This window comes from Marinobacter daqiaonensis, from assembly GCF_900115285.1.
In the GTDB taxonomy this organism is placed as follows: Bacteria; Pseudomonadota; Gammaproteobacteria; order Pseudomonadales; family Oleiphilaceae; genus Marinobacter; species Marinobacter daqiaonensis.
In genome coordinates this window covers 400281-515623 of sequence record NZ_FOYW01000002.1, presented here as the reverse complement: position 1 = coordinate 515623, position 115343 = coordinate 400281, and the positions used below count along the sequence as shown (strand labels likewise).

89 protein-coding genes, 4 tRNA genes and 2 pseudogenes (3 of these 95 running past the window's edge) are annotated in these 115343 nt (G+C 56.5%); 38 read left to right on the top strand and 57 right to left on the bottom strand.

Features of this window, described 5'->3' with window-relative positions; translation table 11 throughout:
* Together BM346_RS15055 and BM346_RS15050 are read left to right on the top strand one after the other, a co-directional pair.
* Positions 1-254, top strand: partial view of a hypothetical protein gene (locus BM346_RS15055; protein ID WP_092014902.1) — the 3' portion only. 43 nt of this gene lie to the left of the window's left edge; the window shows 254 of its 297 coding nt (coding positions 44-297); the start codon falls outside the window, past its left edge; the stop codon is at positions 252-254.
* Between the two features lie 54 nt (positions 255-308).
* Positions 309-3155 carry an insulinase family protein gene (locus BM346_RS15050; RefSeq protein ID WP_092014899.1) on the top strand — a complete coding sequence of 949 codons (2847 nt, stop codon included), beginning with the start codon at positions 309-311 and terminating at the stop codon, positions 3153-3155.
* Here the strand turns inward: BM346_RS15050 and BM346_RS15045 are convergent.
* Together BM346_RS15045 and BM346_RS15040 are read right to left on the bottom strand one after the other, a co-directional pair.
* Positions 3134-3775 (bottom strand): TIGR04282 family arsenosugar biosynthesis glycosyltransferase, encoded by a 642-nt coding sequence (locus BM346_RS15045; RefSeq protein ID WP_092014896.1) that lies wholly within the window; start codon positions 3773-3775, stop codon positions 3134-3136. The genes BM346_RS15050 and BM346_RS15045 overlap by 22 nt on opposite strands.
* Positions 3772-4494 carry a TIGR04283 family arsenosugar biosynthesis glycosyltransferase gene (locus BM346_RS15040; protein WP_092014893.1) on the bottom strand — a complete coding sequence of 241 codons (723 nt, stop codon included), beginning with the start codon at positions 4492-4494 and terminating at the stop codon, positions 3772-3774. The genes BM346_RS15045 and BM346_RS15040 overlap by 4 nt, the downstream gene beginning before the upstream one ends.
* 97 nt (positions 4495-4591) lie before the next feature.
* On the opposite strand from BM346_RS15040, the gene BM346_RS15035 reads away from it, so the two are divergent.
* From BM346_RS15035 to BM346_RS15010, 6 genes are all read left to right on the top strand, one after another.
* Positions 4592-4668, top strand: a tRNA-Arg gene (locus BM346_RS15035).
* A 294-nt stretch (positions 4669-4962) separates the two neighbouring features.
* The gene (locus BM346_RS15030; protein ID WP_092014891.1) at positions 4963-5220 is read left to right on the top strand and encodes a hypothetical protein; all 258 of its coding nucleotides are present in this window, start codon (positions 4963-4965) and stop codon (positions 5218-5220) included.
* A 15-nt stretch (positions 5221-5235) separates the two neighbouring features.
* Complete coding sequence (locus tag BM346_RS15025; protein WP_092014889.1) at positions 5236-5451, top strand: hypothetical protein; 216 nt, start codon at positions 5236-5238, stop codon at positions 5449-5451.
* A 286-nt stretch (positions 5452-5737) separates the two neighbouring features.
* Positions 5738-7009: a hypothetical protein gene (locus BM346_RS15020; protein WP_092014886.1), complete on the top strand. Its 1272-nt coding sequence runs from the start codon at positions 5738-5740 to the stop codon at positions 7007-7009.
* Positions 7010-7051: 42 nt separating this feature from the next.
* Positions 7052-7333 carry a hypothetical protein gene (locus BM346_RS15015; protein ID WP_092014884.1) on the top strand — a complete coding sequence of 94 codons (282 nt, stop codon included), beginning with the start codon at positions 7052-7054 and terminating at the stop codon, positions 7331-7333.
* Positions 7334-7350: 17 nt separating this feature from the next.
* Positions 7351-8499 (top strand): hypothetical protein, encoded by a 1149-nt coding sequence (locus BM346_RS15010; RefSeq protein WP_174805177.1) that lies wholly within the window; start codon positions 7351-7353, stop codon positions 8497-8499.
* Between the two features lie 64 nt (positions 8500-8563).
* Here BM346_RS15010 and BM346_RS15005 read toward each other — a convergent pair whose 3' ends face one another.
* The 11 genes from BM346_RS15005 to BM346_RS14955 form a co-directional block, all read right to left on the bottom strand.
* Positions 8564-8962 carry a hypothetical protein gene (locus BM346_RS15005; protein WP_092014882.1) on the bottom strand — a complete coding sequence of 133 codons (399 nt, stop codon included), beginning with the start codon at positions 8960-8962 and terminating at the stop codon, positions 8564-8566.
* A 69-nt stretch (positions 8963-9031) separates the two neighbouring features.
* Positions 9032-11104, bottom strand: coding sequence for a 3'-5' exonuclease (locus tag BM346_RS15000; RefSeq protein ID WP_092015087.1), 2073 nt, complete (start codon positions 11102-11104; stop codon positions 9032-9034).
* Between the two features lie 5 nt (positions 11105-11109).
* Positions 11110-14889 (bottom strand): anti-phage defense-associated sirtuin Dsr1, encoded by a 3780-nt coding sequence (gene dsr1 / locus BM346_RS14995; protein ID WP_092014879.1) that lies wholly within the window; start codon positions 14887-14889, stop codon positions 11110-11112.
* A 4-nt stretch (positions 14890-14893) separates the two neighbouring features.
* The gene (locus BM346_RS14990) at positions 14894-17746 is read right to left on the bottom strand and encodes a site-specific DNA-methyltransferase (protein ID WP_092014876.1); all 2853 of its coding nucleotides are present in this window, start codon (positions 17744-17746) and stop codon (positions 14894-14896) included.
* A gap of 10 nt (positions 17747-17756) precedes the next feature.
* Positions 17757-20828 (bottom strand): BPTD_3080 family restriction endonuclease, encoded by a 3072-nt coding sequence (locus BM346_RS14985; protein WP_092014873.1) that lies wholly within the window; start codon positions 20826-20828, stop codon positions 17757-17759.
* A gap of 182 nt (positions 20829-21010) precedes the next feature.
* Positions 21011-23386 (bottom strand): DEAD/DEAH box helicase, encoded by a 2376-nt coding sequence (locus tag BM346_RS14980; protein ID WP_227663018.1) that lies wholly within the window; start codon positions 23384-23386, stop codon positions 21011-21013.
* Between the two features lie 453 nt (positions 23387-23839).
* The gene (locus BM346_RS14975; protein ID WP_167812670.1) at positions 23840-25495 is read right to left on the bottom strand and encodes a tetratricopeptide repeat protein; all 1656 of its coding nucleotides are present in this window, start codon (positions 25493-25495) and stop codon (positions 23840-23842) included.
* Positions 25496-25787: 292 nt separating this feature from the next.
* The gene (locus BM346_RS14970; RefSeq protein ID WP_092014864.1) at positions 25788-29681 is read right to left on the bottom strand and encodes a DEAD/DEAH box helicase; all 3894 of its coding nucleotides are present in this window, start codon (positions 29679-29681) and stop codon (positions 25788-25790) included.
* Positions 29678-31714 carry a phospholipase D-like domain-containing protein gene (locus BM346_RS14965; RefSeq protein WP_092014861.1) on the bottom strand — a complete coding sequence of 679 codons (2037 nt, stop codon included), beginning with the start codon at positions 31712-31714 and terminating at the stop codon, positions 29678-29680. The genes BM346_RS14970 and BM346_RS14965 overlap by 4 nt, the downstream gene beginning before the upstream one ends.
* On the bottom strand, positions 31707-32930 hold the full coding sequence (locus BM346_RS14960; protein WP_092014859.1) for a hypothetical protein: 1224 nt from the start codon (positions 32928-32930) through the stop codon (positions 31707-31709). The genes BM346_RS14965 and BM346_RS14960 overlap by 8 nt, the downstream gene beginning before the upstream one ends.
* Positions 32931-32976: 46 nt before the next feature.
* Positions 32977-33576 (bottom strand): hypothetical protein, encoded by a 600-nt coding sequence (locus BM346_RS14955; RefSeq protein WP_139229947.1) that lies wholly within the window; start codon positions 33574-33576, stop codon positions 32977-32979.
* 1328 nt (positions 33577-34904) lie between these two features.
* Here BM346_RS14955 and BM346_RS14950 point away from each other — a divergent pair.
* The 3 genes and pseudogenes from BM346_RS14950 to BM346_RS14935 all read left to right on the top strand — a co-directional run bounded on the left by BM346_RS14950 (position 34905) and on the right by BM346_RS14935 (position 37699).
* Positions 34905-35894 (top strand): integrase domain-containing protein, encoded by a 990-nt coding sequence (locus BM346_RS14950; protein WP_167812671.1) that lies wholly within the window; start codon positions 34905-34907, stop codon positions 35892-35894.
* 386 nt (positions 35895-36280) lie between these two features.
* Positions 36281-36919 (top strand): annotated as a pseudogene (locus BM346_RS14940) (transposase); the annotation flags it as partial.
* Positions 36920-37264: 345 nt separating this feature from the next.
* Positions 37265-37699: a hypothetical protein gene (locus BM346_RS14935; protein ID WP_092014849.1), complete on the top strand. Its 435-nt coding sequence runs from the start codon at positions 37265-37267 to the stop codon at positions 37697-37699.
* A gap of 1339 nt (positions 37700-39038) precedes the next feature.
* Here BM346_RS14935 and BM346_RS18490 read toward each other — a convergent pair.
* Positions 39039-39374, bottom strand: a complete 336-nt coding sequence (locus tag BM346_RS18490; RefSeq protein ID WP_406812905.1) for an ATP-binding protein — start codon at positions 39372-39374, stop codon at positions 39039-39041.
* A gap of 221 nt (positions 39375-39595) precedes the next feature.
* Between BM346_RS18490 and BM346_RS14920 the strand changes: the two genes are divergently transcribed.
* Entirely contained in the window at positions 39596-40006 is a 411-nt protein-coding gene (locus tag BM346_RS14920; RefSeq protein ID WP_092014841.1) for a hypothetical protein, read from the top strand.
* Between the two features lie 258 nt (positions 40007-40264).
* Here BM346_RS14920 and BM346_RS17985 read toward each other — a convergent pair whose 3' ends face one another.
* A complete protein-coding gene (locus tag BM346_RS17985; RefSeq protein WP_139229946.1) occupies positions 40265-40900 on the bottom strand; it encodes an SHOCT domain-containing protein in 636 nt (211 codons plus the stop codon).
* A gap of 173 nt (positions 40901-41073) precedes the next feature.
* Between BM346_RS17985 and BM346_RS14915 the strand changes: the two are divergent.
* A pseudogene (locus BM346_RS14915) lies at positions 41074-41268 on the top strand (transposase); the annotation flags it as partial.
* Positions 41269-41532: 264 nt separating this feature from the next.
* On the top strand, positions 41533-42138 hold the full coding sequence (locus BM346_RS14910) for a hypothetical protein (protein ID WP_092014838.1): 606 nt from the start codon (positions 41533-41535) through the stop codon (positions 42136-42138).
* 418 nt (positions 42139-42556) lie between these two features.
* On the opposite strand, the gene BM346_RS14905 is transcribed toward BM346_RS14910, so the two are convergent.
* Positions 42557-42724 (bottom strand): helix-turn-helix transcriptional regulator, encoded by a 168-nt coding sequence (locus BM346_RS14905; protein ID WP_092014835.1) that lies wholly within the window; start codon positions 42722-42724, stop codon positions 42557-42559.
* 106 nt (positions 42725-42830) lie between these two features.
* Positions 42831-44186, bottom strand: a complete 1356-nt coding sequence (locus tag BM346_RS14900) for a tyrosine-type recombinase/integrase (RefSeq protein ID WP_092014832.1) — start codon at positions 44184-44186, stop codon at positions 42831-42833.
* Between the two features lie 539 nt (positions 44187-44725).
* Here BM346_RS14900 and BM346_RS14895 point away from each other — a divergent pair.
* The 3 genes from BM346_RS14895 to BM346_RS14885 all read left to right on the top strand — a co-directional run bounded on the left by BM346_RS14895 (position 44726) and on the right by BM346_RS14885 (position 49880).
* Positions 44726-46036 carry an ATP-grasp domain-containing protein gene (locus BM346_RS14895; protein ID WP_092014829.1) on the top strand — a complete coding sequence of 437 codons (1311 nt, stop codon included), beginning with the start codon at positions 44726-44728 and terminating at the stop codon, positions 46034-46036.
* Positions 46033-48060, top strand: a complete 2028-nt coding sequence (locus tag BM346_RS14890; protein ID WP_092014826.1) for a CocE/NonD family hydrolase — start codon at positions 46033-46035, stop codon at positions 48058-48060. The genes BM346_RS14895 and BM346_RS14890 overlap by 4 nt, the downstream gene beginning before the upstream one ends.
* A gap of 929 nt (positions 48061-48989) precedes the next feature.
* Entirely contained in the window at positions 48990-49880 is an 891-nt protein-coding gene (locus tag BM346_RS14885; RefSeq protein WP_167812672.1) for a response regulator transcription factor, read from the top strand.
* 93 nt (positions 49881-49973) lie between these two features.
* On the opposite strand, the gene BM346_RS14880 is transcribed toward BM346_RS14885, so the two are convergent.
* From BM346_RS14880 to BM346_RS14820, 13 genes are all read right to left on the bottom strand, one after another.
* Positions 49974-51176, bottom strand: coding sequence for a TadG family pilus assembly protein (locus BM346_RS14880; RefSeq protein ID WP_206675722.1), 1203 nt, complete (start codon positions 51174-51176; stop codon positions 49974-49976).
* Positions 51177-51247: 71 nt separating this feature from the next.
* A complete protein-coding gene (locus BM346_RS14875) occupies positions 51248-51697 on the bottom strand; it encodes a TadE/TadG family type IV pilus assembly protein (protein WP_092014817.1) in 450 nt (149 codons plus the stop codon).
* A gap of 9 nt (positions 51698-51706) precedes the next feature.
* Positions 51707-52624 (bottom strand): tetratricopeptide repeat protein, encoded by a 918-nt coding sequence (locus BM346_RS14870; protein ID WP_206675723.1) that lies wholly within the window; start codon positions 52622-52624, stop codon positions 51707-51709.
* Between the two features lie 62 nt (positions 52625-52686).
* Positions 52687-53682 carry a type II secretion system F family protein gene (locus BM346_RS14865; RefSeq protein WP_092014812.1) on the bottom strand — a complete coding sequence of 332 codons (996 nt, stop codon included), beginning with the start codon at positions 53680-53682 and terminating at the stop codon, positions 52687-52689.
* A gap of 12 nt (positions 53683-53694) precedes the next feature.
* Positions 53695-54678 (bottom strand): type II secretion system F family protein, encoded by a 984-nt coding sequence (locus tag BM346_RS14860; RefSeq protein WP_092014809.1) that lies wholly within the window; start codon positions 54676-54678, stop codon positions 53695-53697.
* Complete coding sequence (locus BM346_RS14855) at positions 54675-56057, bottom strand: CpaF family protein (RefSeq protein ID WP_092014806.1); 1383 nt, start codon at positions 56055-56057, stop codon at positions 54675-54677. The genes BM346_RS14860 and BM346_RS14855 overlap by 4 nt, the downstream gene beginning before the upstream one ends.
* An 11-nt stretch (positions 56058-56068) precedes the next feature.
* Positions 56069-57259, bottom strand: coding sequence for an AAA family ATPase (locus tag BM346_RS14850; protein ID WP_206675724.1), 1191 nt, complete (start codon positions 57257-57259; stop codon positions 56069-56071).
* A gap of 11 nt (positions 57260-57270) precedes the next feature.
* Positions 57271-57516, bottom strand: a complete 246-nt coding sequence (locus BM346_RS14845) for a hypothetical protein (protein ID WP_092014796.1) — start codon at positions 57514-57516, stop codon at positions 57271-57273.
* A gap of 66 nt (positions 57517-57582) precedes the next feature.
* Complete coding sequence (locus BM346_RS14840) at positions 57583-59079, bottom strand: type II and III secretion system protein family protein (RefSeq protein WP_206675725.1); 1497 nt, start codon at positions 59077-59079, stop codon at positions 57583-57585.
* Positions 59080-59190: 111 nt separating this feature from the next.
* Entirely contained in the window at positions 59191-60009 is an 819-nt protein-coding gene (gene cpaB, locus BM346_RS14835) for a Flp pilus assembly protein CpaB (protein ID WP_092014795.1), read from the bottom strand.
* On the bottom strand, positions 60006-61388 hold the full coding sequence (locus BM346_RS14830; protein ID WP_206675726.1) for an ATP-binding protein: 1383 nt from the start codon (positions 61386-61388) through the stop codon (positions 60006-60008). Before BM346_RS14830 ends, cpaB begins: the two co-directional genes overlap by 4 nt.
* Positions 61389-61417: 29 nt before the next feature.
* The gene (locus BM346_RS14825) at positions 61418-61981 is read right to left on the bottom strand and encodes an A24 family peptidase (RefSeq protein WP_092014794.1); all 564 of its coding nucleotides are present in this window, start codon (positions 61979-61981) and stop codon (positions 61418-61420) included.
* Between the two features lie 62 nt (positions 61982-62043).
* Complete coding sequence (locus BM346_RS14820) at positions 62044-62250, bottom strand: Flp family type IVb pilin (RefSeq protein WP_092014793.1); 207 nt, start codon at positions 62248-62250, stop codon at positions 62044-62046.
* 311 nt (positions 62251-62561) lie between these two features.
* On the opposite strand from BM346_RS14820, the gene BM346_RS14815 reads away from it, so the two are divergent.
* From BM346_RS14815 to BM346_RS14805, 3 genes are all read left to right on the top strand, one after another.
* On the top strand, positions 62562-63407 hold the full coding sequence (locus BM346_RS14815; protein WP_406812910.1) for a cation transporter: 846 nt from the start codon (positions 62562-62564) through the stop codon (positions 63405-63407).
* A 117-nt stretch (positions 63408-63524) separates the two neighbouring features.
* Positions 63525-64892 (top strand): glutamate--cysteine ligase, encoded by a 1368-nt coding sequence (locus BM346_RS14810; protein WP_167812673.1) that lies wholly within the window; start codon positions 63525-63527, stop codon positions 64890-64892.
* Between the two features lie 49 nt (positions 64893-64941).
* Positions 64942-65190 carry a hypothetical protein gene (locus BM346_RS14805; RefSeq protein ID WP_092014789.1) on the top strand — a complete coding sequence of 83 codons (249 nt, stop codon included), beginning with the start codon at positions 64942-64944 and terminating at the stop codon, positions 65188-65190.
* Positions 65191-65395: 205 nt separating this feature from the next.
* Here BM346_RS14805 and BM346_RS14800 read toward each other — a convergent pair whose 3' ends face one another.
* A complete protein-coding gene (locus BM346_RS14800) occupies positions 65396-65932 on the bottom strand; it encodes a c-type cytochrome (RefSeq protein WP_092014787.1) in 537 nt (178 codons plus the stop codon).
* 63 nt (positions 65933-65995) lie between these two features.
* Positions 65996-66550, bottom strand: a complete 555-nt coding sequence (locus BM346_RS14795; RefSeq protein ID WP_092014784.1) for a DJ-1 family glyoxalase III — start codon at positions 66548-66550, stop codon at positions 65996-65998.
* A gap of 128 nt (positions 66551-66678) precedes the next feature.
* On the opposite strand from BM346_RS14795, the gene BM346_RS14790 reads away from it, so the two are divergent.
* The gene (locus BM346_RS14790; protein ID WP_092014782.1) at positions 66679-67521 is read left to right on the top strand and encodes a M90 family metallopeptidase; all 843 of its coding nucleotides are present in this window, start codon (positions 66679-66681) and stop codon (positions 67519-67521) included.
* Between the two features lie 182 nt (positions 67522-67703).
* Complete coding sequence (locus BM346_RS14785) at positions 67704-68336, top strand: nucleotidyltransferase family protein (protein ID WP_167812674.1); 633 nt, start codon at positions 67704-67706, stop codon at positions 68334-68336.
* Here BM346_RS14785 and BM346_RS14780 read toward each other — a convergent pair.
* Genes BM346_RS14780 through BM346_RS14770 form a run of 3 tightly spaced genes read right to left on the bottom strand, consistent with a single transcriptional unit; the run spans position 68320 to position 71863 of the window.
* On the bottom strand, positions 68320-69354 hold the full coding sequence (locus tag BM346_RS14780; RefSeq protein ID WP_092014776.1) for an XdhC family protein: 1035 nt from the start codon (positions 69352-69354) through the stop codon (positions 68320-68322). The two genes, BM346_RS14785 and BM346_RS14780, sit on opposite strands and share 17 nt — an antisense overlap.
* Entirely contained in the window at positions 69354-71048 is a 1695-nt protein-coding gene (locus BM346_RS14775; RefSeq protein WP_092014774.1) for a long-chain-fatty-acid--CoA ligase, read from the bottom strand. Before BM346_RS14775 ends, BM346_RS14780 begins: the two co-directional genes overlap by 1 nt.
* Before the next feature lie 44 nt (positions 71049-71092).
* Entirely contained in the window at positions 71093-71863 is a 771-nt protein-coding gene (locus tag BM346_RS14770) for an SDR family NAD(P)-dependent oxidoreductase (protein WP_206675727.1), read from the bottom strand.
* Between the two features lie 162 nt (positions 71864-72025).
* On the opposite strand from BM346_RS14770, the gene BM346_RS14765 reads away from it, so the two are divergent.
* Positions 72026-72667, top strand: coding sequence for a hypothetical protein (locus tag BM346_RS14765; RefSeq protein WP_092014771.1), 642 nt, complete (start codon positions 72026-72028; stop codon positions 72665-72667).
* Between the two features lie 15 nt (positions 72668-72682).
* Here BM346_RS14765 and BM346_RS14760 read toward each other — a convergent pair whose 3' ends face one another.
* Complete coding sequence (locus BM346_RS14760) at positions 72683-73306, bottom strand: L-threonylcarbamoyladenylate synthase (protein ID WP_092014768.1); 624 nt, start codon at positions 73304-73306, stop codon at positions 72683-72685.
* Positions 73303-73629 (bottom strand): BolA family protein, encoded by a 327-nt coding sequence (locus BM346_RS14755; RefSeq protein ID WP_092014765.1) that lies wholly within the window; start codon positions 73627-73629, stop codon positions 73303-73305. Before BM346_RS14755 ends, BM346_RS14760 begins: the two co-directional genes overlap by 4 nt.
* 131 nt (positions 73630-73760) lie before the next feature.
* On the opposite strand from BM346_RS14755, the gene BM346_RS14750 reads away from it, so the two are divergent.
* The 4 genes from BM346_RS14750 to BM346_RS14735 all read left to right on the top strand — a co-directional run bounded on the left by BM346_RS14750 (position 73761) and on the right by BM346_RS14735 (position 81086).
* Positions 73761-75944, top strand: a complete 2184-nt coding sequence (locus BM346_RS14750) for a DNA topoisomerase III (RefSeq protein WP_092014762.1) — start codon at positions 73761-73763, stop codon at positions 75942-75944.
* A gap of 128 nt (positions 75945-76072) precedes the next feature.
* Positions 76073-76786 carry a response regulator transcription factor gene (locus BM346_RS14745; protein WP_092014759.1) on the top strand — a complete coding sequence of 238 codons (714 nt, stop codon included), beginning with the start codon at positions 76073-76075 and terminating at the stop codon, positions 76784-76786.
* Positions 76787-76821: 35 nt separating this feature from the next.
* Positions 76822-78447, top strand: coding sequence for a FecR family protein (locus BM346_RS14740; RefSeq protein ID WP_227662989.1), 1626 nt, complete (start codon positions 76822-76824; stop codon positions 78445-78447).
* Positions 78448-78557: 110 nt separating this feature from the next.
* Positions 78558-81086 (top strand): CHASE2 domain-containing protein, encoded by a 2529-nt coding sequence (locus tag BM346_RS14735; protein ID WP_227662990.1) that lies wholly within the window; start codon positions 78558-78560, stop codon positions 81084-81086.
* Positions 81087-81096: 10 nt separating this feature from the next.
* Here the strand turns inward: BM346_RS14735 and BM346_RS17980 are convergent, their stop codons facing one another.
* The 5 genes from BM346_RS17980 to BM346_RS14710 all read right to left on the bottom strand — a co-directional run bounded on the left by BM346_RS17980 (position 81097) and on the right by BM346_RS14710 (position 83240).
* Positions 81097-81513, bottom strand: coding sequence for a fibronectin type III domain-containing protein (locus BM346_RS17980; protein WP_139229945.1), 417 nt, complete (start codon positions 81511-81513; stop codon positions 81097-81099).
* A 226-nt stretch (positions 81514-81739) separates the two neighbouring features.
* Positions 81740-81815, bottom strand: a tRNA-Val gene (locus tag BM346_RS14725).
* A 12-nt stretch (positions 81816-81827) separates the two neighbouring features.
* Positions 81828-81904 (bottom strand) — tRNA-Asp (locus BM346_RS14720).
* Positions 81905-81977: 73 nt separating this feature from the next.
* A tRNA-Val gene (locus tag BM346_RS14715) sits at positions 81978-82053 on the bottom strand.
* 194 nt (positions 82054-82247) lie between these two features.
* Positions 82248-83240, bottom strand: a complete 993-nt coding sequence (locus BM346_RS14710; RefSeq protein WP_139229944.1) for a coiled-coil domain-containing protein — start codon at positions 83238-83240, stop codon at positions 82248-82250.
* A 213-nt stretch (positions 83241-83453) separates the two neighbouring features.
* On the opposite strand from BM346_RS14710, the gene purE reads away from it, so the two are divergent.
* The 6 genes from purE (at position 83454) to BM346_RS14680 (ending at position 91037) form a co-directional block, all read left to right on the top strand.
* The gene (gene purE, locus BM346_RS14705; RefSeq protein ID WP_092014750.1) at positions 83454-83948 is read left to right on the top strand and encodes a 5-(carboxyamino)imidazole ribonucleotide mutase; all 495 of its coding nucleotides are present in this window, start codon (positions 83454-83456) and stop codon (positions 83946-83948) included.
* A gap of 27 nt (positions 83949-83975) precedes the next feature.
* A complete protein-coding gene (locus tag BM346_RS14700) occupies positions 83976-85088 on the top strand; it encodes a 5-(carboxyamino)imidazole ribonucleotide synthase (RefSeq protein WP_092014747.1) in 1113 nt (370 codons plus the stop codon).
* Between the two features lie 223 nt (positions 85089-85311).
* Positions 85312-85890 carry a superoxide dismutase [Fe] gene (gene sodB / locus BM346_RS14695; protein ID WP_092014744.1) on the top strand — a complete coding sequence of 193 codons (579 nt, stop codon included), beginning with the start codon at positions 85312-85314 and terminating at the stop codon, positions 85888-85890.
* A gap of 374 nt (positions 85891-86264) precedes the next feature.
* Positions 86265-88319: a putative bifunctional diguanylate cyclase/phosphodiesterase gene (locus BM346_RS14690; protein WP_227662991.1), complete on the top strand. Its 2055-nt coding sequence runs from the start codon at positions 86265-86267 to the stop codon at positions 88317-88319.
* Between the two features lie 23 nt (positions 88320-88342).
* Positions 88343-88930, top strand: coding sequence for a LemA family protein (locus BM346_RS14685; protein WP_092014738.1), 588 nt, complete (start codon positions 88343-88345; stop codon positions 88928-88930).
* Positions 88931-89108: 178 nt separating this feature from the next.
* Positions 89109-91037: a M48 family metallopeptidase gene (locus tag BM346_RS14680; protein ID WP_092014735.1), complete on the top strand. Its 1929-nt coding sequence runs from the start codon at positions 89109-89111 to the stop codon at positions 91035-91037.
* A gap of 86 nt (positions 91038-91123) precedes the next feature.
* Here the strand turns inward: BM346_RS14680 and gspD are convergent, their stop codons facing one another.
* From gspD to BM346_RS14650, 6 genes are all read right to left on the bottom strand, one after another.
* Positions 91124-93085 carry a type II secretion system secretin GspD gene (gene gspD / locus BM346_RS14675; protein WP_092014733.1) on the bottom strand — a complete coding sequence of 654 codons (1962 nt, stop codon included), beginning with the start codon at positions 93083-93085 and terminating at the stop codon, positions 91124-91126.
* A 104-nt stretch (positions 93086-93189) separates the two neighbouring features.
* A complete protein-coding gene (locus BM346_RS14670; RefSeq protein WP_092014730.1) occupies positions 93190-94047 on the bottom strand; it encodes a type II secretion system protein N in 858 nt (285 codons plus the stop codon).
* Positions 94047-94841: a type II secretion system protein N gene (gene gspN / locus BM346_RS14665; RefSeq protein ID WP_092014727.1), complete on the bottom strand. Its 795-nt coding sequence runs from the start codon at positions 94839-94841 to the stop codon at positions 94047-94049. Before gspN ends, BM346_RS14670 begins: the two co-directional genes overlap by 1 nt.
* A 222-nt stretch (positions 94842-95063) precedes the next feature.
* Complete coding sequence (gene groL / locus BM346_RS14660; protein WP_092014724.1) at positions 95064-96716, bottom strand: chaperonin GroEL; 1653 nt, start codon at positions 96714-96716, stop codon at positions 95064-95066.
* A gap of 88 nt (positions 96717-96804) precedes the next feature.
* Positions 96805-97095 carry a co-chaperone GroES gene (gene groES, locus BM346_RS14655; RefSeq protein ID WP_092014722.1) on the bottom strand — a complete coding sequence of 97 codons (291 nt, stop codon included), beginning with the start codon at positions 97093-97095 and terminating at the stop codon, positions 96805-96807.
* Between the two features lie 162 nt (positions 97096-97257).
* A complete protein-coding gene (locus tag BM346_RS14650) occupies positions 97258-97767 on the bottom strand; it encodes an FxsA family protein (protein WP_092014719.1) in 510 nt (169 codons plus the stop codon).
* Between the two features lie 297 nt (positions 97768-98064).
* On the opposite strand from BM346_RS14650, the gene BM346_RS14645 reads away from it, so the two are divergent.
* Positions 98065-98826: an SDR family oxidoreductase gene (locus BM346_RS14645; protein WP_092014716.1), complete on the top strand. Its 762-nt coding sequence runs from the start codon at positions 98065-98067 to the stop codon at positions 98824-98826.
* Positions 98827-99078: 252 nt separating this feature from the next.
* On the top strand, positions 99079-99387 hold the full coding sequence (locus BM346_RS14640) for an MGMT family protein (RefSeq protein WP_092014714.1): 309 nt from the start codon (positions 99079-99081) through the stop codon (positions 99385-99387).
* On the opposite strand, the gene BM346_RS14635 is transcribed toward BM346_RS14640, so the two are convergent.
* The 7 genes from BM346_RS14635 to BM346_RS14605 all read right to left on the bottom strand — a co-directional run bounded on the left by BM346_RS14635 (position 99344) and on the right by BM346_RS14605 (position 108184).
* A complete protein-coding gene (locus tag BM346_RS14635) occupies positions 99344-100720 on the bottom strand; it encodes an AmpG family muropeptide MFS transporter (protein ID WP_227662992.1) in 1377 nt (458 codons plus the stop codon). The two genes, BM346_RS14640 and BM346_RS14635, sit on opposite strands and share 44 nt — an antisense overlap.
* Positions 100721-100760: 40 nt before the next feature.
* Entirely contained in the window at positions 100761-101243 is a 483-nt protein-coding gene (locus tag BM346_RS14630; protein ID WP_092014711.1) for a YajQ family cyclic di-GMP-binding protein, read from the bottom strand.
* Between the two features lie 618 nt (positions 101244-101861).
* Entirely contained in the window at positions 101862-103073 is a 1212-nt protein-coding gene (locus BM346_RS14625) for an argininosuccinate synthase (protein ID WP_092014708.1), read from the bottom strand.
* A gap of 333 nt (positions 103074-103406) precedes the next feature.
* Entirely contained in the window at positions 103407-103814 is a 408-nt protein-coding gene (fliS, locus tag BM346_RS14620; RefSeq protein ID WP_092014705.1) for a flagellar export chaperone FliS, read from the bottom strand.
* A gap of 60 nt (positions 103815-103874) precedes the next feature.
* Positions 103875-105863, bottom strand: a complete 1989-nt coding sequence (gene fliD / locus BM346_RS14615; protein ID WP_092014702.1) for a flagellar filament capping protein FliD — start codon at positions 105861-105863, stop codon at positions 103875-103877.
* A 345-nt stretch (positions 105864-106208) separates the two neighbouring features.
* On the bottom strand, positions 106209-106646 hold the full coding sequence (locus tag BM346_RS14610) for a flagellar protein FlaG (protein WP_092014699.1): 438 nt from the start codon (positions 106644-106646) through the stop codon (positions 106209-106211).
* A gap of 74 nt (positions 106647-106720) precedes the next feature.
* Positions 106721-108184, bottom strand: a complete 1464-nt coding sequence (locus BM346_RS14605; RefSeq protein ID WP_092014696.1) for a flagellin N-terminal helical domain-containing protein — start codon at positions 108182-108184, stop codon at positions 106721-106723.
* A 602-nt stretch (positions 108185-108786) separates the two neighbouring features.
* Between BM346_RS14605 and BM346_RS14600 the strand changes: the two genes are divergently transcribed.
* The 3 genes from BM346_RS14600 to BM346_RS14590 all read left to right on the top strand — a co-directional run bounded on the left by BM346_RS14600 (position 108787) and on the right by BM346_RS14590 (position 114793).
* The gene (locus tag BM346_RS14600) at positions 108787-110304 is read left to right on the top strand and encodes a flagellin N-terminal helical domain-containing protein (protein ID WP_092014693.1); all 1518 of its coding nucleotides are present in this window, start codon (positions 108787-108789) and stop codon (positions 110302-110304) included.
* Between the two features lie 123 nt (positions 110305-110427).
* Entirely contained in the window at positions 110428-112518 is a 2091-nt protein-coding gene (locus tag BM346_RS14595; RefSeq protein ID WP_092014690.1) for a motility associated factor glycosyltransferase family protein, read from the top strand.
* 274 nt (positions 112519-112792) lie between these two features.
* A complete protein-coding gene (locus BM346_RS14590) occupies positions 112793-114793 on the top strand; it encodes a tetratricopeptide repeat protein (protein WP_092014687.1) in 2001 nt (666 codons plus the stop codon).
* 231 nt (positions 114794-115024) lie between these two features.
* Here the strand turns inward: BM346_RS14590 and BM346_RS14585 are convergent, their stop codons facing one another.
* Positions 115025-115343: the 3' portion of a type II toxin-antitoxin system PemK/MazF family toxin gene (locus BM346_RS14585; RefSeq protein WP_092014684.1), read on the bottom strand. It continues 26 nt past the right edge of the window; only the last 319 of its 345 coding nucleotides appear in the window; the start codon falls outside the window, past its right edge; its stop codon occupies positions 115025-115027.
* Positions 115342-115343 carry a 2-nt sliver of a hypothetical protein gene (locus BM346_RS18300; RefSeq protein ID WP_227662993.1) on the bottom strand. The gene runs 397 nt beyond the window's last position, so only 2 of the gene's 399 nt are visible here; its start codon lies beyond the right edge, outside the window; only part of the stop codon is in view: it crosses the right edge, with 2 bases visible at positions 115342-115343. Before BM346_RS18300 ends, BM346_RS14585 begins: the two co-directional genes overlap by 28 nt.

Here is a 115343-nt window from a genome sequence, read left to right as displayed (position 1 = left end):
GGGCCTGCCTCCGGGCCATCAACGACACCGCCAGTGACAGCGGCAGCCGGGAAGAGAAAATCCAGGCCGTGTATGGCGCCATCGATGAAGCCTTTCAGGCGGAGTTTGCGGAGCAACGCCAGGCAATGGCCGTCATGGCCTCGGTTCTCGAGCGCATCGCATCAGGCCACCTGGACGGCAACGAAGCCGCCAAACTTGCCCGAATCACCCTGGACCAGAACCCGAAAACCATTCGCCAGGCCAGCATGCACTGACCCTGACCCGCGCCACTTCCCGGTGACTCCGATCAACCAGCAAAGGACTTCTGAATGAGGCTGACATCCCCGTACCGAATCAGCGCCGCCCGCACCCTTGCGTTACTCACTCTGTTTCTGGTTCCCTTGTGGCTGCAGGCGGAGCAGGCGACACAGCAGCCCATCAAGAGCCCGGCCGACGACAATGCCTACCGCTACATCAGCCTGGACAACGGTCTGGAGGCCTTGCTGGTGTCGGATCCTGACGCCGATAAGGCAGCTGCCTCTCTCAATGTGGCAGTGGGCAGCGGTAATGATCCGGGGAATCGGGAGGGCATGGCCCACTTCCTGGAGCATCTGCTGTTCCTGGGCACCGAAAAATATCCGGACCCGGGAGAATACCAGCAGTTCATTCGCAGCCACGGCGGCAGCCATAACGCCTTTACCGCCTTCCAGGACACCAATTATTTCTTCGATATCCGGCCAGGGTACCTGGAGCCGGCTCTCGACCGTTTCGCCCAGCAGTTTTCCGCGCCCCTGTTCACCCCCGAACTGGTGGACCGGGAGCGCAACGCCGTCCATTCCGAGTTCAGCGCCTCCCTCAAGGACGACGGTCGCCGCTTCTACTCCGTGCGCAAGGCCGTGAGCAACCCGGAGCATGCGTTCAGCCAGTTTTCCGTGGGCAACCTCAGCACCCTGGAGAACACCGAAGACCGTCCCCTTCGGGAAGACCTGATCGAATTCTGGAAACAGGAGTATTCCGCCGACCTGATGACCCTGGTGGTCTACGGCCCGCAGTCCCTTGATGAGCTGGAGGCCATGGTCCGGCCCCGCTTCAGTGCCATCGAGAACCGCGAACTGTCGGTGATGGAACACCCCGAGCCGCTGTTCGCACCCGGAACCCTGCCGGCCCGTGTTCAGGCGGAAACCCTGCGGGATATCCGCCGCTTGCACCTGATCTTCCCGATCCCCTCGCAACAGGACAACTATCGCAACAAGCCGCTCCACTATGTGGCCGGATTGCTGGGCCATGAAGGTCCGGGCAGCCTGTTTGACCTGCTGAAGAATCGGGGCTGGGTCGAGAGCCTGTCCGCCGGCGGCGGCACCGACGACGGTACCGATGCCACCCTGGAGATCTCCATGGAACTGACCGGGGAAGGCCTCAAACATGAGGAAGAGATCGTCGCGCTGGCCTTCGACTATATAGACCTGATCCGGGAACGCGGCATCGAACGCTTCCGGTTCGAGGAGCAGGAGCAGCTGGCGGAGATCGACTTCCGCTATCAGCAACGCCCTGACCCTCTGCACCACGTGATGCGACTGTCGATGCAGATGCAGGAAGTTGCCCCCAAGGACGTGCTGCAGGCCCCCTGGATGATGGCTGACTATGTGCCGGACCAATACCGCCAGCTGCTTCAGCGCCTCACTCCGGACAACGTGCTGATCGCCGTGCAGAGTCCCGAGGATTTGCCGGAAAGCGCCAGCGAAACCCGCTGGTACGACACCCCATACCTTTTCAGCACGCAGATCGAGGTCTCCGACGGCAACGCCACAACCCGTGAGCTGGCGGAGCAACTGGCATTGCCGGAACCCAACCCGTTTATTCCGGAAGACCTTGCAATGGTGGCCGGCGACTCGATGGAAAAGCCCGAACGCCTGGCGGAATTCGACAACCTGACCGTCTGGTACGCCCGTGACACCCGCTTCGAGCGTCCCGAAGCCAACATCTATCTGAGCCTGCGCACACCGGCCACCCATGGCTCCGCCAGGGGCCAGGTACTGACCCAGCTGCTGAGCGATGCGGTGTCCGAGCAGCTGAATCCCTGGGCCTACCCCGCCATGGTGGCAGGGCTGGATTATCGGGTCTATCCACACCTGCGGGGCCTGACGCTGCGCGCTGGTGGTTATCATGACCGTCTTCCGGTATTACTGAACCGGATCATGGCCACCCTGGCGGACCCGGTAATCACCGAACAGCGATTCCGCATTGCCCGTCGGCAACTGGCGGACAGCCTGCGTAACAGTCTCCGGGATCGCCCCGTGGCCCAGGCCTCATCCCTGGTGCAGAATGCACTGATTGAAGGGTCCTGGACCATACGGGAAAGGCTCGAGGCCCTGGAGAGCGTCACTCTGGTGGATCTGCAGGACTTTGCCCGGGGCTTCGCCCGCGAGGCGGAGGCGGTCATGCTGGTGCATGGTAATGCCACTCCTGCGCTGGCCCTGAATACCGCCAGGCAGGCCCAGGCCGTGCTGCTTTACGGGTCCATCCCCATCGCTGTGCCCCGTAGCCAGGTAAGGGATGTACCCCAAGGCGAAACCCGGGTCACCCTGAACGTGGACCACCCTGACACCGGTTACCTCCGCTACAGCCAGGGTCCGGGTACCGGATTCGACGACCGGGCAACCTACCGACTGCTGACCCAGATCGTCAGCGGCCCATTCTACGAGGACATCCGCACTACACGGCAGTTGGGCTATGTGGTCCACGCCTCACCGTTCGAGATGCTGGAGACACCGGCCATCGGCCTGATCGTGCAGTCTCCGAAGGCGGATGCCGAGGCCATTGATGCGGCCGTCAACGAGTTTGCCAAAGGCTTTCGCCCGCAGATTGAAGAGTTCAGTGATAAAGATCTGCAGCGGGAGCAGCAGGCGGTAATCAGTCAGGTCCTGGAGAAGGAGAGGCGGCTGTCAGAGGTATCGGAACGCTATTGGCGGGAAATTGATCAGCAGGCCTTTGAGTTTGACTCGCGGCAGAAGCTGGCCGAAGCCCTGCGCCAGGTCACTCGTGCGGACCTGCTTTCCGCCTTTGATGCCGCCCTGCTGGATCACACCAACAGCCTGCTGGTAGTAACCGGAGCGGACAAGGAAACCTCATCAGAGATTATTGATGGGTTACGCCGTCAACCCGCTGTGGGCGACTGACCGGCGATTTCCAGGAAACGGGTCCAGTCCTCCGGCTCATCCACGTCCCAGCGCGGGCTCAGGGTTGCAACCCTGAGCCCGCATTGCTTTACAGCCGCAATACTCTGTTCGAGCGCCAGGGGCGTTCCCCAGGCGACGCCCGCCAGCATATCCGGATGCGTGGTGCGCGCCCCGATAAGAACATACCCCCCGTCATCGGAAGGGCCGAACACCACGTCCGCCTGGGCCAGTGCCACCCGGGCCTGCTCGATGTAACCAGTCTCAACAGCGGGGCAGTCACTGCCAATAATCATCGCATGTGATGCCCGGCCGAGGCCTTCCTCCAGGGCCTTCGTCATCCGCTCGCCGAGATCGGCACCACTCTGCGTCGCCTGCCGGGCGCCAAGGGCGGCCAGGCGTTCGATAATCGTTTGCGCATGAGAGGGCGGACTGGCAACCGCGCGGTCCCAGTAAAAACTGACCGGATGGCCGGATGCCGCCAGATTGCCCAATACGGCCAGGGTCAGTCGGATGTGGGCCTCCAGGGCCCCCTCCCGACCCAGCAATGGCTCCAGGCGGGTCTTCACCCTGCCCGGCTCTGGCCACTTGGCAAACTGGATCAGCTGGACAGGGTCGGTCATGGTCTTTCCTTCAGGTTGCCTGTTCCCCGGACATCGGAGCGATAGGCCTTGACGAGCTCCCGGGGATCGGCACCACGCCAGTATTGCCAGCGCAGGCGCCACATCAGCCCGATGGTCCGCCAGGGGCCGTGCCGCTCCCAGCGCCGGCTGTCGGTTACCACCGGATATTGGATACAGAAGGGCCTGGATACCCGTCTGAGCCTCCCGCAGAGTTCCACGTCCTCCATCAGCGGGATTTCCGGGAAGCCCCCCATATTCTCAAATAATGACCGTCGCACGAAGATGGCCTGGTCGCCGGTGGCGATGCCGGTCAGCCGTGAACGCAGGCTCATCAGGGTTTCAATGACCCGGAAGATAGCCCTGCGACCGCTCAGCCGAACGTCGAAGCGTCCCCACTGGCGATCGCTTGAGACAAAGCGATCAAGGGCTTCTCCTGCTTCGTGGGGCAAGCGGGTATCGGCGTGAAGAAACAGCAGGATATCCCCACGGGCCAGCGCGGCTCCGGCGTTCATCTGGCGGGCACGGCCGGGTTCGGAGATGGTTACCCGATCGCACAGCGGCCCCGCCAGGGCCGCCGTATCATCCTCACTGCCGCCATCCACCACGATCACCTCCACTCCCTGCGCCCGCAGAGTCGATAGCCCGGCCAGGGTCTGAGCAATGGTGGAGGCTTCATTGAGAACCGGGATGACAATACTGATGGCGGGCGACAAATGCACAAAGCGCTCCGGCGGATCAATTGAATCAACATGAAATGGCCGCCCACCTTGAGTGACAGGCAACAGCCCGTTATTATACCGCCCTTCTACACGAAAGGCCCCCGTAGCTCATCTGGATAGAGCGTCCCCCTCCTAAGGGGAAGGTAGCAGGTTCGAGTCCTGCCGGGGGTACCACCACAGCATTAAAATCATATAGTTACAGCTCAAAACACAGCTAACCCACCAACCTACCCCTCAACCCCAAAACGATCAATTTTTAGCCAAAACCTTTCACCCCCAGCCACATAAATTTTATGACTTGGCGATCGCCGTTTTTCAATGGGGGCGATATCTCTCTGTTTTGCCTGATATTCAAGCACACGATCCTGCCAAAATCTATTTGCTTGCTAGAACGACGAAATGGGGTAACGTCGAAATAGGTCTCGAATGACGTGACCAATTCAAGAAGCAAGCAGAGGATATTCCCAAATGATGAAACACTTGATTGACCAGATTACCGACCTGCTCAAACAGGCCAACGCTCTGGCGGAGACGCTCGACAACTTCGAGCTGAGCAAAGCCGAAGTGCGGGTGTCGTGCACGGACGGCACCCGCCTCGTGATCGGCGACAATCTCCAGAACTACAGCGATGGCACTACCGGTGACAGCTCTCTGTCACAGCTGACTCCAGCGACCGCCAGTGCGGCGGACCAGCTGGGCACTATCAAAAAGAACGTCTGGTTCTGAGCGGAGGGATTCAACATGGATTTCATGAAAAAGACTCAGAACCTGGTAGCGACGCTTACCAAGGAATTCAATTGTGAGGAGATCAATCTCACCGTCCAGATGCGACGGGGAGATGACTGGATTACACTCGATCTGTTCCAGAATTCTGAGGAGCCAAATAAGTTCTACGCGACCGTTGACTACTCTTCCAGCCAACATCTCCAAGTTGGTGCGGGCAGAACCGTACACTGAGAGAAGTGGCCCATCCTCCAACTCCTAAGATGGGGTGATGGGCCCTAATTCGCACAATCCAGAAAGCTCTACGGCACCTACCCTCCAAGACTTACATCAAATAGACCCTCCGAAACGCCTTACCACTGCACCGAACTTATGGCCAAGCCAACCTACCCACTAGTCCAGCCAAAAATATATTTGGCAGCCAATTAACTTTTTTCTTGCACAAACACCAATCCGCCAGTAGAGTTAAAAGTGTTTATGGCTGCCAGCAACATTTTTTACTCTTTGCCGAGGGCACGACATGGTAAACCTGAGTCGCGAAAAAGTTCAGAAAATTGCTCAAGACTTTATCAACAACGAGATCAGTGATGTCATCAACCTGTTCCTTGGCCAGGATCGCACAGCGCTCGCGCTGGACCTTGAGAACTATCAATCCCAAGACCTCTCCGGTGGTACCCGGCAACATTTCGACATTGAACTATTGCTTCACCGCTGTTTCGAGTTTGCTGTCGAACGTCGCCAAGGAGCGGACGATCAGGCGGATCAGGATTCACTAAGGGCCTTGGTAGAGTTCAACGCCGGTGACACTGTTATCGATTCAACCTTCGCGGAACGCCAAGAGACCCTCGGGTTACTTCTGGATCTCCACGAGGCGGTGATGGCCTTTGAGTACGGCGAAGATGACGACACTCTCACCAGAGAGCAGATCGCCCTTTTGAGCGGACTGGCTGTCGAAACGGTGCGCCTGGCAGCCTTCGCCGAGGGTGAGGACAAGCTCCCGCAAGAGCGTCCAGGAGTAGCCCGTAAAGCCGATGTGCAGCGCTGGCTGCTTCACAAAGGCAAGTACCGTGAATTCAAATGGCTGCCTCCCTTCGTTTTGAAACCAGAAGCCCCTTCACCTTCTGCTCGGGAATTGGCTGAAACCATCCATCACCAAGCTCTGAGACAGCTGGATAAAACCAGCGAGGTGTACTCGATCCTGCCACCAGAACATCGGCCGGGCTTCGAAGCCTTCTTGAAAACCAAGGTGTTTGACCCTGACAACCTCCAATGGGTAACCCCCGAGAACGCCGAAACCTTGGGCATTGCTTTAATGATCGACCCATGCTGGCTGTTCGAAAGCCTGGACTTCTGGGCATCAGAAGCCAGACGCCGACACATGGTAGGCCAACTCGCGGAGCAAATGGCTCGCAAGTCACCGCCAAAAGCCCCTTCTGGCGTAGTCGCAGATAAAGAGACTCTGAGGGAAGTTCTGACAAACCACCCTTCCATTGAGAAGCACCCTGCCCAGCGCAAGCCCAATGCAAAAATTGACGGCTACCGGGTCATTGGAGGGGTTGCGTTCGCTCACCAGCATGAAGGGAAAACTCAATTTCTTTGGGTTCCGGATGAGATCGCCGTGCCAAACACCTCGATCGTCAAACACTATCCGGCTGTAGGTTCTGATGAGCCGACTACTCGCCACAGTGGCCTGGCAAAATTTCCGGAGCTTGGCCGCGCAGGCATCAACAAGATCAAAGTCAAAGACAGTGACTCATTCAACGAGATACTGAATCTCTTGGTGGCTCAGTAGCCCCGGAGTTTGCCCCTACAACGCTCAGGGAGAGGCTTTAACATGACAAACGTCAGCTACGAACTTACTGAACATGGACGCAAACGCGCTGCCCAGCGAGCTATCTCAGACGTCGTGCTCGATGTGCTGTTGGAATGCGGCGAAATGGATGAGCAAAAAGGCGGAACTTCATTGATTGAACTCGACCGCAGGGAACGAAAAGCGCTTATCAAATCCCTGAAGCAACTCCTGCGGGCACTAACAAATGATGCCCCTCCGTTTGCGGTAATGGGCGAGAGCGGCCGCGTCATTACGGTTGGTCATAAATACAAACAACAACACTAAGACTGGAGCAAAACGCCATGGAACACACCAACCTCAATTCTCTGGCACAAGTTGAAATCAACGGAGAGGACCTCCCGAAGGAACTGCTTCTATCCGACAATGGACGTTACACGACCTACTACGCCCCGTTCGAGTTCGTCAATGAATCCGCCAAGGTGGTCATTTGTGGGATCACTCCGGGCATCCAGCAAGCCACTGTTGCTATTAAAGCGGCTAAAGAGGGGATTGAGCAGGGTCTATCTGACACAGAAGTGCTCAGACACGCCAAACACTCCGCCAGCTTTGCTGGAGCCATGAGGCGCAACCTGGCTGAAATGATGGATTTTATTAGTCTGCAGCATTGGCTGGGTATTGATAGTTGCGGGGATCTCTTCCAAACCCGCCAAGACCTGGTGCATTTCACATCCGCGTTGCGGAATCCGGTACTCGACCAAGGTCAGAATTTTTCCGGCGGCGGGGCCATGATTTCAAACCGCTATCTTTGGGATCAGATCCAGGACGGCCTTGTGGCAGAAATCAAGTCATTACCCGAGGACTGCATTTTTATTCCTCTCGGCCAGGGTGTTGATGCGGTATTCGAGAAACTTGCCAGTGAAGGGGTTGTCGAACGAAAGCGCGTACTTTCCGGGCTACCTCATGCTTCCGGGGCAAATGCGGAGCGGATTGCTTACTTTTGCCAGCGTAAAGAGCGGGACCAACTTTCGGACAGGACCAACGCGGACAAACTCGACGCTGCTCGCGAAGGACTCCTTGCACAAATAGCCTTGCTCTCCGGCAAGCAGAGCGTCTCAACCGGCAAGAAACTCCAAAAGGCACAAGGTGCCTTGAAAATGCCAGCGGCACGCGTAGCTGTAGCGAATGATGAGTTCGCAACGGCGAGCCATGGAGAGGTCAAACGGATCTATGCCACCGGCAAGGTGAAAGGTGAACCTACCCTTTTCACTGCCAAGCACGACCGTTCCGGACGGTATGTGCTGAACCGGAAAAAGTCATCACCGACAACCGGAAACACGACAAACCGGGCTGAGAATAAAGTATATACTGCAACCCTCCGGGAAGCCGCCGAGCTGCTTGAGTCTGGCGAATTCCTGATCAACGTGGTCACAGAAAACGGCGTGAGGGCATTGCGTAGCTATCGCTCGGTGGTTGTCGAGCGAGTCCAATAATCGACGTTTCAACCGTCGACCGGGAGTGGCTCTGAACCGAGCCACTCTCATGCTTTTGCATTTATTACCGTACCGGCATCTCGCGGTTTTTGTATTTTCTGGGGTCGTGAGAACCTCTTTTATCCTTATGCTGATAGGCCTCTTCAATGAACATCAAACGCTGCTCAGACGGCTCGGTCAGATTAGCGCTGAGATTGAACCCTGGATATTCGCCATGAATATCAGGGTGCAACTCTGCCGCGACCATAACATCAGCAGTCGAAACGTACCGTCCGGCCCAATCTTCGATTAGATGTTTAACCATGTGCCCTTTTGACGACGATCTCTTATTTTTCTTCTGAGCATCAAGCCATTCATATGCGATTCTTACGCAATCATCATGCTCATGGACTTTTTCAATACCGCCATACTTAGTCCTTTGTTTTGCAGCATCAATTTGATCTTTCGTGATTCTTTGTTTCATAAGCACCCTTTAATTTTATTTTCTAATGGTTAGTTCGCTCTATAACCTCTTCATTCGCAGGGCAAAACCCTACCCAATCAGGTCGTCCAGAAACTCAGACGCGGGATCAACACTCGTAACCAGCAGATGATCGCGTGCCCGGGTACACGCCACGTACAATAAATGTCGCTCGGTCTCGTAAACCTCTTCTAGGTCCGCATTGTCAGAAACGTTTTCAATACGCTCCTGCAAGGGGATCACCTCATCGTCGCAAGCCATTACAACCACTGCTCTGAATTCCAGGCCTTTTGCGAGATGCATGGTACTGATGACCATTTTGCCTGTTGTTGTCTCCATTTGTTCATCTAGGAGCTTAAACGGCAAGCCACATCGCTCGGCAGCCCATTTTGCTCTTTCGAGCTGGGCGGACGATCGAACAAATATACCAATCTCGTGAGGAGCCATGCCTTCCTTACTAAGCTCATTGAGCCAATGACCAACCTCCTCCGCTTCCTCCTGCTCATCATCAAGAATACGAACATCCGGTTGAGGTCCGTTGAAGACAGAAATGGTCCCGCGGCGGTCATCCACGTTTCCATCTACGTCTGTAACCTCTGGGCCAAGCAAGAGATCTGCTTGCATCCGGATTTGATGCGAAGTTCGATAGTTGATCCGAAGAGTTTGGGATCGGCCGCGAATGTCGACACCCAATGACTTCCAAGAGAAAGGAGTCTGGAAAATCCTTTGCCCCAGATCCCCGGCAAAGAACAGGCTATTGGCTCGGTCTCCACCCAGAGCAGCGAGAAACCGCAACTGAGCCACACTGATGTCCTGCGCCTCATCTACAACGCAGAATTCATAGGGCGGATGGTTTCGTTCCGCCATTACTTTGGCAAGTTTGCTGAACATTTCCGCCTGCGTCTGCAAGCCTTCTTGCGCCAGCCTCGTTTTGACAGCGGCGAAGACTTGCCAAAGTCGAACTCTCTGAGCTTCAGGTAAACGGGTTTTGCGCCCAAGCCGTTTAACGTCGCGGTAGTCCTCCCAGCTTTCCAGCTGCCATGCGTCTACCACATCGCTCCACTCTCCTAAAAGAAACCTGGAGCTAAAGCGAAAATCTTCAATATCAGCGCTCGCCTCGCTCAAGAAGTCCTGGATGTCCTTTCGGGAAACCAACTTGGCCTCACCAACATGAACCTTATACAGTCTCTCACCGACAGAACTGATCGACTCCACATCCAGACGTTCCGCTAAACGAGGCTCCCCGGAGATCAAACAGCGCAACTTGCCGGCGAGCGCATTCGCCAGGGTCTCCGAGAAGGTTGTGAGCAGTATGCGTGAATCCGGGTTCTCTTTTGCCAAGTGAACGGCACGATGCAACGCTACGATTGTTTTTCCGGTGCCGGCAGATCCGGTCACACGAGCAGGGCCAGCGTAATCTTTCTCCACCAACTGACGCTGAGCCGGATGTAAGAATACGGTCCATTTGTCCCAGGGATAGTCCAACGCTCGCGCAAGCTCGTCCGCATCGGTCATTATCCGGAAACGCCGCTGCGCGTCAGGGTGTTCGAATGGATCGACACTAGTGTCCGAAGATGCGGGAAGTGCCGGTTTTCCTCCAGTAGCGAGCTCCAACAATGCTTCGGCCGCTTCGCTTGGCAGATGGTCGGTCAACTTAAGCAAACTGTCCTCGTTTGCTTGCAGCACATCCGCCAGCCATTCCTCTGGTACACCATAGGCTAGAAGCGTTTCTTCTGAAATTCCGCTAAGAGCTGGCGGTTTTTCTGGAGCGGACACCTCCCCTTCCACAACCACGGGGACTTTAATTTCCTGGACCGTTTCGCGAATCTCGACAAGTTGAGCGGCACCAGTTCTGGGGTGGGTCTCCAGCTTTCTGCGTTCCGCCCAGTGGTAGGCCTTGTCATGATGATCCACATAGCAAAGCAGAAGGCTCGACTTGGTTTTGTGGACGATCAGACGGATATCTCGACTTACCCGAACAGACCAGAAATTTGCATCCTTCGCCCTATCAATCTTATGAAAACTCATGCCCGGACTGACAGGATCCATCTGCAAATCGAAGGCCGTGGTTTTGACTCGCTTTTGCTCATCGCCGGTCAGTTTGGCCAGGCTAGCTGTGAAAGTATCTGCAATACGAAAGTTCATCGTTATCATCGCCCTCTTTGACGTATGCTAACCATCAGACTCTGATAGCGAACATCGTTCTCTAGTTCAGGCGCGGCTATACAGATGGCCTCTAAACAGCGCCGGAGATCCGCAGGAATCCACTGCGTCTGGTTACTTATAACCCGACTCAAAAATTCCAAGGCTGGCTCAGGGAATCGTTCGGAAAGATTGGCCTGATGAAAACGTCGAATAAGAAAGTCAGGATGCAGTGGCGGCTGTAGCCAAGCTCGAAGCAACTCTAGCGCTTCAGGGAATGCTTCGTCGGCGGCAACACACAACCGGCCAAACCTTTCAGCAATAGTGGGAGAGACATTTTCGCGGGTATTCGGCCAAATCTTGCGCAGATAGGGTTTAATTCTATTTGCCCAATAATCAATACGCTGTTCCCCCGCCCCGTCCAAAGCGTTTACTAATGCTTGAGCGGATTCCTCCAGGCCTTCAAGAGGTAGCGAACAAGTGGCTCTTGCCAACTCATTCGTCGTAAAAGTATCTGCTGGATCCAAAGCCGCAAATGTAAGCATTGAGGCGTATTGCCGCCCGTAGTCACCTAGAGCGTCATAATGAGCAGCTGTCTCCAGAAAGTGGGGCTTGAGAACCTCCAATAAGGGACGGTAAAGCCTGGGAGATCCCAAAAAGCCTTGCCAAACGGCATGTGCTTCGACTTCGGAGTGCTGCCAGTCAAATAGCGGTAAAAAGTGTTTTAGGGACCAGTCCTTATCTACACGGAACAGAACAATGACATGGCGGGCAAGTAATACACGACTATAACGAAACTTTTCGACCTCAGTGTCACATAATCTTGTGAAGATGGCCTTTAGTTCTGGCGTTAATCCCTGCCCGTCTTCCAATGTGTGGCGATACCACCAAACCAATAGCGCGTCCGTCACATGCCCAATCGGATGATTGATGGCCCTCATGACGGGCTCGTCAGTGTCAACGCCATCCTTATGATCCAAAGTAAGGATACGATTGACTAGCAAAAAAAACTGGGGTTCGTGACCTTCGAAGTTATTCGCAACTGACTTCAGCCACCAACTGATGCTCCGGGCAAGCTCCTGAATTATTTCTTCTGGAGCACTTTGTAGAACTGGCCCGATATAACGCCAGGAACGATTCGACAAAGTTTCTTCGGACCAAGCCTGAAGAGCCTCGCGCCATCGCCCTAAAGGCCAGATTCTTTGTTCCGATAGATCATACAAGGCACAAGCAGTCGTAGCGAAATTGTTGCGGCAGCGCTTTTGCCAATCATCGTCCTGCCAGTGGCCTTTAATCGGATGCTTCTTTAGCCAATGAGCCAGATCTCGACGACGGCGAGGTGTGGCCACAAATTTGCGAAATTCATCGCCATCCCCCATCCAGTAAGGAAATTCGTCTCTCTCGTCTCCTGCGATATGCCAGTTGGGATACCGGGCGGTCAGTTCCGCCAAACGATCATTACTTTGGGTGGTCAAAGTCACCCCAGTCGCAGTTATCTTGGCAAGACGCAACCACGTATCCCTGTCCACTATCTCCTGCCAACGCTCGGGACCAATGTCATCCCTGAACATATTGCGAGGAGGACCTTCAAGGATGGCATCTTCAAGCTGTCGGAGCTTCTCGTTACTCAGTTGCGGAGCAATCGCGACCATCAAACGCATCGCTTCACGTTCCGTTTCCTCGGACCATAACCACCATCGTTCGTCGGCCAGCAGCCAATCAAGAGCCCGACAATGGGGTATGATGCCTTCCTGTGTCGCTGCGAAGAATGCAAGGCGCCGGAACAGCGGATAACCGGCCTCCCACCATCGCTCTGCGGCTAGACGCGCACTCTCATGCGATTGTTCCGCTTTAGCCAGCCATGAATCACGACAGAGTTTGATTATGACCGTCCAGTCGTGCATGTCACTGTTCTGTTCATGCTCACTGATTGAGGGCTGTTGTATATACGAAAGGTCACTCCTAGCATGTGCGCCACCTAGCTCACTTTTAAGGTCAAGCACATCAAGCAAAAGGCCGCTAAAATCTGCGAGCAACCCTGGTAGAGCCCATCTCCAACAATCATTCTTATCCAGTTCGCTAAATATCGTATGGGGATAATTGGTGGCCAGTGCAATTTCCCACTCTACAAGCTCCCGAAGACTTTCAGGTTCTCCGCCATCCTCTTCAGAGAGCAGCCGGAAGGGCTCTCTCAGCGAAACACAGGGCATTAACATCTGCCGTAATTCCAGACGTAAGGTAGTTGTAAGCCCGTCACGCTTGAAACGATCACACCATCGATAAAGGTCGAATTCGTGCATCCGAGATTTGACTCGACCGGTAAGCAGGAAGCGCCAGAGAGTTCGCATTAATGGACCAGGAACTGCTCTTGGCGAATCATCGCGAATCTGCCTGATTTCAGCTGTATCACTTTCGAGTTCCAGCTTAGCCAATTCATCCAGGCGCCTTTCGATCTGCATAACCAGATTTTCATGTAATTGACCGCCTCGTCTCACGAGCCATAACAGCAGGGCCGGATCATCAAGATGGCGGATCATCCAACGGGCAATCTGGTGCATCACTTCATCCCAACGGCTGCTGCGACTGCCACCATCGACAACGGTCATCAAAGGGGCTAGGGAATAGGGCGAGGGTCTCTGTGTGAGGCTAAACGAGATACCCTCATCGACGAGATGATTTGGAGAGATTCCGAATCGAGGCAGATCGACATGTCGATAACGTGTGTCGCTCAAAGGTTGAAGCCAGTCCAATGCTGGCACTGGGTTCAGTTCGGCAAAACGTTTCGCAGGTAAACCGCGTGGATCGCTCAAAGCCCACAACAAGCGTCCAACAAAATCATCCTGTTCGGTGCTAGCTAAGGGGCGAGCCATGGCGCATTCCACAACAATGCGCTCCTTACCACTCACCCCGTCGCGGTAGGTCTCGGCCCAGGCACGCAAAGTCTTATGCAGATAGGAATGGCGATTATGTTGGCGGTAAAGAATGGGCGTGACGTTTTTGGCTCGCCACTCGTTTGCTCGATCCTCTTCCGTACCTTTCGAGAAACTACCGAAAGCGAACATCTCAGGCGGCGATTCGCCCAATAGCCTATCCGCAGCAAGTGCATCCATCATGTAACGTAGCACCGGATCATCAAGACTATAGCCGACGAAGCACACGGTGTAGTTTCGAAAAAGTTCACTAACAAACCTAGCTGCCCAGCGCTCGATAAGGTAAGCCAAACCAAAGTCGCCACTGGCTATAACCAGGCGATCGAGTTCACTGGCCGTAGGCTTAAGAGTCAACAAACCATGGAGATAAACAAGCCCATTCCAGCGATTCTTCGGCACAGGCAACAACGGAGCCTGGAATCTCTCAATTGCCAGAGCTTTAGTGGAGATAATATCTTCGAAGAGACGATCAAAGTTGGTAGTTACCAGTCGCGTTTGGCCGTCACGACTCCTAGCCAACATCAATAGTGATTCATGAGTGGCAATCGCCTTCTGAGAAATACCGGCTCTAGGTGTCAAAATGTCTGCCAACGCTTTGCGAACTTTCTCACGACCTCCGACAATATCAGCTTCCAATAATCCAACTGCGGTATCGAAATGCTTGGCTTTAATCGCAGCCTTCTGCACTGCATTCGGCAACGGCTGGAGATCTTCATACAACCTTTTTACCAGCCCGTCGAAACCCGGAAGCCCAGCAGGATAAGAAATCCCGGCTCCGCAAAAGAAAACAACGCGACCATCCTCATGAGCCTGTAACAGACGCTCGGGGATATCTGGTCCGTTCCTGACAAATTGCACTAGGCTAAACCCTGAACACTTTCATTACTTCATCACCAAGATGGTTAATCACCTTGACCGCAATTCTTCCGGAACTTGGCTTGCTAAACGGCCTGGAAGTATCACTATTCAGAGTTTCCCAAGCTTCTTCATTGATCTCTGCCTTGAGGGTGGTCTTCAGCGATTTGTATGGGTCGTTGGCGCCGAGGAAATAGGCCTGGCGCACGAAGAACGACTCTTCGTTGTAGTCAGTATCTATAAACCAGCATGCAATGCCGTCAGCTGAATCGCTAACCACTTCGCCTGTTTGGGGCTTGAACACATCCACACCATTCACCTTGACCTGAATTTTGTCATCGTCGGCATCCAGAATATCGATATCCGGCTCGCCAAAGATAACAAACAGGTTGCCTTTGCCGGTATTCTTGAGGTTATCAGCCATGTGCAGGTCAGCGTTCATTCGCGCTTTTAGCACCGGGATTCGGCCAAGTTTGTCGAACTCGCTCGAATGTGCATCGTAGTTAAAGGCACAGGCAATCAGGACATCGAAGTCTGCATCGCCTGCTTCACGTGCGGCAGCGACAAGGTCTGGGCGGGAGACGGTTCCGAATTCGGGGCCCACAAAGATGGCAGCACGCTTTTCGTCGCCCCCCTCTTCTCCACCCTCAAAGTATCGGCCCTCTGCACACACCAGTTCACCTGGCCACGGAGTGAGTGAGGTGAAGTCAATCTTGCCGTCTTTGTGAGCCTGCTGAACACCGGCGGACTTCAGGTTTTCCAAGATAACTTGGGCGAAATCCCTCTCTTCACCATATGTACCTTGTGTTTCATTGGCTGCAGGATCGATCAGTTCATCGTTTTCGTCCACACCCAATACCCGATGTGGTGAAAGGCTCTCCACGGTAAAGGGGCCGGCAACACGGACTTTCCTTTTGTCCTCATAAGGCTTGTCGTAGAGGTACTGGTGATCGGCCTTAGCCGCGATGGAAGCATCAATCTCTTTCTGACGTGTAGTTTGCTTTGCCCACCAATTGGCATGCAACTCCTTCACTGGCTCTGGCCAATTCTCATTCGCCTCACGAGGAACCTCCCACTCTTGCCAGTTATTGCCGAGGGCGCTGTTCAAGGAATTTTGTAGTGATTCCAATGATTCTTGAAATTCATCCCAAATTACATCAATCTCAGCGTTCTTGGCTATATCTTTAAGCGTAATGTGCGGAACTCGCTCATACACAAAACCATGCTTTATATGGCCTCTAGTTACGTGACGAGAGGGCGGTTTGCGAGTGATCTCCGCTTCCTTTAATTGACCCTCATAGCTATCACTCAATAAGTAGTACGGGTATCGCGCACCCATTATTCGCGCACGTGCTAAAGCTAAAGCCACCCTTGAGGTATCAATAGTGATCCAACGTCTACCCCACTGCTCAGCCACATATGAAGTGGTGCCAGATCCGCACGTCGGATCAAGAACTAAATCACCAGGATCTGTTGCCATTAATATACATTTTTCGACCACCCGCTCATTGGTCTGGACAACATATACTTTTCCCTGCGCGCCCGCTAAATTCTCCGTCCAAATATTCGATGATGCAGTTGAAGGAGAGTCATCGAAGCCTTCAATATAGAAAGGTCGTGAAACACTTGGGTTTACTCGACCAGCTTTATAGAGCCTTTCTCGGCCAGCTTCGTGAGTACGCCAATGTCTCCCTAGCCCAGGAAAATAAGTTCTGCCACAAACAGTCCAAGGCACTTGTGAATTCCCGGAATCGCCATCTTGCGTTAAAGTTATATCGCTTCTAAATGGACGCCAGCGCTCAGGAAAAAGAGCAGGATCCTCTCGCCACTCCTTCGGAATCTTTTCGATACCCGTTGGTGTAAATGCTTTTGTGTACTTTGAATAATCCACCTCAAAAAGACTTGATTTACGATACGCCTTTCTGTGCTTATTACGCTTTATATCTTTTGCAAAAATTATCAAATAATCCGCAATATTGGATATATTATCAGACTCCAAGTAATGGGTCTTTTTAAAGGTTATTATTGATATAAAGTTAGTTTCACCAAAGACCTCATCCATTAAAGCCCTGACACGATGTAAGTTCTCATCCCCAATCTGAACAATAATCGAGCCGGAGTCTGTCAAAAGGTCACGCGCCACTGTAAGACGATCACGGAGATACGTTAAATAGCTATGAATCCCATCTCGCCAAGTGTCGCGAAAAGCCTTTACCTGCTCAGGCTCACGAGTGATTTTGTTCAGAGCATCATTACTATTGCCTCGATCTGAAGTACTCCATTGAAAATTTGAGTTAAATTTAATTCCGTAGGGAGGATCAAGGTAGACACATTGAACTTTACCGCGAAGCCCTTCACGCTCGGCAAGGCTAGCCATCACCTGCAATGAATCACCGAGAATCATTCGATTCGTCCAGTGAGCGTCATGTTGGTAGAACTCGGTTTTAGCACCGTCATCAGGCAAACCATTGAAGTCTGCGAACAGGTCCTCCATCGAACCGGCTTGCTCATCTTCTTCTGCCTTTTCAGCCGCCTCTGTGCGACGACGGAGGTCGTCGATAAGCACTTTCGGATGCACCTTTTCCTGGATGTAGAGTGGTGGTGCATGCACTACTAAGTCAGACCAGTCCTGCTGGTCTTTTCCGCGCCAAACGAGCTGTGGGTCCAGATCGCGATTTCGGCTTTCTTTCTCGTCCACCAACCCTTCGCCGGCCCTGGAGTAACTGACTTTTACCGGTGCCTGGTCATCTTTTTTCATTACCGACTGATATTCAGCAGTAGGGATATTTTTACGCGACGCCTCTTCATGGGTAAGAGCTTCTATCGATCTGGGCGTATTGGTTTGTTTCTTACGAGCCATTAAAAAGTCCTTACGCCACCGGCTCCGCGGTGACTCTGTCGATCATCTTGTTAAATTCGCTTTCAACCTTATCGGCAAAATCGTGCTGCATCTGGAACACGTCGGTGAACTCTGCGAAAGCCCAACGGCCATAGGTTTCCAGATTATTAACGCCGGGCACCCAGTAGGCGTCCATCGTCGATTTTTTCTCTTTCGCGTCTTCGCCGCGATAGCCTTTTATCTCAACAATCAGGTTTAAAGGGTCGTTTTCCCCTTTGCCATCATCGATCTGGACGATGAAATCTGGACGGTATTTCCGGTTTTCCGACGCATAGCGATACGGCACCTCCAGGCCCAGGTTGTGATTCTTGACGTAGCTAAGGACTTTGGGATGCGCCTCAACGACACGGCAGAACTCTGCCTCCCAATCACTGTCGAGTATCACCCAGTTAAGCTGGCAGCGTCGGCTGTCCGTTTCGTATCGTTCAGTCTTGGACGTAGTAAAGTTCACGTGAACCGTAGATCCGGTGGGGTTGTATGGGTCCAGTACCGCTTTGATCGGCCTTTTGCCCGCCTCTGCCTGAGTGATTGCGGCGGTAATGCGATCACAGGCAACATCGGCCAGAGCCTGATACATAAGGAGCCCGGGATAGGTATCACCTTTGCAGACGAGACATTTATCCAGCCACTCTTTAGTGATCCGCTTGAGCTGCCCAAAGAGATGGAGCTTGGGCTCCTCTCCAGGGTCGCGCCACTTGGTATAGAGCAATCTCTGCGTCAAATGGAAAAGAAGCGTGGAGCGTCGCATGTCTTTGATGTGCTCCAGGCTTAGGTCTACCGCCTCTCCGATGATTCCCGAATTGACGGTATGCGAGGGACCAGTCATCGCAGGAGTAAGTTCGAAAACGGAATCGTCAGTGAACTTCGCCGTTAGTCGCTCTTCAGGGAGCTCTACACGATAACCGGCAACTCGCGGGAATGGGAGTTCAAGGGTTTCTCGCTCCGGGAGGACTGCTTTTACCTGTATCGTCTCCCGAGGCGGCTGCGGAGGTGCAATAACTGGTTTCGCCGTGAAATCAAAGGGAATGCCAAGCACATCTGCATACTCGGTATTGAAAAATCCATCTTCATTGAGGTCGTACGACTGACGACGGAGCGCGCGGCCAATCACCTGTTCACAAAGCAATTGAGTGCCAAACGCGCGCACACCGAGCACATGGGTGACGTTATTGGCATCCCAGCCTTCAGTGAGCATGGAGACCGAGACCACACAACGAACGGACTCGCCCAACTGTCCTGACTTGCCGACAGTGTTCATTACCTCACGGAGCAGCGTTGCGTCTTCAATGTCTTTCCCTGCCCGTATCTGGTTGGCCAGATCGCCGCCGCGTTCCAGCGCCTCTCGTTTGAACCGATCAATCTCATCACTGGCTAATTCACGGAAATTTTTATCCAGTGCTTCGCCAGATTCCAGTTGTTCGCTGTCGATTAGCAGTGTGTTGGGCCGAGCCAGAGGCATCCCGTTATGGTCGTAGTTGCGGAACAACTCCAGGCGACCATTCTCAAGATTCGAGGAGCCGTCCTCGTTCTCCCGGGTAAAGCCCGAAATATAGTCATAAACCAGCTTCGAGGTAGCGGTATTGTTGCAGACAACAATGAAGCAAGGTGGCACCTTGATGCCTGAATCCTTCCACAACTGAAAGGTTTGCTCGTAGTGGCCATAGAGGGCCTGTAGTGCCGTTTGTAGCTCTACAGGAATGCTTAGAGGATCCAGTTCCTTGCCTTTCCCTCGGCCTTTTTTGGGCATTTTCTTGCCAATATGCTTCCAGAGCTCTCGGAACATGGGCATTTCATTGCCCGGGATGTTCTCGGCTACAGGAACCCGTGGCAACTTCACGATGCCGCACTCAATGGCGTCCATGAGGGAAAAATCGCTCATGGTCCATGGGAACAGAGTACCCTCCGCGTACCCGGAACCACTTAGGAAAAACGGGGTCGCGGACAGATCAAACACACGGTTGATGCCAATCTTACGATTAACCGCCTCCAAGCCCGATATCCACAACCGCGCAGCCTCTTTGTTCTTCTCCGCTTCTTTCTTCTCGTCCCCTTTCAGATCATCTTCATCGCTGTTTGGTTTTTCACGGTAGCAGTGGTGTGCTTCATCGTTAATGACGAGAATGTTTTTCAGGCCCATCAGTTCGGGCATAACCCGCTGTAGCATTTGGCCTTCGGTTTCGAGGGTATTCAGAGGATCGCCTTCGCGCCCCTGCAGCAGCATACGGCCGCCCTTGGAGAGTTCAATTCGCTCACGTAATTTGAATGCGTGGTAGTTGCTGATGACGATCTTGGCCTTGTTCAGGTCCTCCATCATGTCATTCGGAACCAGCTCACGGCTTTTATAGTAGCTGTCTGGATCGTTCGGCATTAACACGCGAAGTCGGTCTCGGATAGTAATGCCGGGAGCTACCAATAGGAAACCACGCGTAAATTTCTTGCTGTTGGGCCGTCGAACAGCATTGACCGTCTGCCAAGCGATTAACATGGCCATGACAGTCGTTTTACCTGCCCCGGTGGCTAGCTTCAGAGCCAGCCGCATCAGCTCCGGATTAGCCGCGTTGTTTGCATTATCAAGGTGCTCAAGGAAGCGTTGGCCATTTTTGCCAATTTGAGGGGCTACTTCCGTTAGCCAGATGGCAGTTTCTACCGCCTCTACCTGGCAAAAGAATGGTCGAATACCCGAAAAATCGTGGTGACGCCAGTGCTGCAGTAGACGAGCTGTTTCTGGTGTGACCCGCCAGTCGTTGGGATTTGGAATCTGCCGCCATTTATCAACTTCGTCTCGAACAGCATTTATAACCGCTGTATGGTCGTATTGCTGCTCCTCAGTTGTGAGGCCCACACCTTCGTCAAAGAGCAGGTCTGACTGTACACCCGCTCCCTTGCGTTTTTTCGGCTTGGGAATCGGCGTGATGAACTCGGCACGCCTGCGATTTTCCAATATCTTTTGCGTCGGTTGTCCTGTTTCATCCAGCTCCCAATGGCGCCCTGGGTAGCCATAAGGCGAATTAAGAATCGGATGATCAAAAAATGGATTAGACATACGTGGCTCTTAATATTGATATTTATTCAGCTGTATCTCAGCGTTAGAGTTACGTAACCAGCTCGTCCATTGAGCGCACCGCTGTCTATCCAGACAACCTTCAACATCCTGTTTGACATTACCTCCGGTGAAAACCAAAGAATGCCTTGGAAACTGTATCGTCTTAAATGCGAGTTATATTTTCATGCGAGCCAAGCCCCTGAAATCCACTGATTGTTCTCGGGATGCAGGTGAATATTGCTCACAGTCTGCAATCTCTTATCTGCGGCTAATTCAGCCTGCTTGAACAAGGCCTGATTTTTTTCCCTGATGGGCGTGAGCGTTCCGGTCACGCCGTTTGTTTTTAACCACTCAGCAAATGCATCTGGATTGGTTTGCACGTCTCCGTTGGGCTTGACCCAGTACGCGGTGTATTCCTGCCGCATCCTGTTTCCCTGGTCGTTCTGCCACCTGAGGAGACTGGTTAACAGCGCTCCGCCCTTTAGTGAGTGATTTTCAATCACCGCACTCAGACCCATAAAGTCATAACTCTTTGCCTTTCTGAGCAGGTACTGCATCAAAAAGGAATCCAGATCCAGCATGTGGGTGTTTGGGCGGTTGACCACCAGGTCGCGATCCAGAGTGACTTCATAGCGGCTTCGCTCTACGCCCAGTTCATGTTGAACCGCTTCCGGGAGCCGAATATGAAAAAGCCGTCCCTCGTACGTTGTCTCCACAACCTCGATGCTGAGCATTCTGAACATGCCCACTACAAACGCAACGCCGTGTTGGTGGTCAATCCTTAAGCTGCTGCCGGTTTCGTTCGGGTCAAAGCCTGCAGCGTGCTCAAAAAGCTCCCGTTGCTTCTCAGTTGCCGCTTTTGCCCTTTCCAGCGCCTCGGAAATTCGCTCCTGAGTCCGAGTGACCCCCTCAACGGTAGCTTGCTCAAGAATCTGATTAACGTCTAGCAGATCCGCCAGCTCGCCAAGAATGTCGTCGCGAAGCTGCTCGTTGTATTCGGTACTCACCCCAGCCAGATCGTCTACTACCTGGTCGATGCGGGTGTACATGAGATCCATGACCTGCTCATCAGCGGTGTCTGGGGAATGAAGGTTGAAAACCACAACTCGCTTTTTTTGGCCATACCGGTACAAGCGACCAATGCGCTGAACCAAGCGCATCGGGTTCCAGGGTAGGTCAAAGTTCACCATTATGTGACACTTCCGCTGGAGGTTAATACCCTCGCCGCCTGCCTCTGTTGAGATAAGAAAATTAGCAGTATCCTCAAAACGGGCTATCGCATCGCGCCGCTGGGTATGGGGCATTGAGCCGTTGATCAGCTCTACACTGCCCTCACCAAACCGGGTCTCCAGCGCGTCACGGATATAGGCTTGGGTAGTCCGGTACTCGGTAAAAATTAGAACCTTCTCGTTTGGATTGCTGCCCAGGATTTCGGAAATCAGTTGATCGATAAAGCCTGTCAGCTTTCTGTCATCACCACGCAGCCCGTCTGCTTCAGCGATGAGTTCGTCAAGAAGCTCCAGCTCTCCCTCGAAAAACTCTTTAGCGTCCGTGTAAAGCTGCTCTTCCCACTCACCGAAAAAGCGCTGGTCCTGGCTTTCAATCTCATCGAATTTGATGCCCCCAAGCATCTCACCTTCAAGCCGTGCCTTTCGATTGATCAGGGCCTGATGAATGGCTACGACGCTCGAAGCCGCCAGCTTACGGTACACGGTCATTACGAAGCCAATGGCATTACCCTTGAAACCCAGAGCTGCACCGGCTGCATAGCCTTTCTTAAGGTAGTCTTGGAGCCTTTTATCAAACTCTTTCGCTTCTTTAGACACATGCACAGGTAACGACCGAGTGGTTTTGCCTTTGAAGAGAAAGTTGCCTTCTGCATCCGTAACGTCGGCCTTGTTGTTGCGAAAGACCATGTCTCCGATGATTTCAGGGTTTAGCGCCAGGGTGGTGATTTCTTCTTTGCGCTCTGGATGCAGCAGCTCAAGAAGTGCCTGAAACTTGTCTTGCATGCCTTGGTGGGGTGTAGCACTCAGTAGTATCAAGGCATCCGTGTTGCGACGAAGGTTTGCCGCGAGCTGGAACCGTTGAGATGCGTCCAGCTTCATTCCATACTGTCGCCGGCTCAGCCTGTGAGCTTCGTCGAAAATTACGATGTCCCACTTGCCAGCCTGCTGGACCTGTTCAAGGTTCTCAGGACTCTTAAGTCGGTCGATGGAGGCGATGACAAAATCAAACATCTTCCAGTGACGAGGTTCATTAATCATGAAGTCCTCACCGTAGATCTGGAATTCCCCCATTTTGAATTTGTAGTTGAGTTCTTCCTGCCACTGCTTGGTCAGTCCAGCAGGGGTGACCAGAAGCACTCGCCGCAGATGCCCTCTTTGCTTGAGGGCTGCCAGAAGCATGCCGGTCTCGATTGTTTTACCGAGACCAACATCATCGGCTATCAGCCAGTTCAGGTGACCGGATGCGAGAATATGGTGAACTAGATGAATCTGATGAGGTAGTGGATCAATCTCCAGGTGCGAAAGGGACCCGGTGTTTTCATTCCACATTTCCAGGGCATGTGCCAACGATTTAAATCTGAAACGCTCCGCGCTGTCCTCCGGTCCTGTGTCGCCAACAATGAATCGATGTCTCGCGCCTTTTATCTGCCGGAGGTTTTCGTATGGCAGCCAAACCTGGCGGCCCGGCTGTAGAAAGTCGACTAGTGCTTGGTCTCTACCACCGATCGTTCGTACTCGCTCTATAACGCCCTCACCTAAGGAAACTCTTACACGGGAGTGGGGCACATCCTGTACTTCCATTTGAGGTTTGAGTCCGCACCGGAGGTCATCTATAGATTCAACAGAAGTTTCGCCGGATTTGATCCATTTAACCGTAACCCTGACCTTCTCACCTCGCTCGACAGAGTCAGCGACTCTCCCGTAGATTTCTTCGCCTGAGAAAGAAAGCTTCTTAACCCAGCAATGTTTTATAGGCCGCAAACCTTTGGTCCTACTAGTCACTCATCCACCCTCAAACAAACCCTGAACAAGGTGATCTAAACGATCGTAAACAATCCGTGTCGGCCTGAATCTGAGCTCAACGCCTAGCGCACTGAGTTCATTTCTCATATCTGAATTTTCGTTCCCAAGCTCTGGATCATCCATCCCCCTTTCCGCCCCAACCGGCAACGAAAAAACGAACGCGAGGTGGTCCGACAGAGTCCGTTTGTTCAGACCAATTCGATACCGAAGATATTTATAGAAGGCATTGAAATGGAGCCGCAACCGGTTACTGGAATACCATTCTTCGTAGACCTCCTCGATGAAGGCTTCGACTTCGGATTCATCCGGGATGGATGTGAAGCATCCGATGAGCCTCAACGCATCAGCCCAGCTAAAATTCTTATAAACAGCCTGAGCCTGCATAAATGGCGAGTTAGATCTCATTCGGAAGGTAGTCCAGAGGTGCTCGTTGCTAAACCAGATTGAGCGAACTTGCCGTGCCAAAACAATCTGCTCCGGCACAGCGCCCCTTTCGATCTGATTTTCAATCGCAATACGAGCTGCACCCCACCCGCTTTCCACGAAGATTGATTCAAGTAGGGGAAGGTATTCCCGATCCCATCCCACTCGTTCAAGAACATCTACGGCAGCCTGTCGAGCTCTTTGCTCTCTGGGGATACCTACAAGCGTGAGGTCTTCATCTGCGTTTTCACGACTCGCTTCTTCATCGAAATCGTCGAGGTCTTCCCAGCCAAAATCCTCAGACTCAAATTCATCCAGTGGGTAGTCTTCTACTGCCTCAGCAATAGAATCAACTTCATCAAGATCATCGTCAAAATCGTCTTCAACATCGACGATGTCGAGAACGTTGCTTTCGTCATCTGGCAAATCAAGGCTATCTTCGGGGCTTTCCGACCCATCATCGCTTTCGAAGGAGAGGCCCAATTGAGCCTCGGAATGATCTGGCGTTTCCGTCTGTTTTGCAGCAAAGATCTCATCTGATGATGCCTCATCCGATGCCTCTGACCGGGGTTTAATTGCCTCGGGGACGGCTGAATCCGGCGTACCGGCTTCCAAATCAGCTCTACCAGTCTCATCGAGCTCGGCTTCGTCAGCCGCATGGGGGATATCAACGGGAACGGGATCATTTCTCTTCGCGCGCCCCCTTCTGATGATCGTAACTTGAGGTTCGGAATCATCAGGTGTTTCGGGCGTGTCTCGTTTCTCGGGCTGTCGCTTCAAGTGGAGTGTGCCCGATCTATCCCGATTCGGGGCCTTGTCCTCTACAGTCTCAGCGCGGACTTCCTCTAAAGGAGAAAACTCATCGTTTGACGATTCTTCAGCTAACTCTTCAATATAATCTGCGTCTGCATCGCTGAAGGCTTCCGGTGAGTAATCGTCTTGGGAAACGGGATTCGGGTTGGAGTTAGTTTTGGCGAGAGATCGTCGCAAGTAGACAACCGCTTTCTCCGGCTGGCGGTCAAGGAGATAAACCCGACCCAGTGCGCTGAGAAAAGACGTATTATCCGGGGAGTCGGAGATCGCTTCCTCAAGGAGTTCGATGGCCGCCTGACGTAACCCCTGGGTAACAAGCTGGTTGACTTGAGTCAGTAAGGATGTCGTCGTTTCGGTCGACTTTCGACCGATATCACTTTGTTTGTTGTTCCCTAACACCAAAACAACTCCCTCTACTGCTAGCGACTCTCTACTCGGCAGACAACTGAACATTGCCGATATTCCGGAGTAACCGATTATTGGTCACAGAATTTGATGCAAAAGCATAGCCTGCGACCTTGTTGTTGTAGCCTCAATACTGATTGATTCAGCGGACTTTTCCAAGCATTGAAAAGGCTTTCAGATCAGTTTAACGGGCTCACACCACTAGAATACAGCGGGGAGCGACATTCAATGTCGCAAGTCAATGCGCTCGCATGTGTTTCACCACCTAACCCTGAAGCATTTCGAATCAAAACTGATCCTCCTCGCAGACCAGGTATTCCAGCCGGTCACTCTCCACCGCCAGCACATGAGCACAGTAGACAAACTCCCGCCAGTGCAGGCTATCAACCGGATGCACGCAGCGGCCAACAATCTCTTGGCGGTCATTCAGCATGAACTCGACCACGTCGGTAGAACGATTCCGCTCCCAGGTCAGCTCTACAATTTTCTCAACAGCCAGTGCACTCACAACGTCCGAGGGCACTGCTGGACTTATGAAAACACACTGCCCGTCGCACTCCGACAGGAGGACGGTCTGGGAGCGCTGTAATTCGCCCTCTTTGAACCAAAACCGGAGCCCGATCGTGTTCCCGGAATCGACCACATCCACCTCAAGGGTCTGTTGACCGACTTGAATTTCTTGGTCTTGCCGAAGTCGTTCGAGATGTTGAGAAACGACAGAGCCTGGCGGTCGGTATTGCTTCGGGTCGTGCCTTTCATGAAACCGATCCAGTAGCGCCTTCATATCCATCTCGACCGTTACGATTTCATCCCCCACCAGCATTTCAGCATCGTATGCCAATCGCCAAACGCTCCTGGCAGTTTGGTAGGCAAAGGTTCTATGGAGCGTGGTCCAGGACTGTTGGTGCATCAACGTAGCCAGTTCAGCATGGGAATCTATCTGGACTTGGGTTCCACGACCATCCTGGTGATCGACCACGACTCGGGCAAGGATTTCTCCAGATGCCCTGGCTGTCGTCAGCCGGACTTTCGCCATATTCGATACCTGCCCGACCAGGTCGCTGACCTTCAGGTTAACGCTCAATGGCCAGCGACCGCACGCACCTACACCGAGCGCTGAGGCAATCAGTTGCTTCGCCTGATCGACGTTCGCCTGCACTTGCTCTTGAGTCTCCCTGATCTGCTGCTTGAGAAAACTCAGGTGTTCCAGATCCAATCTCGGATCTGCCGGATCAAAAGGACTTTCCAGGAAATCTCTTATCTGGGGCTCTATTCGGGTGCGATCGGCGATTTCGGATTCGGCAATCTCCTCCCTGTCTGAAGCGACGGTGTTTCCGATCTCATGGAGCGAGGCCATGTAACGATTGATGCTTTCCGAGAGTCGACGAATCTGAGCGCGCTCAATGCTCTCCTTCACATGAGGGAAACTGACCTGTATTAAGTCATCCTCTTCCGGATCACTGAAGCCTTCACGAGTGAGCCGCCGCTGTGCCAGTGAGCCAACACGGTCAACCCGGCCGTTCTTCTGCTCGATGCTCACTGGCGAGCCTGATACGCCGTAGTGGACAACGCTGTCACAGAACAGGTGCAGGTCTTCCCCTTCCTGAAACACGTTCGTGCTCACAAGTACCAATGGATACCCTGGCATACGAAACTTGCGGGCCTGGGCTGAGCGCTGTCCCGGCGCATTGGTCTCGCCGGTGGCACCGATGATCGGAGCGATCGGGTTAAGCTGATTGCTCAGGTAGCGGCGATATTCGTTGGCACCCAGGTCGAAAATGCCTGGAAGGTTGGCTTTCAATATTGCAGGCAGCTCATCCGCCAGCCCCTTTAGCTCGCGATAGGTGGAAAACCCGGGTACTTGAGACTGTCGAGCCAGCTCCGTGACGAAATCTTTAACCCAGCCAGTGAGGACGCTGCTACTGAGATCTCCCTCTCCCTGCCTCAGACGCGACACGTACAGATCAATCATGCCGTGGCCCGTGCGGAGCACCGTCGATATAAGTGCTGTGTGTATATCGACGGTCCTCAGAAGCGCCAGGATGTCCTCAGGGTTTGTGGAAACTGCCGTTTCAGTCAGCCGACGAAGCAGCTTTCCTAAACTTGGCTGGATTTGCCCCCTCAGCTCATCGCTGGCTTCTAGCTCAGAGAACAATGTTGGTATGCCGAGTTGCTCTCGAACGTCCTGAGGAGTAAGTGAAGCGCCATCATCCTCTGGTTTCTGATGACTGACGGAAGCTCGAAGGTGATCTCGAAGTGGCGCAAAGGCGCTGTGCCCGAGTTGATTGACCCAGGCATCGAGGAAAAACAGTTGCGACAGCCTGAATTTCCGGAGGTACTCCTGCGCCTGAACCTTTCCAAGATCAGCAAGGGACGTTTCGGTTGCAGCGGCCAAACATTGCTCGACAATTTGGCGTTGATCCGCACCGCTATAAAGGCAGATGAGCTGAGCCCAATTGATGTCCAATAGCGGGCTGGCAAGACGCTTGGGTAAGGAAAGACTCTGCTTCACCTGATCCGGCGTTAGCAGATCCCTCCAGTCCGCTTGTTTTTGAGGCTTTGGCGCATCGCCTCGGAAGAACCAGTTGAAGAGGTTGTCGTTCTTGGGTGGCTGCCGAAGTTCGGCCTCTCCAGTGCTGCCCTCCTTCGCGAGGCCTTCATCTATGCGCTCGTCCCTGAATCGGCTAATTTCACGGTATTCGCTGATCACGCCTTGCATAGAGCTCAGTGCTTTCGGGCGATCTTGCAGGCGGAAATTCAGGTAATTGATCAGCCAATCGTCATAGCATTCATCGAGTTTCTGCTTGAGTTCTTTGACGCTTTTCACCCGGCGCACAAACACCAATTGCTTGCGGTTCTCCTGGAACACCGCATTGGCCAACTGCTTTGCAACGGTGTCCATTTTAGGGTGTGGCAGTGACCGCCCGAGGTTTGCATTTACATAGCTGTCGACAATAGCGCCAACCACGTTCCGGTCCTGCGCATCGCGTCCTCTGTCATCGGGATCTTCACTATCGAACTCCACCCGGGGGGAGCGAGTGGTTTCACCATAGCTCTCGAAGGATGCGAGCATGCCCATCTGAAATGATGGCGAGCCATGCTTGTGACCAAGTGCATCGCCAACTTTCTTCTGAACCAGAGCGGTTACCAGCTTCTGCTCATCCGTCTCCAGTTCAATCGCGGCCTTTGGACCATCGCGCCACTCCGCACGGTACATATTACGGGTGTATTCCCGGTCACCTATCTTTAACCGGTTGAGTCGACGCACCATGAACCGGGCAATCTCTGCTTTGGCCGTTACAGACTGGGCGTTCCTCAGTAGGCCGTCCTTCCCTACCAGAGCGAGCTGGTTACGTAGCTGTTCCAGATTGCGATCGTAAGGCGTGGCAGAGAGCAGCAAGGCATTGCGTACGCGACGCTGAAAAGGTCTGTCCTCCGCGCTTTCGCCTTGATAGAACCCCAAGACCTGCGAAAGTACGCGGTTTCGGTCACTGCTATCCGCGTCATGCTTAAAGTTATGCGCTTCATCGATCACTACGAGGTCAAATGTGGGCAATAGGTAGTTCAAGGCTCTTGCGAACTCGTCTTTTACCCCTTGATGCGTTGGGGGTCCACCAGGTACCGCAAACGCGGGAACCAATCCTTGTAGCTTTTCACGTTGTTTCTTCCAGCTTTCGATCGCTCTCTGCCCATCATCTCCATCTGCTTTTTGAAGCCCAAAACTGAAACTCCCATTGCGAACGAAAAAGTCAGCATAGAAGCCCGAGGCTGCTGTGCGGATAAGGTCTTCCAGGCTATCGCATTTGGCCACAGGGGCAGCCGGCTTGCCCTCCGGAGTACGCACTCGGTAGCTAGCAGTACAGACATTCCTGTCGATAAAGCTGGCATGTTCCCGCAGCCATTTGTCCTGAACATTAGCACTCGGGCAGATATAGAGAACCCGCAGAGCCGGGTTGAAATACCGCATCAGCGCAACAACTCCGAGCGCTATGTAAGTTTTTCCCATTCCGACTTCATCCGCGAGATAACCTAACCCGATATTCTCGGTGTTGATCATGTTGTAGAGAGCAACCGCGCCACGGAGCTGGACCTCGCCGAGCGATTTGAGCTCATCCCTGCCACCACTGAAATCAAGAATATGGCGTGCAACGTCCAGATCGAGGATAGGATATTGACTCACGCCCCTGCCTCCGCTTCTTCAGTCCGGTACTGTTCGAGGAATTGAGTCTCAAACCACTCGAAGAACTGTTCTCGGTCGGCTTCTCGCTCACTGGAGAGCTTGATGAGCTTACTCTCACGTATCTGCTGAAGAAGGGATTCCACAAGCTCAAGCTGTTGTGAGACATAAGGCCTATCCGTAAATTCGTCCGATCGATAGACCTCCTTGGCACTGAGCAATAAAAGGTAAGCACTGACCGGATGCAGAGGCTGTTTATCCTCCGGAGCCGATTCGAATATGGCTGCGGCTCGCCCAACTAATGTTGGCAGGCTATCGACTCCGGTACCTGTGAGGTAGTAATCCTGCTTCTTCGGTGTGGATTGCTCATTGCTGAGGTCACGTCGCAACATGCGAAATGCGTGGAACAACTCGGCATATTCGGAGAAGAACTCATTCTCCAGAGGTGCCTCCTCGATCAGGCTGGTTTCCCCTCGCTCGCCCAGTTCAAAAAGCCGTTTAACCCGTGCGTCCGTCAGTAGCAGCTGACGGCGTTCCGGAGACATTCCGGCATAGATCGCCAGAATCTGTTGAGGAGACAGTGTCGCGAGCTCAGGTTGCGGTTTATGCGACCAGTGCGTTTGCTGAAGTAAAACACGGTGCGGGGCGATTAATTCATCGGAATCACAAACTCGTCCAGACACGAGGATCAATGAGCCATTGGCTAGCGCTTTCTCCAACGCTTCAGTGTTGCCTGTGTAATCGCTCAAAACGTTGCTGAGACACCAGCCGATCACTGCCGCATTGCCTGCCCCATCTGCGCCGATAAGATCAATTTCTATCGAGCTTTCAGAGTCCACTGCTCCGCTCAGCGTTTTAGTCAGCCAATCAAAGGTGAGGGAGATCTGAGGCATGACACCCTCGGCTTCCTGATGCTGCTCACCAGGTGCCGGGTCTAGGGATCTTTGGCTAACGTCCGGCAGATCGTCAGAGATGACTTCCAAAAGCGACTCGGTATCCGTAGCTACCAGAAACCCGGCTTCGACATTCTCATTGAGCGCTTTGTAAGTGAAATTTACTGACCCAACAAAGGTTAGAGCCCGATCAGCGCCAATAAAATTGAAAATCTTGGCGTGCAGCTCCCGGTGAGGCTCTTTCCCTACTCCCAATGGGTCTGATGTTGTTTTCACCCAATCAGACCAGGAGACGTTCTCCAAACTATCAATGTGAGCTAAATAATCGAGGTTACAGAGCGCTTCTTGCTTGTCATCGCGCGGCAACAATAGGCGCACATCACCGACGCCCAGATCCTGAAATGCCTCATGCAAATTATTCCTGGAGTTGTCGGCGAAGAATGGCGAGATAATTTCCAGTTCAACGGGCTTTTTAAGCTGGCTGATCTCTGCCGATAGAAAATCCAGAAACCGCGTTGTACTGGATAATCCGAAGTAGTGGACTGGTGGTGCTTCGGGATCCGCTACGCAGTTAGCCAAAAATCTCTGAATTTCAGAAACAGCACCATTGCCCGACTGGACTATCTGCTTACCTTGCAGGTATTCAAGATCCCGTTTCAGTACCCGCAGAAACTCCCCGTCACCACCGCGCTGGCCAATCGCCTCCCAGTGCTGGCATTCAACGTTATCCCACCAACCCGCCTTAGTGAGGTTATTGGAGCCGGCGGATATCAGTAAGGAGTCACTTTCCCCAACGCCGTTACCGACAAGCAGAAACGATAGCTTCGGGTGGAAAGCACGATTTCCTTCAGAAACGCCGTGACAGCCGTATTCCATTCCAGGTGAGCTTTCACCCTGAATTCGGAAAATGTTCTGATCGTAGAAGACATCAATCGGCAGTTCGGCTTCCCTGAGGGATTCTCGCACCTGGAACTGTTTCACCCGCTCATCGATCGAGAACGAGCTGTTTTCTGGTAATAGAAGAGGAACAACTTCCAGCTCAAAAAATGCGGGATCGAAGGTGTAGGTGGTAAAGACAGCGGCTTTTACTGGGCGCCCTCCCAGCCGTTCTTCCAGGTATTGGGATATCTGCGCATTATCCATTACGTCCCTCCAGGTTCGCCTTGGCAATGCGAAAATAGGAGCCCAGAAAGTAATCGTAGTCCCAGTCACCCAGGAGAGCCTTTTGGGGCCGGAGAACAGCCGTCTCTGACTTTACTTTGACGTTGAGGATGTCGCCGCCGTCAAAGGTCACCCATGGGGCACCTCCCCTAGCTTTCATCACGTCCGCGTTTAACTTGATGACGGCTCTCACCGTTCCCCAATGGTTGTCGGCTTTCAGGTTGTCATTGATTTCGCACAGCGCGTTCCTGCGTGTCATCCCTTGGGGCAATGTCTCTGGCAGGTGCTCATAGTCATAAGCTTGGCTTTCAAGCTGTTCCACGATTGAGGAAACCGGTCGATGATCCTGTCTGAGCAGGTAATAAAACACGTTGTTTGCAGCGACTAGTACACGCTCCACACGCTGAATTTCGTCGAGATACCGCTGCAATTCAGGCGACGCAACGCTCTGAATTTCATTCAAGTTCTGGGGAAAATCATTGGTCAGCTTGCCTGCCCTCACAAGTTTCTCCGTCGCGGAGAAAAGATCCTCTTGAACCGAGGCATTCTGATTCTGATGACCGCGAAGCAGTATATGAGTGAGCTTTTGTCGGACAACCTCCTTACGAATTGCCTGCCAAAATTGAGGTGCCAAGCGTTCACATTCATCTCTGGAAAGCTGACCGTCGACTCTGAACAGCTGGATGAATTCATTGGAGTTCAGATCCCTCGCGATTGTTTCAGCAAGCTGTATTCCTTCAGCTGTCGGCTTTCGATCGCTCCCTTCTGCGAGTCCGGAATCTTTCAGGGCGGAACTGTACAGGCCCCACAATCCATAGCTTGCCTGATTGCTCAGAATCTGCGTCCTCAAGCTTATAGCTAACGACTCCGCCGGAGCAGTCATATTTTTGTGGACGCGGGTGATACCCATGATTTCTTTGCTGCCAGACTGATAGCGGAGGTAGGCGGCAAGTTGCTCGTAGCGGAGGAACGTCTCCCTGATTAGCCGCTCGCGGCTGTCTTTGTCGGCATTCCCATGGATCTGGTGTGCCCAGTAGAAACCGAGCAGCGCGACGGTGAAGTTCTCGACGGAACTGGTGATGGTCGTAAGATTACCAACCACTTTTCGGCCGAAATGGGTCCATACCAGCTCGAAGCCCAGTGGGTCACGTGAACCTTTGGGTTTGGCTCGATCATCAAGGAGTGAAAGAAAAGGCATATCGTTTCCGATTCATCGGTTTATTATTCTGGAACCCCGGTTTCCATCAGAGGGTTGCGACTACTTTTTTCTCCACGTCAAAGGGCACGACTCCCTCTTCGAACGTTTTCTGCAAACCATACGCCATCTGCTCAAGCGGGGCCTTTTCGCTGTACCCAAACCTTTGTATTTCTTCCATATAGCGCTGTATAAAGTTTCGCGTGCCGAGCGTTCGCCATTGGATCACGTGCACAAGTTCGTGAAAGTGGATGCCGACATCTCCGGCTGCATCTGGCACAAGGTAGTAGGTATCTTTGTAGGTGATACCACCGAGCTGGTCCTCGTTATCCATAAAGTCACCCAACCCTGCTTCTCGGAGCTCCGGCATCTTGGGCATGGGAAGAACCTTCACGATCACGAAATAGGATGACTGGAGTAGCTCTGGGCGAAAATAGTCTTTAAATCGGTTCTGCAAAACTGAACAGGGGCGGCGGTCGTTTTTGTGGGCCTCGTTGACCTCATCAATCCAAGATTCCACCAGCGCAATCATTTCCTCTCCCAAAATCCAGAACCATCCATCTGATGTTGAGCCAGATCCCTGACACCAATAGTTAGCCTGCGAATTTAACCAATCTTCAATACTGCTATATTTATTGTGGATTTCCAAGGAGTCCCCGTCAGTACTCTTTGTGATCCCTTTACGCGAAGCAAGGATTGGTGGGAACTTGTCAGTCTTGCGGTTCAATATGCCCTTTCATCAGCATAGAATCGGCAGGTTCACGAGCCTGCTGAAGGTCGAGGGTTCACATAGGAAACCGAAAAAGCTGACGCTGAATGTCTTCGCGTGCAACTCGCATCCTAAGCTACCAAGTTTCTGGTAGGAGACTGGCAGATGGCCGAAAGCTGTCTATCCCCCGTGCAACCGGCCACGAGAACCTTATTTACTACATCAAATCGTCAGAGTAAGCACAACAGTCGCTCGACATCATCGGCCGGCTCGAACATGGGGGTCGGACGTGGAAATCCCGCATAGTTGAAGCCCCTGAACCGGCACTGTTGGCGGAAAAAAATTGCCGCGGTTTCACAGTAGTGTACTCCCAGTGAACCTGGAGTGTACCCAACGGGCAGATGGGCTGGCAGACATATCTCGGATGACTGCCCTCAAGTACACTGGGAGTGCATTTGGAGTACAGTCGCCAGAACCGGACTCTCTCCGTAGCCGGGGCGCCCCGATCGGTAGCGGCCCTTCAATTGCTGTTATTGCAGTTATTCTGTGTTTAGCCAAGTAGACAAGGCCATTCTGGGTTCTGATAATGGAGGCTCAATCCGGGCGATAAGTGCTCGGCGAGGTAGCTGGCCTCGTTAAATTCAAACAGCGTTCGTCTCACCAGTCGAATCTCGACTGGTATCCCTCAGGGCAAAGCCCGATCTAAACTGCTCGCAGCAAGCAACGCAGCGGACTTCAAGTTCGCTAACCCAACCGCCCTTTGGGGCCGCCTCATCTCTACAAGCGAACACCGAACGTTAGAGAGATGCACTGACCTGGAGCTGGGAACCCAGCATTTCCAATGCCTCCAAGCCGGTCCTCGGACTAGAACTGGTCGAAAACCCTGACTAAAACCAGATTCGAGCGGAATCATTCCCCCGGTGCGTCACCACTGGCATGCTCGATTCGATCTGTTCGCCCCTCAGCCTGATCCACATATCAGGCGCCCCTCTTTTGCATCGTCTCGCTGACCGCGTGACAACTCCGCTACCCCAACGAACAGCATTTGCTGATTCGTTGCCCACGGTTCGCAATGGACAAACACTGTGCCTGCAGCGGCACGAAAGACACTCCCATCGATCAGAGGAGGTTTCCTCATGGTTAGGTATCTGACTGCGGCGACGGGGTGGAGTGTCAGCGAGGGAACCAGGCTCTGCCCCAAAAGCCGCAGGGTTTGCCTCGCACCAGCTGCGTTTAATCTCAAACCATCAAAAGTAGGTAATTTTGCAATGAAACGGAAACGGAAAACACCGCGCAGCCAGAAGCGCAATTTTGGCTACGGCAAGCAATTGTTGTATGCCTTTGTGAAGGCATTGTGTGCCTTCTTCGGGCCGGACCAGCATTACGGGACGCGCCGAACTCACGGAGTTCGGATCAGAATCTTCGTCGAATTCTGCCGGCGACATGGTATCCGGGATGCTCGGTATATCGATCTGCAGCTCGTGGAGGCTTATGGCAGCTACCTGCGTCACCGCCTGCATGATGCCTACGATTGGGCAGATGGTAAGCGTGACAAGCCGATTTCGGTATCGTACGCACACAATCTCATCTCGACGGTCAACACCTGCCTGTACGCGATGCGTCGAGATGAGAAGTTGCACCTGTCCGCTCGGAAAGCGCTGGGCGTGGCCAGATCCAATGTACGAAAAACCCAGATTCAGGCTGACATCGCGGATACAAAGACCGCCACGGATCGCATGATCGCGTCTGGCAATGAGCGTGGAGCAGCAGTGGTCCTGCTAACACGCGCCTGGGGAATGCGATCGGAAGAGGCTTACCTGCAGGACTTGGACCGCATGATGCGTGAGGTAACCGCAACAGGGTCCGCCGCTATCCTGGAGGGAACGAAAGGCGGTAGGAAGTGCCGGAGCCGGACTATCCAGGCAGGTGAGTTTCAGCGTGAAGCACTTGAATTCGCTCTCTCCGTTCGGCCTGCAGGTTCCAAGTGCCTGCTGTCGGAAACGGACAGTGCAATCAGCTTTTACCGTCGGGAGCTCGGGCGCTGCAGGAGAATCCTGAAAAAATGCGGGATTCCGTCCTTCCGTGAATTGCGCAGCGGATTCGCGCAGGACGTGTATGAGGAAATCGTGCGCGGGCCCAGCCCACTCCGGGGCCCTATCGGCGATCGGGTGCTGGATCGGATCGCCCGTGAAACGGTCGCTCGCTTGCTGGGGCATGGTCGTCCCCAAGTGGCTTCCTCTTACATCGGGGGCTACTAATGAATATCCGGGATATTACAAAGCGTATTAAGTGGCATGAAGAGGCCTCTGATTCGACTAAAAGTCGCACAGTAAATCGCATTCAAACGATGGCAAATGCTATTGAGGCCCAGTTTCCGGAGGTTCGATACTGCAATCAAATCAGGTTGAAACACGTGGCATACCTGAAGGAGGCCTGGTTCGACAACGAGGGTTATGCAACGACAACAATGGATGATTACACCCGAGCCATGCGACTCATGATCAAAGCACTGGATAAAGATCGCCATTGGTTGGGTCACCTGGGTCTGATCCAGGACCGGACACGTGGGGGAAGGCGAGTGATTTCACGGGTTACAAAAACTAAATCACGAAATCGTCGATGAACGATCGTCCGACCGTGCGGGTACGGCCACCACTGCTACTTCCCGCTCTAGGAGTTCTGTGGTCGCCACCTGTGGGTCAGTTACCTGCGCACCGGCAACCCCAGTGGTAGGGGCCACAGCTGGGCCGTCCTGGCGCTGCTGGTGCGGTTCATTCGGCGGTACTGGTCGGATACCCGCATCGTGTTCCGTGGCGACAGTGGTTTTTATCGCAACCAGATCCTGAGTTGGTGTGACCGGAACAACGTCGATTACATTGTGGGCATCAGCAAGAACAGCCGCCTGCTCAAGGAAGTGGACGTGCCCATGGTGCAGGTACGCACGACACAGTGGCAGGTGAAAGAAAAGGTGGCGGGAACCTTCCGCTTCCGATACCAGGTCCGCTCCTGGAAATACCCCCGCTGGGCGTTGGCTCGCCTGGAAGAAGGCGAGCTGGGTTCCAATCCCGGGTTTATCATCAGCTCCCGTTACGATAACGGCTTCAGGCTTTACTACGAGCAATACCCTGCCCGGGATGATATGGAAAACCGGATCAAGGATCAGCAACCGAGCCTGTTTGCCGACCGTACCTCCAGCGCACACTGGTGGAGCAACCGGTGGCGATTGATCCTGCCGGGCTTCGCCTACACCTTGTTCGAACGACTACGCGCCCACCTGGCAAAGCGCTTCGCCATTGGGCGAGCCCACATAATCGGGTCCTGGAATCCCCGCGATCGGCGTAATGGCAACTGGAGACGGGCTCGACCAGATGATGGCTTATCTCAACTCGCGTACCGTGTGATTCGCGACAGGCTTGGGCATTTACCAGCAGGAATCAGCCTCTTCTGACCATAACTGCCGAATTTTCAAGTTAAAATGAATTTAAATTCTCGGGTAGCCTCAAATGGCTTCCCCGCTTAACACTAAAAAATGTGCTACATGTCACGTTTTAGGGCCAAGTTTCGGTCTTGCACCTATCGCGAGATGTGCGACTCTGTTGACGATATCATCAAACAACGGAGATTTATCATGACCTTAAGCACAGAAACCCTGACCGCTCTTTCCGCTCTCGGTTCGCGGATTCTTCCGCTCGCTGAATCGCAAATGACTGACCCTAGGATGGTCGCTATCTATAACGATTTGTCGATAGTAGAGCGGGTTACACTGAGTCTTATTGTGAAGACCGAGCGCCAAGGCGAAGAGCTGCACTTGGAACCGAAGCAGGTCACTGCATTGACACTCCTGCAAGAGCGCTTGTATGACAAACATCAAACCGATCCTTTTGTAGTTACAGAACTCAGGGCCTTAGCAGAATGTACCGGTATTCATCGGTCGCCCGTCGCCAACGACGCTGCGCATTATGGAGCTGACGAATCAGCAAATACTGCAGCTAATGAGCCTCATACAGAGTCAGATGACGAAGGATGGAACAATCCCAACCCTTGGTTTCGAGTCGGCAACTAAGTTTCAGGTAACCCGCCATTCTTTATATCGCCGACTGCAGCTAGCCCCCGACTTGGTCGGGGGTTACTGGACAGGTTAGAGGCGTAAAGCCCTGCCGGCTTTGCGTTTTTGGTAAGTTAACAATATCCACGTATAGCCGGGTTGATGACCAGATGCCGATACCGAGCGTACGGTTCCGGCAGATGTGGAATGCAGATCCATGCGGAGCGGGAGGAAAGATCCGATGAGTCATCTGCCCACACAGAAAAACACCGCCGACGAACTATTGCCCCAAAACTCGAAGCCGGCTATACAATACAAGGTTTGATTTACAGGAAGTCAGGGCACTTTTAGTTGTTGAATAATATTTCGCGGAAAGCTCCTGATTCCGTAGGAAGCGAGTGACGTGGTTAAGATCTGTTGTTTTTATTTATCAGACCTGCGAAAGACCTTAGACGCGACGCCTTGTACTCTGCCAGACCCTCCGACCTGAAAGCAGTCGACCTTATATGCTCTTGTGCGTTTATCAGAGAAATATTCTTGGCGCACTACTTCCTGGAATATTTCGGTTTGGATAAATTCCGAACACTGCTCGGGAACGCCGCGACTAAGGAGTTCTATGGGTAACGAAAACTGGACTTGAGTTCCCATCACAATGTCCAAATTACCATCACCATTCCCGTCAGGCCCATACATTACCGTTTTAATAACTTCGTGTTGCTTGTTCGAGAATCTCAAGTAGGGCTCGATAATTGCGCCATCATAGTAAACCTGGATGTGGTTCGCCCTGCCAAAGTCAGCCGAGCCGATACAGCCAGGCACAATACTTGGACAGTTTTCGTATTCCCAGTACTCACTGCAATTAATTACAACGTGGTGGGCTCCGTATTCGAGGCCATAGCCCGTGGCAATGCCTTCAACAAGCTCACTGCGGAGTGCTGACAAACATTCGGTTCTGCTTGAAATGTCCAGGCCTGACCCGACTGAGGTGATCATATCTCCGTTTTCATCAGGAATCGGAAGACCAATAGCCGTCGAATAAGTCGCCTTAATTGCAAAACTTGATGCGGCTGCGGGACTAGAAACTAGCAGGAAAATGCATGTAAGTAGCCGCCGGTCCACTAGAGGCAGAGTCCAAGTATTGGGTCAAGTACAGGCCAACAGCCAACAAGCGGCTCACGAAGTTCCAATTTGTCAGTTAACCAATAATTCACCGTAAACATGCCAGCAACCACGATTGCTGCGTATCCGAAAAGTTGTTTCAAACCACGACTTCCTGTGATAGCTGAAAATTTGCAGACCGATCAGCGAAGAGGAATAATCTTTTCTGATCCTCGCCCACAGCGCTAACCTAGTCGTTTTAGAAGAGCTTGTCACTTTTTTGCGTAAAACGCTGAAGGTTGCCACCCATTCCATGTGAGGCCTGCCACCCGGACGGGAAAAGGCTGCCACCCATCGGAGCGTAAAGACGCTGCGTTTCTCTCGCTACCCCGGAGTTGCAGTGTCCATCAATTTCCCCGCCGTTTTCGCATGGATTTCCCCGGAGATTGATCTTGTAGACGTTATGAACCAGGCGGTCCAGAATGGCACCCGCCAGGGTGGCGTCACCGATGACTTCGTAAAACTTATCAATGGGTATCTGGCTAGTGGGGTCGGTGAAGCGACTAGCGTGGCGGTCTTCCAGAATCCCTAGCAAGTCCCGGCGGTTCTCTGCGCTCAGCTTTACCAGGCCCCAGTCACTTAAGATCCGAAATCGCCAACAAACGTCGATTGCCGCATAGCCGCCGATTGCAACCTATTGAAGCGCCTCGACCCTTAGCTCTTCAAAGTAACTTTACGATTACCATCGATAACTGTAGTGTTAACTTCCAGTATAACGTAATCAGGAGTCTACTGTACCGAAGGGGGCGCTCACCAGTGCGGACATTGCATACCTATGAACTGAAAAAAATCAAAATGGGGTTCCAGTGGTTTTGCGGTATAATTTTTTACGTGTACAGCTCATTTGCGCTGGGCTCAAGCTGTGAAATGGTGGATACCAAAATTGCTAAGCTGGCACACTCAAATATTTCAGACAATGAACTGGGGCGTAATGTTAAGGAAATTCTATTTGAAGAGGAGAAAACTATTCCGAAGTCTCTACTCTCTGAAGTAAAGAGTAGGGCCAAAAGGAAAGCCGGTGGAGATAGCGAACATCAGCAAGCACTTTTGGCAGAACCATTCATGTTTGCACTTATGATTTGCCGAGAAAATCGCCAAATATCCTATCAAGAAGCGTTCAAGCAAGCCTGGAATTTATTGAAGAAACACGATGAAAACCAAGATTAAAAGTTTCTCTATAGGTCTTGTTGTGCTGGCGGCTATCGGAGTTTGGGCCTACGTAAATGCAGATCGATGCGAAAGAAATGCCTCAGCTCATGCCGGATCAAATGTCTGCCACAACCCAATCGTAGAAATCATGGGCTATCTTCTATTATAATACCGCCCAATCAATTATTTCATACTAAAAGCAATAAATTATGCGAACTTAAATACAGCCTTAACTAGTTCGCTACATTTAATTAAGAATAACCCACTGGCCGTTCACTAGATATCTTCTAAAACTTTATCTCTCGCTCTATCATACTCATCGTCTGTTATCAAATCTTTAGATCGTAATCTATCAAGCTCCTTCAATCTTTCCTCTACGGAACTTTTCTCTGAAGATTCTACACTCTTAATATTTATCGTTCCACCGTCTCGCAGAGAGGCCTTCTCATGAAGTCGGAAGGCATCTCTTTCCAATCGATACTCACCTCGTTCAATACTAACCACATCAACTCGGCTACCGACTTCGCCAAAATTCTGAAGCGCTGCTTCATAAATTCTTTCATCCATCGACGGACCTCGAATTATAAGCGTTCCCTCTCCTGATACCTCTGGATAATAGCCCCGTATCGTTTCTCCATTTCTTGTCATGCCCTCCGCTGGAAAAACCCTAATAACAGAAGTCCAATAATCTAAAGCCCAATTCCTCGTCAACATATACCCTCTAATAGGACCATTTATATCAACGATTGGTGATCCCTTGCTTCCTTCAAGCATGGCGTCATAAGCCGCTTGAAAAATTGCTTTCTCATCAGTGGTAGCAAAAACGAATTTATCACTCGATTGGAGCGGACTTTTGTGGGTCGTGCATCCTGAAGCGGCGATAACAAAAAGGATTAAATAAAAAATTCTCATTATTACTCTTCTGCTCTGTTTGTAATTTTGGTGGTTTAAGTGAATAGCGCAAAGAACCGTTTAATAATGCCATTAACAACGCCTTCCATGCAAGTAACGCAAGAATAGCAGAAGCTCTAATTCGAGCCTAGCTCGGATTACTCAGAGGGGATGAAAGAAAGCGGCTGAAACACCTTGTTCAAAGGCTGCAGAGCCACCTGAGGAAGACACCGTTCGAGCGCATGAGCGCCAGCTCACTGAGAATCAAGCTGATCAAAGTGGGTGCGGTGATCATCCGCAATACCCTTCGAGTTCGGGTGTTGATGAGGTATGCCCACCCTTACAAAGATGAACTCTCAGATCTGGTGGGCCGACTGATTCCGAAATAGAACCCTGGGCTCCCCCGGCCCAACGCAATGGGGGGGAAGGGGGAGTGTATCCGGAGGGCATCACTGATTAAATATTAAGCGGCTAGAACCTGAGCTGAACCGGTATGGCGAAACGTCGACCAGTCTGCGAGACTTGTTGGCAGCTTACGAGAAATCAGAGTAAGTACGGTGGGGGCGGCAGCTTCATTTCGGCTTTCCTTAATTCCGTAACCGCTGGTTACGACAATGTCATTTTTAGACGTGAAATGGAGAGATATTTAAAAAATGGTCCACAAGAATCACATTATTAGCTCGACTCTTTCATTGATAAAATCTGATCTAATCAATGCTGACATGAAGCCCGCATATATAAACTTTCTCAGAAGACTCCTCTCTAGCAGCAGAGCCATAGACGATGATGAAATTCAATATATCAATCAAGAATTAATTAAGCACGCCGTTAAAGTTAAAAACTTCACTGAAGGCGATGCCCTAAGTTATCTAGCTCGTCACGCTAAAGAAAATCGTCGTAATCCTGATGAATCGAAACCAAAAAAAGAGAAATCTTCCTCACCAAAAAACAAAGATAATATATCAATTGACTATCGAAAAGAGATGCTCCTTTTAAAAGAGTCCGTTGCCGAGTTAAGGACGGAATTAAGACAAGCTATCGATTCCAGAGAAAAATGGAGGAAGAGAGCGGAACTGGCAGAGAGCAAGATGAAAGACAATGAGGGAGCCAACGATTTGAAATTCCGAAAGGTTAAAGCTAAATTTTCAAGAATGTACCACCCCGACCGCGTCGCGGGATCTAGCTTTGAAAAGATAATGAAGCAAGAGGTATTTAAGGAATTTTGGCCAATTATTGAAGATGTTGAAAAAGAGGGATAATTTTCCTATGACAGCTATTAAGATCGTCACTGCCATTTTCCGCAAGGCCATAATCCAAATTGAGTGACTGCCCACGGCTGGGTATCATTCTCAAGGGATAGGATCTTGGAGACGCAATTGCAGCAAGCATAACTCAAAGCCAGGGCCGCCGATTTCGTAAAAGAGATCAATGCCGAAACCGATCTCGGAGCCCTCACTCCGAATTGACCCAGCCCTCCCCATCGAGACCGCATTCAACGACGGATCACCAACCACCACACGAACGTCTCTCTAACTTTGCCATGCTGCCCGATAGAGCGGTGCCGGCGGATACCGGAAGAACCATGATGCAATGACAAAAGCATTGCTGTGCCGCGGGTTCGAAACGAAAAGAACCCGCCACACAGCAATGTTTGGAACAGTAAGGGTTTTCAGACCGCTACTTTTCAAGGCCCTCCTCATAGGCTTGCAGGTCAGCTTCGCGCCAACGAGCGGTTTTAGGTGAAAGTTTGAGCGGTTTCGGAAAACGCCCTTCGCGAATCCAACGCCAAATGGACTTAGGAGCAACCCCGTAACGTTCGCTGACCTCTTTGATGCTGTAAAACATTTCATGTACCTCGTTGCGATTAACTGGTACCCAATAAGTTAATCGGTAACAAGGGCTGGTTGGCGCGTGTAATTGCCAGAAAACTGCAGAAACTCCGAATTTCTGATCAAAAATCCTTGCGCTGGCGTTTCCGTGGCAACTTTCCTGTGTATGCATACCTGGCGTAGGCGTTGAGCAGTTGCAAGCGACGATCCAAGATCTGCTCGCTCAGATAAGCTGCGCGGGTCTCATCGCTGTCCAGGTGCGCCAAACTGAGCTCGGAGACCACATCATCAAAATCTGTCCTAGCTGCAGCGAAATTTTTGAAGCAGCTTCTCATCCCATGGGCGCACGCGATCTTGTTATACCGAGGGTCCATAAATCCTTTGCCGTCAGACTTCAGAGACTCTTGATGAATTGCCTTCACCGTGTTGTTCAACGCGTTCTCGCTAATCTGCTCTTTTCCTTTATAACCCGGAAATACGTAACGGCCCGACTGAGGCATGCTCCGTAGGATTTCTATTGCCCGTGGCACCAAAGGCACCACGTGGAGCTCATTCGGGTTCCTGTTCTTCATTTTCGAGCCTGGAATCGTCCAAGTTCCCTCGTCGAGATTGATTTCCGGCCATTCAGCAAACTGAACCTCTGTCGGTCTGGCGATAGTCAGTATTTGAAACTCCAATGCGCGGGCGGGCGTCGTGTCTCGCTCCAGCAGGAATTTCATAAACTCGGGCAAGTCATGATGCCGCATCGCAGGCTTGTGCCTCGTGTGGTGGATACGCTTTGCCGGCGCTAGCCAGCCATCAAGGCTTCTATCCCAATCTGCCGGGTTCTTCCCGAATACGAGTTTCCGAGACTCCGCCAGATTCCATATTTGGGCAATGGTTTGGCGGACTCTTGTTGCGGTTGGAGTTTGAGTAGTCCAGATAGGGCTAAGCACGCGCACGACATCCTCAACAGTCAGGTCGCCAATTTGGACATCACCGATCTCCAACACGCATCGATCAATAGCGTTCCTTAATCTGTTTCGCTGCCGCTGCGGGTTCTTGCCGCGAAAAGTCACCTCTTTAATCTTGTAATATTCCTCCGCGAGCTCTCCGAAGGTGACTTGTTTCCGCTGACGCTCACGGTCTCTGGCCTTTCGCTCTTGATTCTGTTCAACAGGATCTACGCCATTACGGATTTCCTCCTTTCTCTGGCGGGCCTGCTCTCGCGCCTCCCCTAGGCTCACATCGGGATAGCCTCCCAGGCCAATCTCGCGACGACGTAGGCCCACCGTCGTGACCAGAAGCCAAGAGCGAGAGCCGATTTCCTGTCCAGCCGCTGGCGGGCGACATTGCAATACCAGACCGTCTACCCCACCCACCCTGTGATAAGCAACACAAGGCTCTCCGGCTTTTCGCATTTTACTGTCCTTTTTCACCACCCCATGGCGGAGGTTGCGAACTTGAGCGGGGCTCATTTCGGGCACTTTTTTTGGCATCGTCTAGCTCCACTTTTCAATCTACCCACCATCCTACCCCCCAAAACACCTGTCGTTAGATGGGCATACCTGTTACTCAACGATACCATTAAAATCAAAGCGCACAATTAATTTAATTTAAAAACAGTTGGTTAGTTACCAGATGGGACATTCTGAGACTAACTGGGACATTAGTGTGGAACCTGCCGGGGGTACCATCATTTTGTCCCCCCCTCGAACACGGCGTCGCCCAGCCCTTGGCCCAAGACATCCAGAAATTGGTTCCATCACTTCAGTCGCGAATCGAGGGGTTTCCCACCTGCTTACCGCCAGCGATACAGATCCTTTAAGTCTCTGATTTCCTGAAAGTCACTGCATTCACCCCGGCGCCGCAAGTCACTGAATGCTGGGCAACGGACAGTTTATCTGATTCTCCCCCCGCCAGATGGGCTCAACCCCATCTGTTTGAAATCATCCTCTGCCATCACCATGGAAGTAAGAAAGGTGCATGGAAGTGTCTGCGCCCGGCACCAGCCAATCTGGCCTAGGGGAGCATTGTCATGAAAAACGTTTTTGTCGTAGGGCTGGAACCCTTCAATCAGAAGTTGCTCGAGGAACTCAATTCGGATCAGAAACGTTATCGCTTTCTCGAGCTGTTCGACTCTTCGGAAGTGGTCTACCCGGAAGACTTCCGCTTTCCACCACTCAACGATCTGCGGCGCCGAGCCCGGGAAATATTCGATGAATTCGATGGTTCAGTGGATGGCATACTCGGCTACTGGGATTTTCCCACCAGCGCGCTGGTGCCTCTGCTGCAGAAGGACCACAACCTGCCTGGTCCCAGCATCGAATCGGTTGCCCGCTGTGAGCACAAGTTCTACAGCCGGCTTGAGCAGAAAAAAGTGGTGCCGGAGATGGTGCCGGAATTTCAGCCCATCGATCCATTCTCCGATAATCCATTGGCCGATGTCAGAATCGAATACCCCTTCTGGCTCAAGCCGGTGAAATCCCACTCATCCTTTCTGGGCTTCTACATCGACGGGCCCGAACCGCTCCAACAGGCTATCGAGACCATCCGTGAACACATCGATAAACTCGCCGAGCCATTTAACGAGTTCATGGCGGAAGCCGACCTGCCTGACTATGTTGCGGCCGTGGATGGCTACCACTGCATTGCCGAGGAAATCGTCTCCGCGAAACACCAGTGTACGCTGGAAGGCTACTGCTGGGACGGCCAGGTAAACATCTTTGGAATCATCGATTCCCTGCGCACCGGTAAACACGGCTCTTCCTTCAGTCGTTACCAATACCCTTCCCGGTTGCCCCGGGAGATTCAGGCCCGGACGATCGAGGCGGCGCGTAAGGTCATGCGGCACATGGAATACGATGGCGGTGCTTTCAACATCGAGTTTTTCTGGGATCCGGATGAAGACACCCTCTCTCTGCTGGAAATCAATTGCCGCATCTCCAAATCCCACTCACCCCTTTTCCTGCTGGTGGACGGCGCGACCAACCAGAAAGTCCCACTCGATCTTGCCCTGGGGCAGAAGCCGGATTTCCCTCATGGTGAGGGCCAGCACAAGTACGCCGCCAAGTTCATGATCCGCTATTTCGAGGATGGCATTCTGGAGCGGGTCCCCGACGACCGTGACATGGAGCGTCTTGAAGAGACCTATCCCGACGCCATGGTGAAGCTAGAGGCGAAACAGGGCATGCGCCTGAGTGACATTCCCTTCCAGGATTCCTACAGTTACGAAGTGGCGGTGGTGTTTCTGGGTGGCGACAGTCCCGAAGAGCTGGAAGAGAAGTTCGAAAAGGTTCAGGAAATCCTGAACTTCAAAATCAAGTCCCTGGAGAGCGAGCAGTCATGAACATTGTCGAGCAATTTCCGGTGGAGATCATGGAAGAGGCCAATGTCTGGATTCCGATGCCGGACGGAACCCGACTGGCCGCACGTATCTGGCGCCCAAAAAACGGAAAACCCGTCCCCGCCATCCTGGAATACATCCCATACCGCAAGCGATTCGGCTCCGCTCCCCGGGATGAGATGATGCATCCCTATGTTGCCGGCCATGGCTACGCCTGTGTCCGGGTGGATATTCGAGGCAGCGGTGAATCCGAGGGTCTGCTGGAGGACGAATACCTCCAGCAGGAACTGGACGACGGTTGTGAAATCCTGCGCTGGCTGGCTGAACAACCCTGGTGTACCGGCGATGTGGGCATGATCGGGATCTCCTGGGGCGGTTTCAATGGCCTCCAGATTGCCGCCATGCAGCCACCGGAATTAAAGGCTGTTGTCGCTGTCTGTGCCACCGATGACCGCTACGCCGACGATGTCCACCACATGGGTGGGTGTCTTCTGGGTGACAACATCTCCTGGGCCTCGGTGATGTTTGCCTACAACTCGATTCCGCCGGATCCGGAACTGGTGGGCGAGAAATGGCGTGATATGTGGTTTGAGCGGCTTGAAGGAAATGGCCCCTGGCTTGAAACCTGGTTGCGGCACCAGAGCCGGGACGATTACTGGCGTCATGGATCGGTGAATGAGGATTACAGCGCCATCAAGTGTCCGGTTTACGCCGTGAGTGGCTGGGCTGATGGCTACTCCAACGCGGTCTTCCGCCTGGTGGAAAATCTCGAGGGGCCCCGCAAGGGTCTGATCGGGCCCTGGAGCCACAAGTACCCGCACATGGGCGTTCCCGGCCCGGCCATTGGCTTCCTGCAGGAAACACTGCGCTGGTGGGATTACTGGCTCAAGGATAAAGAGACCGGCATCATGGACGAGCCCAGGCTGAGAGTATGGATGCAGGAAAGTGTACCTCCCTCCCCCGCTTACAAAGAGCGTCCGGGTCACTGGGTTGCCGAAGACACCTGGCCCAGTAACCGGGTGAGTCCGCAGCGTTATCCTCTGGGTGATCACCGTCTCGAATCCCCCGAGGATAATCCCGGTGATTTCGAGCTTACCGTTCAGTCCCCCCTGACTCTCGGCCTGTTCGCCGGCAAGTGGTGCTCCTACGCTGCCGGACCGGATATGGCATTTGACCAGCGGGAAGAAGACGGTGGCGCCCTGGTTTTTCAGAGCATGCCGCTGGAGTCGGACCTGGAAATCATGGGGCTGCCCGCGGCCGAACTTGAGGTCTCTGTCGACCGACCAACGGCAATGATTGCCGTGCGCCTCTCGGACGTCGCGCCGGACGACAAGGCAACACGGGTAACCTATGGCTTGCTTAACCTCAATCACCATGAAGGCAGCGACCACCCCCAGAGGCTGGAGCCTGGAAAGCGCTACCGGGTTCAGGTGAAAATGAACGGTATCGCTCACGCCTTTCCCAAAGGTCACCGGCTTCGCCTGTCTCTTTCCACGTCCTACTGGCCGCTGGCCTGGACACCGCCGGAGCCCGTGCGTCTCAAGGTGCATACCGGCAATTCCAGCCTGGAACTTCCGGAACGTCTTCCTCAGGAGACCGACCGGCAATTGATGCCTTTCGGGCAACCCGAATGCGCCCCACCACCGGCCATCACCCGTCTTACGGAGGAGCATCACAACTGGCTGGTGCACCGGGACCTCGCCAATAGCGCGTCCACTCTGGAAGTGATCAATGACAGCGGGTCTTATCGCCTGGAGGCCATCGACCTTAACGTTCAGGCCAGGGTGGTGGAGACCTATTCCTCTGTGGACGATGACTTCACCTCTCCGCAGGCCGAAGTTGTTACCGAGCGAAGCCTATGGCGCGACGACTGGGGCATAAGAACGGTCACCAGAACCCTGTTGACGGCCAGCCCTGAGGCTTTCCATCTGCACGCCAATATCGACGCTTACGAGCAGTCCGGTGAAGTAGAGAAAAGGGTTTACTGCAACACCTGGAGCCGTGAAATTCCAAGGTATCATGTCTGAGCTGAACGCCGGAGGACTCACTCCCCCCCTCCCCGAAAGTAGTGCTTCCGGGGGGGCATTTGAAGAATCGGGAGCCTGGCAGAAAGACAAACGCTCTACATGTCGGCATGGCTTTCTTGACCGGGGAAAGTGGGGCCGCCGGACTGTCGCCGCACCGGGCTAAAGGATCAGTATTTATCCGATACCCAAGATGGACTGACCCTCGGAGGAGAGGATGATCCCTATGGCACTCGACAGACTCCATTCTGTGCGGGGCCTATCCTTCGACCTTTCCCGCCGCACACTGCAAGTACTCTATAACGGAATAATGGAGACGCCGGGGCCGATCACTGACACGCTGCCGAGCCTGGCTCTGGCAGCCTCCCTCCGGACATACGTCCGGTTGATTCCGCCCGTTGCGGTGCCCTGTCCCATATGTTCTCAGCGAATTTCGGTTTTGAAGTCTATGCGCCGCCCCTCTCTCAACCTCGATGTTCAGTCTGCGGCTTGGGTGGATAATTCATGGGCCCCAAAGTGAGTCCGCACCCTCCTTAACGGGAAATGGAAATAAATCTCATGTCTGGACGGGACGGACCTTCCAGTTAAAGAACCAGGTGGTTATGAAGCGTTCAGCAAAGCCGCCTTTAGGTAGAAATTCTTGGCAGTCGTTCATAATCTCAATATAAATCTTTTTAAAATCATAAACTAATAAACGTTTTATTTATTTTTACGAAATTTTACATTCAGAAATTGATTTACCAAATATTAATGTACATGCTTAAGCAGTACCGGGATATCTAGAAGGCGACACAATTTCCAAGCCTCGGAGATTTACTGCCGCAGTAACTTCATCTTGGTCCGATAGCCCCCTCAGGGACAAAGCTGAGATTGGCGACCATGCACCCCTGGATAAATATATGACAAGGGTCTGGCAAGGGAGATGCGTTTATATGGATTCCGCTGCCCGTATACTTATTGTCGTAAGGAATGTAGAAACCGATTCGCCGGATAATTACGGTGCCCTACTGGAGCGACAGGGATATCAGGTTGAGTACGTTCCTTCAGGCCAATGTCCCCTGGCCGCAATCAGGAAAAAGACGCCTCTCGTCGTTTTATTTCAGTTTGATTATCCGGATCTTCCGGGCCTCGCAAGCTTACGGGAAACGAAACAACAGATTCCGTCCGTGCCCGTGATAATGATCACTCAAGCTCATTCTGAACAGCTTGCGGTCTGGGCATTCCGGGCTCGGGTCTGGGATTACTTTGTCCACCCCATCGATACAAAGCGGTTAATCGACGTGGCGGACACCCTGACGAAAATACGACAGGGCCGGCCCGCAAAACGCACGGAACTGGATCAGGGCAACACCATACCTCCCGAAGCCAGGTTGCGCTGTAGCGGAAGCCGAGAAGAGCAGGCGATCCTGGATCAGGTCCTGACTTATGTAGACAATAACCTTCACCGGAAAATTGTGCAGCTGGAGGTGGCCAAACGGTTCGACCTTAGCCCCTTCCAATTCAGCAGGCTGTTCAAGCGCCTTACCACCGTCACATTTCAGTCCTATTTGCTGACACGACGAGTCGAAGAAGCAAAACGTCTACTGGCCAATCCGAAAATATCCATCACCGATGTCTGCTTTACTGTCGGCTTTCAGGATCTTTCCTATTTCACACGAGTTTTTCAGCGTCATGTGGGCATCACCCCTTCCCACTTCCGTCGGTCGGTCGGGGAGAAACCAGCAACTGCATCCAAGGAGGAATTATTGGAGCAGGCTGTTGACTATGAAGTGCTTTTCACCTCTGAAAAACCTGAGCCCGTCAAGTCCCTCAGCAAAAACTGACGTGTCGGCGGAGTACCAGAGTTCCCTCGACGGTATCCTCGCGGGCGGTCAACAACGGGTACAGCGGCCCTGTGCCACGCTTTGGCGTCAACTTCAGTCCACCAGCACCGGAATGCGGGCGAGAACACCGAAATTTTCCCCTCCAGTGTTGCCTTTTGGCTCATGGTAGGAGCAGTCCGGCAGGAAATAGATAGTCTTTTGCCGCCAACCGCTCTTCTGGGGATCAGAATCCCAGTGGGCCAACGAATGATCGGGTTTTTCGATCGAGAAAGTGTTTACAAAGTCGTCCCAACGCGCGACGCCGCTGGCGTTGCTATTACTCCACGTCCCGGGCGACGTGCCACCGCTATTGTGGGGCGGAAGTTCCATCTCCGAGGGAGCTCTCGCATCGATATGATTTGCCTGGTCCACTATCCACACGATATTAAGATTCACTGCGCCAATAAGCTTGTTGCTTGGTCCAACGCCTGTCGGACATGAAAGCACCGGTAGCGTCATGTTCCACAGCCGCTTTTTATTAGTTTCCGCTTCCCAGCAGTTGTAAAGTTTGCTGAATGCCGACTGCAACTGACCGTTGACGGTTTGCAGACCCTCACCATAGTCCAGTTGTTGCTCATTACCGGTTCCACACGTTACCGAGTTGACGTCATTGGCGTCAGCAGCACCGCTCACGTTTTGCTGGAACGAAGTCCAGCCACCCGTATCACCATTATCTGGTATGAAGCGACCGACGCTGCATTCGTATGCACCCGAGTTATTCAGCAGAGCCTCCTGACATATCCCGATGGGCTGGTCGAGGTCATGGGGGCGCAAGGACCCGGCAAAGCCAATATAGGCCACGGCTCGCGCCGAAACTTTGTAGTCACTGAATCCAAGCACGGTGCCGAAGAATGCTTGAGCCGGGGTCGCTTTTCGCTCAGTGATCACTTCCACCGCATTGATAAAATTGGGATCAGCGTCCAGCTCTTTGGTGGTGAATGAAAATAGATCAACCGCAGCAAGGGAAGTGTTAGGCGTAAAAGTGCGTGTCGCGAAACTCCAGTGTCCGCGCAGCACACTAGCCACTTCCACCGGATCACCCTGACTGTAATTTGCCAGGGCCGCGTCTGTCGCGACATTGTTAGCTCCCGGATTGACGGCGCTGCCATCGACCGTGTAAAGCATTCGGGCACCGGCCAGCGCACCGGCGTCGGAAGCATTATGGAGCTCGTTTCTAGCAACGTAGAGATTACCGCCGTCTATTGCCAGCGCTGCGAAGGCCATCAGCATGATCAGTGAGATGGCCATGAGAACCATGGACAGCCCCCTCTGTTGAAATGGGCCCGACCGCATTATTTGCGCCGACCTGAAGTCCTGGTTAGTCATGATCACTCAGCCCGCATCACGATAGTGGAAGAAAGGTTCAGAGCACCGCCAAGGGTGCCGAGGAACTTCGGGAGTATCAGGAACTGGTATGGATAGGTAATGGTGACGGTTATCTGGTCGCCAGCATCGAAGACTCCATTTGCCGAAAGATCAGTGCGCTGGATATTCGTGGTCATGGCGGCAGGTCCCCCCAGAGAAATCAGGTAACTTGCGGCATAATCGTCGATCGCCTGATTGATAGCTGCGTCCTCAGCCACAATGTCACGGGGAGCGGGTCGGAAAAGGATTCCGGTCCTTGCGCCCTCTCGTCCGGCGTTGGTCAGCGTTGCCTTGTCAAACAACGCCACACTGAACTCAATGATCCCAAACAGGATCAAAAACAGTAGAGCGGAGGTAATTGCGAACTCCACCACTTCAGCACCTTTCTGCCGGTGCAGTGATTGCATCTTCATGCTAATCCCCTACTGAGCATCGCGCACAACATCGCGGTCCATCATGCGCCTGGTATTGTCGGCGTTCTCGCTTGCCTTAACGTAATAAACCGGTGACAGGCGCATCGCTTCGCTGAAAAACGACAAGGCCCGGCTGTAATCGCCCTCTATCATTGAGACGAAGCCAACATCGTTATAAGCCTCGGATTCATTGCCGGCTCTACCCAGTGCCTCAAGGGCAAACTGATAATTTTTCTCCCGGGCGTGAACCAGCCCCAGGTTTCGCCATGCCAGCTCGTAGTTACCGTTTACTCGCAGCGCCGCTTCCAGGGCCTCACGAGCTCCAGGCCAATCTCCGGCCAGGTAACGCGAGTATCCGAGATTGTTGAGAATTAGCGGCGAACCTGGATTGATGTCCAGCGCCTGCTGATAGTAATCTTCGGCATTCCAGGGCTTGGAGTTCATATCGGCCAGAACCCCTAGAGCGTTGTAGGCCTGCCAGGGAGCCCTGGAGGAAAGCTTAACCACAGAATCCAGCTGGATCTTTGCGGCGCCATACTGGCGCCGTTCCAGGTACAGGAGCCCCAGGCCGGTGCCGGCCTGAAGGTGCTCCGGCTCAAGCCGTAACACCCATTCGTAAGCCAATTCGGCCAGCCGATTGTTCTCCCGGAAATGATGAATGCTGCCGATCCTGTAAAGGATGTCGGCTGTCGGCTCGCTGGCAAGTCTCAGACCACGAATATATTCAAAGAGGGCGCGATCATAATCGCCCCTCTCGGCCGCTTTGTTACCGTTGCTGTAGGCCTCTTCTGCAGAACCTACTGGAAAAGCGGTGGCGTAGGTCGCGGACGATTCCCCCTCGTAAAAAGCACCATAGGGGTCATCCTCATGTCCATTGGAAGAGGTTGTAGCACAGCCGGCCAGAGCAGTAATGGCTAACAGCGCCATAAGTATTCTTTTGCCCTTGTATCTCGTATCCATGCGGTCATCTCTTTAGAAGCTGATCATTATTATTTTCCGGCCATGGCTTCCATGGCTCCCAACAACGGTGGCCCAAGGGCAACCACAAAAAAACTCGGCAGTACACAGAACACAAGGGGGAATAGCATTTTTGTGCTTACCTTGGCTGCTTTCTCTTCTGCTTCCTGGGTCCGCTTGTCCCGCAGCTCCGCTGCATAAATGCGCAGGGTGCCGGCGATGCTGGTGCCAAAATGCATGCTCTGTATCAGGCTGGTGACAAGGCCACGGATATCTTCCACGCCAGAGCGATCCTCGAGATCTCGCAAGGCCGTGCGGGTCTCCATTCCGGCTCGCGTCTGCATACCGAACATTTTCAGCTCCTCTGAAAGATCAGGCTGACTGATCTCCAGATCCCTTGCCACGCGCTGAATGGCGGCCGACAGCCCCAATCCTGCCTCGGTGCAGACTACCAGCAGGTCAAGCGTGTCCGGCAGGCCACGTCGCAGGCTGAGGGCCCGGCGTTTGATCGCCCGGTTCAGCCAAAAAGTGGGTAGCAAATAGCCGGCCATTGCTGCGGAAAGGCCAAGCAAAAGGGTGGTACTGAAATTGACGCCAAACAGCGAGCCGACCAACAGTGCCAGGGTAGGGAGCAGCAAGGTCAGCCCGAGCTTGGTGCCGTAAAAGGTGTTTAGCGCGCCCGGCGCGTATATGCCGGCGTGGCGAAGTTGCCTGAAAACCCTGTTCTTGACCTCCTTGTCGGTGGGCATAAGGCGGGCTCCCATAGGCTCGGCAAGGCTCATCAGGGTTCTTCCGCTCTTTCCAGAGAGAGAGTCGGCACCCCCGGACGATCCCGCGGCCATGACCTGCGGGTCCAGCTCCTGGATGCGGCGGCGCATCGGATTGCTCAAACCCAGATAAATCAGCAGACCAGCCAGCATCAGCGCGAAAACCGCCACTCCCAGCATGACAACGAAACTGAGCTGCGCCATCTGTGGGTCGGCAATTAGGTTATTCAGAAAAATCTGCAACTGGCTCAGAAAATCCATAGCCGTCTCCTCCTAGACATCAATGCGCACGATGCGGCGCATCCATAAAATACCGACGACCGTCAGCACGAATGCCACTACGACCAACTGGCGACCCGTAGGGTTATCGATCAGCATCGGTAGAAAGGTCGGGGTGATAATGGAAAGCAGGCCAGCCAGAGCGAAAGGCAGTAATGACAGTATCCAGGCAGCAAGCTTTCCCTCGGCCGACAGGGTCCGCAACTTGCGGTGAAAGCGGAATCGGTCACGAATAACAGAGGCGAGATTTTCCAGCAGTTCGGCCAGGTTACCCCCGGTCTCCTTCTGGATCAGGACCGAAGTAACAAAGACCATGACCGTGACGCTGCCAATACGCGCCAGCAGTCCGTTGAGGGCGGTGCGAGGATCGCCGCCGTAACTGATCTCCATAAAGACCGTGCGAAATTCCGGACCGATCGGCTCGGGCATTTCTTCGGCGACCAGCTTCATCGCGTCAACGAACGGGTGTCCTGCGCGCAATGCTCGCGCCATGACAATTAACGCCTCGGGCAGTTGCTCCTCGAACTTTATCAGGCGCTGGGCCCGGGCTCGCATCAGACCCATGACAGGCAGCGCACCTGAAACAGCTCCGACCAGGATCCCTGCTAAAGGCGAGGACAACCAGAAACCGGCTAACAGCCCGGCTGCCCCCCCCAGCGCAATACTTTTCAGCACCACGCGGTAGGCCAGAGTCTCACGACCAGCCTGCTCTATCAGGCGCTCCAGGGCCTCCATGCCGGGCAGCGATTCCATGGCCCGCTCCAGGCCCGAGAGCTCACCCAGTTGCTTGCGGCGCATCAGTGATATCGGGTCACTGGCTTCCGCCCCTTCAGTGACCGATTGCAGGCGCTTTTTCAGACGCTTGCGGGCCTGGCGATTTTCGCCAAAGACTGGCACGATAAAACTTTGCAGCAGCAGAAAAGCGGCCACAAAGACCATGCCGATAAAGATCATCTCGTCGGAAATGTTCCAGTTCATCTCCATTGCTCCTGACCTTGCTGGAAAATCTCCAGGCCGGGCGCCATGTTGCGCCGCCGCAGGTGTTCATAGAAATGTGGCACCACCCCTGTTGGCAGGAATCTTCCGGTGACGTTGCCCTCTTCATCCACGCCTTCGCGGCGGAACTGGAAAATCTCCGACATGGTGATAATGTCGCCTTCCTGGCCATTTATCTCCTGCACGCTGACCAGGCGCCGCTTACCGTCTTCCTGACGCTCAAGCTGCAGCACTACATCGATGGCCGAGGCAACCTGGGCCCGCAAGGGTTTGGCGGGCAGGTTTATGCCGCTCATGGCAACCATGCTTTCAATGCGGGTCAGGGCATCCCTGGGTGAGTTGGCGTGGATGGTGGTGAGGGAACCGTCATGGCCGGTATTCATGGCCTGAAGCATATCCAGGGCTTCGCCGCCGCGAACCTCGCCAATGATGATCCGGTCCGGACGCATCCGGAGACTGTTCCTGACCAGATCCCGCTGGCTCACTTCGCCCCGCCCCTCAATGTTCGGAGGACGGGTTTCCAGCCGCACCACGTGGGGCTGCTGCAGTTGCAATTCTGCGGAGTCTTCAATGGTGACAATGCGCTCATTATGGGGAATGAAACTGGACAACACGTTGAGCATCGTGGTCTTGCCGGAGCCGGTGCCACCGGAGACCAGCACATTGAGCCGGGACTTCACCGCCGCTTCCAACAGACGGCACACTTCCGGCGGCATGGCACCCAGTTCAACAAGGTTTTCCGCAGTCAGCTTATCCACCGAGAAACGCCGGATTGAAAGCATGGGCCCATCGATGGCGAGGGGGGGAATCACGGCGTTGACGCGCGAGCCATCCTTGAGCCGCGCGTCGACCATCGGCGAGGACTCGTCAATCCTCCGGCCCACACCGGAAACGATGCGATCGATGATGGTTAAAAGATGCCGGTCGCTACTGAAACGGAGGCGGGTCTGCTCAAGCTTGCCATGCCGCTCCACAAAAATGGGCGCGGTGCCGTTCACCAGAATGTCGGATACGGTATTGTCACTTAACAGTGCTTCCAGAGGCCCGAGGCCAAGCACTTCGTTCTGGAGGTCGGCAATGATGCGCTGACGCACGCTGGTGTTGAACGGCAGTGCCTCTTCCCGCATCAGCGCCTCGCAGACTTGCTGGATCTGGACGCGCGCCTCCTTGTCGCTCAGGCTGCTCAGTAACGATAGGTCAAGGGTCTTGACCAGCCGGCTGAACAGCGTCTCTTTAAAACTCTGTTCCTCTTCCGACAGGTTTCCGTGGTCATCACCATTTCGCAGGGCCGGGGCAGTCCAGCCCGTGCCGCGAACTGCATCTTTGGTTTCCGTACCGTTCAGTTTCTGGCCCCAGTTCATCGGTTATCTCCTCAGGCTTGACGTGCCCAGCTCAACAGGCTCCAACGAGAGCCGGCGCTACGTAGCTGGCCGCCCCCACCACTCAGTGATCGGGTCACCTTGACCAGTTCACGGGTAATCGATGCTCCCGGGACGGATTCCAGAAGCGGACTGCCAATATTGATGCTCTGGCTGACGCGCTTATAGTCATTGGGCAGAGTGACGATGCGCACATCGGGCAGGGCACCGCTGATGTCTTTCAGTGAAACCGGACTGCTTTTACTGAAACGGTTCACCGCCACGGTAACCTGTGAATTGGAAATGTTCAGCTCGGTCCGTAGAATCGAAACCAGGCGCTGAGCATCACGTAGATGGGCGATCCCCTGCTCCATCACCACCAGCACGTGGTCGGCGTGTTCCAGGGTCATGGCAGTGGCACCACTGATCCAGCGAGGCAGGTCCACGACGATGTCTTCATAAGCTTCGCCGAGAAGCTTCAGCAGCATTTCAACGCGATCTTCCGGCACATCGGCGATGGTGACCTTGTCCTCCGAGGTGGCGGCCATGAGATCCAGGCCGCTCTGGTGGTTAAGCACGTAACCCTCAAGCGCCATCAGATCCAGGCTGTCCACCAGCTCCAGTGCCCGCACCAGGCCATTGCGCGGTGTCAGGTTAAAATACAGAGGGAGGGCCCCGAACTGCATATCCATATCCAGCAGCACGGTGTGCTTCTGGATCGATTCCGCGAGAATATGAGCAAGGTTGGCAGCCACCATGCTGGCGCCTGAGCCACCTTTGGCGTTGATAACGGCAGTAAGCCGAGCGGTTTTATGACTGGACTGTGAACGGTGATCCCGTTGTAGCTGGCCGATGAACTGACCGATCTCCGCCTCGGCAACAGGCATCGAGAGAAAGTCCCTGGCTCCGGCTCGCATCGCCACGCGGATCAGCTCCGCGTTGTCCTTTTCACCGATAACCAGCAGCGGTGGCCGGGAAGTGGTCGAGCGGTCAGTCAGAGCAGCCAACTCCGATCGCCAATTCTCACTTACCATCAGCACCATCGCATCCGGGATGGGTGATACGTCACGCAAAGGATCGACACCACTATCAGCCAACACTTTTGTGGTCACGCGAACTTCACGGCGTGCACCCAGCAGACTTTCCAGCATACTCAGGCCCTCTCTGGAACAACCCGCGAGCAGTATTTCCATTTGATAGCGCATATCTGTCCTCTTTAATTTCCGGGTATGGCGTCGGTCATCACTGGTGGCGCCGCGCCCCGGTCCCGGTACAACTCCATAATGCTGGCGGCCCTATCGCCGTTCAGGGGCGGCGTCTCATCACCAGGCCGATAAACCTGCGCCGCCATGGTATGCCGGAGGCTCGCACCGTGGGGAGGAAGGTCATCTCCGGGAGACGATGCGCAACCGGTGATCAGTACGGCTGTGGCAGCCGCTAGCAGAACCTGTGAACGGAACATTGGCGTCTCCCGACAAGAAAGCTCGAAGTATGGTGACTGGAAGAACAGTCATGGCAAACAAAGCCCTTAAAGGTCATGGCCGAAAACTCCTTCTGTGCCACCCTGTAACCGGTTGCGGAGAGGGTCTATCGTGCCACTATCCGAACGCTCAGGTTTGTGGGGCCGACCCTGGAGCCGGCCAAGCAGATAGAATTCCACGTCACTTGGGGCAACAAAGCTGCCGGTGGGAAGGCGGATATCCTCGGGCGCCACCGGCTTGGCCAGCCGCGCGGTGACGAATATGACCAGTTCGGTCTGCTCCTTGATGAACTCCTGGCTGCGGAACAGAGCCCCAATGATGGGAATATCACCAAGGCCGGGGAATTTGCTGGCGTTCTCCCGCAGAGTCTCGTTCAGCATGCCGGCGATGGCGATGGTCTGGCCATTGCCCAGTTCCAGGGTGGAACTGGCACTGCGCTTGACCAATGCGGGAATAAAGAACTGGTTCGCCACCTGTCCCTCCTGACCCACCCCAACTCGAAGGGCGTTGTTGTTGGTCAACTCTGAGACCGCCACATCGACCCTCAGGTTGATAATCCCGGAATCCAGCACCACCGGCAGAAATCCCAGGCTGACGCCAAATTCCTGTTGCTCGACGGTCACCTGGCCGTCACCCTGTGGCACCGGGATCGGAAACTCGCCACCGGCCAGGAAACGAGCCTCTTCTCCAGTCAGGGTGGTCAGGTTGGGTTCTGCCAGAATCTTGGCGACGCCTTCACGTTTGGCGGCATCAAGTACGGCATTGACCAGATAATCGCTGCCCGCAAAACTGGCAAAGATACCGGTGTCTTCTATGGACCGCATGTTGGGAGCGAACTCGTCAACCACGGGTCCTATGGGAGTCTGCCCACCGAATACCGGCAAACGACCTCCCTCCAGGACACTGTCGTCGAATACGGCGTCGGGAAAGCTGGCGCCGCCATTGACCGCGCCGAGCTTGACCGAACTGCCAGCGATGTTCAGCACATCGAACTGGATATCCAGGCGCTTGACCAATGAGCGGGAAACCTCGGCGACTTTGACATCAAGCATGACCTGCTGAGCCCCGCCGATCTGCATGAGGTTGAGGATGGGCGACTGACCCTGCTCCCTGCCCGCGCCGGCGAAACTGCTGGCCACCCGCATGGCAGCATCTGCTCGCGCGGCACTGGTGACCTCGCCGGTCAGCACCAGGGTTTCGTTAGCGGAACGGACGCCAATCCGTTCGCCAGGCAGAAGCGCGTGCAGGTTGGCTTTCAGGTTTTCCAGGTCATGTGTCACCTTGACGTTGAGCGTGCCCTGCAGGTTCTCGTCTTTGTCCCATAAAAGCACGTTGGTGCTACCCAGGGTCTTACCCAGCACGTATATCTGCCGCGATCTTACAACCACCACATCGGCAATGTCCGGGTTGCCCACGGAAACGATCTTCACCGCATTGGGGAAGCCCATGAGTCGTGACTTGTTGAGCGGTACTTCCACCGAGACCGGACTGGTGGGGTCCGGGTTCGGATACGAGATACGGTCACTGGACTGCGCAGTCACCATCGCCGGCCAACAGAGGCTGAACAGTAAGGCCGCAAACCCTGTCAGCGTATTAATTCCTGCCTTTTGCATCGTGCTTCCCCGCTCTGTTTTCATTGTTGTTGCGATCCGGCATTATTCGTGGACTACAGTTGAGCTGGTTTCAGTGCCCCGGATCACGTTCACTCGCACGTGTCGATTCCGGTTAACCGCTTTTGGTTCTGCCTTTTTCGCAGGCTTGATCATCGGCTTGGGCGTCTCTGCCATTGCAACTATTTCCGGTTGCTTTTCCGTTTTTTCGAGCGGATTGCGCAGGGTCAGCGCCACTTTGCCTTCCTGGGTCGCCTCGAATAAGCGCTCCGCCTGGCTTGGCGTGACCGCCAGGGTGACTGCTCTGACAATTACAGGACCGTCCCGCTCCTGTGAGGCATTCTGGTCCACCGCCAGCACTGTAATCCTCCTCAGAATGGTATCGGAGGCAATGGAGCGGCTACCGCCGCCATCCCGCTTACTGGACACCACATCCACCTCGTCCCCCGGCAACAGGAAGCCCGCAACACCCGCGACATCATCAACGCGCACACTGATGGCACGCATACCCGGCTCCAGCATGGCAGCCAGTGCGCTACCGCCGGAGTGCTCGGCCACCCGGCGTTCCAGCACCACTTCACCGGAATAAATAGCCTGCGAACTGACGCGCCCGATGACATCATCCATCGAGGTAAAGCTTCCTGCCGGCACAGCGTGCGGCGGTAATCTCATCATCCTGAGATCGGTCGCCAATACCTGGCGCCCGAAGGGGATGGAGTGGGCTGCCACTACCACGGAAGCCTCCTCCGAAACAGCGTCTCCGCCGTTCATGCGTTTCTGAACCCAACTGTTGGCCATTCCCGCCGCGCCCATGGCAAGCAAAGCTGAGAGACCAACCATTAATACAATCCCTTTCTTTTTCATGACTCACGCTCCTTGCCGGCGATACCGGCATCCACAAAATAGTTTTGCCAGGCCTTCATCAGCGACTCCCTGGTTAGCGTCTGCTGCCCCATGTAGCTCAGATAATCCATCGCCAGTCCGATAAGATCCCGCGGATGGCATGGCAACAGCGGCACGTTGGAGCTGCCATGCAGTTCCTCGAGCATGAACTCAACCAGGACAGGGTCTGCTTCAAAGCCCTGGCGGGCACATTCCTGCCGCCAGATACCGCGGTATTCATCCGTGGTGAGCGCCTCGAACCGAATCTTGTACCCAATGCGGCGAAGGAAGGCGGGGTCAGCCAGTTCCAGCGGGTGCTTGTTGCTGGAAAACACCAGAGCCACATCAAACGGCACCTGGAAATGCTGGCCACTGTTCAGGCTGAGATGATCCTGACTTTCTTCCATGGGCACGATCCAGCGGTTGAACAGTTCATCCGGCCGCATGCGTTGGCGGCCCAGGTCGTCAATGATGAGCATGCCGTTATTGGCCCGCCATTGAGCCGGGGCGTGATGAATTCGGGTTGCCGTGTCGTACTGGACTTCCAGCATATCCATGGTCAGTTCGCCACCGACGATGACCACCGGTCGCTTGCACAGGACGTAGCGGGGGTCATGACCCTGGTTGAGAAACAGGGAGGTTTCCGGCGGCGTGCCGGATACGGGCTCGTGGGCGCCAGCGTCAAAAAGACGAACCGCCTTGTCAGCCACCAGCACGGCGTGGGGTACCAGCACATCCCCGGACATGAGCCGGGCAAGTTTGCGGGCGATAAAGGTCTTGCCGGTACCGGCGTCGCCGTGGATGAATATGGACCGGCCCGAATGCATGGCCGGGCCAAGCTGGTCCAGCACTTCCGACCGGATGGTGATGTCCTCGAAGGCAAGACGCACCTGCTCACGGTCCAGGCCGTGGGCGCTCATTGTCTGATGGGCAACGAGCGACGTGTACTGGCTCAGGAGTACCGGCGCCGGCCCGATATAACCGTCACGCCCCAGAGCCTCCATGGCTGCGGCCCGGCCCCGATCCGTGAGGGCAAAACGCAACATGCCACCCTGGGTGGCGCCTCGCACTTCCGCCCGGCCCTGCTCCCGCAAAAAGGCCAACACCTGCTCAACGGTTCCGCCGGGCAGGGCTATGCAACGAGTCACCTCCCCAAGATCCAGCACGCCCCGCTCAAAGAGGTGTTTGGAGATCAGGTCGGCCACGTAGAGCTCACTGAGGCCGGTTTCTTCCAGATTTCGAGGCCGCATGGCTGGCGCCGCATCCTCACCGGTTCTGAAGCCGGACCTGTTCAGGATGGGCGGCTCGGTATTCTCGGCCGGCTCTGACAGCATCTGGTGAAGTCTTTGGTCATTATTCATAGTGCTGTCATCCTGCTGTGAACTGCCTGCTAACCAGCAACTCTGATCAGTGGCGACTGCCAGATCAGGAAGAGACTGGTGCCCACCGCAATGGACACGGCGAAAGGAAATTTTCGGCCCATGACCTCACCTTCAGCCGGGCGGAGGTAAATCGGTCGGCCAGTGGCGAACAGTGTTCGGAACATCAAGCCATAACGCTGCCATGGCGATGGTGAGTCGGCTGAAAAAATTGCCAGAAACATGAATCCCAGGGCAATTACGCCGCCCACGGCGATACTTGCTAGGCCTGCAATCAGAATGTTGTGGGGTCCAAGAAAGGTGCCGACGGTCGCCATCAGCTTGACGTCGCCTGCGCCGGTGGTGCCCATCAGGTAGCCTGGCATCAGAATTGCCAAGCCTATCCCCAGTCCGAAAAGCCCGTCCAGCAAGCCGCTGAGGCCAAACAATCCGATTTGTAAGGCGATACCCAACCCTGCTCCGGTAAAGACAATGACATTAGGAATGCGGCGATGGCGCAGATCCCACACAGCTGAAATCCAAAGTAGGATCAAAATGGGTACAGCTAGAATTAATGGAAACAGGTCAACCCACATGGCTCCTCCTTGCGATCCAAAATCCGACGCCGAAAATCTTCGGCGTCGGTTCTACTTCAGGATTACGGTGCCGTTGCTGGTGCTTTTGCTGCCGCGGCTCCTAACTCATTACTCAGATAAGTCAACAGGGTCTTTACATGGCCGCCCATGGTCGCGAAAATAGTCGCACCAACTGCCACGATCAGACCAGCAACCAGCGCCCACTCAACAACCTCAGTACCCTCTTCTTCACGCACGAAACGCTCAACACCCGCCATGAATTTGTTCATGTCTTTTCTCCATCGATTTTGATTAGCCAGGGCCTCTTAGCCCCTGGGAACCAGCTCCCACGACCAGACTCCCCCTTTCGCGAAATGAGTACTTGGACTTTATTGCAGACATGTATAACTATTTTGCAGACATACTGTGAACGCAGATAAGTCGACCTTGCCCCGATCCCTTATCAGATCCAGCCAGAATTGGAAAAGCGGTTCCTGACCCTATGGCAACTACAGGATTTCTAATGGGGCACTACTTGCAAGAAGCGGAGTTATAAATGAATAAGGCACGTTCTGATCAATGCGGCCGTCACGAAACCGGCATGGTGGAAAACGAGAGCAATGTCGCCGCATCCGGCGAATGGATCAGTGTGTATTCGGTTCCCGGAATGGATTGCCCCTCGGAGGAGAGGATGATCCGTATGGCACTCGACAGCCTCGATTCTGTGCGGGGTCTTTCCTTCGACCTGTCCCGGCGCACTCTGCAGGTACTTCATAACAAAGACGCCGGACCGATCACGGACAAGCTGGCGGGCCTGGGTCTGGGAGCGTCCCTTCGGGAAACCCGCCCGGCGGATTCCGACGCCGTCGCGTCAGCGGAGTTCTCCACCGCCGCCCAGTCCGAAGAGTCCGGTACCCTGTGGATACTGCTGGCCATCAACGGCTTCATGTTTATCGTCGAGATGACGATGGGGGTGATCGCCCAATCCACCGGGCTGATAGCCGATTCGCTGGATATGTTCGCCGATGCGGCGGTTTACGGACTCGCCCTCTATGCCGTCGGCCATGGGGTAAGGATGCAGGTGCGGGCGGCCCACGTTGCAGGAGTGCTCCAGCTGATTCTAGCCCTCGGAGTGCTGGTGGAGGTCGGCAGGCGTTTCATCTTCGGCAGCGAGCCGGAATCCCTGCTGATAATGTCCACGGCATTCGTGGCTCTGATTGCCAACACAGTGTGTCTGCTGCTGATCTCCCGGCACCGTGAAGGCGGTGCCCACATGAAAGCCAGCTGGATATTCTCCGCCAACGATGTGGTTATCAACCTGGGCGTCATCGTTGCCGGGGCTCTCGTTGCCTGGTCAGGCTCCAATTATCCGGACCTGATTGTCGGTACCGTTGTGGGAATCATTGTGCTGAATGGTGCCCGGCGGATTCTGGCGCTCAAGGGTTGAGGCCGTCTCGGTACACATTGCCCGGCTCAGCTTCTATCCTGAATACAGGCAATACCTGACGATAAACGCTTCAAGACAGACACGGCGCACGCTTGCCGCCCGGGCTCTGGAGGTACCGTGACACTGAAGGTCGAGCACACCGGACAGCTGGTCGACGATCTCGCCTCAAACTGCAAACCTGCGGGTGAATGCCTGATTGGCGTGGAACATGAAAAATTTGTGTTCACCCGGGAAGGCCAGCATCCGCTGCCCTACGCCGGCGACATCGGGATTCACGCCTTATTGACGGAGTTGCAGCAGGCCGGCTGGAAACCCACCCATGATCGGGACCGGCTTGTTGGCCTGTCGGCGGACAAAGCCGCCATCACCCTGGAGCCGGCGGGGCAGCTTGAACTGTCAGGCGCTCCCTGGTCCGATCTCCACGACGTATGCCGTGAGATGCAGGAACACCGCCGACAGCTCGGCGCGATCTCCCAGTCACTTGGGGTGGACTTTCTGGCACTTGGCTTCTCGCCCACATGGACCCTGTCAGAGCTGGACTGGATGCCCCACAGCCGGTATCACATCATGCGCCGGTACATGCCCGGCGTGGGTGTCCACGGCCGGGACATGATGACCCGCACCAGCTCCTTCCAGCTCAACTTCGACTTCTGCAGCGAGCAGGACATGTGCGACAAGTATCGTGTGGCCATGGCACTGCAGCCTCTGGTCATGGTGGCACTGGCCAATGCGCCCTTCGCTGAGGGTCGGGATACAGGCCTCACCTCCTATCGAAACTATGTCTGGCTGCACACGGATTCCGCCCGTTGCGGCATCATGCCGGAGGTCTTTTCGAGGGATTTCGGATTCGATGCCTATGTGAACCGGGCTCTGGCTACACCCATGTATTCAGTCAAGCGGAAAGGCGCCCACCAAGACCTGGCGGGACGCTACTTCACAGACATGCTGAAAGCGCAGCTACCGGAACTTCCGGGTGAACAGCCAACTCTTTCGGACTGGGATGACCATCTCAACACCCTGATGCACGACGTAAGGCTGAAGGATCACCTGGAACTGCGGGGCAGCGACACACTGGACCTGGAGCAGAGCATGGCACTCGCGGCGTTCTGGACCGGCATCCTCTATGACAGCCACGCGCTGCAGGGCGCCCTCAAGCTTATCGAAGCCTGCGATCCCGCACGCCTTAACCAGCTACGGCACAGCGTTCCCTGGATGGGCCTGTCGGAGATGGAATCCGTGGGCGCCAGTGGGGTCTTCCAGGCGAGAAGCCTCCTCGATGCCCTTGAGCAGGCGGTGGCCCTGGCTGAAAGCGGCCTCGAAAAACGGCGACGACAGGATGCCGAACATGCCGATGAACGGCGCTATCTCGAGCCCCTGAAAAGGGTCATGGAAGCCAGGATGAGTCCGGCTGAGCAATGGCGGAAGCGGTTCCGGGAGGAGTCACCGCAAGACCTGTCGTTCCTGTACGAAGAAGCATTGTTCTGACTTTCAGGCACGCCCTGACGACCATTTTCCGCACCAAGGAGGTCAACGAATGTCGCGAACCATCTGTGAGCACTGTGGCACCCAGGCCGACACCAAAGCCGGAAAATGTCCGGGCTGCGGCAATCCCCTTCGCTCATCAATGTCGGGAACGGCAAAGGCGGTTATCGCGATCGTCGCCGTTCTGCTGATTGCCGGGGGAGCCATCATGGTTGTGATGGAGGATGATCCCGAAACCCCCAGCAATGGCACCACCGTCGTGGAGCCTGTCCCCACCCTTCCCGAGAAAGAGGGGGACTAGTGCCCCGGCCGGTTAATTCGCTGACCTATTGCTTGCCGCTGGCGACTCTGGCCAAGGCGTCAGTCCGCAGGTGTGGTGGTTCCACATCAAGGGCTGACAACACAGGTCCAGAGTCGCCAGCGGCAAGCCCTCCGGGAGCCCCTGAAAGCCTTGAGAGCAAGGCTTTCAGGGGCTCAGTAGGTCAGCGAATTAACCGTCCGGGACACTAGTGGGTATGGTCGTGGCCCTCGTGACCTTCCGGGACCGTCTTCACCAGGGCCGAATATTCGTCTTCCGACAGCTCCGGCAGACGCTGCAGGAACGCGACAACCTCCCACAGCTCCTCCTCACTGTGAGTAGGGCCCCAGGCGGGCATGCCGGTCATCTTGATGCCGTTGCTGACAATCCAGAACTGCTCGGCGGCACTCCAGTGCCCCGGCCGGTCGAGACGCGGCGGCGTGGGTGTCAGACCGGTGTGGATCACACTCTCCTCCTGGCCCGGTTTCAGGTGACAGGAGGCGCACATCTCGTCGTAGGCCCGTGCTCCACGCTGCACCCGGTCGTCGGAAACCAGGTTTGCCGGCACCGTCATTCCTTCAGCCCGGGACTCCACCGAATAATGCATGGTGGTATGCAACAACCAGTTGCCCACAGCGGAATGTCCCTCGGAGGCCGCGACATTGTAGAAACCGCCAAAAACAATCACAGCGGCAACCACAGCGCCCGCGATCAGGGTCGTCAGAACCCCGGCCAGAAATTTCATGGTGTTATCCCCTTATTATTTATCGAGTCTTCTTTACTGATCCGCCACTTTGCCGGCCAGCGCCTACGGCAACATCATGGGTGCGGCCACTTTATCCCGGATATCTCTGCCGCAGACCCTGGCCACCAGTTCCAGCGCAAACTCAATGGCTGAGCCCGGGCCCTGGCTGGTAATGCAGTTGCCATCAACCACCACCCGCTGCTCCACCTGAGAGGTATCCGGCAGAGCCTCCCGGAAGTTGGCATGACCGGTGGCAGCCATGCCATCCAGCAGACCATGGGGAGCCAGGGCTACCGCCGGCGCGGCACAGATAGCCGCGTACCAGAACCCGCTCTCGCGTTGTTTGCGCAGGCGGTCGATCAAAAGCGGCGACTCACTCAGGTTCTTGGCGCCGGGCATGCCCCCCGGCAGGGCGATGAGGTCGTAATCCTGGTCGACACAGTCCTGGAGGAGCACATCGGCAACCAGGCGGGTTCGCCGGGATGCAGTCACCGTGAGTTCCTCATGCACACTGGCCACGGTGACCTCGACGCCGGCACGCCGGAGCACGTCGATGATGGTGACCGTTTCGATGTCCTCGCTCCCCTCGGCAATGGGTACCAGTGCTGTCTTGTTCATGACTATTCCTCGTTTGCATTGTCGGGCACAACGCTGAAGCGGCCTGATCCGACCAGGCGCCTCTGCGGTTGAATTTACTGTACTATAACAGTCGCCACGTTCCAGAAAGGATAGGTGCAGGTCTTTTGATGTCGCCAGGGGTTATTTTTGCCATCGTATCGGTCATCGCTATCGCGCTTGCCGTTTTCCTGCTGTTTTTCTACCGGGACTGGCGGCGGAGCCGGGAATTGGATCGCCCTTTTCCCGATAGCTGGCGTGAAACTCTTCACAACCGGGTTCCCCTCTATCGCAGGCTTCCCGCTGCCCTCAGAAAAGAGCTGGAGCAGCGGGTCCAGTTGTTCCTCGCGGAGAAGGAGTTCTACGGCTGTGATGGTTTCGTGGTCGACGACCGGGTTCGGCTTACCATTGCCGGCCATGCCTGTCTGCTGGTGTTGGGGCGGAGCTATTCGGACTATGACGAAATCCGCAGTATCCTGGTTTACCCCGGTGCCTATCACGTAATAGAGCCGCAACAGCATGGCATGGTGGTGGACATGAGCCACCAGGTCCGGGCCGGTGAAGCCTCCACCCTCGGGCGTGTGGTACTGTCCTGGGAGGATTGCGAGCAAAGCTGGCTCGATCCGGACAGTCCCCATAATGTGGTCCTGCACGAATTCGCCCACCAGCTGGACTACCTGGATGGCAGCGCCGACGGTGCTCCGCCCCTCTCCGGCTCCCAGGCCAGCCATTGGCAGGAAACCATGAGCCGGGCCTACGAACAGCTTCGCCACTCTCTCAGTCACCACAGAGACAGCTGGCTGGATCCTTACGGCGCCACTGAACCGGCGGAGTTCTTCGCGGTGCTCACCGAGACGTTCTATCAGCAGCCCCGTCACCTTCATGAACAGCAGCCAGAGGTCTTCGAAGTCCTGTGCGGGTACTATCGGTTCAATCCTCTGGACTTCACGGTCGACTCCCGGACCCGGCAATGACAGGCTGGCAGCTCCGAAACGGAGCCGGTCAGGACAAAGCGGGATGAAGTCGGCGAGCCCAACATCAGGCCGGAATGATTGACTATCCTGAAAGCCACATGATCCTCTCGTATCCGGGACCACGGATTACCGACACAAAGAGACCCGACGTCACTACCATGAGAACCAGGGGGACATCCAGGTTGCGGCCATTTCTCCAGGCGGCGAGGCGACGACCCAATGCCGCCGCCTTCCGTTGTGCCGACGCCATTCCCGCACTGGTGCTGGCCGCCGGTGCATCCCGGCGCCTCGGACGGCCCAAGGCCCTTCTCAGATTCCGGGGAGAACCGCTGCTTGACCATGCCATCAGGCAGGCCCGGCTGATCAGCGCCGATGTGCGGGTGATGACCGGCTGCCGAGCACCGCTGTTGCGCTACTACAGCCGCAGGCCGCCGACGTCGTGGCAGCGGGTGGATAACTGGGCGGAGGGCATGTCGGCATCCCTGACCGCCGGTATCGGGACCCTGCCCACATCGGCCGCTGGTGTATTCGTGATACTCGTGGATCAGCCCGTGCTGGACCACGAGCAGCTAAAGAAATTTGGGGCCCGCGCCCGCGCCCACCCCTGGCAACCTCTCGCGGCGGAGTATAACGGCCACCCGGGCGTACCTGCCTACCTTCCCCGCTGGCTCTGGCCGGAAGTGTCAGCGCTTCGGGGAGGCCGGGGAGCGGGCGGTTTACTGAAAGCGGCCAACGCCTGTCGCATGACCATCGACGGAGTCCTGCAGGACGTGGATACCCGGGAAGACTGGCGGGCCCTCAGCCGCCTTCAGTGACGGCGTCACCGGAATTTTCCAGCCTGGAGCTCTCCAGCGCTCGGGTTTCAAGCAGTGGACGCTGGAGGGAAGCGCGATAGTCACGGGTGATTTCCGCCAGGATCGACAGGGCAATTTCTATGGGAGTGGCCGCACCGATGTCCAGCCCCACGGGACCACGAATCCGATCGAGGTCAATGCCAAACCCCTGCTGTGCCAGCGAATCACAACGCTGCTCGTGGGTTCTCCGGCTTCCCAGGGCACCTATGTAAAAGACGTCTGATTTGAGCAGTGCCGCCAGCAGGGGCGGCTCCCAGTCGTGTTCATGGAACATCACAACCGCCGCAGTATGGGCATCGGTCGGTGGAAGATCGACGGCCGAGGGCGCTGTCAGGACAGTGGTCTCAATGCCGGTTCCGGAGCACGAACCGAGTGTGCCGCGATCCGGGGAAAGCAGCTGCACCTGGTACTCACTCTCCCACGCCAGGCGCGCCAGGGCCGAGGCATTCGGACCCTTGCCGAAAACCAGCAGCCGCCGGGCAGGGCGATACCAGCGCCGAAAAGCCCCGGGGGGCACAGCACCAACACCCGGGCGGACCAGCTGATGGCCGCCGTCAGGCAGGATTTCCAGGGCCACGGTCCGTCGTTCATCCAGTGCGCCCTTTATCGCCGCCATCACCTCGTCGGCCACCCCGACATCGATATGCAGATCCACCGACGCCCCACAGGGAAGCTCGATATCCAGATAGGGGGATCCCGCTCCCAGCCGAATGGTGCGATTCCGGCCCTCGCGGAGAGCCGCCTGCGCCTCATCCACGATGACGTGTTCCGCGCAACCGCCGGTAAGGTGGCCGACAAAACGGCCATCACCCCCAATCACCATCTGGCTGCCGGGAGGCCGGGGCGAACCACCGCGGGTATTTACCAGGGTGACGAGCGCCGCTGGCAGGCCCTGGGCCCGGAACTCACAAAAATCGTTCACCAGGCACTCGAAGGATCGCAGTGGTTGGTGATCCGCATTCATCGCGGCTTTCGCCATCAGCGCCCCACCTCGGCGTAGAGTTCTTTCTTCGACAGCTTGCCAACCGGCGTCTTCGGCAGCTCGTCACGGATTTCCAGGCTGTGGATCATTTCATGCTTGCCCAGCCTCGTCTTGAGAAAGGCCTTCATCTCCTCCAGGGTTGGCTCCTGCTCACCGTCACGGATGGTGATATAGGCCCTGGGAGTCTGGCCCCGATATTCATCGGGCACGCCGATCACTGAAACTTCGGCGACCGCCGGATGCTCATAGATCGCCTCCTCGATATTCCTGGGATAGACATTGTAACCACTGCAGATGATCATGTCCTTGGTCCGGTCCACGATATAGACGAACCCGCCTTCGTCCATCCAGGCCACGTCACCGGTCCTGAAGTAACCTTCAGGTGTCATGGATTCCGCCGTGGCGTCTTCGCGCTTCCAGTAGCCTTTCATCACATTGGGGCCGGCGATGCAGAGCTCGCCCCGCTCACCCTGGGGCTGTTCCCTGCCGCTGCCGTCCAGGTTGATGATCTTCAGATCAACCCCGGGAACCGGAACACCACAGGCCCCCGCCGGCGCGACCATGCCCTCCGGGGTAAATGTTCCCAGGGCGGCGGTTTCGGTCATGCCCCACCCTTCCTTCACATTACAGCCGGCTGCCTTCTGGAACCGCTGCTGCAGCTCCACGGGCAGAGGTGCTCCACCGGAATTGCAGAGTTTCAGGGAGTCCAGGCGGTAATCACCGAGGCCGGGATAGGCCAGCAGGGCGGACAGCATGGTGGGTACCGCCGGGAAGACCGTGATTTTCTCTTCCTGGATCGCCTCCAGGGCCTCCCGGGGGTCGAAGCGGAAGTGCAGGTAAAGGGTGGCGCCGTTTCGCAGGCCAAACAGCATATTCACCACAATGGAATAGATATGGAATGGCGGCAGCACCGCCAGCACCCTCTCCTCACCTGATGACACCGTGGTTTTGAGGGCGGTACCGAGCTGGTCGGCGGCACAGGCAATATTGCCGTGGGTGAGCATGGCCCCCTTGGGAGCGCCGGTTGTTCCGCCGGTGTACTGGAGAACTGCCAGCCGGTCCGGTTCTTCCGACTCCGGATGCCTGAGGAAATCGCCTTCGTTATCCAACAGGGCGGCAAAACTCATGACCCTGTCGTCGTCGGGCAGTTCAGCCAGCTCGCCTGCCTGCTCCAGGGCACTGCGGGCAGCGGCCGGATCCGCCGAGAACTCGTCCACCGATCCCACCACCAGTTTTCCCAGGCGGGAGCTGTCCAGAAACCCGGTCATGCGGGGCAGGAACGCCTTCAGATCGACAGTAACCATGATATCGGTTTCGCTGTCGCCGATCTTGTGTTCCAGAATCCGCTCTGCATCCAGGGGCGAGTAATTAACCACCACGCCTCCTGCACGCAGAACGCCGAGAAAGGCAATAACGCCATGGGGCGAATTGGGCAGGTACAGACCCACATGTACCCCGGGGCCGACACCCTGCCTCTGAAGCCCTGCAGCGGCGCGGGATACCAACTGGTCCAGTTCCTGGTAGCTGATATTGCGTCCCATGAAATTGAGGGCGCTGCGGTCAGGCCAGCGGCCGGCAGACTGGGCCAGCATCTGGTGTACGGCGTGGCCGGACAGTTCCGGCTGGTGGGGAACCCCCTCGGGGTAATTTCTGAACCAGGGAGCGTCGGGGGCAACAGCTGAGTTCATCATGAAATCTCCTGACTGCGGTTTATTTTTGTGTGAAAACGGCCGACTCAGGCGCCCAGCGCAGTCCAGCCACCATCCACCATGATGGTCTCGCCGGTGACATAGGACGACGCCTCGGAGGCCAGGAAAATGGCAGTGCCGACCATCTCATCGGGCCGGGCCATTCGCTTCATGGGTGTGCGGTTCTGAACCCTTTCCGCGAAATCCGCCCGGGTGTCGGTAATGGCCTTTACCAGTGGTGTTTCAGTATAGGCAGGAGCCAGGCCGTTGACCCGCACTCCCCGTTCCGCCCACTCCACAGCCAGGGTTCTGGTCAGCATGTCGACACCGCCCTTGCTGGCGCAATAGGCCGAGGAGCCTGACAGACCGGTCTTGGCGGCGATTGACGAAATATTGATGATGCGTCCGCCGCGCTGGCTGAGCATGTGCCGTCCGACCGCCTGGGCCATCAGGAAAACGCCGGTGAGATTCACGTCGATGATGGTTTGCCAGTCGTCCAGGGGCAGCTCTTCAGCGGGCTTCTTGATGGTCAGTCCCGCATTGTTGACAAGCACATCAATGCGACCGAACTCATCGATGGCCTGATCCACCACTGCGGAAATCTGACCCGGATCCCGGACGTCGCAGGGGGTCACCAGGGCCCGGACACCGTGCTTGCGGACCTCAACGGCCACCGCTTCCAGCTCCTCCTGGCTACGGCTGCAAAGAACCACATCACTGCCCGCTTCCGCCAGGCCGAGGGCGATACTGCGCCCGATACCGCGGCCGGCACCCGTTATCAGGCTCACCTGTCCGCTCAGATCGAATAACGACATCATTTCGCTGCCTTTCCCGGAAAGTTATTGTTCTTCGAATGCGTAGAAGGAAAGCACTCCGGCGGAAAAAATACCAGCCCTATCGGAGAGCAAAGCTGGCCTGAAAACTGCATTCCCCCTCTGAACGGTCACTGTTTTGCCGGTCGATGCCGGAGGAAAACCACCATGTCTCTGCTGACATCATTGCTGAAAGCCAGCCTCCAGTTCCAGCAGGCCTCCCCCCGGAGTCCTGACGATAACCGCACCCAGGGGAAAGCCGCGGCGGCACAGGTTGAAGCAGCCGGGAAACCCCAGGGCAACGACGACACTTTTACCCTCTCCGGGGGCGCTCCCACCGGCAAGACCGGGCGCCTGGCGGTACATGAGTATCGCAGCCAGGTCGGGCAGGACCTTGCCTATGTGCGGGAGACCCTGAGGCACAAGCTTGCCGAGTACGGCATGCAGCCAACCACGCAGATTGCCGCGTCCCGTGCAGGTAATGGTGAGGTGGAAATTCAGGGAAGAATGCCCGAGCAACCCCGGGCACAGATCGAAAAGGACCTTAACAACAGTCGCGACTTTCGTGATGCCTTGCAGCGCCTGAGTGTCAACGAGCCCACCCTGGCCTTCGTGGACACGGCCCTCAAGCTGAACCAGGCCTACGGCACCAGCAATACCGTGCTTGATACACTGGTCAGTGATAATCAGCAGTTCAACGGGCTGCAGGATCTGGTTCACCGGTACGACAGCATCCGCCGGACCTTCAGTGGCCCCGAGGCCGAACTTCCCCGTAGTGACTATGCCTTCCGCCTGAACGCCAGGGCCTGACCGTCTAATTCGAAATCAGACCCTGAACGGCTCGGGGTCACCCTTGCCCTCGCGGGTGACTTCCGGCACATCGCCGGTCATGTTCACCACGGTGGTTGCCTCCATGCCGCAGAAACCACCGTCAATGATCAGGTCGAGCTCATGCTCGAGCATTTCACGGATCTCGTAGGGATCCGTCATCGGATTCTCCTCGCCCGGCAGAATCAGGGTACTGCTCATGATGGGCTCGCCCAGCTCCCCCAACAGGGCCTGGACAATGGCGTTGTCCGGTACCCGCAGCCCGATGGTGCGGCGCTTCGGATTCAGCAGTCGCCGGGGCACTTCGCTGGTGGCGTCCAGAATGAAGGTGTAGGGGCCGGGCGTGAAGGTCTTCAACAGGCGGTACTGGGTGTTGTCCACCTTGGCATAGACGCCCACGTCAGACAGATCCCGGCACATCAGCGTGAAGTTGTGTTTGTCATCCAGCTTGCGGATCCGCTTGATGCGGTCCGCCGCCTGCTTGTCGTCCAGGTGGCAGCCGATGGCATAGGCAGAATCGGTGGGATAGACCACGACACCGCCTTTACGAAGGATATCCACCGCCTGGTGGACCAGCCGCTTCTGGGGATTGTCCGGATGAATCTGGAAAAACTGACTCATGACGCCTGCTCCTTCTTGGAACCGCCCATGCAGTTGGGCGAGGCAGGAACCTGGCCGCCGGTCTGCTCCCATTCCCCGGGGGTATACAGATGCAGTGCAAGAGCATGGACACCCCCCTGCATTTCCTCCGCCAGGGCCTGGTAAACCGCCTGGTGCCGCCGAACCTTCGACTGGTCCGCGAATTTGTCCGAAATCAGCGTCACCTTGAAATGGGTCTCTGAATTCGGTGGCACGCTGTGCATATGGCTCTCGTTTTCCACGGTCAGATGACCGCCTTCAAAGCGCTGACCCAGCTTTTGCTCAATCGCCCGCTGTATCTGCATACTCTGTTGATCTCCTTTGTCGGAATTACCACCAGTCTACACCACTGCTCGCGGCCAGGCAGCCTTGACAGTCGCTGGACAAGGGGCCATCTTGCCTGTCCCTAGCCGCCGCTCCCAACACCGTGCCAGCCATGCGCCTCTATATCGCCGAAAAACCCAGCCTTGGCCGCGCCATTGCCGCGGCCCTTCCCGGCCCTGTCCAGAAAGGCCCGGGCTGGTTGCGCTGCGGTGAGGGTGACCAGGGCGTGGTGGTCAGCTGGTGCATCGGCCATCTGCTGGAGCCGGCGGAGCCGGCCAGCTACCACGCCCGCTGGAAATCCTGGCGAATGGAGGACCTGCCGGTGTTTCCCGAACAGTGGCAGCTGACCCCCAAGGAAAGCGTGGCAAAGCAGCTCGGTGTGCTTTCGTCACTGATCCGCAAGGCCGAGATCATCATCCACGCCGGCGACCCGGACCGGGAAGGCCAGCTGCTGGTGGACGAAGTCATCCGCTACGCGGGCGCCAGATGCCCGGTGGAGCGGGTGCTGATCAACGATCTGACTCCGGACGCCGTCGCCCGGGCCCTGGCCGCCCCCCGGGACAACCGGGAGTTCCGGCGCCTGTCCCACTCCGCGCTGGCACGGCAACGGGCGGACTGGCTGTACGGCATCAACCTGACCCGCTACTACACCCTGAGCTATCGCCAGCAAGGGGCTGATGGCGTCTATTCCGTGGGTCGTGTGCAGACGCCGGTACTGGGCCTGGTGGTACACCGGGACGACACCATAGCCGATTTCGAGGCCAGGCCCTGGTATCGGGTGACCATAACAGCGCAAGCCGCGGAAGGGGAGAATCCGTCGCCCTTCCAGGCCCGCTGGATGCCTTCGGAAAGCCAACTCGACCAGCTGGACAACGATCACCTGGATGAAGAGAACCGGCTGATCAGCCGGACGGTCGCGGACGAGATTGCCAATGGGGTAACGGGCAGACCGGGCCGGATCACTCAATCCCGCTTCCGGGACCGGGATGAGGCGCCACCGCTGCCACTGTCCCTGTCGGCGCTGCAGATCGAAGCTGGCAAGGTGTTCCGCATGGGGGCAAAAGATGTGCTGGACACCGCCCAGTCCCTCTATGAGAAGCACCAGCTCATCACTTATCCCCGCTCCGACTCCCGCTACCTGCCGGAGGGGCACCTGGCCCAGGCGCCGGGTGTGGTCAGGGCCATCGGGCAGGTGGACGGCAGTCTCGCCGACACTGCCGGAAACCTCGACCTGCAACGGCGAAGCGCTGCCTGGAACGACGCCAAAGTGGATGCCCATCACGCCATAATCCCCACGCTCCGGAGTCGGCCGGCGGGGAGGCTGAGCCAGGGCGAGGAGAACGTCTACAACCTCATCGCCCGCTATTACCTGATGCAGTTCATGGCCAGCGCCATTCACCGGGAAGGCCGGCTGGACCTGACCATTGCCGGTCACGACTTCCGGGCCACGGAAACCGCGGTGCTGGAACCCGGCTGGAAAGCGCTGGAGCCCCGGCAGCGGGAAAACAACGGCGGCACCACCCCCAGGGCGCCCCTGCCTCGACTGGAGAAGGGGGATGACGTCACCTGCACCGATGCCTCGGTAAAGGAACGCCTGACCCAGCCGCCGAGTCATTTCACGGACGCCACCTTGCTCTCGGCGATGACCAACATCGCCCGCTTCGTGGCTGATCCCGAGCTGCGCAAAACCCTCAGGGACACCGACGGGCTGGGTACCGAGGCCACCCGTGCGGCCATTATTGAAACCCTTTTCCGGCGCGATTACCTCTATCGGGAAGGCCGGTTTATCCGGGCAACGGAGAAAGGCCGCGACCTGATTCACGCGTTGCCGGAGTCCATCAGCCAGCCCGATATGACCGCCCTCTGGGAAGCCACCCTTGAGCAGATTCGTGCCGGCGAGGGTGACCCACGGGCCTTCATCGATCAGCTAAAGGATCAGATCGTCGGTTTTATCCGCCGGCCCACCAGCAGCCCCCGGCACCCGGCACCGACCGGAGAAGCTGATTCCGGGTCGGTCCACTGTCCCAAATGCCGGGCGCCAATGCGGATCCGGGAGGGCAAGTTCGGTCGCTTTCACGCCTGTAGCCGGTTCCCCGACTGCAAGGGCACCCGCCCCATCGAGGAGGTCGCACCCGAGGATGGCACCAGCCAGAAACCCTGGCCCTGTCCCGCTTGCTATGCCCCCCTGGTGAGACGCAAAAGCCATCGGGGCTGGTTCTGGGGCTGCAGTAATTTTCCTTCCTGCCGACAAACGGTTAACGATGACAGCGGCACGCCGGCGGCTCTAACACGCTGATTACGGAAATCTACATAATGACACTGACGTGTGTGTAGAGATTTGACACAATATAGTCAACTAAACGGCCGTTTCAGTAACGGCGGCCTCGGCATGACGGTGCGAACGAGACACTCAGGAGAAAGTTCATGCGTATTGCCCTGCTGGAAGACGAATACGAACAGGCCCAGCATGTACAGCAGATACTGTCCGACCAGGGCCATCCCTGCGACAGTTTCCCGACCGGACAGTCTTTCCTGAGCGCGGTGCTTCACCGCAGTTACGATCTGATGATTCTCGACTGGCAGATTCCCGACATGACCGGGCTGGACGTCCTGCGGGACATCCGCGCCCAACTGAACTGGCCGGTACCCGTGGTCTTCCTCACCCAGAGGGACAGTGAGCAGGACATTGTTCAGGCTCTGGACGCCGGTGCCGACGACTACCTGTCGAAACCCGCCCGGCCGGCCGAACTGATCGCGCGAATCAACGCCCTGGCCCGGCGTTCCAACCCGGATTCCGACAAGGAAGAACTCCACTATGGCCCCTTCGTGGTCAATACCAGCCGTCGCACCATCGCACTGAATGGGGAGCGGCTCACTCTGACCGACAAGGACTTTGACCTGACCCTGTTCCTGTTCCAGAACCAGGGCCGGCTGCTGACCCGTGAGATGCTGCTGGAACGGGTATGGGGTCTGACGCGGGACATCAACACCCGTACCGTGGATACCCATATGAGCCGGCTGCGACGCCGACTTGGCCTGAATCCGGACAACGGTTTCCGGATCAAGACCATTTACCAGCGGGGTTACCGGCTCGAAGCCATGGCCGATGCCGCTGCGGAAGAAGTCACATCCGCCTGACTCACTCAGCCCGAACCTTGCGCCCGGTCATCGACATGATACAGCTGTCCCGCTCGCCTTTTGCCTTTCTCGCCGTGCTGCTGATCCTCAGCCTGGGGTCGGCCCCCATTCAGGCGGAACTGGCGGTGAGCCGTGGTTCGGGACCGGCCCAGGGGCTGGCCAGCCCCGACTGGGTCTATACCCTTAAAGCCGGTGAAAATTTCCAGCAGGTCGCCCGCGAACTGCTGACCGACACCACCTCGGCCCAACAGCTGGCCAGCTACAACAGGATCCGGACCCCATCCGCCCTTGGCGCCGGCGACACTCTCCGGATTCCGGTATCCTGGCTTCGCCAGCAGCCGGAACCGGCCCGCGTCACGGGACTGAAGGGCGACGTGCAGGCGCGCACCGCCAACAGTGGCCGTTTGCGCCGGCTCAACGAGGGCGACCTTATCCGGGCCGGTGACACAGTCATCACCCGCGACGGCCTCGCCACCATTGAGTTGGCGGACGGCTCGGTCGTGCGCATCAATCCCGCCAGTTCGGTGGTGTTCAATCGCCTCACACGGTATGGGCGGGCCGGAATGACGGACACCCGCATGCGGCTGGAGCGTGGCGCCATCAGTAACCGGGTGCGCCCGATGGTCGAGGATGGCTCACGCTTTGAAATTGAAACGCCCTCCGCCATTGCCGCCGTTCGGGGCACCGCCTTTGCCCTCCAGGCGGACGCCGGCGGCAGCCGTGTGCAGGTGACCGAGGGCAAGGTGGCTTTTGGCCGGCCCGGTAACAGCCGCGACATTCCGGCGGGCTACGGCGCTTCCCTGGCCAGCAGTGGTTCCGCAGAACTCAGGTTCCACCGCCTGCCTCCTGCACCCCAGACACTGCCGATACCCGCCATGCTCAGTGCCCTGCCCCAGGATTTTTCCTGGGAAGCGAACGGGGCGGACCTCTACCAGGTGGATATTGTCGAAGCGGACTCCGGTCGCTGGATTCGCCGGGAACAGACCCGCGATAACCGGGTTGCCCTGACCGACCTGGCCAACGGTGAATACCGGCTGGAGGTGTCCGCCCTCACCGGTGACGGAATCAGCGGGATGCCGGCGACCGCCTCCATTCAGGTCGACCTGGCAGCCAGGGCAGCAGCGCTCCTGGAACCGCAGGAAAGGGCTGCAGTGGACAGCGACCAGCCCCGATTCCGCTGGAAATTCAATGGAGAGAACGAACAGGCCCGGATTGAAATCTCCCGCACCGAAAGTTTCAACAACCTGGTCGCCAGCAGCACCTGGAGCCCCCGCAATTCGGCCCTCCCGGACAGGCCCCTGAGTCCGGGCCAGTATTACTGGCGGGTGGTAACGGAGGCGGGCGGCAATTCCGTGGCCACCAGTGAGACGCGAAGTCTGCTGGTGAACGGCACTCTGCCGCCGGTCCGGGTGATCAGTGCCAACTACATTGACCGTCAGGTTCGTATCTTCTGGGAGAGTCTCGACAACGCCTCAGGCTACCTGCTGCAGCTTTCAGAAGACCCCTCTTTCGAGGAGGTTATCAAGGAAGCCACCGTCAACGACACCACGGCGGCCTTGCGCCTGATTCCCGGTAGAAGGTATTTTGTGCGGTTGAGGGCGGTCTCCGAAGGTCCAATGGCGGGGCGCTGGGGTCCCGGGCGAGAATTATTCGTGGAATAGGAGCTTCCCGGTACACCGCTCCCCACGAGGCGCCGCAACCCATTATCACCACAGCAGGGCCCATGACGAGGGATTGGTTTTTTTCTAAACGCTCCGCCTGGACACTGGCCGTGCCCCTCGTCGGCATCCTTTTGCTCCTGCAGCTGACCACCCTCCCCCAGAGGCTGGATAACTGGCTGTACGATACCCTTATCACAAGCTGGCCCCCCTCCGCCCCGGAGGACATCGTGCTGGTGGCCATTGATGAAAAAAGCCTAGCCGAAATCGGACCCTGGCCCTGGCCTCGGGCCGTGCACGCTGACCTGATCCGCTACCTGAACGAAGCCGGCGCCGAAACCATCCTGGTGGACATCCTGTTTGCCGAGCCGGCCGTCCATGATCAGGCATTGGCGAGCGCCATGTCGGAACACGGCCGGGTTGTCCTGCCCCTCTATATTGCCCCCAGCAGCCAGAATGACCTGTTCCGGGAACAGCTGCCCACTCCGACCCTCGCCAACGCCGCTTTCGCCATTGGTCACGCCCACGTGGAACTGGATGCCGACGGCATTGCACGGGGCCTGTACCTGTATAACGGCCTTGGCAACGAACTCTGGCCCGCCATGGGCCTGGTGGCCAACCGCGGCCAACCCTCAGTCGTGCCCACAGCCTTCGAGGGCATTCATGCCCCCGCCTACATGAACGTCCGCAGCCAGTTCGTACGGGTTCCGCTGGCCGGTCGGGGCGGCACCTACACCAGCTATTCCTACAGCGACCTGCTGATCGACAGCCCACGGAATCAGTGGCTGAAGGGCACCACCGTTCTCATTGGCGCCACCGCCGCAGGTTTCGGGGATGTCCTGCCAACACCCTTTTCCGGCCTGGCCCAGCCCATGCCGGGCGTTGAGTTTCACGCCAATGTACTGGCGGCGGCGCGGGACGGGGAACTGATCCGCGACATTTCCGCAGGCTGGTCCGTCGGCCTCGCACTGCTCACAGGCCTGCTGATCGTCCTCATCCTGCCCCGGCTCAGACCCAGCCGTACTTTCATTTTTTCAGGGCTGCTGTTCCTGCTGATCCTGGCGGGCAGCCTGGTCAGTCTGCTGGCATTCAACCTCTGGCTACCGGTGGCCAACGCCCTCCTGGTACCGGTCATCGCCTTCCCGCTATGGAGTGCCCGACGCCTGTCCCTGGCCAACCGGTTCCTCAACCAGCAGATCGACGTGCTTGAGCGCGGCAACCTGCTGCACCTGCCCGCCCTCCACCATCGCCACCCCCGTCAGATCCTGGACAACCTTCGCCGTCTCCTGAATCCGGAGGGCTGGCTGCTCAAGGAAGGCGGGGCGGTTCTGCAGCAGGAAAACCTGGCAGACGACCCCCACGCAGCCTGGCACAATCCTGCCGGCCTCTGGAGCCACCATGATGGCGTCAGCCGCGTGGTCCTGACCCGCGGAGATACCCGTTACCAGCTCGCCCTGAAACTCCCGCCGGGGTTGGCCGGGGCGGCGGCAGAGCGCTACCTCAGCCGGTTACAGTTACAACCACCGACCAGCGGCCAGCCGGTGACCGTGGAGCGTGAAAACCTGTCGACCCGGATCAACCGGGCACAGCGGGCCACCCAGCGACTGAATCATATTCAGAGCTTTATCTGGCGAAGCTTTGAACATATGCCGGACGGCATCATCGTCACTGATGCCCTGGGCCTGATCCTGTTCGCCAACGGTCATGTTCCCCACTGGTTCAGGGAACCCCAGCCAAGCCTTCAGGGCATGGCCCTGGCGACGCTACTGCAGGGTCACGATCCAAGATCGCCAGGCTGGGCGGAAACCCTGGCGGATACTCTGACCCAGCAACAGAGCCGCACGGTGGACCTGCATCTTAACGGTCGCGACTTCCTCATCCACTTTGCCCCCTTCACCCTGCCGGACAGCAGTCAGAACGGCATTATCGCCAATATTTCGGACATCTCCGAGCTGAGGGAGCAGCAACGCCAGCACCGGGAGGCCATCGACTTTATTTCCCACGACGTTCGCTCGCCGCTGGTGTCCCAGCTGGCGCTTATCGAGCAGCTCAAACGGCGGCCGGGCGAGGTCCAGGCGGAACAGCTGGATCAGCTGCGGCGCCTGGCCCGTCGCAGTTACCACCTTGCAGAAGAGTTCGTGCAGCTGGCCCGTGCGGAGCAGCTCACTGAAACCCGCTTCTACGACTGTGAGTTCCTGGCCATTGTCGAAAACGCCCGGGACAGTGTCAGCGAGCAGGCCCTGGAAAAGAGCATCAAGCTGGTGCTGCTGGGGAAGGACGATCTCTGGCTGCGGGGCAACGCCGAGCTGCTTGAGCGGGCCGTCATCAATCTGCTGACCAATGCGGTGCAGTACAGCGAACCAGGTACCACCGTAACCATGCAGGTTTTTCGCGCCGGCCATCAGGCCTGCCTCACCGTCACCGACGAGGGCCCTGGTATTGAGGAATTCGAGCTGCCAACCCTGTTTGACCGGTTCCGCCGCCAGAAGAGCAGCGAGCTTGCCGGCAAGCATGGCGTGGGTCTGGGGCTATCCTTCGTCAGCGTCGTGGTGGAAAAGCACAAGGGCGAGATCAGCGTGGAATCAAGACCCGGTGAAGGGTCTGCCTTCACCCTGAAGCTTCCGGAGGCGTCCCACCCCTGACAGAGGCCCTTCAGATGGTCTTGCTGACCGGCTCGGAGGGCTCGCTCACCAGGCCAAGCGTGTCCACGGTCTGAACCCGAAAGTACCAGGTCCCTTCAGCCAGGTTGGCCACGGTGAATTCGCAACTGATGCAGCTTTCCACCCGGGCGCTCTGATCCAGAGTATCGACACTCTGACCATAGCTTACGATGTAGCCGTCCAGATCAGCCGTGGAAAGCTGCTCGCCATTCACCCGGGTACCGGGCGCAGTCCAGCTCAGGCTGACGGAACTGGCGCTCGCCTCCTCACTGGGCGCGATAGTCGGGCTATCCTCTGCGGACACGCCGCTGGTGGAACCCGTACTGCCACCACCACATCCGGCCAGGGCAAATGCAATAACAATGCTGGCGATCCCTGCCCGTGATGATCCGATGGTGCGAGAAAACATGGCTCACTCCAACTGCTCGACGACTTTGTTAAATTTTAAAAAATCTGATCGCGGGACACCGTGTCATGGATCGTTTTTCGGGAGAAATTTTCGTCAAATTTCCGTCGCTTGGTTAAAACCGGAAACATCGGGTAACAGCAGGTAAACAGGGGGTCATTGCGGAAAACAGAACGACAGAAAGCGCCGCTACAAGCGGTGCCATCGACGGAGACCAGAACTTTGGAAGTGGTGGGTGGTGCAGGGATCGAACCTGCGACCCTCGCCTTGTAAGGGCGATGCTCTCCCAGCTGAGCTAACCACCCGGGAAGAAAAAATGGCGGAGCGGACGGGACTCGAACCCGCGACCCCCGGCGTGACAGGCCGGTATTCTAACCAACTGAACTACCGCTCCGCATCGTTACCGGCCAACAGGAGTGATGGCCTGGCAACTCGTGCTGACCCGATTGAGTCAGCAATCCGGATAGTGGTGGGTGGTGCAGGGATCGAACCTGCGACCCTCGCCTTGTAAGGGCGATGCTCTCCCAGCTGAGCTAACCACCCAGTATCCGGCTTGTGCCTTTCGCACTCACCTGGCCATGAAATCGGGCGTTAATCGCCGTGTTCATCAACCAAGTGAGACGCGCATTTTAAGTATTTCTGTGGAAGAGTCAAATGTTTCAGCGAAATTTCCTCAATTTTTTTACCGCCGGACTCCGCCTGGACATTTTGTAGTCAATTCCGCAACTTAGGATCGCCTACCGCGCCCTCAACTCATCCACCTGCTGCTGCAGGCGAACCAGACGCGACGTCAACTGGGCCCGGGAAGCATCCACGGCTTTCAGGGTCTGTTCCACCTCGTTCAGGCGCTGACGGGTAGAGGCCAGCTGTTGCTCCAGTTTCGCGGAATCATTCCGGACCTCCAGTGCCCGTAGTCGGCTCTCCAGCCCCTCAAGAGTGAGTTGCTGCTCCTGCCGGAACCGCCGCAGGCGCTGGTCAATGGTTCCATCGACCCCCTCCAGACGGTCGGAGACCGAGGTGACCCTGCCGCTGACACTCTCCAGCGTTCCATCCAGCGTGTCGATACGACTCACCAGCTGGCGATCCGCCTGCTCCAGCTTTTCGACCTTCTCGATGTTCCCGGAAACCCGGGTATCGAGCGTTCCGATGCGCTCACCCTGGGTGACCACCCTCGCCTGAGTGGATCCAAGACTGGTGGCCAGCTCTGCAACCCGCGTCGACAACGAGTCGAGATCCTCCGACAGCGCCTCTATACGAGGCCGGTTCTTTTCGTTGGCCAGCACCCAGAGTTTGCGTATTTCACTATTAGCACTTTTCAGATCGGTGCCCAGTTGTTCCAGACGCTGCTCCATGGACGTACCGGTCTGCTCCAGGTTTTCCCCGGTTTCCGAAAGATCCCCCTCGAACCGAGCCAACGCCAGCTTGCTTTGCCGGGCCCAGTAGTCAGCCTCTTCCAGCTGGGCCTCCATACTTTCAAGTTGACGGTTCATCTGCCAGCCGAACCAGCCCGCAGCGACGCAGACTGCCAACAGCAGCACCACAAGAAGCCATACCGGGCCTCGTCCGGAGCCACCACCGCCGCCGCGATGCTCTGGCGGTGGCGGCGGTGCCGCGCCACCTTTGTCCCGTGAACGGTCCGGTTTTACCCTTTCCTTTGAGGAAGGTTTCGTTGCACCGGCCTTTGGCGTATTTGCCCTGATTTCATCCTCATCGGGACGGATCGAATCCATAGTGGCCTCTGATTGTCGGTTACAGCTTGAGAGTTACACGGTAAACGCGTGAGATCATAACGGGTCCGGCGAGTAGCACCAAGTAAAGAGCCTTTCACGACGTTTGCATGGTCGCCGGGCAAAACCTAAAATGGCTGGCTTTCCAGACGCTGGCCAGGGCAACTCCAACGGTGCCGTTGCCAATACCTGACTCCTTTTACCGGGGAAAACACAATGCAACCGCTGGTAGGCATTATCATGGGCTCCAAGTCGGACTGGCCCACCATGGAACACGCGGCAGCAATGCTGGATCGCTTAGGTGTGGCCTATGAGACCCGGGTGGTATCCGCCCACCGGACACCGGATCTGCTATTCGACTATGCAAAAAGCGCGGCTGAGCGCGGGCTCAAGGTCATCATTGCCGGGGCAGGCGGAGCCGCACACCTCCCAGGCATGGTCGCTTCCCAGACGCCGTTGCCGGTTCTCGGGGTTCCGGTGCAGTCCAAGGCACTTAACGGACTCGACTCACTGCTGTCCATCGCCCAGATGCCCGGCGGAATCGCTGTCGGCACCCTGGCCATCGGCAAGGCCGGAGCCACCAACGCCGGCCTGCTGGCTGCCCAGATTCTCGGCACCCATGATCAAGCGGTTCAGGACCGGGTTGAAGAGTTCCGCCGTCAGCAGACCCAGAGCGTGCTGGAGAACCCGGACCCTCGCGACGATGCGTGAGCAATTTCATCAGACAGGAGCTGACCGATGAGAATTGGTGTTCTCGGTGCCGGCCAACTGGGTCGGATGTTGGCCCTGGCGGGATACCCTCTGGCCAAGACCTTTGTTTTCTATGACCTGTCAGGCAGCCCCAGTGCCGGCCTCGGGGAGATCATTATCGACCGCGACGGCAAGTATCTGGACGACTTTCTGTCACGGGTGGACCGTGTCACCTACGAATTCGAGCATCTGCCGGTGGCCGTGGCGGAGAAGATCGCTGAATCCCACCCGGTCTATCCCGGACCGAAGGCTCTGGAAGTCTGTCAGAATCGCCAGGCGGAAAAAACGCTGTTCGGCAACCTGGGCATCCCTACTCCCCAGTGGCGCATGGCCAGCAGCGCCGAGCAGCTGAGGACGGTCGCGGAGGAACTGGGCTGTCCGGTGGTGGCAAAGTCCAATACAGAAGGCTATGACGGCAAGGGCCAGGCAGTTCTGCGCTCCCCGGACGAGGCGGCGGCCGCCTGGGAGGCCATTGGCCACCAGCATCTGATGGTGGAGAAGTTCGTGGCATTCAGCCGTGAGATCTCGATAATTGCGGTACGGGGCATCGACGGCGACCTGGCGTTTTATCCGATGGCTGAAAATGTCCATGACCAGGGCATCCTCCGCTACTCCATCGCACCGGCGCCGGAACTGAATGCCGACCTGGAAGAGGAAGCTCGCAGGTACATCAAGGCCCTGCTCAACGAGCTCGATTACGTTGGCGTACTGGCGCTGGAGCTGTTTGAAACCGCCGAGGGCCTCGTCGCCAACGAGATGGCGCCACGGGTTCATAACTCCGGCCACTGGACCATGGAGGGTGCCTTCACCAGCCAGTTCGAAAACCACATTCGCGCCATCTCGGGCCATCCCCTTGGAAACACTGGAGCACGTGGGGTGAGCTGCATGGTCAACATCATTGCGGAACACGGTGACATCGACCGCATTCTTGAGCTTCCCTACGCGCACCTTCATCTCTACGCCAAGGGCGAACGGCCCGGCCGAAAGCTGGGTCACGTCAACGTCCTGGCCGACAGCTACGAAGAACTCAAGTGGCGGATCCGCAACGTTTCCCAGTTTCTGCCCGGGAGCCCCGAGCTGGACTGTTCTCTGACACGGTAACGGGTCATCCGGGCTCGCCAGCGGCCCGTAATATCTGATATTTCTTGCGGATATCGCTCCGGCTCTTGAAAAAAATCAATCAGCCCCGATACTTGTAAGTTGCGAAGTAATCAACAGGCGACAAAGTGGCGCGGCATGGCGGTAACGCCGATGCGCTATAACTGTTCATCGGGGGTCCCGAGAGACCCCTGAAATACTGAGAGAAACCAGGGAGAACGACCTCATGGCATTTGAACTTCCCGCACTTCCGTACGCAAAAAACGCGCTGGAACCCCACATTTCCGAAGAGACACTTGAGTACCATTACGGCAAGCATCACAACGCCTACGTGACCAAGCTGAATGACCTCATCGAAGGCACGGATAACGCCAACAAGTCCCTGGAAGAGATCATCAAGAGTTCCAGCGGAACCTTGTTCAACCAGGCCGCCCAGGTCTGGAACCACACCTTCTACTGGGACTGCATGAGCCCGGACGGCGGCGGCGAGCCCACCGGCGCCGCGAAAGAAGCCATCGAAAAAGCCTTCGGCTCGTTCGAGGATTTCAAGAAAGAATTCAACGACAAGGCCGTAGCGAACTTTGGTTCAGGCTGGACCTGGCTGGTGAAGAAAGCCGATGGCTCCGTCGCCATTGTGAACACCAGCAATGCCGAAACCCCCCTGACCGGCCCGGACAAGGCCGTTCTGACAGCGGACGTGTGGGAGCATGCCTACTACATCGACTACCGCAACAGCCGCCCCAACTACCTGGAAGCCTTCTGGAAGTTGGTGAACTGGGACTTCGTGAACAAGAACCTGGCGTAAGCCGGTCGTTCGCATCCCCAGGCGCCGGCCACCCGGCGCCATAAGAACGCCCGCTTTTCGCGGGCGTTTTTTTGTCTGAAAATCCCCTCTTCAAACCCGTTGCGCCGGGCACTCTGCCTGGCAATCCTCATTGCAATGATGACATCCGGCGAATTTTGACCATACTCAAAGTGTCCCTTAGCACAAGTTAATCGATTGTCAGGGCGCCTGTACGGCCGTGGGGCATGGAGGGGCTCTGAAAGTCGTCAAATGGTTGGGACACCAGAAAGCCTCAATACAGGTAGCAGCCCAGGAAATGGGTCGCTACATTCGGGACAACAAAACCGGAACTCATGCAGGAAGATCTCCAACTTCATAGCCGGCTCGGCCACCGAATGTTGCGCTGGGTGCTGTCGATAGCGATCGCCGCCGGCATCCTCCTGAGCTTCATTCAAGTCGCCTCCGATGCCGGGCGGGTCTCCTCTGAACTTGATCGCCACGGGCAGCAAACCCTGGCATTGGTTGGGGAGGCGGCCACCGGGGCCATATTCAGCCTGGACGAGGCGCTGGGAGAACAGGTGGTGGCCGGGCTTTTTGAACAGCAGGAGGTTCACCGTGCCGCCATCGCCCACCCTAACGGCGACGTACTCGCAAGCCGGGAACGTCCACTGGGAGACGCCGGCTATCGCGGCCTGACGGACTGGATTTTCGGCGCCACCCGAGTGTATTCCATGGATCTCCAGCGCTCGCTCGCCCCCGACACCGCTCCCATCGACTACGGCAGGCTCGCGGTGACCTACGACACCGCACCGGCTGCTGCTGCCTGGATGGAGCGCTCCGTGGTGACGCTGTTCGCGAGCGTCGCCTGGTCGCTGATCGTAGGGCTGGTACTGTTCATGGTGATCCACCGGCTGCTGACCAAACCGCTGCAGCGGATCGTTCGCGCCCTCACCACAGTGGACCCTGCCCATCCCGACAGACACCTACTCCGACGCCCTGAAGGGCACCGGGGGGACGAACTGGACCTCTGGGTCAGAAGTACCAACCACCTGCTTGTGGCGATAGAAGAGAGTCACCGCAAACACCGCGATGCCGAGGAACGGGCCAATCGACTGATCCGATATGATCAGCTTACCGGGCTGCCCAGCCGGGAAACCATTCTCAGCGCCCTGACCACGGCTCTGAACGAGCGTAACCAGAACAGCCGCTACCTGGCGGTGTACTGTTGCGGCATCGATGATTTCAAGTCCGTCAATGAACAACTCGGTTACCAGACCGGTGACGGTATTCTGCAGGCAATGGCAGAGCGACTTAGTGAACAGACCACGCAGGACAGACATCACTGGCTCCTCGCAGGACGTCTGAGCAGCGACCAGTTCGTGGTCATCGCCAGCCCCCTGGAGGATCAGTATGAAGCCGCCGAGATGGCCGAGTCCCTGCTCAGCCTGTTCAATGAGCCGGTTAAGACAGGCACCAGCGCCCTGCGCGTGACCGCCACCATCGGTGTGGCCCTGTATCCAACCGACGCCGGTCGCGCGGACCACCTGCTGCAGCACGCCGAACAGACCATGACCCTAGCCAAGGCGGAAGCCAGCAACCATTGCCGTTTCTATGTGGCCAGTATCGACCAGGAAATACGGGCCCGCAGGCAACTGGAAAAAGACCTGTCCCAGGCCCTGGATAACGGCGAATTCCACCTGGTCTACCAGCCCCAGGTCAGCCTGCAGAGCAACCGCGTCATCGGCGCTGAGGCACTGCTTCGGTGGACCCACCCGGAACGGGGCCAGATACCCCCGGACCAGTTCATTCCCCTTGCGGAGCTGAACGGCACCATTGTTCCCATCGGCCAATGGGTGCTGGAAGAAGCCTGCCGGCAGGCCGCGAGCTGGGCGTCCGCGGGTATGCCGATGCGCATGGCGGTCAACCTTTCGGCAATACAGTTACGCCAGGCGGACATTGTTGGCACTATTCTGGCCACCCTGGGCCGCCACGAGATACCGCCGGGACGCCTTGAGCTGGAAGTTACCGAGACCGGATTCATGGAGAACCTGGAAGATGCGGTCGCCAAATTGCGGCAACTGAATGGTGCCGGCATCAGCATCGCGGTGGATGATTTCGGAACCGGCTATTCCTCACTCACCTACCTCAAACGCATGCCGGTGCAACACCTGAAGATCGACAAGCAGTTTGTACAGGACCTTCTGGTTAATGAGGACGACACCCGGATTGCCAACACCATCATCGACCTGGGCAGAAGCCTCAACCTCTCCGTCATCGCCGAAGGCGTGGAAACACCTGAACAGGAGTTTTACCTGCGCCAGCGGGGCTGCCAGCTCGCCCAGGGTTTTTACTTCAGTCGACCCCTGACACCCGAGGCTTTTACCGATTTTGTGGCGGATTTCCACAGCAAACTTGAGGAAAAGGGGCAGAATACGCACTATAACCGGTGATTAACCCACTCAATGGAAGCCCCATGACCACAACACTGATCGGCCTGGCTGTCATAGCCGTCGTTGTCATCTACCTGATTGCCATCTACAACAAGCTGGTTTCCTACCGTAACCAGTTCAAGAACCAGTTCGCCCAGATCGACGTCCAGCTGCAACGCCGCCACGACCTCATACCCAACCTTGTGGAGTCCGCCAAGGCTTACATGAGCCATGAGCGCAACACCCTCTCCGAGGTCATGGAAGCACGAAACGGTGCCGTAAGGGCCCAGAAAGACGCGGCGGCCGACCCTGCCGATGGCGGCAAGATCCAGAAGCTGGGCAGCGCCGAGAACATGCTCACCAAGGCCCTCGCAAACTTCTATGCCGTCTCCGAGAACTACCCTGAGCTGAAGGCAAACGAGACGGTCCAGCAGTTGATGGAAGAGCTCTCCAGCACCGAAAACCGCGTTTCCTTCGCCCGCCAGGCGTACAACGATGCCGTGATGAGCTACAACATTTTTCGCGAAAAATTCCCCAACAATGTCCTCTCCGGCATGTTCGGCTTCAAACCGACCGAGCAGTTGCAGCTGGAGTCGCCGGAGGCGAGGACTGCCCCAAAGGTAAGCTTTTAATCGGCGGGCTGCACGGATTCTAGGGGCCGGGGGCCGATAGCGTCTTTCCGGACCTTCAAAAACATGGACGTTTTTGAAGAGCCTACATGGATGTATTCACGGCGTGTCCGGGAAGACGCTATCGGCTGCCGGCCCCTTCACCCGAGCCCGAAACCCCAGCCCTCTCGGTTTCAAACACATGTCAGCACCCGGATTCTTTGAACGCCAGGCATTCGCCAAACGCAATACCACGCTCCTTGTGTTCCTGTTCTCCACAGCGGTCATCCTCATCGCCCTGTCCGTGTGCCTGGTCGGCTACCTCGTGACCCGCAGTGAAAGCACTGGCCTTCGCTTCCACGACTGGATGTTGAGCGACCACGGCCTGATCACCACCGGCACCGTCGTGGTCCTGATCGTGGCGGGCTCGGCCATACGCTGGTTCGATCTGGCGGGCGGTGGTGAGCGCGTGGCCAACATGGTGGGTGCGCGGCAGCTGGACCCATCCAGTCAGGACCTGGAGGAACGCCGGTTCCGCAATGTGGTGGAGGAAATGGCCATTGCCAGCGGCGTTCCCGTGCCGCAACTCTACGTCATGGACCAGGAGTCGGCCATCAACGCCTTTGTCGCCGGCTACAGCCCCAATGAAGCGGTCATGGTGGTCACCCATGGCGCCCTCACCCAACTGACCCGTGACGAACTCCAGGGCGTGGTGGCCCATGAGTTCAGCCACATCCTCAATGGCGATATGCGAATTAACGTGCGACTGATCGCGCTGCTGGCCGGCATACTCACCATTGGCCAGATTGGCTTCTTCCTGCTGCGGGGGGCGAGCGGTCGGGTTTACATGTCAGGGTCCCGCAACCGGAACAACGGCCGGGCCGTTATGCTGATGATCGGCCTTGCTCTGACGGTCATCGGCTATGTAGGGGTATTTTTCGGCCGGCTGATCCAGGCCGCCGTATCCAGGGAACGGGAACGCCTGGCCGATGCCTCATCGGTCCAGTTCACCCGTAACCCGGACGGGATCGGCGGCGCCCTTTTCAAAATTGGCCAGAGCTCCGGATACCTGCAAAGCACCAGCCACGCCAGCGACATGAACCACATGTGTTTCGGAGAGAGCACGAAAATGGCGTTCAGTCGCCTGCTTGGCTCCCACCCACCCATTGACGAGCGCATCGAAGCGATCCAGCCCGGAATGCTCGCGCGCCTGCGCAGTCGCCTGCGGGATCAACCCCGTCCGCAACAGCACCATGAGTCCCCGGCGACACCTGCCGGGACCAACGGCTTCGCCGCCTCCGTCCACAGTCCGGCCAGGGGGGCCGCGCCTTCGACCCATGCCGGCACCGTCAACCCGGCAGATGAGGACTACGCTGTCTCCCTGCTGGCGAGGCTGCCGGCCAACGCCCGCGAGCTGCTTTATACCCGCACCGGGGCGGTTCAGTTGCTGTATGCGCTGCTGACACGGGATCTGGCTCCGGAGGAGTGGAGCAAGGCCCTGTGGAATCCCCCCGGGGCCGCGGTCCTGCAGCCGGAACCCAGGTTGATGGAACGACTGCTACCAACCCTGAAGCGGGAGGGGGATGTCTTGCGTCTGCCGGCCCTGGAACTGGCCATGCCGGCATTACGCCAGCTCGATCCCAAGGAACGGTCGGCACTGATTGGCTATGTGGCCACGCTGGCTCAGGCCGACGGCCGCGTCAGCCTGTTCGAGTTTGCCCTGCACAGTTTCCTCCAGCGCCATTTAGGCCCTGGCGCGGGCGCTGCTGTTCCGGTCCGCTATCGCAGCTACCGGCAGGTTCTGGAAGACCTGAACGCTCTGTTCAGCCTGATGGCCCGTGCCGGCACCCGGCATGAAGACGAGGCATCGTGGCTCCACCAGGAAACCATGGCAAGCTTTGTCAGTGGCGGAACGGCCGCGACCGTCTCACTGGAGCGCAAGGTCACCATCGCGGACCTGAGAGAAAGCCTGAAACGACTGAACCAGCTGTCACCTATGCTCAAACCAGCGGTTCTGGACGCCTGTGCCGACTGTGTAACACATGATGATCAGATCAGCGTCCGGGAGTACGAACTGCTCAGACTGGTCGCGGATCAGCTGGATGTTCCGCTGCCACCAGTTACCCGCTGAGACAGAAACAAAAAAGGCCATCAATCCATGATTGATGGCCTTTCAGGGCAGCGTACCTCGCCCCCGAGGGTGGTGTATGCGTTCCCTCAGTTGGTAACCGCCCCTTCCACTTTCTTGCCCTGGAACAGGCTCTCGATGGGCGGCAGCTCTTTCTCGCCGGGCAGGCCCAGCTTCTTGCGAACACCCAGGTTAACATCCCACAGCCCGCTGTATTTCTCGTCCGTAACCTCGATTGCCTTGGCCTTGTCGAGCATTATCGTCGGCCGCAGGAAGACCAGCAGGTTGCTCTTCTCCCGGCTCTCGGACTCGGACGAAAACAGGCGGCCCAGAATGGGAATATCTCCCAGGAGGGGGACCTTGCTCTTGTTGATGCGCAGGTTATCCTTGATCAGCCCCCCCAGCACGATGGTTTCGCCGTCATCCGCCAGAACCGTGGTCTTGATTTCACGCTTGTTGGTGACGATGTCAGAGGCGTTCTCGACGCTTGCGGCCACATCCTCCGTGGTCTGCTCCACCACCAGCCGGACCAGTCCGTCTTCACTGATGCTGGGGGTGACCTTCAGGGTCAGACCGATATCCCGGCGCTCGATGGTGGTAAACGGATTGCTGAGACCATCGCCGGTGGTGGCCTGTTGCCCGGTCCGGAAAGGAACATTCTGGCCCACGATGATCTCGGACTCCTGGTTGTCCAGGGTAATGATGCTCGGCGTAGACAGCAGGTTTGCAGCGGCAGAAGTCGACAGCGCCTGCAACAGCACACCCCAGGAAATGCCATCGCGGTTGCGCTCGCCGGCGCCGATGGTGATGCCGCCTATCGCCGGGGCCAGGGCACTTTCCGCCAGGATGGCTGTAATCACGTCACCCAGACTGCGGCCGACGTTGTTGAAGTTCGTGCCGATGACCGGTGTCGACGACCCGCCTTCATCCCCGGCCGCCACCTGGATGCCCAGATCCGTGCCAAGCTGGTCATTGATCTCGACGATGGCCGCCTCGATCATCACCTGGGCCCGACGGATATCCAGCTGGGAAATGATCATCTCGGCTTCCTGCATCATCGAAGGCTCGCCCCTCAATACCAGGGCATTAAGACCCTCATCCGCGAACACGGAGAAGCCAGTGGAATTCCGGCGCTGGCTGCCGCCGCCTTCGACTCCTTCGGCCTCGCGCACCACTTCACCCATCACCCCTTCCAGGAGTTCAGCCATCCCCTTGGCGTCTCCATGGCTAAGACGAACCACCTTGGTGGTGCCACCGGAAGCCGATGGCTGATCGAGCTGCCGGATCAGGCCTCGCATTTTGTCACGGAAATTCTTGTCGCCTCGAAGAATCAGGCGGTTACTGCGCTCGTCGGCGGTAACGCTGAACTTGCGGGAAGCGGGATCACCACCACCGCCACGGCCAAGCTCATCCGGCGCCAGTTCCTGCAGCAGAGTAACCATGTCGCCGACCCAGGCTTCCTGGAGCTGGATCACCTCCACCTCGTATTCCGCGGGGCTGTCCAGATCGCGGACAATTTCTTCGATGCGGCGGATGTTGTTGGCGTGATCACTGACAATCAGGGCATTGGCAGCCGCCACGCCGGCAAGATGACCGTATTTCGCAACCAAAGGCCTCAGGATAGGCACCAGTTCAAGGGCGTTGGCGTTGTTCACCGGGATCACCCGGGTGATCAGTTGCTCACTGGGCGTTCTCTCGAAGCGGGTGAGATCCTCGGCGTTCTGCTTGGCATCCACCTGCTGGATGACCTTGATAACCTCTTCACCTGGGATGGCAGTGAACCCGTGCACCTGCAGTACCGCCAGAAACAGGTCGTAGATCTCTTCCTTGTTCATCGGGGCGCTGGAGAGGACGGTGACCTTGCCCTTGACCCTCGGATCCACTACGAAGCTGTAGCCGGTGATATCCGCCACCTGGGTGACGAAGGCTCGGATATCCGCATCTTTGAGGTTCAGTCGCCAGGTACCTTCCTGGGCCTGGGCCACAGTCATCAGCGGCAGCAACAGAGCCAGGACCAGAGCCCGGAGAATCGGTGTGGTGAGCTTAATCATGCAACGATCGCGTCCTGTATCGATGAAGCCTCAGAGTTGGCTTTCTGATTGTCTTTCGGAGCCAGGCTCCTGGTCTTTCCTTAAGGAACCCATAGACGGCTCCTCTACTGCGGTAACGCATAAGTCACCGTGAAGCGGGCGCCATCCCGCTCTACTTCCACCTGCAACTGGGATTCCGAACGCAGGGTTTCAAGCAATTGCCGGTCCTGCTCCAGGTCTCCCAGCGGATAGCCATTGATGGCGGTGATCACATCCCCCTGACGAAGATTCACCGCCCGGAGCATGGCATTCGAACCATCGAAGACGTAGCCCTGTGAGCCGCCATCGTCCACCGGCCTGAGGCCAAATGCAAGTAACGCGTTCGCACCTTCACTATCGAGTCGGGCCTGCGCCTGGGCCAGGAAGTCGTCCGTGGATGGCATCCGCTCACCGGCATTCTCCGCCGGTTCAGCCTCGGCCAGGCCGGCATCGCTGTAATCTTCCTCGAAGGTCAGGGATTCATAGGCTCCCTGGCGCCGGATCAGTATACGCCCGGGCTCCACCTCCACAAGCTCGGCATTACCCGGAATCATCTCCCCCACGCGATAATGGGCAGTGGTGTTACCACCACTTGTCACTATAGCACCAGAGTTCTCAGGCTTCTCCGCCACCAGCACGCCTTCAAGGCGCAATCTCAGGCGGGTTTCCGGGGCATTGCGTCGAACCGTTTCCGCGACAGGCTGGTTGCCTGCAGGGCGACCAAAGAGTTCAAAGCTGGCCAGGGGAGCCTGAACGCCGGCATCGGGGCCGCTGCCAACGCCCTGAGCGCCATAGACAGACGCCACCGGAGTTTCCTCCCACAGCAGGAACCACGTCAGCCAGGCCGCGCCGAGAGCCAGATAGAGCACCAGGCCGATCAGCAGGCTATTGGCAAGCCACCGGGGAATCCAGGCCGGCACGCTGCTCTTTCCACGACGGCCCATCAGAACCTGCCTCCCGGCACCAGCGGCTGCTGCACCTGGAAAATCACATCGCCCGGCGCCGCCGACGTGGACCATTGCTGCCCGGCCAGATCGACCATTCGTTTATACACCCTGACTTCCATCATCCCGCTATAAGTGATTGTGGCATCAGCCGCCGGATCGGGCCTACCCTGCTCCGAAACCGTCAGGAAGATACCCCGGGTACTGTCGGTCAGGGTTGCCTGCATGGGCGGGAAGACGGTGGTCTGACGGGTGTCCCCCATGGGCCAGCTGACCTCCCCGCCTGGCCAGCGCGCACTCCCGGTGGCGCTCTGGAGTCCTGAATCGGTTGCCGACAGTCGCAGCCGGTCAATAATCACGTCACCTTCCAGCAGGGCTCCTCCGGCCTGACGAATCATCGCCTCGAACTCCGGCACATGAATCCGCCCGGTGGCATCCACGGCGACCGAGGCTGGCCAGCCCAGCATCACATCGCCGGCGACACGGGAACTGACTGTTTCCAGAGTGACATCCAGAGGCTGTCTCAGCTCAACCAGATCCGGCCATGACAATGCCCAGGTCATCCGCACCGGGCGCTGCTGGATTCGAAGACCCGCGGCCCCCTGCCACAGCGAGCCGGACACCTGCTGCACCTGCACGCCCTGAGGTAACTGAACCCTTGGGGCCGCCTGGGACCAGACCCACCCCGCAGGCATCCACACCACGAGCGCAACGGCATAGGCCAGCAATGCCAGCAAGAGCAGCAGGATGATTTTGCCAGGGCGGAGAAACGATCGCTTGGGGGTGTCGGTCATCGGGAGTCGGGCGCCAGTACAAAGCTCAATTATGCCAAGAACCTGCAACCACGTTGTGACAGTGCTTCACAGGAATTCCGCCTTGGCACGGGATTCTACGTGACGGGATGCCGAAAATAAAAACCCGGATGCAAAAAACCCCACCCGGATGCCTCCGGATGGGGTTTCGTGACGGCCTGCGGCGACTTGTTGCCGCCGCATATCACAGGGCGTGAGCCGGCATTACATCATGCCGCCCATGCCTCCCATGCCGCCCATACCACCCATGTCCGGCATACCGCCGCCTGAGCCCGCTTCTTCCGGCTCGTCGGCAACCATTGCCTCGGTGGTGATAATCAGGCTGGCTACGGAAGCCGCGGCCTGCAGAGCAGAACGGGTCACCTTGGCGGGATCCAGGATGCCCATTTCCAGCATGTCGCCATATTCCTCGGTGGCAGCGTTGTACCCGAAGGCACCTTCGCCATCACGAACCTTGGCAACAACCACGGAGGACTCGCCGCCGGCATTGAACACGATCTGGCGCAACGGAGCTTCCATGGCACGACGCAGGATGTTGACTCCGGCCTTCTGCTCTTCGTTGATGGCGTCCACCTTGTCCAGAGCCGCGATGGCGCGGATCAGGGTCACACCACCACCCGGTACGATGCCTTCTTCAACGGCGGCACGAGTGGAGTGAAGCGCGTCTTCAACGCGGGCCTTCTTCTCTTTCATTTCCACTTCGGAACCAGCGCCCACCTTGATGACGGCAACACCGCCAGCCAGCTTGGCCACACGCTCCTGCAGCTTCTCCTTGTCGTAGTCGGAGCTGCTGTCCTCGATCTGCTTGCGGATCTGCTCGACGCGGGCCTCGATATCAGCCTGGGCGCCGGCACCGCCGATCAGAGTGGTGTTTTCCTTGGTGACATTGACACGCTTGGCGGTGCCCAGATCATCCAGGGTGGTGTTTTCCAGGGTCAGGCCAACTTCCTCGGAGATCACAGTACCGCCGGAGAGAATGGCGATATCCTGCAGCATCTCCTTGCGACGATCGCCAAAACCGGGCGCCTTGACGGCGTTGACCTTGACGATACCGCGCATGTTGTTGACCACCAGGGTAGCCAGCGCTTCGCCTTCGATGTCTTCGGCGATAATCTGCAGCGGCTTGCCGGCTTTCGCGACGGCTTCCAGAACCGGCAGCAGTTCACGGATGTTGGAGATCTTCTTGTCCACCAGCAGGATGTACGGGTCTTCCAGCTCGGCAGACATGTTCTCCTGATTGTTGATGAAGTACGGGCTGAGGTAACCGCGGTCGAACTGCATACCTTCGACCACTTCCAGCTCGTCTTCCAGGCCACGGCCTTCCTCAACGGTGATAACGCCTTCCTTACCCACTTTCTGCATCGCGTCAGCAATGATCTGACCGATGGCCTCGTCACCATTGGCGGAGATGGTACCAACCTGGGCAATGTTGCGGCTGTCGTCGCAGGGCTTGGCCATTTCGCGGATGGCCTTGACGGCTTCCGCGGTTCCCTTGTCGATACCACGCTTCAGGTCCATGGGGTTCATGCCGGCGGTAACGGCCTTGATGCCCTCGTTAACGATGGACTGAGCCAGTACGGTGGCGGTGGTGGTGCCGTCACCAGCGGTGTCGTTGGCCTGGGAAGCAACTTCCTTGACCATCTGGGCGCCCATGTTCTCGAACTTGTCTTTCAGCTCGATTTCCTTGGCGACGGACACGCCGTCCTTCGTCACGGTCGGCGCACCGAAGGACTTGTCCAGAACCACGTTGCGGCCTTTCGGGCCCAGAGTTACCTTGACGGCGTCTGCCAGGATGTTGACGCCTGCAACCATGCGCTTGCGTGCACTGTCACCGAATTTAACGTCTTTAGCTGCCATAGTTCTCTATTCCTGTTCGTTTAAACCAATTGCCTGAAGTTCTTGGCAAACAATCGGGTTGAATGCGTTATCCGGGTTGCGACAGGCTTCAGCCTTCAAGCACACCGTAGATTTCGTTCTCGCTCATGATCAGCAGCTCTTCAGTGCCGATCTTGACGGTGTTACCGGCATACTGGCCGAAAACCACCGTATCACCTTCCTTGACCGCCAGGGCGCGGGTTTCGCCGTTCTCGAGAATCCGGCCGTTACCTACAGCCACTACCTCGCCTTGAGACGGCTTTTCCTTGGCGTTGCCAGGCAGCACGATGCCACCAGCGGTCTTCTCTTCTTCTTCCTTACGGCGTACGACAACACGGTCGTGAAGCGGACGAATTTTCATTCTCTGTTTCTCCAATGTCAGACTGTCTTTGACAATGACGTTGCGTTAAAAGCCGGGGACTGATAACTATCTGTTTTTCAGATGTTTATCTGTCTCTCAGCAAACTTGTGTGTCCTTAATGGGGGTGGCCGGAGGCTTTTCAACGGCGCCCGCAAAAAAAATTTACTTTTTTTCGATGCGATCGTGGTCCCGCTCGGTCTCGTCCCGGTACTCCCCCTCAATGGTGCCGTCGTCGGCACCGGGTCTGCGATTGAAAGGCCCCTGCCCGCCAAACGGATCCGCCCCACTGGAAGTAAAGAAATAGGCATTGCCCTGGCCCCTGACCACCATCCTTTTCATGGCCTGGTGTACCAGCCAGTGCCGTGATCCCGGGATCAGGCACAGAAAGCCGATGGTATCGGTAACAAAACCGGGCGTAAGCAACAGTGCCCCACCGACAGCCAGAACCAGCCCTTCGGCAACCTCCTGTGCCGGTAATTCACCGCTGTTGAGGCGCTGGTTCGCGCGGGTCAGGGTTGCCAGCCCCTGCTGCTTGAGCAGCGCCGCGCCAATGACGGCCGTCAGCACCACAAGACCAATGGTTGGCAGCACGCCGATCATGGTGCCGACCTTGATCAGCACGGCCATCTCGACAATGGGCATGACAATGAAAAGAACAACAAAAACCCGCAAAGGATGCCTCCTGGTGATGATGGGTTTGCCGCGGAATCCGCGGAAATGAAAAGAGAAGGTTTGCCACGGAATCCTCGGAAGGACACGGAAGAAAAGAATGAAAAACAAAAACTGGCTGCAGGTACGTTCCAGTCCTAAGGTTATCCGCCACTCATTTTCTTTCGCTTTTTCCGCGTTTTTCGTGGTTTCCGTGGCTGAATCAGTCTTTTTTTTCCGCGTGCTTCCGCGGATTCCGCGGCAAAACCGAGTCTTTTGGTATACTCGCCAACCCCGAAAACCATAACATCAGGGCATATAATGAAACTTCAAGATTCCGTGATTGCAGTAACCGGCGGTGGCCAGGGTCTGGGCCTGTCCATGGCGAAGCACCTGGCTTCCCGCGGCGCCAACCTGGCGCTGATCGATCTGGTTCCGGAGAAGCTGGATGAAGCCGTGCAGGCCTGCATGAATGCCGGCGGCACAGCACGGGCCTACGTGTGCAACGTGGCCCGGGAAGAAGAGGTGGAGAGCACCTTCACCGCCATCCAGAACGACTTTGGCCGGCTAAACGGCCTGATCAACAACGCCGGCATCTTGAGGGACGGTATGCTGGTGAAGGCAAAGGAAGGCAAGGTGGACAAGCGCATGAGCCTGGCCGAGTGGCAGGCGGTGATTGACGTGAACCTGACCGGCGTCTTCCTGTGCGGCCGCGAAGCCGCCACCCGCATGATCGAGAACGGCGACGAGGGCGTTATCATCAACATCAGCTCCATCTCCCGCCACGGCAACATGGGCCAGTCCAACTATTCCGCCGCCAAGGCGGCAGTAGCCGCACTGGTGGTCACCTGGGCCAAGGAACTCGCCCGCCACAATATCCGCGCCATGGGCATTGCCCCGGGCTTCATCGCCACCGACATGGTCGCCTCCATGAAGCCGGAAGCCCTGGAAAAAATGGCCGCCGGCATTCCCGCCAAGCGCCTCGGCCAGCCGGAAGAAATCGGCCAGACGGCGGCGTTCATCTTCGAGAACGACTACCTGTCCGGCCGGGTGATCGACGTGGATGGCGGCCTGCGGGTCTAGGGATTTTTTCACCGCGGAATCCGCGGAAGAACGCGGAAAGAAAAGACTGATTAGCCACGGAATCCACGGAAAACACGGAAGAAAAGCAAAAAAATATGGGGGCGGATAACCTCGAACCCGGGAGGTACCCGCAGCCAAGTACTTTTTTTCCGGTTCTTTTTTCCGTGTCCTTCCGTGGATTCCGTGGCCAATATATCTTTTGTCTTTTTCCGCGTTCTTCCGCGGATTCCGCGGCGAAAAGAGGTCTTGACGATGGAACCCACCAGGGAGCAGAAAATCTGGCAGGTGGTGCTGGCCGTTCCCGAGGGTCGGGTGGTCAGCTATGGCCAGGTGGCGGATATGGCGGGGCTTGGGCGTCAGGCTCGCTTTGTGGGCCGGGCGCTGGGTAAGTTGCCGGCCGGGCATTCGGTGCCCTGGTTCCGGGTGATTCGTACCAATGGACAGATCGCCTTTCCCCAGGGCTCGGAAGCCTTCGCCCGGCAAAAAAATCTCCTTGAGAAGGAAGGTATAGAGGTCATCAACGGCCGGGTTCCGATGGGTCGTTTTCGCTGGACTCCCTGACAGGTGCGAGAGCGTCCAGGCGCTCGCCGTTTTTCTTCATGTACATGGAGAGCAGAATGGCCGGTATGCCCATGAGTCCGGCCACCAGGAAAAATTCCGCGTAACCGAAGTCCGCCACCACGATCCCCGAAAACCCGCCCAGGAACTTGCCCGGCAGCGTCATCAGCGAGCTGAACAGGGCGTACTGCGTGGCCGTGAATGCGGCACTGGTCATGCTGGAGAGCCAGGCGATGAGGGCCACGTTGGCAATGCCGCCACTGAGGTTGTCGGCACTGACCACCAGCGCCAGACTGACGATGTCCGGGGGCATCTGGGCAAGCCAGACAAACAGCAGGTTGGTGGCCGCAGTCATCACCGCACCCAGTACCAGGATTCGCCGCACGCCATAGCGCACCACCATGACCCCCCCCAGCATCGAGCCGGCAATGGTCATGAAGAAGCCGAATATCTTGGTGACGTCCGCCACCTGGGTCTTCGAGAAACCCATGAAATCCAGGTAGAAGGGGTTGGCCATAACCCCCATGGCGATATCGGAGATGCGGTAGACCGCAACCGTAATGAGAATGAGGATGGCCAGCTCACGATAACGCTGGAAGAAATCCAGGAACGGCCCTACCACAGCGGCGGAGAACCAGCCCATCAATCGTGCCAGGCGTGGCGGCAGGTGGGCGCGCTTACCAGCCTCCTGCTGGACCCGATGGGCAATGTCCGCAGCGGCGGCGTAATGGTTGACCTGGGGTTCCCGAACGATCAGTACCGTCAGCATACCCACACCTACCAACAACGCCATGACCTGATAGGAGACTTGCCAGCCCCAGAATTCCGCCAGATATAGGGCGCCCGCGCCGGCTACCAGCAACGCCACTCGATATCCGAAAATGTAGGTGGCTGCCAGGGCCGCCTGCAGACGGTCTTCGGCAATTTCGATGCGGTAGGCGTCAATGGCCACGTCCTGTGTGGCTGAAGAAAACGCCACCAGTAACCCGCAAAGGGCCATCATCTCCGGTGCGGCGACCGGATCCACCGTCGCCATGAGATACAGGCCCGTGGCTATGCCGGCCTGGGCAAGCAGCATCCAGCTGCGCCGTTTCCCCAACAGGCGATCCAGCACCGGCAAGCGGAGGCGATCCACGATCGGCGCCCAGAACACCTTGATGGAGTAGGTAATGCCCAGCCAGCTGAAAAAGCCGATGGTGGCGGTCTGCACCCCCACGTCCGCCAGGCGGGCGTTCAGGGTGGAGAACACCAGGAGGAATGGCAGGCCGGCGGAAAAGCCCAGGAACAGCAGGGCTGCCACCTGCCAGCGGGTGAAGGTATAGAGCGTGTCCTTCACCCAGGCGGAATCAATCCTTGAGAAAATGGGCTACTCCAGCTCAGTCACGGAAGTTGTTGAATTGCAGCGGCAGGTCAAGATCGCTCCCCTTGAGCATGGCGATCGCCTCCTGAAGGTCGTCCCGCTTCTTGCCCGTCACCCGCACTTTATCGCCCTGGATGCTGGCCTGAACCTTGAGTTTGGCTTCCTTGATCATCTTGACGATCTTCTTGGCCTGATCGGTTTCAATTCCCTGGCGCAGCTTCAGGTGCTTCTTTACCAGCTTGCCGGACTTGCTCTCGCCGTCATCGTCAATGGCGCGGGTATCTATATCACGCTTGGCGAAAGCCATGCGCAGCATCTCCAGAAGCTGCTCGATCTGGAACTCCTGCTCCGCACTGAGGGTAATGGTCTGGTCATCCAGCTCGATATCCGCCTCGACATTCTTGAAGTCCCAGCGGTTGCCCAGCTCCCGCCTGGCCTGGTCCACGGCATTGGTGACTTCGTGCATGTCGATTTCGGAAACGATATCAAAAGAAGGCATGGTGTTCGGTCTCCTGATCTTGAAGCTTACTGGGGCTGGGAAAGGACCATAGCATAGCGGCAAATGGCGGCCACATCGACCCTGGCCGGCGGACATTTCAGAAACCCGGTAATCGGGCGAGGGAGAGGAGAAACACGCGGTAACAGACAAACACACAAGGCCAACAGACCCGTTACCGGCAAAGCAGTATTCTAGCCATGTGGATCGGGGGAATGGTGTGGTATCCCCTGGCAGTATCCATACCCAACGGTGAGGGAGTCTGCTGTACCCTCACCGGCATTTTGGGACCCGGTTGTGTTGTTTCAGGCAGTTCGATCTTTCCTTGTTTGTTGTTCTCTGGCCAGCCCCTCATCGGGTTGGCCTTTTTTTTGGTTTTTTTTGCCGCGGAATACGCGGAAGTACGCGGAAAAAAACGAAAAAGATATATTGGCCACGGAATCCACGGAAGGACACGGAAAAGGGACAAAGAAAAAAGACCCCGTGGTTGCGGGCACCTTCTCGCTCTGGGGTACCCGCAACCCATTTCCTTATGCTTTTCTTCCGTGTTTTCCGTGGTTTCCGTGGCTAAATCAGTCTTTCCTTCCGCGTACTTCCGCGGATTCCGCAGCCAATCAGGCCTTAAAGCTTGCGGCCCTTGCCGGCGGCAATTCGCAGCCGCAGGGCGTTGAGCTTGATAAAGCCTTCGGCGTCTTTCTGGTCATAGGCGCCCTGGTCTTCCTCGAAGGTGGCGATCTTCTCGTCGAACAGGGAGTCTTCGGACTTACGGCCCACTACATCGACGTTGCCCTTGTAGAGCTTCAGGCGCACGGTGCCGTTGACGTAGTGCTGGGTCTGGTCGATCAGGGCCTGGAGGGCTTCGCGCTCCGGGGACCACCAGTAGCCGTTGTAGATGACTTCCGCATAACGGGGCATGATGCTGTCTTTCAGGTGGGCGACTTCGCGGTCCAGGGTGATGGACTCGATGGCGCGGTGGGCCCGCAGCATGATGGTGCCGCCCGGGGTTTCGTAGCAGCCGCGGGACTTCATGCCCACGTAGCGGTTCTCGACGATGTCCAGACGGCCGATACCGTTGTCGCCCGCCAGCTTGTTCAGGGTTTCCAGCACCACGTGGGGCTTCATGTCCTGGCCGTCGATGGCAACAATGTCACCCTTCTTATAGGTCAGCTCCACATAGGTGGGCTTCTCCGGGGCGGACTCCGGTGAAACGGTCCAGCGCCACATGTCTTCCTCGGCTTCCGCCCAGGGGTCTTCCAGGTTGATGCCTTCATAGGAGATGTGCAGCAGGTTGGCATCCATGGAGTACGGGCTCTTGCCCTTCTTCTTCTCCACTGGAATATCACGCTCGTCGCAGTAGGCCAGCAGCTTCTCGCGGGAGTTCAGGTCCCACTCGCGCCAGGGAGCGATGACCTTCACGCCGGGCTTCAGGGCGTATGCGCCCAGCTCGAAACGCACCTGGTCGTTACCCTTGCCGGTGGCACCGTGGGAGATGGCATCGGCGCCGGTCTCGTTGGCGATTTCCACCAGGCGCTTGGCGATCAGGGGGCGGGCAATGGAGGTACCCAGCAGGTACTCGCCCTCATAGATGGTGTTGGCGCGGAACATGGGGAACACGTAGTCGCGGACGAACTCTTCGCGCAGGTCTTCAATGTAGATTTCGTTCACGCCCAGCTTCTTGGCCTTCTCCCGGGCCGGCTCCACTTCCTCACCCTGGCCGATGTCGGCAGTAAAGGTCACAACCTCACAGTTGTAGGTGTCCTGCAGCCAGCGAACGATAACGGAGGTATCCAGGCCACCGGAATAGGCCAGCACCACCTTCTTGATATCAGACATGCCCTTGCTCCTGCGATTCGATAAAACGAAAAATAGGGTCTGACCCCATTTTATTGACTCGGAAAAGAAGGCGCATATTGTACGGGAGTGCGGGGGGAATGGCTATTGGGTGGGCCTTGAGCTCGCCGCGGAAGAAAACAAGGAAAGGGTTAGCCACGGAATCCACGGAAGGACACGGAACAAGACCAGAAAGAAAAGAGCTTGGGTGCGGGTACCCTCCGGTTTCCAGGTTACCCGCCGCCCTTTTTACTTCGCTTTTCTTCCGTGTTTTCCGTGGATTCCGTGGCTAAAAAAAGCCTTTTCCGCGTACTTCTGCGGATTCCGCGGCAAATATCAGACCGCAGCCGCAGAACGCTGCTGGCTGGTCACTTCCTCACGGATACCGTCCCAGCCCTCTTTCACGGAACGCAGCAGGTTTGCCACTTCGTCCAGCTTGGCCATGTCGTTCTTTGCACTGGCTTCCAGCAGGGTGCGCTCCATGTAGTCGTAAAGTGCTTCCAGCCGCGCGGCCAGTTCGCCGCCCTTTTCAAAGTCCAGAAAGCTACGCAGGCCGCCAATGATCTCGATAGCCTTGTTGATCACCTGGGCCTTGCCGGCGTAGTCCTTCTGCTGCATCCGGGCCTTGGCCATATTGATGCGTTCCAGGGCGCCGTTGTACAGCAGCTGGATCAACTTGTGGGGGTCAGCGTCGGTGATGCTGGTCTGGGTGTTGACGCGCTGGTATGCCTGTAGACCGTTCATAGTTAACCTCTTTGTTCACCGGCTTGGGCTGGTGTTAATCAGTCGCTCCCGGGAGCGGACCTAGTTGTCGCGATTGTTCTGGGGCGCCAGCGCCGCCAGCTGCTGAGTGACGTAGTCACGGGTACTGTTGAGCTGTGAAATAAGGGAGTCGGCGGCGCTGAACTGGGCGACCAGGCGTTCACGGTAGGACGTTATACCTTCCTCCAGCCGCACCCGGCTCTCCTGGATCTGCTCCAGTTCCCGGTTCAGGCTATCGGTCCTCGACTCGATGGCACCGTCGGCTCCAACAACATTCGTCACGAGGTTCACCGTGCGTTCGGCGACCCCTTCGATAAAGGTAATTGACCCCCGACTGCCGGTCTGGTCGCCGAGGATTCGCACCTGGAGGCCTGAAGCTCCGCCGTTGCCGCTACCCAGGAACAGAACCTGTCCGTCTCCTTCCGCGGTTCGACCATCAATGGTCCCCGCCACATCCAGGCCACTGGTACTGGTGTTGGTGTCCAGCCCGAAGGTAGCGCCATTTTCCGCACTGGTCAGTGTGACGCTGGAATCCTTACCGTAGGTCGACGAGGTAAATGTCAGCATGCCAGCGGAATCCACACCAACCTGGACATTGGTACCGGCCGCATTGAGAGCATTATTGCTGTCGAGCTGCGCCTGAATGTCGTCCAGTACCTGCTGCTGGGTGAGACCCGCGCCCTGGGTCAGCTTGAGGCTGACGCTGGTGTCGCCGTTCACCTGCAGAGTCATTTCGTCGTTGGTGTCGGTAATATCAAAAGTGGCAGCGAGAGCGGTGCCGCCGGTCAGGCTGCCCGGGGTCGCGGCCTGGGTGACATTGATATCGTATTTCCCCGGCTCAGTGGCCGTGCCGCTGCGAACAAACTCCACCTGGCCATCCGTGGTTCGTCCCTGCTCCGCAAACAGAGCCGTAACATCATCCGGATTATTCTTGAGCTGCTCTTCAAATTTCGACCGGTCAAACTCCAGTCCTCCGGTCTCAAAATTGGTGGTAATGCCCACATCCGCCAGGCTGCGCACACTGGCATTTTCCAGACCAGGTACCACGCGGGTGAGTATCTGACGCATCTGGCTCTGGATGTTTCGAACGGTGGAGTCGCCGTTCAACAGGCCACCAACGCCCGCCTCGGCGTTAAAACCCGCAAGGCTGTCGATAGTGCCTTGAAGGCCGTTAAACTTGTCAACGAAACCCTGGACTCGGTCCGATACCGCGCCCAGATCCTGCTTCACCTTGATGGTGGACTGTCCCACGGCAGAAATATCGAAGGTCAGACCGTCAATCACATTCTCAAAGGTGTTGCTGGAGCGGGTAACTGTCACCCCATTGACGCTCATTACGGCGTCCGTCGCCGCGATCGTTTCAGTCAGGCCAGCACCCGCATCCATGCTGCTATTAAATGCGAACCGGGATAGTCCGTCATTATCGGTGTCGGTACCGACATTGTCGCCGGAGACCGCGATGCTGACCGCGTTCGCCGTGCCGGTTTCATCCGCGGAAAGCACCAGTTGGTAACCACTGCCGGTATCGATGACACCGGCCGAAACGCCTGCGTCAGAGTCATTGATGGCGTTCGCCAGGCCCTGAAGTGTGTCGTTACTGCTATCAACTGTGATGCTGGTGACCTTGTCTCCCACGGTCAGAGTCATTTTTCCCTGGCCGACACTGGTGGCGTCACGGTCTGCAAAAACCGTTTGGGACGCCAGAGCCTGGGCAGAGGCCAGACTGGTCACATCCACGTTATAGGTGCCCCGACTGGCCTTGGTGCTGTCGACGGACACCGCAATGTCTTCATTAGAGGAGCTGGCGGAAAATGCCTTCAAGTTATCCGGCGCGCTCAACTGGCGCATGGGCAGGCGCATTTCAGTCACGGCACTGCGCAACTTGCCGTAGGCCGACAGCAGGGCTTCGGTTTGCTGGGTTTGCCGGGACAGCCGGTTTTCAGTGGGCTTGCGCTCAGCAGCCACCAGCTGATCCACCAGATCGGAACTGAGAACCCCCGAACCGATACCTAAAGACGAAATACCTGCCATAACCTCTGCCTCCTCATGGGGGCGCCTGATTGCTACTGTTCAGTTTATCGGCAGGAGGCGGCAAAACTTTGCCCCTTTTTCCAGATTCCCGGTGCCGATTTGTAACAGCCTGTAACAAAACTTTTTTAGCCACTGAATCCACGGAAGGACACGGAAGAAAAGATTTTTAATTATTTATTTTTCCGTGTTTTTCCGTGGATTCCGTGGCTAAACATTCTTTTTTCCTTCCGCGTTCTTCCGCGGATTCCGCGGCAAACATCCATAACGCAGAACACCGCCGGACCCTCTAGGGATGCGGCGGTGCTGGATAACCGTTGTTGAAATCAGGCCAAAAGCGGCAAGCTTTTATACCTTGATGTTAAACAACGTCAGCGGTTCGTCCTGCTGCAAGTTCTCTGCCAACCTCAATGCAACCTCATCCGGAATCTGGCGGATTACTTCCTGGGTCTTCTGATCAACCACCCTGACGATGGTCTGACCCTTGTCGTTGTCCACCTCGAACTGCAGGTCCCGCTGAACGTTCTGTACGAAATCGTTCAGCTGGGTAACGGCGTCATCCAGTTGCTCCCGCTGGGCTTCGCTGCGCTCCTTCAGCCTTTCGGCTTTGGAAGGCTCGATGGCCTGCTGGGCGGGCTGGACTTTCGTCGTGCTGCCTGCGGATGCGGAAGCAAGGTCGGAGGCATTCCTGCCTGCGGCCTGAGATGACGACAGTGCCCTTGCCGGTGACTGATCGCTGGCACGAACCAGCTTCAGATCCGGGCTGTTCAGGTTAACGTCATTCATCGCTTTACCTCGCTATCCTGGAACGGCGTAAAACCGGAGCCCGAAGGCTCCGGTGGTCAGCCGTCAGTCCCAACTTACTGCAGGAGGGACAGAACCTGCTGTGGCCGTGCATTGGCCTGGGCCAGGACGGAGATACCGGCCTGCTGCAGTACCTGGGACTTGGAGAGCTTCGCAGTTTCTGCAGCGAAGTCGGCATCCAGGATACGGCTGTTGGCGGCACTCAGGTTTTCTGAGGTGGTCGCCAGGTTCGCGATAGTGGAATCAAAGCGGTTCTGGACCGCACCGAGCTCACTACGAATACCATTTACCGTCTGCAGAGCTGAATCGATGCGCTTAATGGCGTCGTTTGCCTTGTCAACGTCAGCAACACTGACTGTGTCAATTGAGCCTGTGGCCGCCTTTGTTTGACCATCTTCGAAGCCGGCAACAACTTCATTGGTTCCGTTCAGTGTGATGCCTTCCAGAGCCTCGATGGTTACCTGGCCGCGCTGGACTGTATTAATTGATGCGGAGGCAAATCCTTGAGTGCCAGTTGCGACGGTTCCTGTGCTAGTGCTTATTTCTTGAGCTGTGATGGTAAAGTTCTTGCCATCATCTTGCGTGAATACGATACCGGAAGTGGCGGCGGCAGTAGCTTCAGCCGTAAAACCTTCAATACCCGCGGCACTTGCTTGCTCATTGATTGCCTGGGCAAATTCCGCCTCAGTGATGGTGTCGGCGTCGCTGTCCGCGGTCACAGAAACGGTAAAAGAGGCGGTGCCTACGGAGATATCCGCCGAGTATGTCCGCGCTTCACCAGCAGTAGTAGAAGCGCCAATATCCGCGAAAGCGACTTCGTTGATGTTAGTAGCTGTCACGGACGTCAGACCACTGACGTTCGCATCCTTGATCGCCTGGGCAATTGATTCCGCGGAATCACTGTCGGAGGCGCCAATTTCCACGGACGGACCGGTGCCGACCTGGATTTCAAGATCACCAGCAGAGAGCGCACCAGTCACGTCGGTACCTTCCAGCGTAGCCAGCGACCCGATCTGATCACGACGGGTACCCTGGGACAGGTCCACACCAATGGTCTCCCCGGCGTTGGCACCAACCTGGAAATCCTGTTCTCCAAAACTGCCGTCCAGAACCTTGAGGCCGTTGAAAGCGGTCTGGGTGGAAATACGCTCCACTTCCGCAAGGCGCTGCTTTACTTCCTGGTCCAGGGCCTGACGGTCAGACGCGCTGTTGGTGGCGTTAGCCGACTGAACGGCCAGATCACGGATCCGCTGGAGGTTGTTGGTGATTTCATCAAGTGCACCCTCGGCCGTCTGGGCCAGGGAGATACCGTCGTTGGCATTCCGGGTGGCCACATCCAGACCACGAATCTGTGACTGGAAGCGAGTGGAGATCGCCAGACCAGCGGCGTCATCCTTGGCGGAGTTGATCCGCAGACCGGAAGACAGACGCTCCAGAGCCTGGTTGCTCAGGTCCTGAGACTTCTGAAGCTGGTTCTGAGCGCTGAGGGACGCCACGTTTGTGTTAATACCGAGAGCCATAGTGCTTCTCCTTCGACATCTGTCGTCATTTCATGGAAAAGGTGTGGCGCCCGTTCTCTGTTTTTGGGAGCGCCGCCCTGTTGCACTGCTTAACGGCCCTGGAATGGGTTCCTTTAGAAAAATTTTCGCGAAGTTTGTAAAGGAATGTAAAAGAACTATACGGAAGGGCAGGTTTGGCCACGAGATCCCCGGAAGTACGCGAAACTGAAAAGAATTTGTCACGGAAACCACTGAAGAGCACTGAAAAGAGAACTCCACATAAATCACAAGCCAACCAACCCCATGCGCGCCTCTTTAAGTTTCGTCCGGAAGTTCCGCCCCATGGCAGCCATGCGAATAAACCCTATTTTTCCCTGTCGACTGCCTGAAAAAGCGGCAATCTGCTTCCCTTCGCTCGCCAGTCTTCTGTCAACCCGCTATCACGCAAAGGCTTCTCAGATTCAGACTTTTTTTTAAAAAACATGACCCTACTGACAAACAGAGAAAACTGGCACGTCCTTCGCTTGAGGCTCGGTAACACGGCAATTTAACGAATTACTGCCGGCAGGATTACCCGGATTCGGGAATCAGGCTTCCGGCACCTCTGAGCAGGGAGAATTGTTATGCCTCAGGTCATCAATACCAACATCGCTTCGCTGAATGCTCAGCGGAACCTCAATGAATCCCAGACAGCGGCCAATGTCGCGTTTGAAAGGCTGTCTTCGGGCCTGAGAATCAACTCCGCCAAGGACGATGCCGCTGGTCTGGCGATTTCCACTCGTTTTCAGTCCCAGATATCTGGCCTGAACGTGGCGCAGAGAAACGCCAGCGATGGGATCTCCCTGGCACAGACGACAGAAGGGGCGCTTGGAGAGGTAATTGACAACCTCCAGCGGATCCGTGATCTGGCGGTTCAGTCGGCTAACGCCACTAACAGCGCTTCAGACAGACTCGCCCTGGATCAGGAAGTGCAACAGCGAATCGAGGAAATCGCCCGTATAGCCGATCAGACCACCTTTAACGGCCTGAAAGTCCTCGACGGATCGTTCGGAGAAAAAACCTTCCAGGTGGGCGCCAACTCCGGTGACACCATCAGCGTTGACCTGTCTGAAGGTTCCCGGGCCGACCAGATTGGCTCGCTGGCCATCAGCGGCTCGCGCCAGGTGACCGACCAGCCTCTGGCTGATGGTGACCTGACCATTGCCGTGGGCGAGAGCGAGGCCTATCCGGTACCGGGCACCGGCACAGATGCATCAGCCAAGGCCAAGGCCGAAGCCATTGAACGGGCCAACATCCCTGGACTGCCGACAGTCTCCGCCACTAATGTCCAGGACCTTGCCTTTACAGCTGTCGCAGGTGCGACAGGCTCAAATGCCGGCACCGGCACCTACTCCATCAAATTGGCTATCGGCACCAGCACGGAAACGATTACGGCAAACATTGACGGGCCTACTGGTACTAACGGCTCTACTGCAGACACCCTGACCACTGAAGAGCTTGCCGCCGCGATCAACGATGCGGGAATCGAGGGACTTTCGGCTGACGCCGCCAACGGTACTACATTGACTCTCACCGACTCCCTGGGGCGCAATGTCACCATTACCGCTGAGTCCAAGACGCTTGTTACAGACACATCTGTACCGACGTCTTCGACCACCGATCTCGCGTCAACAGCTGCCGGATTTGCGGCCGCAGACGTCGGCGCCGTCGGAACAGCTACCAAATACGGACAGATCAGCCTTGAAGCGCTGGACACCATCAAAATCGGGGGTAACGCCCCGGGGAAAGCCGGATTCCTGGTTGATGAAACCATTTCCGTTTCCGGCAACCTAGAGGGCGTTAACGTCAAGACCGTAGGAGGCGCGGAGGATGCAATCAAGCGTGTCGACTCAGCGCTAACCAGTATCAACAGCATCAGGAGTGAACTGGGCGCAATCCAGAACCGGTTCGAATCAACCATTGCCAACCTGAGCACGACCTCAGAAAACCTGTCAGCGGCCAATAGCCGCATTCGCGATGCAGACTTCGCAGCGGAAACCGCCGAGCTTGCCCGTACTCAGGTGCTCCAACAGGCGGGCCTGTCGGTCTTATCACAGGCGAATGCACGCCCTCAGCAGGTACTGCAGTTACTGCAAGGGTAAGTTCAAAATAACGGAGGCGCCCCGGCCGGGGCGCCCCTGAGCCCTTCAGTCACCTGATGATGTTTGCGCCCAAGGGCCATATGCTAGAGTGGCCCGATTTACACCACCATCGTGGAGACCGTTGTGGTTCAGAATAAAGCCCTCGAGTTTGTACAACGTAGAGAAGCGAATCTCCGCTTTTTCCAGAAAGCCTATCCGAGTATCTATTCCCATTTTGCGCACTACCAGCTCACCAGGGCTGAAGTGATCATCAGCAATGTTGAAGACGAGGTCGACCTGCAGATAGATGGCAGGTCTCTGTACGAAGGTAAAGGCAGGCAGAGAGCACACCAGGGCGTCGAACTCTTCAAGAACACGTTCAGTGCCGGAAAACTGTTACCGTCCCTTCCGCCTCCGTGGCCTGGCGATTATTACCATCCTCGATTTGCTCATATGGCGGTGGATAGCATTGTCCGGGAATCGCCACTGTCCAGAACGTCCTACATGGGCTACCCAATACCCAACTTTTACCCGCTTGTTGTTTTTCAGGGCGTGGGCCTCGGGTATCAGATCGAGGAGCTTGTAACGACCTCTGAGGTGGAAAATGCCATTATCGTCGAACCAGACCTTGATATTTTCGCAGCGAGCCTGCTGACCGTTGACTGGGCCAAGGTATGTTCCCGGTTTCAGATCAGCGGACGATCCCTCAGATTTCTGATTGGCGTAGAGAAAACGGAAGAGACGCTTTGGCCCAATCTGGTCAGACATCTCATGCATTTTACGCCGGTGTTTCCCGTGATGAACCTGTTTCTCAACGAAAGGGGTGACTCCACCATGGCGGCCGTCGCAGAGCGTATAAACCGCGAAGCGCTAGCCACCCTGACGACCTGGGGCCACTACGACGACGAGGTTCGCCAGTTAAATAACGCCCTCCACGCCTTCCATCATGGCATAAGAACCATTCCGCCAAAGGGGAGCGTCGTCTCTGAAACTCCAACCCTGATCGTGGGTAGCGGGCCCTCGTTGGATGACCGCATCGAGGATATAAAATCGGTTCGGGATAAGGTTATTATCGTCAGTGCTGGAACCGGATTAAGGGCTCTTATTAAAAATGACATTTATCCTGACTTTCATGTCGAGCTCGAATCGGATTATCTCAACTACCGCGTAATAAGCTCCTACGACCCTGACAAGCTCAAGGCCATAAAAATCATAGCAGCTTCCCAGATCTGCCCGCTGATATGGGGGCTCTTCGGGGATCAACGCCTCTATTTCAAGAGAGAAAATCCCATTTCCTTTTTATTCGGATCGGCCAATAAAAGCATTTCCGGAGGCGCTCCAACCTGCACCAATGCGGCCATCGCAATTTGCAGTCAACTCGGCCTCCGAAATATATTCCTCTTTGGCACCGATTTCGGGTTCAAAAGCCACGACAAGCACCACTCCCAGCGTTCCGTTTACATGGAAAGTGAAGATGACGTAATCGGAACAGAATTGAAGGAAGGGGCAAGCAAAACTTTCACTAAAGGTCGCACCTTCTCCGTAAAGGGTGTGAATGACAGCGTCGTTCACACAACACCTATATACTTTACCGCGAAAAGGGCGGTTGAAAGTTTGATCGTATCAAGCCACGTATCCCTTCCGAAAACCCGATTCTTTAACTGTGCCGACGGCGCTGACATCGAGGGGGCTGCGTGGCTCTCAAGAGAACAATTCAGGGAATCGGCTTCGTCGCACGGTGATCCGTCGGAAAAACAGCGGGCCCTCGACCTGATTTTCAATCCGGATGCGGAAACCGTCTCCCTTGATGACCTGCAAGCCAGCCTGGAAAATACGAAAGAAAAACTTCGACTTCTTTCGACCAGGATCGGAAATATTCTGAAAAGCCGGCGAATAAGAGGAAAGAAGGACATTACCAGGCTGTCTTCTGAGATCAGCAGATACGTGGAAGGCGAACTGAATCAAAACGATCCAGGCTTCTACTATATGATTCGTGGAACCCTGCGTCATTTTCTATACGCAGGATTCTCACATGCGATAGCGATGGAGGACGAGCATGACATCGCGGTTTACCTGAGCCGTTGGCAAAAAGCATTCGCGGATTGCCTGTCGGAACTGCCTGGTCACTTTGAGTCCGTCACCAACAAGAAATATTCACTTGAATCCGACCCGTGGATTCGTCAATCGATAAATGATCCGGAATTAATTCCTTCCGCGAAAGACATTGTGAAATAGGGGACGAGGTGCCGGCGGCTTGAGAAGGCTACCGGCACCTTTTTTACGCGACGTGCCCACGCTGACTGCTATCGACTCTCCGCATCCCATGTTTTTGCAGACCGCTTTGTAGAAACCATGATTTTTCCATTGTGATAAATGGTTCGGTCCGCATTTCCATCGCAACATCAATTTTGGCACACCCTTCGCAACACCTCACCCAAACGCACTGCAAACCGTCAAAAAACTGCAGACCTTTGCCGCCCTTGCCGCGGCCTGGTTGATGAGGTGTTCCATGCAAGCACAGTACAACGTTCAGGTTCCCGACTCCCACAAGGCCGAGGTGGCGCGGCTGTTGATTGAGGCAAACCTGGCCTATAGCGAGTCCAACCATCCCCAGCGCCGTTACATCGAGCGGATCAAGGCGCGCCAGGGGTGCCGGCAGTTGCTGAACCAGGCCCTTACGATGCAGCCGGATCACGCCGGAGCGCTTGGCCTGCTGGGCCGTGTGGAAATGGATGATGGTGAGTTGGACCGGGCGGCGAGCCTGTTTGAAAGCAGCCTGAAGCATCAGCCGGAGCAGCCCCAGCAGTACTGCAACCTGGGCTACTGGGCCCTGAAGACGGAGCGCCCGGCCAAGGCGGAAGCCTACTTCCTGAAGGCCCTCGACCTGGACCGGCAATCCGCCGCCGCTTTCTGTGGCGTGGCCCATGCCAAGCGGGAGCAGGGCCAGTTCGATGTGGCCTACCTGCACTACCGCAAGCTGATCCAGCTGGGTATGGACTGGCCGTCGGTCTACAGCGGCATGCTCAAGTGTGCGGCGCGGATCGAGGTGCATCAGGCGAACCATGAGCTGGCCCTGGACGCCATTGCCCTGCTACGCCGGGAAGAACTCCCCCATCAGGAGATCGGCCGTTTCTGCGCCGCCATCCTGCGTCAGCAGTACGACCTGGACAACCCCAATGCCGAAGTGTTCCTGGACGCCGCGGCCGAAGACGAGCTGCTGATCCTGGCCCTGGAAAAGACCCTGATGCCGGACGCCGGTATCGAGGAGCTGGTGACACTGCTGCGCCGCTCGGTCCTCGCCGAAGTCGCACACACCGTATCACTGCGGGACGAATTGCAGCCGCTGACCCTGGCCGTTGCCCGCTATGTGGACCGCACCGGCTATGCACTTGTGGCGGCCGATGATGAACAGAACCTGATCGACACCATCAACAATAGCATCGCCGCCCAGTTCGCCGTGCGGGAGCCGCTGGAAGCCCTGGTGGGATCAGTGATGGTCAGCGCCATGTACGGCGCCCTGTTTCATCAGGATTTCGCGGTACAGCTGGGCCAGTGGTCCCTGACCGAATGGCCCGCGGCCCTGCAGGGTGTGATGGCCGCCAGCTATTACGACCGGGCCCTGGACGAGGCTACCAAACAGAATTTCGAGGAAAAGGCGGACGAGCTCTGTCTGGCCCGCTCTGATGTGCCCCAGGCCTGGCCCAGCTGGAATCACCTGGCCTACCACGCCGAGACCAGCCTGAAGGCCATCATGGCCCAGGAGCTTGGCCTGGACACAGCAGACCTGGCCGGCACCCTGAGAATGATGATCTGCGGCGCCCAGTCCGGCCAACGGGCCCTGGAGCTTGCCCATTACCTGGACGATGTGGAAGTCATCGCCGTTGACGAATCCCTGGCCAATGTGGCGACTGCTACCCGCCGTGCAGAAGAGCTGGGACTGACCAACATCGTGTTCTGGCCCTGGTCGGTGGCACGGCGCTTTGTGGCCGACGGTCACCAGGTGCACTGGATCGAAGTGGGCCGCCTGCCCTCCCCCGCCATGGCCGACCTCTCCCTGGCGGCGCTGGTGAGTGAAGCCTCTACCCGGGGGGCGGTGGTGCACATGCACACGGCCGTTGAGGAACAGACCCGTGGCGATGCCGAGATCCGCCAGCTGATCAGGGCCCACAACCTCCAGCCCACACGGGACTCCCTGCGTCGCCTCCGGCGCATGGCCCTGAACAACCGCCAGGACCCGCTGTGGCAGGACCTGTTGAAGGAAGAGGACTTCTACGGCCTAGGCGGCTGCCGCGACCGCTGGTTCCGGCCCCAGGACGTCAAACAGCTGAAGGACCTGATGGGCCTGGTCAGCAACGAAGTGGAATGGAAACTGGTCAAGGCCAGCGACCAGGACGGCCACAGCCTGGCCCTGGCACCGGTGGCCCGGCAGGTGCGGGCCGAGGCCCTGGGGAGCCAGGTGCAGAGCCTGGTGGGGCAACCGCTGTCCGTTTACTTCGTGCGCCGCCGATAAAGAGTTTTTGCCGCGGAATCCGCGGAAGTACGCGGAAAAGAAAGGATTTGCCACAGAATCCACGGAAAACACGGAAAGAAAAGAAAAAATTGGCCACGGACCACACGGACAAGCGCGGACAAAAAGAAAAGATCATTCGGTTTGGTCTCTTCGTCCGTGAGGGTCCGTGTGGTCCGGTCACAATCTCCTGGTTGCTCTAGCGCCACGCTCTCTGAACCAGACTGATTCGGGCTACCCCGCTGAGCTATCTGCTCTGAGTAGCAATATAACTTCCTCCAGCACATGCCGGAAATCACCGGACTTCAGTCTGGCAATTTCTTTAAGGAGGATACTCTGGTGAGCGGTGAAGAGCTTGCCCGGTCTTGCGTAGCTGATGCGATGGAGGGAACCGGAGGCGAACTGATCTTCTTTAAGTTCGATAGATAGCGGATCGTAGGCTTTGCTGGTGACCTGACAGAGGATGTAATCGTCCTGCCCTGCGGCAGCCAGCACAATGGCGGGGCGGAGTTTTTGCTGAGTCAGATCCGAAAACGGGAAACGAATAAGAACT

What these genes read in the sequence shown, in the direction of transcription:
- BM346_RS15050 (WP_092014899.1), top strand. Translation starts at nt 309, where the DNA reads ATGAGGCTGACATCCCCGTACCGAATCAGCGCCGCCCGCACCCTTGCG.
- BM346_RS15045 (WP_092014896.1), bottom strand. Translation starts at nt 3,775, where the DNA reads ATGACCGACCCTGTCCAGCTGATCCAGTTTGCCAAGTGGCCAGAGCCG.
- BM346_RS15030 (WP_092014891.1), top strand. Translation starts at nt 4,963, where the DNA reads ATGATGAAACACTTGATTGACCAGATTACCGACCTGCTCAAACAGGCC.
- BM346_RS15025 (WP_092014889.1), top strand. Translation starts at nt 5,236, where the DNA reads ATGGATTTCATGAAAAAGACTCAGAACCTGGTAGCGACGCTTACCAAG.
- BM346_RS15020 (WP_092014886.1), top strand. Translation starts at nt 5,738, where the DNA reads ATGGTAAACCTGAGTCGCGAAAAAGTTCAGAAAATTGCTCAAGACTTT.
- BM346_RS15015 (WP_092014884.1), top strand. Translation starts at nt 7,052, where the DNA reads ATGACAAACGTCAGCTACGAACTTACTGAACATGGACGCAAACGCGCT.
- BM346_RS15010 (WP_174805177.1), top strand. Translation starts at nt 7,351, where the DNA reads ATGGAACACACCAACCTCAATTCTCTGGCACAAGTTGAAATCAACGGA.
- BM346_RS15005 (WP_092014882.1), bottom strand. Translation starts at nt 8,962, where the DNA reads ATGAAACAAAGAATCACGAAAGATCAAATTGATGCTGCAAAACAAAGG.
- BM346_RS15000 (WP_092015087.1), bottom strand. Translation starts at nt 11,104, where the DNA reads ATGAACTTTCGTATTGCAGATACTTTCACAGCTAGCCTGGCCAAACTG.
- BM346_RS14990 (WP_092014876.1), bottom strand. Translation starts at nt 17,746, where the DNA reads ATGGCTCGTAAGAAACAAACCAATACGCCCAGATCGATAGAAGCTCTT.
- BM346_RS14985 (WP_092014873.1), bottom strand. Translation starts at nt 20,828, where the DNA reads ATGTCTAATCCATTTTTTGATCATCCGATTCTTAATTCGCCTTATGGC.
- BM346_RS14980 (WP_227663018.1), bottom strand. Translation starts at nt 23,386, where the DNA reads ATGTGGAATGAAAACACCGGGTCCCTTTCGCACCTGGAGATTGATCCA.
- BM346_RS14965 (WP_092014861.1), bottom strand. Translation starts at nt 31,714, where the DNA reads ATGGATAATGCGCAGATATCCCAATACCTGGAAGAACGGCTGGGAGGG.
- BM346_RS14960 (WP_092014859.1), bottom strand. Translation starts at nt 32,930, where the DNA reads ATGCCTTTTCTTTCACTCCTTGATGATCGAGCCAAACCCAAAGGTTCA.
- BM346_RS14950 (WP_167812671.1), top strand. Translation starts at nt 34,905, where the DNA reads ATGAAACGGAAACGGAAAACACCGCGCAGCCAGAAGCGCAATTTTGGC.
- BM346_RS14935 (WP_092014849.1), top strand. Translation starts at nt 37,265, where the DNA reads ATGACCTTAAGCACAGAAACCCTGACCGCTCTTTCCGCTCTCGGTTCG.
- BM346_RS17985 (WP_139229946.1), bottom strand. Translation starts at nt 40,900, where the DNA reads ATGAGAATTTTTTATTTAATCCTTTTTGTTATCGCCGCTTCAGGATGC.
- BM346_RS14910 (WP_092014838.1), top strand. Translation starts at nt 41,533, where the DNA reads ATGGTCCACAAGAATCACATTATTAGCTCGACTCTTTCATTGATAAAA.
- BM346_RS14905 (WP_092014835.1), bottom strand. Translation starts at nt 42,724, where the DNA reads ATGTTTTACAGCATCAAAGAGGTCAGCGAACGTTACGGGGTTGCTCCT.
- BM346_RS14900 (WP_092014832.1), bottom strand. Translation starts at nt 44,186, where the DNA reads ATGCCAAAAAAAGTGCCCGAAATGAGCCCCGCTCAAGTTCGCAACCTC.
- BM346_RS14895 (WP_092014829.1), top strand. Translation starts at nt 44,726, where the DNA reads ATGAAAAACGTTTTTGTCGTAGGGCTGGAACCCTTCAATCAGAAGTTG.
- BM346_RS14890 (WP_092014826.1), top strand. Translation starts at nt 46,033, where the DNA reads ATGAACATTGTCGAGCAATTTCCGGTGGAGATCATGGAAGAGGCCAAT.
- BM346_RS14885 (WP_167812672.1), top strand. Translation starts at nt 48,990, where the DNA reads ATGGATTCCGCTGCCCGTATACTTATTGTCGTAAGGAATGTAGAAACC.
- BM346_RS14880 (WP_206675722.1), bottom strand. Translation starts at nt 51,176, where the DNA reads ATGGTTCTCATGGCCATCTCACTGATCATGCTGATGGCCTTCGCAGCG.
- BM346_RS14875 (WP_092014817.1), bottom strand. Translation starts at nt 51,697, where the DNA reads ATGAAGATGCAATCACTGCACCGGCAGAAAGGTGCTGAAGTGGTGGAG.
- BM346_RS14870 (WP_206675723.1), bottom strand. Translation starts at nt 52,624, where the DNA reads ATGGCGCTGTTAGCCATTACTGCTCTGGCCGGCTGTGCTACAACCTCT.
- BM346_RS14865 (WP_092014812.1), bottom strand. Translation starts at nt 53,682, where the DNA reads ATGGATTTTCTGAGCCAGTTGCAGATTTTTCTGAATAACCTAATTGCC.
- BM346_RS14860 (WP_092014809.1), bottom strand. Translation starts at nt 54,678, where the DNA reads ATGAACTGGAACATTTCCGACGAGATGATCTTTATCGGCATGGTCTTT.
- BM346_RS14855 (WP_092014806.1), bottom strand. Translation starts at nt 56,057, where the DNA reads ATGAACTGGGGCCAGAAACTGAACGGTACGGAAACCAAAGATGCAGTT.
- BM346_RS14850 (WP_206675724.1), bottom strand. Translation starts at nt 57,259, where the DNA reads ATGCGCTATCAAATGGAAATACTGCTCGCGGGTTGTTCCAGAGAGGGC.
- BM346_RS14845 (WP_092014796.1), bottom strand. Translation starts at nt 57,516, where the DNA reads ATGTTCCGTTCACAGGTTCTGCTAGCGGCTGCCACAGCCGTACTGATC.
- BM346_RS14840 (WP_206675725.1), bottom strand. Translation starts at nt 59,079, where the DNA reads ATGGTGACTGCGCAGTCCAGTGACCGTATCTCGTATCCGAACCCGGAC.
- cpaB (WP_092014795.1), bottom strand. Translation starts at nt 60,009, where the DNA reads ATGAAAAAGAAAGGGATTGTATTAATGGTTGGTCTCTCAGCTTTGCTT.
- BM346_RS14830 (WP_206675726.1), bottom strand. Translation starts at nt 61,388, where the DNA reads ATGAATAATGACCAAAGACTTCACCAGATGCTGTCAGAGCCGGCCGAG.
- BM346_RS14825 (WP_092014794.1), bottom strand. Translation starts at nt 61,981, where the DNA reads ATGTGGGTTGACCTGTTTCCATTAATTCTAGCTGTACCCATTTTGATC.
- BM346_RS14820 (WP_092014793.1), bottom strand. Translation starts at nt 62,250, where the DNA reads ATGAACAAATTCATGGCGGGTGTTGAGCGTTTCGTGCGTGAAGAAGAG.
- BM346_RS14815 (WP_406812910.1), top strand. Translation starts at nt 62,562, where the DNA reads ATGGTGGAAAACGAGAGCAATGTCGCCGCATCCGGCGAATGGATCAGT.
- BM346_RS14805 (WP_092014789.1), top strand. Translation starts at nt 64,942, where the DNA reads ATGTCGCGAACCATCTGTGAGCACTGTGGCACCCAGGCCGACACCAAA.
- BM346_RS14800 (WP_092014787.1), bottom strand. Translation starts at nt 65,932, where the DNA reads ATGAAATTTCTGGCCGGGGTTCTGACGACCCTGATCGCGGGCGCTGTG.
- BM346_RS14795 (WP_092014784.1), bottom strand. Translation starts at nt 66,550, where the DNA reads ATGAACAAGACAGCACTGGTACCCATTGCCGAGGGGAGCGAGGACATC.
- BM346_RS14790 (WP_092014782.1), top strand. Translation starts at nt 66,679, where the DNA reads ATGTCGCCAGGGGTTATTTTTGCCATCGTATCGGTCATCGCTATCGCG.
- BM346_RS14780 (WP_092014776.1), bottom strand. Translation starts at nt 69,354, where the DNA reads ATGGCGAAAGCCGCGATGAATGCGGATCACCAACCACTGCGATCCTTC.
- BM346_RS14775 (WP_092014774.1), bottom strand. Translation starts at nt 71,048, where the DNA reads ATGATGAACTCAGCTGTTGCCCCCGACGCTCCCTGGTTCAGAAATTAC.
- BM346_RS14770 (WP_206675727.1), bottom strand. Translation starts at nt 71,863, where the DNA reads ATGATGTCGTTATTCGATCTGAGCGGACAGGTGAGCCTGATAACGGGT.
- BM346_RS14765 (WP_092014771.1), top strand. Translation starts at nt 72,026, where the DNA reads ATGTCTCTGCTGACATCATTGCTGAAAGCCAGCCTCCAGTTCCAGCAG.
- BM346_RS14760 (WP_092014768.1), bottom strand. Translation starts at nt 73,306, where the DNA reads ATGAGTCAGTTTTTCCAGATTCATCCGGACAATCCCCAGAAGCGGCTG.
- BM346_RS14755 (WP_092014765.1), bottom strand. Translation starts at nt 73,629, where the DNA reads ATGCAGATACAGCGGGCGATTGAGCAAAAGCTGGGTCAGCGCTTTGAA.
- BM346_RS14750 (WP_092014762.1), top strand. Translation starts at nt 73,761, where the DNA reads ATGCGCCTCTATATCGCCGAAAAACCCAGCCTTGGCCGCGCCATTGCC.
- BM346_RS14745 (WP_092014759.1), top strand. Translation starts at nt 76,073, where the DNA reads ATGCGTATTGCCCTGCTGGAAGACGAATACGAACAGGCCCAGCATGTA.
- BM346_RS14740 (WP_227662989.1), top strand. Translation starts at nt 76,822, where the DNA reads ATGATACAGCTGTCCCGCTCGCCTTTTGCCTTTCTCGCCGTGCTGCTG.
- BM346_RS17980 (WP_139229945.1), bottom strand. Translation starts at nt 81,513, where the DNA reads ATGTTTTCTCGCACCATCGGATCATCACGGGCAGGGATCGCCAGCATT.
- BM346_RS14710 (WP_139229944.1), bottom strand. Translation starts at nt 83,240, where the DNA reads ATGGATTCGATCCGTCCCGATGAGGATGAAATCAGGGCAAATACGCCA.
- purE (WP_092014750.1), top strand. Translation starts at nt 83,454, where the DNA reads ATGCAACCGCTGGTAGGCATTATCATGGGCTCCAAGTCGGACTGGCCC.
- BM346_RS14700 (WP_092014747.1), top strand. Translation starts at nt 83,976, where the DNA reads ATGAGAATTGGTGTTCTCGGTGCCGGCCAACTGGGTCGGATGTTGGCC.
- sodB (WP_092014744.1), top strand. Translation starts at nt 85,312, where the DNA reads ATGGCATTTGAACTTCCCGCACTTCCGTACGCAAAAAACGCGCTGGAA.
- BM346_RS14690 (WP_227662991.1), top strand. Translation starts at nt 86,265, where the DNA reads ATGTTGCGCTGGGTGCTGTCGATAGCGATCGCCGCCGGCATCCTCCTG.
- BM346_RS14685 (WP_092014738.1), top strand. Translation starts at nt 88,343, where the DNA reads ATGACCACAACACTGATCGGCCTGGCTGTCATAGCCGTCGTTGTCATC.
- BM346_RS14680 (WP_092014735.1), top strand. Translation starts at nt 89,109, where the DNA reads ATGTCAGCACCCGGATTCTTTGAACGCCAGGCATTCGCCAAACGCAAT.
- gspD (WP_092014733.1), bottom strand. Translation starts at nt 93,085, where the DNA reads ATGATTAAGCTCACCACACCGATTCTCCGGGCTCTGGTCCTGGCTCTG.
- BM346_RS14670 (WP_092014730.1), bottom strand. Translation starts at nt 94,047, where the DNA reads ATGGGCCGTCGTGGAAAGAGCAGCGTGCCGGCCTGGATTCCCCGGTGG.
- gspN (WP_092014727.1), bottom strand. Translation starts at nt 94,841, where the DNA reads ATGACCGACACCCCCAAGCGATCGTTTCTCCGCCCTGGCAAAATCATC.
- groL (WP_092014724.1), bottom strand. Translation starts at nt 96,716, where the DNA reads ATGGCAGCTAAAGACGTTAAATTCGGTGACAGTGCACGCAAGCGCATG.
- groES (WP_092014722.1), bottom strand. Translation starts at nt 97,095, where the DNA reads ATGAAAATTCGTCCGCTTCACGACCGTGTTGTCGTACGCCGTAAGGAA.
- BM346_RS14645 (WP_092014716.1), top strand. Translation starts at nt 98,065, where the DNA reads ATGAAACTTCAAGATTCCGTGATTGCAGTAACCGGCGGTGGCCAGGGT.
- BM346_RS14640 (WP_092014714.1), top strand. Translation starts at nt 99,079, where the DNA reads ATGGAACCCACCAGGGAGCAGAAAATCTGGCAGGTGGTGCTGGCCGTT.
- BM346_RS14630 (WP_092014711.1), bottom strand. Translation starts at nt 101,243, where the DNA reads ATGCCTTCTTTTGATATCGTTTCCGAAATCGACATGCACGAAGTCACC.
- BM346_RS14625 (WP_092014708.1), bottom strand. Translation starts at nt 103,073, where the DNA reads ATGTCTGATATCAAGAAGGTGGTGCTGGCCTATTCCGGTGGCCTGGAT.
- fliS (WP_092014705.1), bottom strand. Translation starts at nt 103,814, where the DNA reads ATGAACGGTCTACAGGCATACCAGCGCGTCAACACCCAGACCAGCATC.
- fliD (WP_092014702.1), bottom strand. Translation starts at nt 105,863, where the DNA reads ATGGCAGGTATTTCGTCTTTAGGTATCGGTTCGGGGGTTCTCAGTTCC.
- BM346_RS14610 (WP_092014699.1), bottom strand. Translation starts at nt 106,646, where the DNA reads ATGAATGACGTTAACCTGAACAGCCCGGATCTGAAGCTGGTTCGTGCC.
- BM346_RS14605 (WP_092014696.1), bottom strand. Translation starts at nt 108,184, where the DNA reads ATGGCTCTCGGTATTAACACAAACGTGGCGTCCCTCAGCGCTCAGAAC.
- BM346_RS14600 (WP_092014693.1), top strand. Translation starts at nt 108,787, where the DNA reads ATGCCTCAGGTCATCAATACCAACATCGCTTCGCTGAATGCTCAGCGG.
- BM346_RS14590 (WP_092014687.1), top strand. Translation starts at nt 112,793, where the DNA reads ATGCAAGCACAGTACAACGTTCAGGTTCCCGACTCCCACAAGGCCGAG.